This is a genomic window from Pseudomonas sp. FA117, from assembly GCF_057370475.1.
This window is the reverse complement of the sequence record NZ_CM170675.1, coordinates 57,672-168,877: the sequence shown is the minus strand read 5'-3', so window position 1 is coordinate 168,877 and position 111,206 is coordinate 57,672. Positions and strand designations below refer to the sequence as shown.

General features: G+C 64.6%; 106 protein-coding genes, 1 other RNA gene and 1 pseudogene (1 of these 108 only partly in view). 48 read left to right on the top strand and 60 right to left on the bottom strand.

Annotated features, from left to right (window positions below):
• The 7 genes from AC1TXO_RS00820 to AC1TXO_RS00790 all read right to left on the bottom strand — a co-directional run.
• Positions 1 to 1,278, bottom strand: the 5' portion of a protein-coding gene (locus AC1TXO_RS00820; RefSeq protein WP_486404626.1) for an ABC transporter permease. 345 nt of this gene lie to the left of the window's left edge; only the first 1,278 of its 1,623 coding nucleotides appear in the window; the start codon lies at positions 1,276 to 1,278; its stop codon lies beyond the left edge, outside the window.
• Between the two features lie 75 nt (positions 1,279 to 1,353).
• Positions 1,354 to 2,358 (bottom strand): extracellular solute-binding protein, encoded by a 1,005-nt coding sequence (locus tag AC1TXO_RS00815; RefSeq protein ID WP_486404625.1) that lies wholly within the window; start codon positions 2,356 to 2,358, stop codon positions 1,354 to 1,356.
• Between the two features lie 102 nt (positions 2,359 to 2,460).
• On the bottom strand, positions 2,461 to 3,678 hold the full coding sequence (locus AC1TXO_RS00810; RefSeq protein WP_486406771.1) for a 2-octaprenyl-3-methyl-6-methoxy-1,4-benzoquinol hydroxylase: 1,218 nt from the start codon (positions 3,676 to 3,678) through the stop codon (positions 2,461 to 2,463).
• A 9-nt stretch (positions 3,679 to 3,687) separates the two neighbouring features.
• Positions 3,688 to 4,170: a DUF4442 domain-containing protein gene (locus AC1TXO_RS00805; RefSeq protein WP_486404624.1), complete on the bottom strand. Its 483-nt coding sequence runs from the start codon at positions 4,168 to 4,170 to the stop codon at positions 3,688 to 3,690.
• Positions 4,167 to 5,366 (bottom strand): 2-octaprenyl-6-methoxyphenyl hydroxylase, encoded by a 1,200-nt coding sequence (gene ubiH, locus AC1TXO_RS00800; protein ID WP_486404623.1) that lies wholly within the window; start codon positions 5,364 to 5,366, stop codon positions 4,167 to 4,169. The genes AC1TXO_RS00805 and ubiH overlap by 4 nt, the downstream gene beginning before the upstream one ends.
• Positions 5,363 to 6,697, bottom strand: coding sequence for a Xaa-Pro aminopeptidase (gene pepP / locus AC1TXO_RS00795; protein WP_486404622.1), 1,335 nt, complete (start codon positions 6,695 to 6,697; stop codon positions 5,363 to 5,365). Before pepP ends, ubiH begins: the two co-directional genes overlap by 4 nt.
• A gap of 22 nt (positions 6,698 to 6,719) precedes the next feature.
• Complete coding sequence (locus tag AC1TXO_RS00790) at positions 6,720 to 7,274, bottom strand: YecA/YgfB family protein (protein ID WP_486404621.1); 555 nt, start codon at positions 7,272 to 7,274, stop codon at positions 6,720 to 6,722.
• Between the two features lie 154 nt (positions 7,275 to 7,428).
• On the opposite strand from AC1TXO_RS00790, the gene AC1TXO_RS00785 reads away from it, so the two are divergent.
• From AC1TXO_RS00785 to AC1TXO_RS00770, 4 genes are all read left to right on the top strand, one after another.
• A complete protein-coding gene (locus AC1TXO_RS00785; RefSeq protein WP_486404620.1) occupies positions 7,429 to 7,638 on the top strand; it encodes a TIGR02449 family protein in 210 nt (69 codons plus the stop codon).
• Complete coding sequence (locus AC1TXO_RS00780; RefSeq protein ID WP_486404619.1) at positions 7,635 to 7,952, top strand: cell division protein ZapA; 318 nt, start codon at positions 7,635 to 7,637, stop codon at positions 7,950 to 7,952. Before AC1TXO_RS00785 ends, AC1TXO_RS00780 begins: the two co-directional genes overlap by 4 nt.
• A 17-nt stretch (positions 7,953 to 7,969) precedes the next feature.
• A non-coding RNA gene (gene ssrS / locus AC1TXO_RS00775) (6S RNA) lies at positions 7,970 to 8,148 on the top strand.
• 80 nt (positions 8,149 to 8,228) lie between these two features.
• A complete protein-coding gene (locus AC1TXO_RS00770; protein ID WP_486404618.1) occupies positions 8,229 to 8,837 on the top strand; it encodes a 5-formyltetrahydrofolate cyclo-ligase in 609 nt (202 codons plus the stop codon).
• Positions 8,838 to 8,856: 19 nt separating this feature from the next.
• On the opposite strand, the gene AC1TXO_RS00765 is transcribed toward AC1TXO_RS00770, so the two are convergent.
• Positions 8,857 to 9,006 carry a hypothetical protein gene (locus AC1TXO_RS00765; protein WP_486404617.1) on the bottom strand — a complete coding sequence of 50 codons (150 nt, stop codon included), beginning with the start codon at positions 9,004 to 9,006 and terminating at the stop codon, positions 8,857 to 8,859.
• Between the two features lie 174 nt (positions 9,007 to 9,180).
• Between AC1TXO_RS00765 and AC1TXO_RS00760 the strand changes: the two genes are divergently transcribed.
• On the top strand, positions 9,181 to 9,633 hold the full coding sequence (locus AC1TXO_RS00760) for an EVE domain-containing protein (RefSeq protein WP_486404616.1): 453 nt from the start codon (positions 9,181 to 9,183) through the stop codon (positions 9,631 to 9,633).
• A 40-nt stretch (positions 9,634 to 9,673) separates the two neighbouring features.
• Here AC1TXO_RS00760 and AC1TXO_RS00755 read toward each other — a convergent pair whose 3' ends face one another.
• The gene (locus AC1TXO_RS00755) at positions 9,674 to 10,078 is read right to left on the bottom strand and encodes a flagellar basal body-associated protein FliL (protein ID WP_486404615.1); all 405 of its coding nucleotides are present in this window, start codon (positions 10,076 to 10,078) and stop codon (positions 9,674 to 9,676) included.
• Positions 10,079 to 10,234: 156 nt separating this feature from the next.
• Here AC1TXO_RS00755 and AC1TXO_RS00750 point away from each other — a divergent pair, with 156 nt between their 5' ends.
• A complete protein-coding gene (locus AC1TXO_RS00750) occupies positions 10,235 to 11,212 on the top strand; it encodes an NADPH:quinone oxidoreductase family protein (protein ID WP_486404614.1) in 978 nt (325 codons plus the stop codon).
• A gap of 47 nt (positions 11,213 to 11,259) precedes the next feature.
• Here AC1TXO_RS00750 and AC1TXO_RS00745 read toward each other — a convergent pair whose 3' ends face one another.
• The 5 genes from AC1TXO_RS00745 to trxA form a co-directional block, all read right to left on the bottom strand.
• Positions 11,260 to 11,910, bottom strand: coding sequence for a gamma-glutamylcyclotransferase (locus AC1TXO_RS00745; protein ID WP_486404613.1), 651 nt, complete (start codon positions 11,908 to 11,910; stop codon positions 11,260 to 11,262).
• Between the two features lie 316 nt (positions 11,911 to 12,226).
• Positions 12,227 to 13,195, bottom strand: coding sequence for a CDP-6-deoxy-delta-3,4-glucoseen reductase (locus tag AC1TXO_RS00740; RefSeq protein WP_486404612.1), 969 nt, complete (start codon positions 13,193 to 13,195; stop codon positions 12,227 to 12,229).
• Positions 13,195 to 14,661, bottom strand: coding sequence for a 4-hydroxy-3-polyprenylbenzoate decarboxylase (gene ubiD / locus AC1TXO_RS00735; protein ID WP_486404611.1), 1,467 nt, complete (start codon positions 14,659 to 14,661; stop codon positions 13,195 to 13,197). The genes AC1TXO_RS00740 and ubiD overlap by 1 nt, the downstream gene beginning before the upstream one ends.
• Positions 14,662 to 14,896: 235 nt before the next feature.
• Positions 14,897 to 16,156 (bottom strand): transcription termination factor Rho, encoded by a 1,260-nt coding sequence (gene rho / locus AC1TXO_RS00730; protein ID WP_039581904.1) that lies wholly within the window; start codon positions 16,154 to 16,156, stop codon positions 14,897 to 14,899.
• Between the two features lie 254 nt (positions 16,157 to 16,410).
• Complete coding sequence (trxA, locus tag AC1TXO_RS00725) at positions 16,411 to 16,740, bottom strand: thioredoxin TrxA (protein ID WP_486404610.1); 330 nt, start codon at positions 16,738 to 16,740, stop codon at positions 16,411 to 16,413.
• A gap of 277 nt (positions 16,741 to 17,017) precedes the next feature.
• Here trxA and ppx point away from each other — a divergent pair, with 277 nt between their 5' ends.
• Positions 17,018 to 18,520: an exopolyphosphatase gene (ppx, locus tag AC1TXO_RS00720; protein WP_486404609.1), complete on the top strand. Its 1,503-nt coding sequence runs from the start codon at positions 17,018 to 17,020 to the stop codon at positions 18,518 to 18,520.
• A 69-nt stretch (positions 18,521 to 18,589) separates the two neighbouring features.
• Here the strand turns inward: ppx and ppk1 are convergent, their stop codons facing one another.
• Together ppk1 and hemB are read right to left on the bottom strand one after the other, a co-directional pair.
• Complete coding sequence (ppk1, locus tag AC1TXO_RS00715) at positions 18,590 to 20,833, bottom strand: polyphosphate kinase 1 (protein WP_486404608.1); 2,244 nt, start codon at positions 20,831 to 20,833, stop codon at positions 18,590 to 18,592.
• A 20-nt stretch (positions 20,834 to 20,853) separates the two neighbouring features.
• Entirely contained in the window at positions 20,854 to 21,864 is a 1,011-nt protein-coding gene (gene hemB, locus AC1TXO_RS00710; protein WP_054894096.1) for a porphobilinogen synthase, read from the bottom strand.
• Positions 21,865 to 22,072: 208 nt separating this feature from the next.
• Between hemB and AC1TXO_RS00705 the strand changes: the two genes are divergently transcribed.
• Together AC1TXO_RS00705 and elbB are read left to right on the top strand one after the other, a co-directional pair.
• Positions 22,073 to 22,702: a DedA family protein gene (locus AC1TXO_RS00705; RefSeq protein WP_486404607.1), complete on the top strand. Its 630-nt coding sequence runs from the start codon at positions 22,073 to 22,075 to the stop codon at positions 22,700 to 22,702.
• Positions 22,703 to 22,823: 121 nt separating this feature from the next.
• Positions 22,824 to 23,489, top strand: a complete 666-nt coding sequence (gene elbB / locus AC1TXO_RS00700; protein ID WP_486404606.1) for an isoprenoid biosynthesis glyoxalase ElbB — start codon at positions 22,824 to 22,826, stop codon at positions 23,487 to 23,489.
• A gap of 105 nt (positions 23,490 to 23,594) precedes the next feature.
• Here the strand turns inward: elbB and AC1TXO_RS00695 are convergent, their stop codons facing one another.
• The 3 genes from AC1TXO_RS00695 to AC1TXO_RS00685 all read right to left on the bottom strand — a co-directional run bounded on the left by AC1TXO_RS00695 (position 23,595) and on the right by AC1TXO_RS00685 (position 27,067).
• Entirely contained in the window at positions 23,595 to 24,044 is a 450-nt protein-coding gene (locus AC1TXO_RS00695) for a YaiI/YqxD family protein (RefSeq protein WP_486404605.1), read from the bottom strand.
• Between the two features lie 72 nt (positions 24,045 to 24,116).
• Positions 24,117 to 26,048 carry an FTR1 family protein gene (locus tag AC1TXO_RS00690; protein WP_486404604.1) on the bottom strand — a complete coding sequence of 644 codons (1,932 nt, stop codon included), beginning with the start codon at positions 26,046 to 26,048 and terminating at the stop codon, positions 24,117 to 24,119.
• A gap of 92 nt (positions 26,049 to 26,140) precedes the next feature.
• Positions 26,141 to 27,067: a LysR substrate-binding domain-containing protein gene (locus AC1TXO_RS00685; RefSeq protein ID WP_486404603.1), complete on the bottom strand. Its 927-nt coding sequence runs from the start codon at positions 27,065 to 27,067 to the stop codon at positions 26,141 to 26,143.
• A gap of 160 nt (positions 27,068 to 27,227) precedes the next feature.
• Between AC1TXO_RS00685 and AC1TXO_RS00680 the strand changes: the two genes are divergently transcribed.
• Positions 27,228 to 28,610, top strand: coding sequence for a NorM family multidrug efflux MATE transporter (locus AC1TXO_RS00680; protein WP_486404602.1), 1,383 nt, complete (start codon positions 27,228 to 27,230; stop codon positions 28,608 to 28,610).
• A gap of 104 nt (positions 28,611 to 28,714) precedes the next feature.
• Here the strand turns inward: AC1TXO_RS00680 and AC1TXO_RS00675 are convergent, their stop codons facing one another.
• On the bottom strand, positions 28,715 to 30,379 hold the full coding sequence (locus AC1TXO_RS00675) for a putative bifunctional diguanylate cyclase/phosphodiesterase (protein ID WP_486404601.1): 1,665 nt from the start codon (positions 30,377 to 30,379) through the stop codon (positions 28,715 to 28,717).
• A gap of 255 nt (positions 30,380 to 30,634) precedes the next feature.
• Between AC1TXO_RS00675 and rep the strand changes: the two genes are divergently transcribed.
• Together rep and AC1TXO_RS00665 are read left to right on the top strand one after the other, a co-directional pair.
• A complete protein-coding gene (rep, locus tag AC1TXO_RS00670; RefSeq protein WP_486404600.1) occupies positions 30,635 to 32,644 on the top strand; it encodes a DNA helicase Rep in 2,010 nt (669 codons plus the stop codon).
• A gap of 73 nt (positions 32,645 to 32,717) precedes the next feature.
• The gene (locus AC1TXO_RS00665; protein ID WP_486404599.1) at positions 32,718 to 33,290 is read left to right on the top strand and encodes a xanthine phosphoribosyltransferase; all 573 of its coding nucleotides are present in this window, start codon (positions 32,718 to 32,720) and stop codon (positions 33,288 to 33,290) included.
• Positions 33,291 to 33,400: 110 nt separating this feature from the next.
• On the opposite strand, the gene AC1TXO_RS00660 is transcribed toward AC1TXO_RS00665, so the two are convergent.
• The 5 genes from AC1TXO_RS00660 to dadA form a co-directional block, all read right to left on the bottom strand.
• Entirely contained in the window at positions 33,401 to 35,263 is a 1,863-nt protein-coding gene (locus tag AC1TXO_RS00660) for an acetyl-CoA hydrolase/transferase C-terminal domain-containing protein (RefSeq protein WP_486404598.1), read from the bottom strand.
• Positions 35,264 to 35,335: 72 nt separating this feature from the next.
• Positions 35,336 to 35,758: a c-type cytochrome gene (locus AC1TXO_RS00655; protein ID WP_486404597.1), complete on the bottom strand. Its 423-nt coding sequence runs from the start codon at positions 35,756 to 35,758 to the stop codon at positions 35,336 to 35,338.
• Positions 35,759 to 35,893: 135 nt separating this feature from the next.
• Positions 35,894 to 36,442 carry a cupin domain-containing protein gene (locus AC1TXO_RS00650; RefSeq protein WP_186669898.1) on the bottom strand — a complete coding sequence of 183 codons (549 nt, stop codon included), beginning with the start codon at positions 36,440 to 36,442 and terminating at the stop codon, positions 35,894 to 35,896.
• Between the two features lie 109 nt (positions 36,443 to 36,551).
• Positions 36,552 to 37,625: an alanine racemase gene (gene alr / locus AC1TXO_RS00645; protein ID WP_486404596.1), complete on the bottom strand. Its 1,074-nt coding sequence runs from the start codon at positions 37,623 to 37,625 to the stop codon at positions 36,552 to 36,554.
• Positions 37,626 to 37,756: 131 nt separating this feature from the next.
• On the bottom strand, positions 37,757 to 39,058 hold the full coding sequence (gene dadA, locus AC1TXO_RS00640) for a D-amino acid dehydrogenase (protein WP_486404595.1): 1,302 nt from the start codon (positions 39,056 to 39,058) through the stop codon (positions 37,757 to 37,759).
• Positions 39,059 to 39,213: 155 nt separating this feature from the next.
• Here dadA and dadR point away from each other — a divergent pair, with 155 nt between their 5' ends.
• Positions 39,214 to 39,702 (top strand): transcriptional regulator DadR, encoded by a 489-nt coding sequence (gene dadR, locus AC1TXO_RS00635; RefSeq protein ID WP_003258963.1) that lies wholly within the window; start codon positions 39,214 to 39,216, stop codon positions 39,700 to 39,702.
• 4 nt (positions 39,703 to 39,706) lie between these two features.
• Here the strand turns inward: dadR and AC1TXO_RS00630 are convergent, their stop codons facing one another.
• Both AC1TXO_RS00630 and AC1TXO_RS00625 read right to left on the bottom strand, forming a co-directional pair.
• Complete coding sequence (locus tag AC1TXO_RS00630) at positions 39,707 to 40,057, bottom strand: YkgJ family cysteine cluster protein (RefSeq protein ID WP_486404594.1); 351 nt, start codon at positions 40,055 to 40,057, stop codon at positions 39,707 to 39,709.
• Positions 40,058 to 40,328: 271 nt separating this feature from the next.
• Complete coding sequence (locus AC1TXO_RS00625; protein ID WP_486404593.1) at positions 40,329 to 41,636, bottom strand: hypothetical protein; 1,308 nt, start codon at positions 41,634 to 41,636, stop codon at positions 40,329 to 40,331.
• 464 nt (positions 41,637 to 42,100) lie between these two features.
• Here AC1TXO_RS00625 and AC1TXO_RS00620 point away from each other — a divergent pair, with 464 nt between their 5' ends.
• A complete protein-coding gene (locus tag AC1TXO_RS00620) occupies positions 42,101 to 43,393 on the top strand; it encodes an NAD(P)/FAD-dependent oxidoreductase (RefSeq protein WP_486404592.1) in 1,293 nt (430 codons plus the stop codon).
• Here the strand turns inward: AC1TXO_RS00620 and AC1TXO_RS00615 are convergent, their stop codons facing one another.
• The gene (locus tag AC1TXO_RS00615; RefSeq protein ID WP_486404591.1) at positions 43,394 to 43,624 is read right to left on the bottom strand and encodes a DUF1127 domain-containing protein; all 231 of its coding nucleotides are present in this window, start codon (positions 43,622 to 43,624) and stop codon (positions 43,394 to 43,396) included.
• 177 nt (positions 43,625 to 43,801) lie between these two features.
• Here AC1TXO_RS00615 and AC1TXO_RS00610 point away from each other — a divergent pair, with 177 nt between their 5' ends.
• Both AC1TXO_RS00610 and AC1TXO_RS00605 read left to right on the top strand, forming a co-directional pair.
• Positions 43,802 to 45,232 carry an aminotransferase-like domain-containing protein gene (locus tag AC1TXO_RS00610; RefSeq protein WP_486404590.1) on the top strand — a complete coding sequence of 477 codons (1,431 nt, stop codon included), beginning with the start codon at positions 43,802 to 43,804 and terminating at the stop codon, positions 45,230 to 45,232.
• Positions 45,233 to 45,291: 59 nt separating this feature from the next.
• Positions 45,292 to 46,845, top strand: a complete 1,554-nt coding sequence (locus AC1TXO_RS00605; protein WP_486404589.1) for a phospholipase D family protein — start codon at positions 45,292 to 45,294, stop codon at positions 46,843 to 46,845.
• A 27-nt stretch (positions 46,846 to 46,872) separates the two neighbouring features.
• Here AC1TXO_RS00605 and AC1TXO_RS00600 read toward each other — a convergent pair whose 3' ends face one another.
• Both AC1TXO_RS00600 and AC1TXO_RS00595 read right to left on the bottom strand, forming a co-directional pair.
• Positions 46,873 to 48,012, bottom strand: coding sequence for an MFS transporter (locus AC1TXO_RS00600; protein WP_486404588.1), 1,140 nt, complete (start codon positions 48,010 to 48,012; stop codon positions 46,873 to 46,875).
• 139 nt (positions 48,013 to 48,151) lie between these two features.
• Complete coding sequence (locus AC1TXO_RS00595; protein ID WP_486404587.1) at positions 48,152 to 49,645, bottom strand: aldehyde dehydrogenase; 1,494 nt, start codon at positions 49,643 to 49,645, stop codon at positions 48,152 to 48,154.
• Between the two features lie 197 nt (positions 49,646 to 49,842).
• Between AC1TXO_RS00595 and AC1TXO_RS00590 the strand changes: the two genes are divergently transcribed.
• Positions 49,843 to 50,202 carry a cupin domain-containing protein gene (locus AC1TXO_RS00590; RefSeq protein WP_054894117.1) on the top strand — a complete coding sequence of 120 codons (360 nt, stop codon included), beginning with the start codon at positions 49,843 to 49,845 and terminating at the stop codon, positions 50,200 to 50,202.
• A 73-nt stretch (positions 50,203 to 50,275) separates the two neighbouring features.
• Here AC1TXO_RS00590 and rpmG read toward each other — a convergent pair whose 3' ends face one another.
• Together rpmG and rpmB are read right to left on the bottom strand one after the other, a co-directional pair.
• Positions 50,276 to 50,431 (bottom strand): 50S ribosomal protein L33, encoded by a 156-nt coding sequence (gene rpmG / locus AC1TXO_RS00585; protein ID WP_003253507.1) that lies wholly within the window; start codon positions 50,429 to 50,431, stop codon positions 50,276 to 50,278.
• Positions 50,432 to 50,442: 11 nt separating this feature from the next.
• Complete coding sequence (rpmB, locus tag AC1TXO_RS00580) at positions 50,443 to 50,679, bottom strand: 50S ribosomal protein L28 (RefSeq protein WP_054894119.1); 237 nt, start codon at positions 50,677 to 50,679, stop codon at positions 50,443 to 50,445.
• Positions 50,680 to 51,047: 368 nt separating this feature from the next.
• Between rpmB and AC1TXO_RS00575 the strand changes: the two genes are divergently transcribed.
• Positions 51,048 to 52,637, top strand: a complete 1,590-nt coding sequence (locus AC1TXO_RS00575; RefSeq protein WP_486404586.1) for an ABC transporter substrate-binding protein — start codon at positions 51,048 to 51,050, stop codon at positions 52,635 to 52,637.
• A 15-nt stretch (positions 52,638 to 52,652) separates the two neighbouring features.
• Here AC1TXO_RS00575 and radC read toward each other — a convergent pair whose 3' ends face one another.
• Complete coding sequence (gene radC / locus AC1TXO_RS00570; RefSeq protein WP_486404585.1) at positions 52,653 to 53,333, bottom strand: RadC family protein; 681 nt, start codon at positions 53,331 to 53,333, stop codon at positions 52,653 to 52,655.
• Between the two features lie 129 nt (positions 53,334 to 53,462).
• Between radC and coaBC the strand changes: the two genes are divergently transcribed.
• The 7 genes and pseudogenes from coaBC (at position 53,463) to AC1TXO_RS00535 (ending at position 59,504) form a co-directional block, all read left to right on the top strand.
• Positions 53,463 to 54,674, top strand: a complete 1,212-nt coding sequence (gene coaBC / locus AC1TXO_RS00565; RefSeq protein WP_054894122.1) for a bifunctional phosphopantothenoylcysteine decarboxylase/phosphopantothenate--cysteine ligase CoaBC — start codon at positions 53,463 to 53,465, stop codon at positions 54,672 to 54,674.
• 5 nt (positions 54,675 to 54,679) lie between these two features.
• The gene (dut, locus tag AC1TXO_RS00560; protein WP_063542034.1) at positions 54,680 to 55,135 is read left to right on the top strand and encodes a dUTP diphosphatase; all 456 of its coding nucleotides are present in this window, start codon (positions 54,680 to 54,682) and stop codon (positions 55,133 to 55,135) included.
• 127 nt (positions 55,136 to 55,262) lie between these two features.
• Positions 55,263 to 56,636: pseudogene (locus tag AC1TXO_RS00555) on the top strand (phosphomannomutase/phosphoglucomutase); the annotation flags it as partial.
• A gap of 30 nt (positions 56,637 to 56,666) precedes the next feature.
• On the top strand, positions 56,667 to 57,572 hold the full coding sequence (gene argB / locus AC1TXO_RS00550; protein WP_486404584.1) for an acetylglutamate kinase: 906 nt from the start codon (positions 56,667 to 56,669) through the stop codon (positions 57,570 to 57,572).
• Positions 57,573 to 57,755: 183 nt separating this feature from the next.
• The gene (locus AC1TXO_RS00545) at positions 57,756 to 58,436 is read left to right on the top strand and encodes a CsgG/HfaB family protein (RefSeq protein WP_486404583.1); all 681 of its coding nucleotides are present in this window, start codon (positions 57,756 to 57,758) and stop codon (positions 58,434 to 58,436) included.
• Between the two features lie 43 nt (positions 58,437 to 58,479).
• Entirely contained in the window at positions 58,480 to 58,848 is a 369-nt protein-coding gene (locus AC1TXO_RS00540) for a DUF4810 domain-containing protein (protein ID WP_486404582.1), read from the top strand.
• Between the two features lie 17 nt (positions 58,849 to 58,865).
• Complete coding sequence (locus AC1TXO_RS00535; protein ID WP_486406924.1) at positions 58,866 to 59,504, top strand: DUF799 domain-containing protein; 639 nt, start codon at positions 58,866 to 58,868, stop codon at positions 59,502 to 59,504.
• Between the two features lie 138 nt (positions 59,505 to 59,642).
• Here the strand turns inward: AC1TXO_RS00535 and pyrE are convergent, their stop codons facing one another.
• On the bottom strand, positions 59,643 to 60,284 hold the full coding sequence (gene pyrE, locus AC1TXO_RS00530; protein WP_486404581.1) for an orotate phosphoribosyltransferase: 642 nt from the start codon (positions 60,282 to 60,284) through the stop codon (positions 59,643 to 59,645).
• 80 nt (positions 60,285 to 60,364) lie between these two features.
• On the opposite strand from pyrE, the gene AC1TXO_RS00525 reads away from it, so the two are divergent.
• Complete coding sequence (locus AC1TXO_RS00525; RefSeq protein WP_054893329.1) at positions 60,365 to 61,144, top strand: exodeoxyribonuclease III; 780 nt, start codon at positions 60,365 to 60,367, stop codon at positions 61,142 to 61,144.
• 36 nt (positions 61,145 to 61,180) lie between these two features.
• On the opposite strand, the gene AC1TXO_RS00520 is transcribed toward AC1TXO_RS00525, so the two are convergent.
• Complete coding sequence (locus AC1TXO_RS00520; RefSeq protein ID WP_486404580.1) at positions 61,181 to 61,582, bottom strand: GFA family protein; 402 nt, start codon at positions 61,580 to 61,582, stop codon at positions 61,181 to 61,183.
• Between the two features lie 267 nt (positions 61,583 to 61,849).
• Between AC1TXO_RS00520 and AC1TXO_RS00515 the strand changes: the two genes are divergently transcribed.
• The 9 genes from AC1TXO_RS00515 (at position 61,850) to AC1TXO_RS00475 (ending at position 72,169) form a co-directional block, all read left to right on the top strand.
• Complete coding sequence (locus AC1TXO_RS00515) at positions 61,850 to 63,157, top strand: CitMHS family transporter (protein WP_486404579.1); 1,308 nt, start codon at positions 61,850 to 61,852, stop codon at positions 63,155 to 63,157.
• Positions 63,158 to 63,228: 71 nt separating this feature from the next.
• Positions 63,229 to 63,999 carry a TerC family protein gene (locus tag AC1TXO_RS00510; RefSeq protein WP_486404578.1) on the top strand — a complete coding sequence of 257 codons (771 nt, stop codon included), beginning with the start codon at positions 63,229 to 63,231 and terminating at the stop codon, positions 63,997 to 63,999.
• 233 nt (positions 64,000 to 64,232) lie between these two features.
• A complete protein-coding gene (locus AC1TXO_RS00505) occupies positions 64,233 to 65,891 on the top strand; it encodes a Na/Pi cotransporter family protein (RefSeq protein ID WP_486404577.1) in 1,659 nt (552 codons plus the stop codon).
• A 37-nt stretch (positions 65,892 to 65,928) separates the two neighbouring features.
• Positions 65,929 to 67,335 (top strand): M16 family metallopeptidase, encoded by a 1,407-nt coding sequence (locus AC1TXO_RS00500; protein ID WP_486404576.1) that lies wholly within the window; start codon positions 65,929 to 65,931, stop codon positions 67,333 to 67,335.
• 200 nt (positions 67,336 to 67,535) lie between these two features.
• Positions 67,536 to 68,558, top strand: coding sequence for a DUF5924 family protein (locus tag AC1TXO_RS00495; RefSeq protein WP_486404575.1), 1,023 nt, complete (start codon positions 67,536 to 67,538; stop codon positions 68,556 to 68,558).
• A gap of 133 nt (positions 68,559 to 68,691) precedes the next feature.
• Positions 68,692 to 69,813, top strand: a complete 1,122-nt coding sequence (locus AC1TXO_RS00490; protein ID WP_486404574.1) for an ABC transporter permease — start codon at positions 68,692 to 68,694, stop codon at positions 69,811 to 69,813.
• Positions 69,810 to 70,604: an ABC transporter ATP-binding protein gene (locus tag AC1TXO_RS00485; RefSeq protein WP_486404573.1), complete on the top strand. Its 795-nt coding sequence runs from the start codon at positions 69,810 to 69,812 to the stop codon at positions 70,602 to 70,604. Before AC1TXO_RS00490 ends, AC1TXO_RS00485 begins: the two co-directional genes overlap by 4 nt.
• Positions 70,605 to 70,607: 3 nt before the next feature.
• The gene (locus tag AC1TXO_RS00480) at positions 70,608 to 71,546 is read left to right on the top strand and encodes an MlaD family protein (protein WP_402759733.1); all 939 of its coding nucleotides are present in this window, start codon (positions 70,608 to 70,610) and stop codon (positions 71,544 to 71,546) included.
• Complete coding sequence (locus tag AC1TXO_RS00475; protein WP_486404572.1) at positions 71,543 to 72,169, top strand: ABC-type transport auxiliary lipoprotein family protein; 627 nt, start codon at positions 71,543 to 71,545, stop codon at positions 72,167 to 72,169. Before AC1TXO_RS00480 ends, AC1TXO_RS00475 begins: the two co-directional genes overlap by 4 nt.
• Here the strand turns inward: AC1TXO_RS00475 and AC1TXO_RS00470 are convergent.
• From AC1TXO_RS00470 to AC1TXO_RS00445, 6 genes are all read right to left on the bottom strand, one after another.
• On the bottom strand, positions 72,151 to 73,380 hold the full coding sequence (locus tag AC1TXO_RS00470) for a nucleoside recognition domain-containing protein (protein ID WP_486404571.1): 1,230 nt from the start codon (positions 73,378 to 73,380) through the stop codon (positions 72,151 to 72,153). The genes AC1TXO_RS00475 and AC1TXO_RS00470 overlap by 19 nt on opposite strands.
• A 136-nt stretch (positions 73,381 to 73,516) precedes the next feature.
• Entirely contained in the window at positions 73,517 to 74,851 is a 1,335-nt protein-coding gene (gene gltP / locus AC1TXO_RS00465) for a glutamate/aspartate:proton symporter GltP (RefSeq protein WP_486404570.1), read from the bottom strand.
• 737 nt (positions 74,852 to 75,588) lie between these two features.
• Positions 75,589 to 76,059 (bottom strand): inhibitor of vertebrate lysozyme family protein, encoded by a 471-nt coding sequence (locus tag AC1TXO_RS00460; RefSeq protein WP_486404569.1) that lies wholly within the window; start codon positions 76,057 to 76,059, stop codon positions 75,589 to 75,591.
• Positions 76,060 to 76,064: 5 nt separating this feature from the next.
• Complete coding sequence (locus tag AC1TXO_RS00455; protein WP_003252966.1) at positions 76,065 to 76,226, bottom strand: DUF1328 domain-containing protein; 162 nt, start codon at positions 76,224 to 76,226, stop codon at positions 76,065 to 76,067.
• Positions 76,227 to 76,267: 41 nt separating this feature from the next.
• The gene (locus AC1TXO_RS00450; RefSeq protein WP_486404568.1) at positions 76,268 to 76,549 is read right to left on the bottom strand and encodes a hypothetical protein; all 282 of its coding nucleotides are present in this window, start codon (positions 76,547 to 76,549) and stop codon (positions 76,268 to 76,270) included.
• Between the two features lie 176 nt (positions 76,550 to 76,725).
• A complete protein-coding gene (locus AC1TXO_RS00445; protein WP_486404567.1) occupies positions 76,726 to 77,547 on the bottom strand; it encodes a BON domain-containing protein in 822 nt (273 codons plus the stop codon).
• Positions 77,548 to 77,758: 211 nt separating this feature from the next.
• Here AC1TXO_RS00445 and algB point away from each other — a divergent pair, with 211 nt between their 5' ends.
• Both algB and AC1TXO_RS00435 read left to right on the top strand, forming a co-directional pair.
• On the top strand, positions 77,759 to 79,105 hold the full coding sequence (algB, locus tag AC1TXO_RS00440; RefSeq protein ID WP_486404566.1) for a sigma-54-dependent response regulator transcription factor AlgB: 1,347 nt from the start codon (positions 77,759 to 77,761) through the stop codon (positions 79,103 to 79,105).
• Positions 79,102 to 80,880 carry a KinB sensor domain-containing domain gene (locus AC1TXO_RS00435; protein WP_486404565.1) on the top strand — a complete coding sequence of 593 codons (1,779 nt, stop codon included), beginning with the start codon at positions 79,102 to 79,104 and terminating at the stop codon, positions 80,878 to 80,880. Before algB ends, AC1TXO_RS00435 begins: the two co-directional genes overlap by 4 nt.
• Positions 80,881 to 80,917: 37 nt before the next feature.
• On the opposite strand, the gene AC1TXO_RS00430 is transcribed toward AC1TXO_RS00435, so the two are convergent.
• The 7 genes from AC1TXO_RS00430 to AC1TXO_RS00400 all read right to left on the bottom strand — a co-directional run bounded on the left by AC1TXO_RS00430 (position 80,918) and on the right by AC1TXO_RS00400 (position 88,277).
• Positions 80,918 to 82,543 carry an EAL domain-containing protein gene (locus tag AC1TXO_RS00430; protein ID WP_486404564.1) on the bottom strand — a complete coding sequence of 542 codons (1,626 nt, stop codon included), beginning with the start codon at positions 82,541 to 82,543 and terminating at the stop codon, positions 80,918 to 80,920.
• 75 nt (positions 82,544 to 82,618) lie between these two features.
• Positions 82,619 to 83,395 (bottom strand): N-acetylmuramoyl-L-alanine amidase, encoded by a 777-nt coding sequence (locus AC1TXO_RS00425; RefSeq protein WP_486404563.1) that lies wholly within the window; start codon positions 83,393 to 83,395, stop codon positions 82,619 to 82,621.
• A 103-nt stretch (positions 83,396 to 83,498) separates the two neighbouring features.
• Positions 83,499 to 85,580 (bottom strand): GGDEF domain-containing protein, encoded by a 2,082-nt coding sequence (locus tag AC1TXO_RS00420; protein ID WP_486404562.1) that lies wholly within the window; start codon positions 85,578 to 85,580, stop codon positions 83,499 to 83,501.
• A gap of 79 nt (positions 85,581 to 85,659) precedes the next feature.
• Positions 85,660 to 86,514 carry an endonuclease/exonuclease/phosphatase family protein gene (locus tag AC1TXO_RS00415; protein ID WP_486404561.1) on the bottom strand — a complete coding sequence of 285 codons (855 nt, stop codon included), beginning with the start codon at positions 86,512 to 86,514 and terminating at the stop codon, positions 85,660 to 85,662.
• Between the two features lie 11 nt (positions 86,515 to 86,525).
• Positions 86,526 to 87,158 (bottom strand): thiol:disulfide interchange protein DsbA, encoded by a 633-nt coding sequence (gene dsbA, locus AC1TXO_RS00410; RefSeq protein ID WP_486404560.1) that lies wholly within the window; start codon positions 87,156 to 87,158, stop codon positions 86,526 to 86,528.
• Positions 87,159 to 87,325: 167 nt separating this feature from the next.
• Positions 87,326 to 87,943, bottom strand: coding sequence for a c-type cytochrome (locus tag AC1TXO_RS00405; protein WP_486404559.1), 618 nt, complete (start codon positions 87,941 to 87,943; stop codon positions 87,326 to 87,328).
• 31 nt (positions 87,944 to 87,974) lie between these two features.
• A complete protein-coding gene (locus AC1TXO_RS00400) occupies positions 87,975 to 88,277 on the bottom strand; it encodes a c-type cytochrome (protein ID WP_486404558.1) in 303 nt (100 codons plus the stop codon).
• Positions 88,278 to 88,458: 181 nt separating this feature from the next.
• Here AC1TXO_RS00400 and yihA point away from each other — a divergent pair, with 181 nt between their 5' ends.
• Positions 88,459 to 89,091 (top strand): ribosome biogenesis GTP-binding protein YihA/YsxC, encoded by a 633-nt coding sequence (gene yihA, locus AC1TXO_RS00395; protein ID WP_486404557.1) that lies wholly within the window; start codon positions 88,459 to 88,461, stop codon positions 89,089 to 89,091.
• A 345-nt stretch (positions 89,092 to 89,436) separates the two neighbouring features.
• Here the strand turns inward: yihA and polA are convergent, their stop codons facing one another.
• A complete protein-coding gene (polA, locus tag AC1TXO_RS00390; protein ID WP_486404556.1) occupies positions 89,437 to 92,184 on the bottom strand; it encodes a DNA polymerase I in 2,748 nt (915 codons plus the stop codon).
• Between the two features lie 75 nt (positions 92,185 to 92,259).
• On the opposite strand from polA, the gene AC1TXO_RS00385 reads away from it, so the two are divergent.
• Both AC1TXO_RS00385 and AC1TXO_RS00380 read left to right on the top strand, forming a co-directional pair.
• Positions 92,260 to 92,547 (top strand): DUF2782 domain-containing protein, encoded by a 288-nt coding sequence (locus AC1TXO_RS00385; protein ID WP_063542000.1) that lies wholly within the window; start codon positions 92,260 to 92,262, stop codon positions 92,545 to 92,547.
• Between the two features lie 72 nt (positions 92,548 to 92,619).
• Positions 92,620 to 93,570, top strand: a complete 951-nt coding sequence (locus tag AC1TXO_RS00380; protein ID WP_486404555.1) for a homoserine kinase — start codon at positions 92,620 to 92,622, stop codon at positions 93,568 to 93,570.
• A 33-nt stretch (positions 93,571 to 93,603) separates the two neighbouring features.
• Here the strand turns inward: AC1TXO_RS00380 and AC1TXO_RS00375 are convergent, their stop codons facing one another.
• Positions 93,604 to 94,557, bottom strand: a complete 954-nt coding sequence (locus AC1TXO_RS00375; RefSeq protein WP_486404554.1) for a zinc ABC transporter substrate-binding protein — start codon at positions 94,555 to 94,557, stop codon at positions 93,604 to 93,606.
• Between the two features lie 18 nt (positions 94,558 to 94,575).
• On the opposite strand from AC1TXO_RS00375, the gene zur reads away from it, so the two are divergent.
• The 4 genes from zur to AC1TXO_RS00355 all read left to right on the top strand — a co-directional run bounded on the left by zur (position 94,576) and on the right by AC1TXO_RS00355 (position 97,444).
• Positions 94,576 to 95,061, top strand: coding sequence for a zinc uptake transcriptional repressor Zur (gene zur, locus AC1TXO_RS00370; RefSeq protein ID WP_486404553.1), 486 nt, complete (start codon positions 94,576 to 94,578; stop codon positions 95,059 to 95,061).
• Positions 95,058 to 95,831, top strand: a complete 774-nt coding sequence (gene znuC, locus AC1TXO_RS00365) for a zinc ABC transporter ATP-binding protein ZnuC (protein ID WP_486404552.1) — start codon at positions 95,058 to 95,060, stop codon at positions 95,829 to 95,831. The genes zur and znuC overlap by 4 nt, the downstream gene beginning before the upstream one ends.
• Positions 95,824 to 96,606, top strand: coding sequence for a zinc ABC transporter permease subunit ZnuB (gene znuB, locus AC1TXO_RS00360; RefSeq protein ID WP_486404551.1), 783 nt, complete (start codon positions 95,824 to 95,826; stop codon positions 96,604 to 96,606). The genes znuC and znuB overlap by 8 nt, the downstream gene beginning before the upstream one ends.
• Before the next feature lie 130 nt (positions 96,607 to 96,736).
• Positions 96,737 to 97,444, top strand: a complete 708-nt coding sequence (locus AC1TXO_RS00355) for a PA5502 family lipoprotein (protein WP_486404550.1) — start codon at positions 96,737 to 96,739, stop codon at positions 97,442 to 97,444.
• 80 nt (positions 97,445 to 97,524) lie between these two features.
• Here AC1TXO_RS00355 and katE read toward each other — a convergent pair whose 3' ends face one another.
• A complete protein-coding gene (gene katE / locus AC1TXO_RS00350; protein WP_486404549.1) occupies positions 97,525 to 99,669 on the bottom strand; it encodes a catalase HPII in 2,145 nt (714 codons plus the stop codon).
• 224 nt (positions 99,670 to 99,893) lie between these two features.
• Between katE and AC1TXO_RS00345 the strand changes: the two genes are divergently transcribed.
• The 3 genes from AC1TXO_RS00345 to AC1TXO_RS00335 all read left to right on the top strand — a co-directional run bounded on the left by AC1TXO_RS00345 (position 99,894) and on the right by AC1TXO_RS00335 (position 102,407).
• Complete coding sequence (locus AC1TXO_RS00345; protein ID WP_486404548.1) at positions 99,894 to 100,901, top strand: methionine ABC transporter ATP-binding protein; 1,008 nt, start codon at positions 99,894 to 99,896, stop codon at positions 100,899 to 100,901.
• Positions 100,901 to 101,572, top strand: coding sequence for a methionine ABC transporter permease (locus AC1TXO_RS00340; protein ID WP_486404547.1), 672 nt, complete (start codon positions 100,901 to 100,903; stop codon positions 101,570 to 101,572). Before AC1TXO_RS00345 ends, AC1TXO_RS00340 begins: the two co-directional genes overlap by 1 nt.
• A 64-nt stretch (positions 101,573 to 101,636) precedes the next feature.
• Positions 101,637 to 102,407, top strand: a complete 771-nt coding sequence (locus tag AC1TXO_RS00335) for a MetQ/NlpA family ABC transporter substrate-binding protein (protein ID WP_486404546.1) — start codon at positions 101,637 to 101,639, stop codon at positions 102,405 to 102,407.
• A gap of 139 nt (positions 102,408 to 102,546) precedes the next feature.
• On the opposite strand, the gene AC1TXO_RS00330 is transcribed toward AC1TXO_RS00335, so the two are convergent.
• From AC1TXO_RS00330 to AC1TXO_RS00310, 5 genes are read right to left on the bottom strand one after another with little or no spacing between them, the layout of a single operon-like run.
• On the bottom strand, positions 102,547 to 103,179 hold the full coding sequence (locus tag AC1TXO_RS00330) for an SCO family protein (RefSeq protein ID WP_486404545.1): 633 nt from the start codon (positions 103,177 to 103,179) through the stop codon (positions 102,547 to 102,549).
• Positions 103,176 to 104,075: a heme o synthase gene (cyoE, locus tag AC1TXO_RS00325; protein WP_486404544.1), complete on the bottom strand. Its 900-nt coding sequence runs from the start codon at positions 104,073 to 104,075 to the stop codon at positions 103,176 to 103,178. Before cyoE ends, AC1TXO_RS00330 begins: the two co-directional genes overlap by 4 nt.
• Positions 104,060 to 105,133, bottom strand: a complete 1,074-nt coding sequence (locus AC1TXO_RS00320; protein WP_486404543.1) for a COX15/CtaA family protein — start codon at positions 105,131 to 105,133, stop codon at positions 104,060 to 104,062. Before AC1TXO_RS00320 ends, cyoE begins: the two co-directional genes overlap by 16 nt.
• Positions 105,134 to 105,142: 9 nt before the next feature.
• Positions 105,143 to 105,727, bottom strand: a complete 585-nt coding sequence (locus AC1TXO_RS00315; protein ID WP_486404542.1) for a hypothetical protein — start codon at positions 105,725 to 105,727, stop codon at positions 105,143 to 105,145.
• Positions 105,693 to 106,436, bottom strand: coding sequence for an SURF1 family protein (locus AC1TXO_RS00310; RefSeq protein ID WP_486406923.1), 744 nt, complete (start codon positions 106,434 to 106,436; stop codon positions 105,693 to 105,695). Before AC1TXO_RS00310 ends, AC1TXO_RS00315 begins: the two co-directional genes overlap by 35 nt.
• A 64-nt stretch (positions 106,437 to 106,500) precedes the next feature.
• On the opposite strand from AC1TXO_RS00310, the gene AC1TXO_RS00305 reads away from it, so the two are divergent.
• Positions 106,501 to 106,704, top strand: a complete 204-nt coding sequence (locus tag AC1TXO_RS00305; RefSeq protein WP_486404541.1) for a twin transmembrane helix small protein — start codon at positions 106,501 to 106,503, stop codon at positions 106,702 to 106,704.
• Positions 106,705 to 106,740: 36 nt separating this feature from the next.
• On the opposite strand, the gene AC1TXO_RS00300 is transcribed toward AC1TXO_RS00305, so the two are convergent.
• From AC1TXO_RS00300 to coxB, 4 genes are read right to left on the bottom strand one after another with little or no spacing between them, the layout of a single operon-like run.
• Positions 106,741 to 107,628 (bottom strand): cytochrome c oxidase subunit 3, encoded by an 888-nt coding sequence (locus tag AC1TXO_RS00300; RefSeq protein ID WP_486404540.1) that lies wholly within the window; start codon positions 107,626 to 107,628, stop codon positions 106,741 to 106,743.
• A 16-nt stretch (positions 107,629 to 107,644) separates the two neighbouring features.
• Positions 107,645 to 108,211, bottom strand: a complete 567-nt coding sequence (locus AC1TXO_RS00295; protein WP_486404539.1) for a cytochrome c oxidase assembly protein — start codon at positions 108,209 to 108,211, stop codon at positions 107,645 to 107,647.
• 12 nt (positions 108,212 to 108,223) lie between these two features.
• Positions 108,224 to 109,807 carry a cytochrome c oxidase subunit I gene (ctaD, locus tag AC1TXO_RS00290; protein ID WP_486404538.1) on the bottom strand — a complete coding sequence of 528 codons (1,584 nt, stop codon included), beginning with the start codon at positions 109,805 to 109,807 and terminating at the stop codon, positions 108,224 to 108,226.
• A 43-nt stretch (positions 109,808 to 109,850) separates the two neighbouring features.
• The gene (coxB, locus tag AC1TXO_RS00285) at positions 109,851 to 110,978 is read right to left on the bottom strand and encodes a cytochrome c oxidase subunit II (protein ID WP_486404537.1); all 1,128 of its coding nucleotides are present in this window, start codon (positions 110,976 to 110,978) and stop codon (positions 109,851 to 109,853) included.
• Positions 110,979 to 111,206: the final 228 nt, after the last annotated feature.

Sequence of the window (111,206 nt, the reverse complement as noted above, 5' to 3'; positions counted from 1 at the left end):
TGGCCCGTAGGCCACCGCAATGAACCGCACCAGGTAAGCCAACAGCAGCGCCGACACACTGCCCAGCAGCAGCGGCTTGCCGGCACCGCCCAGCCAGGTCGAAAGCGGAATCACCAACCTATTGTCCAGGTAGCTGAAGGCCAGCATGATCGACACCGCCAGCACCGAACCAGGCAGGGCGTAGCCGAGGTTGGCCAGCCCGACCCCCGCACGAATCGACGCAGTGGGTGCCTGACGCCGGGCGAAGGCGAGCAGCAACGCCACGCTGACGGTGATCAACGCCGCCATGCCGCCCAGGTACAGGGTGTGCAGGATCAGCCCGGCGTAGCGCTCGTCGAGGTCGTGGCGGCCACGCTGCCAGAACCACACCAGCAGTTGCAGCACCGGGATGACGAAGGCACAGGCGAACACCAGCAGGCACCAGCCACTGGCCGCCAGGGCCTTGAGCCCTCGCAGGTGGTAGAGCGCCTGCCCACGTGGGCGCTCGTTGCCGCTACGGCTGGCCCCACGGGCGCGACGCTCGCCGTACAGCACCAGCATCACCGCCAGCAGCAGCAGGCTGGCCAGCTGCGCCGCGCTGGAGAGGCTGAAGAAGCCGTACCAGGTCTTGTAGATGGCGGTGGTGAACGTGTCGAAGTTGAACACCGACACGGCGCCGAAATCCGCCAGCGTCTCCATCAGCGCCAGGGCGATGCCTGCACCGATGGCGGGCCGTGCCATCGGCAGCGCCACGCGCCGGAAGGCCTGCAGCGGTGACAGGCCCAGCACCCGCGCAGCTTCCATCAGGCCCTTGCCCTGGGCCAGGAAGGCGCTGCGCGCCAGCAGGTAGACATAGGGGTAGAACACCAGCACCAGCACCACGATCACCCCTCCGGTCGAGCGCACGCGGGGCAGGCGCATCGGCCCGAACAGCTCGCGCAACGCACTCTGCACCGGGCCGGAGAAATCCAGCAGGCCAACGAAGACGAACGCCAGCACGTAGGCCGGAATGGCGAAGGGCAGCATCAGCGCCCAGTCGAGCCAGCGCCGGCCGGGAAATTCGCAGAGGCTGGTGAGCCAGGCAAGGCTCACGCCCAGCAGGGTGACGCCCACACCGACGCCCAGCACCAGGGTCAGGGTGTTGCCCAGCAGGCGGCTCATCTGGGTGTCGAGCAGGTGCGACCAGATCTGAACATCGACCGACTGCCACGACAGCAGCAGTACGCTCAGGGGCAGCAGCACCAAGGCGGCGATGAGAAAGACCGGGAGGTACCAGCGGCGTTGTGGGGAGTGGGGCAAGGCAGGTATCTCGGTTGCAGGTGGCGACCGCCGCGAAGGGGCCTTGAAAGGCCCCGGAAGGATAAGCGGTGAACCTCAGTTCCAGCCAGCCCGATCCATCAGGCGTATGGCCTCGGCCTGACGTTTGCCCGCCACTTCCACCGGCAGGCTGTCGGCCTTGAAGTTGCCCCAGGCCGCGACTTCATCCGATGGCTTGACCTTCGGGTTGGCCGGGAACTCCTGGTTGATGTCGGCGAACAGCTTCTGCGCCTCCTCGCCGGTCATCCACTCGACCAGCTTCTTCGCCGCCTCCGGGTGCGGTGCATGCTTGGTCAGGCCGATCCCCGAAAGGTTGACGTGCACGCCACGGTCGCCCTGGTTGGGCCAGAAGATCTTCACCGGCAGCTTCGGATCGGCCTTGTGCAGGCGTCCGTAGTAGTAGGTGTTGACCACGCCGACGTCGCACTGGCCCGCGGCGACGGCCTGGATCACCGCGTTGTCGTCGGAGAACACGTCGGTGGAGAGGTTGTTGACCCAGCCCTTGACCAGCTTCTCGGTCTCGGCCTCGCCATGGGTCTCGATCAGGGTGGCGGTCAGCGACTGGTTGTAGACCTTCTTCGCCGTGCGCAGGCACAGGCGACCTTCCCACTGCTTGTCGGCCAAGGCTTCGTAGGTGCTCAGCTCGGACGGCTTGACCCGCTCGGTGGAGTAGATGATGGTCCGCGCGCGCAGGCTCAGGCCGGTCCAGTCGTGGGAAGACGCTCGGTACTGTGGCGGGATGTTGCGGTCGATGACGTCCGACTTGATGGGCTGCAGGATGCCCATCTGCTCGGCCTGCCAGAGGTTGCCGGCATCCACGGTGAGCAGCAGGTCGGCAACGCCGTTCTGGCCCTCGGCCTTGATGCGCTGCATCAGCGGCGCTTCCTTGTCGGTGATGAACTTGATCTTCACCCCGGTCTTGGCGGTGTAGGCGTCGAATACCGGCTTGATCAGCTCGTCGATGCGCGAGGAGTACACCACCACTTCGTCATCCGCCGCCTGGGCGGCACCGGCAAACAGGGTCAGGGCCAGGGCGGCCAGTAGGGGCTTGCGGGGCGACATGCGGGGTGCTCCTCGGGATCAGTGAGGTGCAAATGGTAGTGAATCCCATTTTCCCACTCACCCCTGGAGCCGTTACCGGATGTTGCAAGGCAGTCGAAAGCCTCAGGCCTTGGCCAGCTCCGGCAGATCTCCGCTCAGGCCCAATGCCTGGCGCACGAACACCGCCTTGGCCTCGGGCATGCCTTCGACCAGCTTCAGGCCGGTGTTACGCAACCAGCGCAGCGGCAGCGGGTTGGCCTGGAACAGGCGCTCGAACCCTTCCATCGCCGCCATCAGCGCGAGGTTGTGCGGCATGCGCCGACGCTCGTAGCGGCTCAGCACCTTCACATCGGCCAGGCGCTCGCCGCGCTCACAGGCGCGCACCAGTTCCTCGGCCAGCACGGCGGCATCGAGAAAGCCCAGGTTGACGCCCTGCCCCGCCAGCGGGTGGATGGTGTGGGCGGCGTCGCCGATCAGCACCAGGCCTTCGTCCACATAGCGCTTGGCATGGCGCTGGCGCAGCGGCACGCAGACGCGGCGGTCGGCATGCAGCACCTGGCCCAGGCGCCCTTCGAAGGCCCGCTCCAGCGCCTGGCAGAAAGCCGCATCGTCCAGCGCCATGGCCTGCTCGGCCTGCTCGGGGGTGGTGGACCAGACGATCGAGCACCAGTGCTGGCCGTCATCACGCGCCAGCGGCAGGAAGGCCAGCGGCCCTTCGTCGGTGAAACGCTGCCAGGCCGTGGTCCGGTGCGCCTCGCTGCAGCGCACGCTGGTGACGATGGCATGGTGCAGGTAGTCCCATTCGCGCGTCTCGCAGCCGGCCAGGCGGCGTACCGCCGAGTTGGCGCCATCGGCGGCGACCACCAGCGGCGCGCGCAGGCGACGGCCGTCGGACAGGGTCACCAGCCACTCGTCGCCTGAGCGGCGCAACTGCTCCAGGCGCGCATTGGGCAGCAGCCCGACATCGCTGTCGTGCAGGCGGTCCAGCAGGCCGTCCTGCACCACGCGGTTCTCGACGATATGACCAAGCACCTGGGCATGCACGCTGGCCGCCGAGAAGTGGATCTGCCCGGTGCCGCTGCCGTCCCACACCTGCATGTCCGAATAGGGCGACACGCGCCGCCCGGCAATGCCTTCCCAGGCGCCGAGGCGCTCGAGGATGCGCTGGCTGGCCGCCGACAGGGCACTGACCCGCGGCTCGAAAGGAGCCTGTGCATCGAAGGGCTTGACCGACAGCGGGCCGCCATCGAGCAGCAGCACCTCCAGGCCACTGTGGCGCAATGCCAGGGCCAGGGCGCTGCCGACCATACCGGCACCGACAATCAACAGATCCGCGCGCATGTCCATGCCTTACGCCTGCCTCGCTTGCGGCTTGAGCCGCACGTATAGGGTTTTGTCGACCCGCGCCACCAGTTCGCCGGCGCCGTCGCGGATATCGACCTGCAGACGCGGCAGGCACTTCTTGCCACCGGCCGTCTGCTGGCGAATGTCGTCCAGCAGTGCGTCGTCGATGTGGAATTCGGCGAACACCGGGCCCTTGCCCGGTGCGATGAAGTCGATGCTGGCGGCCTTGTCCCAGACGATGTAGTCGCGGCCCAGCTGCTCGATCAGCAACAGCATGTAGAACGGGTCGACCATCGAGTAGAGGCTGCCGCCGAACTGGGTGCCGACGTAGTTGCGGTTCCAGCGCGTCAGGTTCATGCGCACCTTGACGCTGCGCATGTCCGGGCTGATCTGCTGAATGCGGATACCGGCCCCCAGGTAGGGCGGGTAGAAATTCAACAACCAGCGCAGCATGCGGGCTCGGCGTGCGAGCTTGCGGGCATCGCTCATAGGCGTCCTCGCAGGTCGGGACGGGTGCCCAGGCCCATGGCCTGGCGGGCGAACCAGCGCTTGGCCGGGGGCAGCAGGTCGAGGCCCAGCAGGCCGAGGTTGCGCCCGGCGGCCAGCAGCGGCTGGGCACTGCCGAACAGGCGGGTGACCTGGTCGGAGAAGCCGATGGTCAGGGTCTGGTCCAGGTGCTGACGCTGGCGGTAGGCCTGCAGCGTTGCCAGGTCGCCCGGCTGCTGCGGGCCGGCGAGCAGGGCCTCGGCCAGCGACTGGACGTCGCGCAGCGACAGGTTGAAGCCCTGGCCGGCGATCGGGTGCAGGCTGTGCGCCGCGTTGCCCAGCACCACCAGGTGCGGGCGCACCTGCTCCTCGGCCTCGACCAGCGCCAGCGGATAGAGATGCCGTGCGCCGACCTGGCGCAGGGCGCCGAGGCGGTAGCCGAAGGCCTCCTGCAGCTCACGCAGGAACGCGCGCTCGTCGATCTCGGCCAGGCGTCGCGCGTCCATGCCCTGTCGGGTCCAGACCAGCGCGCAGCGGTTTTCCGGCAGCGGCAGCAAGGCCATCGGGCCTTGCTCGGTGAAACGCTCGAAGGCCTGTCCACGATGGGCCTCGCCGGGGGTGATGTTGGCGATCAGCGCGCTCTGGTCGTAGGGAGTGCGGCGCACATGGATGCCCAACTGCTCGCGCAGGCCGGAGCGGCCGCCGTCGGCGAGAATCGCCAGGTCGCACTCCAGGCTGGTGTCGTCGTCGAGCTGCAGGCGGTAGCCGCCCGCGACCGGCTGCATGGCCTTGACCTCGGCCGGGCAGCGCCAGCTCACCACTTCGCTGTCCAGCCCCTGCCACAGGCACTGGCCGAGCCAGGCGTTCTCCACCACGTAGCCCAGTGCCGGCACACCTTCTTCGCGGGCATCCAGGCGGGTACTGCCAAAACGCCCGCGATCGGACACCTGGATCTGCAGGATCGGCTCGGCGCGCTGCTCGATGGCCTGCCACAGGCCGAGCTGGTCGTAGATCTGCCGGGTGCCGAAGGATAGCGCCGAGGAGCGCGCGTCGTAGCTGGGCTGGAAGCTGTCGCCCGGAGCGAAGGGCTCGATCAGCAGGATCTTCCAGCCGCGCGCCCTGGCACCCGCCTGCAGGGCCAGCGCCAGGCTGGCGCCGACCAGGCCGCCGCCGATGATCGCCAGGTTGACTCGGTTCATGCCACGTCCTTGCGCGCATCGAGCATCAGCGCTTCGATTTCGGCGACCGTCTTCGGCACGCCGCCAGTGAGAATTTCACAGCCTTTTCTGGTGACCACCACGTCGTCCTCGATCCTGACTCCGATGCCACGCCATTTCTTCGCCACGCCCTGGTTGTCGGGGGCGATATAGATACCTGGCTCTACAGTCAGCGCCATGCCCGGTTCGAGCACCCGCCACTGACCGCCGACCTTGTACTCGCCGACATCGTGCACGTCCATGCCCAGCCAGTGTCCGGCGCGGTGCATGTAGAAGGCGCGGTAGGCTTCGCTGTCGATCAGCGCCTGCACTTCACCCTTGAGCAGCCCCAGCTCCACCAGCCCTTCGGTGATCACCCGCACCGTGGCTTCGTGAGCGTGGTTCCAGTGCTTGCCGGGGGCGATTTCGCCGAACGCGGCCTCCTGGGCCTTGAGCACCAGCTCGTAGATCGCCTTCTGCTCCGGCGAGAACCGCCCGCTGACCGGGAAGGTGCGGGTGATGTCGCTGGCGTAGCAGTCGATCTCGCAACCGGCGTCGATCAGCACCAGGTCGCCGTCCTTGAGCAGTGCGTCATTCTGCTGATAGTGCAGAATGCAGCCGTTGCGCCCGGCGGCGACGATCGAGCCGTAGGCCGGCATCTTCGCCCCACCCTTGCGGAACTCGTAGTCCAGTTCCGCTTCCAGGCTGAATTCGTGCAACCCCGCCCGGCAAGCCTGCATGGCGCGGATATGGGCCCTGGCGGAGATCGCCGCAGCCTCGCGCATCACCTTCACTTCCGCCGCCGATTTATACAGGCGCATGTCGTGCAGCAGGTGATCCAGGGCAACGAACTCGTTCGGCGGTTGCGCACCCAGGCGCGCCTTGGAGCGGATCACGTTGATCCAGTCCATCAGCCGGCGGTCGAATTCGGGGTTGCTGCCCATGGCGCTGTAGACCCGCTCGCGGCCTTCGATCAGGCCCGGCAGGATCTCGTCGATGTCGGCAATGGGGAAAGCGTCGTCGGCACCGTAATCACGGATCGCGCCTTCCTGGCCGGCGCGCAGGCCGTCCCACAGTTCGCGCTCGGGGTTGCGCTCGCGGCAGAACAGCACGTACTCGCCGTGCTCGCGGCCGGGGATCAGGGCGATCACCGCCTCGGGCTCGGGGAAGCCGCTCAGGTACTGGAAATCGCTGTCCTGGCGATAGACGTGCTCGACGTCGCGGTTGCGGATCGCCACCGCCGCTGCCGGCAGGATGGCGATGCTGTCGGGGACCATCTGCGCCATCAGCGCCTTGCGCCGACGGGCGTACTCCGCCTTGGGTATGTGGCTCATGGGCAAACGACCCCCGGGACGATCAATGCAGCGATGGCTTTGCTGCGGGCGCGACAGGCGCGGCCAGCTCCGTGTACAGCAGCAGCGGGGCGACGCGCAGGTACTCCATGACCTCCATGTAGTCGCTCTCGCCGTCCTCGGACTCTTCCAGCGCTTCCTGGACCTGCGAAATGGCGACCAGGTCCTGCAGCACTTCCTTGGCATCGGTGGACAGGTCCTTGCCACCGGCGTTCAGGCCGAAACCGGCAATGAAGCCCTGGCACCACTGGCCAAGCGCGGTGGCGCGATCACTGAGGGCGGCATCGTCGGTCGGCAACAGCAGCACGATGGCGACGTCTTCGCCGGTCAGCTCGGCCTTGACCATCTCCTGCAGGCCGATCAGGGCGTTGCGTACAGCGTCACCGGGCTCGGTTTCCAGCAGCTGGGCGGCGTCGGCCAGCCAGGCATCGGCATCGAAGCCGGCACCGGCGCAGCTGCGACCGATCAGCAGGCCGTGCAGCTCGGCAGGGGTAGTGGGATGACCATTGCTGGAGAGCAGCATGGAGAAGGCAACATAAGGCGATTGGGTATTGGGCATGGGCGGCTAGGCGCCAGACGGCGCATATGACTAGAATGAAGACCTTGTATCCTAGCACCGGCAGGCGCGCCAAGACCATCTGCGCTGGCCGTCACGGCTCGGGCAGAGGCATGATCGCCAGGCGATCGACGAAGGAGCGGATCGAGTGCAACCCATGCAAGACAATGACCTGCAAGCGCTGATGAGCCGATTCGAGTTGCTGATCTCTCGCGTCGAGCAACTAAAACGGCAAAATGCACTCCTAGTAGCTCAGGAAAAATCCTGGCGCGAAGAGCGCGCCCACCTCATCGAAAAGAACGAGATCGCCCGGCACAAGATCGAGTCGATGATCTTGCGTCTGAAGGCCCTGGAGCAAGACTCATGAGTTCAAGCAATAGCGTCACCGTCCAGATTCTCGACAAGGAATACTCGATCATCTGCCCGCCGGAAGAACGCAACAACCTGGTCGGCGCCGCGCGCTACCTGGACGGCAAGATGCGTGAGATCCGCAGCAGCGGCAAGGTGATCGGCGCTGACCGCATCGCGGTGATGGCGGCCCTGAACATCACCCACGAGCTGCTGCACCGCCAGGAACGCCCGGACGTCTCCGGCGGCGGCACCAACCGCGAGCAGGTGCGTGACCTGCTCGAGCGCGTCGACCAGGCGCTGTCCGACGACGCGGTTAGCAAAAACGATTGAGATTGGTATACTGGCGCCACTCCCTGGGGGATGCGCCAGTCGGTTATGTCCCTGAGCCGATACGCACAACCACGGGGGTTGCACGTGGGGCAGGTGTGCATGTCCGCTCGACGGAAAGCCTTAACGCCTCCTGCAATCTCCACCTTGAACTTTCGGGTTCAAGGGCTACACCGATAGCGGTCTTGTCGGGGAGCCTGAATTCTCTATGCCCGCCCTTATCGGCGGGCATTTCGTTTGTGCCGCCGCACGCGGCCAGCCTCCGGGATCGCCTGTGCCATGACCGACACCGCGCCGCTCACCCGCCCACAGCTTCGTCGCGTGCTGCGCAACGCGCGACGCGCACTGACCCCCGCCGAACAACGCCAGGCCGCCCGTGGGCTGTACCGGCAACTGGCCCAGCACCCGCTGTTCCGCCGCGCCCGGCATATTGCCCTGTACCTGCCCAACGACGGCGAGATCGACCCGCGCCTGCTGCTGCGCGAGGCACAGCGACGCGGCAAGCGCACCTACCTGCCGGTGCTGCATGCCTGGCCGGCTACACGCATGGTGTTCCAGCGATTCGAACAGGGCGAGAAACTGCGGCGAAATCGTTTCCGTATCCCGGAGCCTGTCATCGAACGCAAGCGCCAGCGGCCGATCTGGTCGCTGGACCTGATCCTGCTGCCGCTGGTGGGGTTCGACGAAGTGGGCGGAAGGCTGGGCATGGGCGGCGGCTTCTATGATCGCAGCCTGGCCTACCAGGGGCGGCGCAAGGCCTGGAAAAAACCGCTGCTGCTGGGGCTGGCCCACGAATGCCAGAAGGTGGAGCGACTGGCCCAGGCCAGTTGGGACGTGCCGTTGCGCGGAACGGTCTCGGACCGCGGCTGGTACCTGGCGCCGGCCTGAAGCCGTGCGCCGCGAAGCCTCAGCGCTGTTGCTGGGCAGACACCGCCGGCGCCTGGTAGGTGGCATCCAGCTTTCGCTCCCACAGACCCTGTGCATAACCCGTGGTGACGACGCCCAGGCCGAAAATGAAGGCCAGGATCCACAGCAGGTCCGGTTTGCGTTTGTTCATCGTTGCCCCCCTAGGCAAACTGTTCTGGCTCGACAGCTTTTTCGGTGCTGTCGGAGCGTCTAGCTTAAAATCGGCGCATTTTCCGACAACGCGCGTCGACACGCAAACCTTGACGCCAACCGGCTGTCGGTTTGATGCAACATCTTATTTCAAACCTTGTCAGGAGCAGCACCCATGGCCTACTGGCTGATGAAATCCGAGCCCGACGAACTCTCCATCGAAGGCCTCGCCCAACTCGGCCAGGCGCGCTGGGACGGGGTGCGCAACTATCAGGCGCGAAACTTCCTACGGTCGATGAGCGTAGGCGACGAATTCTTCTTCTACCATTCGAGCTGCCCGCAACCGGGCATTGCCGGAATCGCCCGGATCAAGGCGAGCGCCTATCCGGACCCGACCGCGCTGGACCCGCAAAGCCATTACTTCGACGCCAAGGCCACTGCCGACAAGAACCCCTGGAGTGCCGTGGACGTCGAACATGTGCGCACCTTTGGCCAGGTGCTTGGCCTTGGCTTGCTCAAGCAACAGACGGCCCTGGAAGCACTTGCGCTGGTCCAGAAAGGCAGCCGTCTGTCGGTAATGCCAGTGACGTCGGAGCAATGGCAAGCCATCTGCGCACTGGCGAAGTAATTCAGCCAGCCGATCTGCACTTGCTATTGCCCGAGCACATTCACTGCACGATCAGGTTGTTGAACAGCAGGTCCTCGACGATCGGCTTGCCTTCCTCGGTTTCCATCACCTGCTGAACCTGCTTCAAGGCTTCCTGACGCAACGCCTCTTTGGCTTCGACATTGCTCATGTTGTCCACGCCCTGCTGGGTGAACAGCGCCACCAGCTGGTTACGGATCAGCGGCTCATGGTGCTTGACTGCCGCGGCGGCGGCGTCGCCGGTCACGCGCAGGGCCACGTCGGCCTTGTAGACGCGCAGCTTGGGGCCGCCATCGAGGGCATAGTTGCCGACCAGGGGCGGACTCAGGTTGATATAGGCAACCTTTGGCTCGCCTTCCTTGCCCTCTTCGGCCATGGCCGCCATGGGCAGCATCAGGGCCAGCACCATCAAGATCCACGCTTTCACGAATTCGCTCCTCAATACAGTTGGCGCCAGCTTACCCAGCACATCGTTCAAACCCAAGCCCGGGCTTATGCCGGCCTATCAGAGCAGACCATGCTCGTTGACCCGACTTCTCGTCCTCCTACACTTATCGGCCACCCCCCGCAAAGGAATAGCCCGATGAAAGCTGTGTTGTGCAAAACCCTGGGCCCGGCACGGGACCTGGTGCTGGAAGAGATTGCCAGCCCGGTGCCGAAGAAGAACGAGATCCTGCTCGACGTGCACGCCGCCGGGGTCAACTTCCCCGACACCCTGATCATCGAGGGCAAGTACCAGTTCCAGCCGCCACTGCCCTTCTCGCCGGGCGGTGAAGCCGCCGGCGTGGTGGCGGCGGTCGGCGAGAAGGCCGGGGCGTTCAAGGTCGGCGACCGGGTCATGGCCCTGACCGGCTGGGGCGCCTTCGCCGAGCAGGTCGCGGTGCCGCACTACAATGTACTGCCGATCCCGCAGGGCATGGACTTCACCACGGCCGCCGCCTTCGGCATGACCTACGGCACCTCGATGCATGCCCTCAGCCAGCGCGGCCAGCTCAAGGCCGGCGAAACCCTGCTGGTGCTCGGTGCATCAGGCGGCGTCGGGCTGGCGGCGGTGGAAATCGGCAAGGCGCTGGGCGCACGGGTGATCGCGGCGGCCAGCAGCGCCGAAAAGCTCGCAGTAGCCAAGGCTGCAGGGGCGGATGAGCTGATCGACTACAGCCAGGCCAACCTCAAGGAAGAGATCAAGCGCCTGACCGGTGGCCAGGGCGCTGACGTGATCTACGACCCGGTCGGCGGCGAGCTGTTCGACCAGGCAGTGCGTAGCCTGGCCTGGAATGGCCGGTTGCTGGTGGTGGGTTTTGCCAGCGGCAGCATCCCGCAGATGGCCGCCAACCTGGTGCTGCTCAAAGGCGCGGCGGTGCTGGGAGTGTTCTGGGGAGCTTTTGCCCAGCGCCAGCCAGAAGACAACGCCGCCAACTTCCGCAAGCTGTTTGCATGGCATGCCGAGGGCAAGCTGAAACCGCTGGTGTCGCAGACCTACGCGTTGGCCGAGGCGGGTGCAGCTATCGAACGGCTTGGGCAGCGGCAGGCGGTGGGTAAGCTGGTGGTGTTGGCCAGGTAAGTCGGTGCGGCCTCTTCGCGGGCAAGCCCGCGAAGGGGCCGACGCCGTCAAACCTCGCGCAGGTTATGGCAGCGTTGAAACCGCGCCTCCAACCCCCGATCGGGCATCTGGTGGTTGCGCAGGGCGTTGAGCGTCTGCTCCACATACTCACGCGTGGTGCCGTAGCGCCCCTTGGCGCTGGCCAGGATCTGGCTGAACAGGGTGTCAGGCAGGTTGCCGGCATAGCACGGCAAGTGGCGCTCCAGCACGAAACCCAGGGCCTGCACCTTGCTGCCATCATCCAGACGGCAGGTCAGCCAGTGCGGGCGGTAGGCCGGATAGGGCATCTCCCGCTGCCACAGGGCCATCAGCGAATCGTCCAGGCAGCTTTCGTCCAGGCGATAGGCAAAGCCACTGCACGAGCCTCCCCGATCCAGACCGAACACCAGCCCCGGACACTCCGGTGTACCGCGGTGCTCGTGCGACCACAGGTAGAGCCCGCGATGATAACCGTGCACTCGGGCACGCTGGCGCTCCACCGAATTGCATTCCGGACGCCAGATCAACGAACCGTAGGCAAACAGCCAGACAGGGCCGCCTTCATGACGTGACATGGTCATTGTCATCGAACGCTGCAATTGCTCGGGAGTGAGTTGCTGACCGAAGTCGAGCGACGGCGGATAGGAAACCTGCCACGAAGAACTTTCAAGTGCCGACATAGGCTGCCGCCATTATTTCCTGTGTAACTACCGGAGTGCTGTACCGCGATGAACGCGTTCGCCCGAGTGCGCGCACCCGCTGCTGCGGGGCCTGTACCGCACGACCACCAGGGCGATGTGCCTACCGTAAGACAGATGACGGTAAAACCTCAAGCCCTTTTGGCAAAGTTTCACACGCTGTACCGACGACTGGAGAGTGTTGTTATAAGCATAGTAAAAGTTATTAACACGGCGGGTAATAATTTACGGCTTATAATCACCGCGAACAACTTTGGTTATTAACTACGGCGCGCCATTGCAGCGCGCCGTAGTGTCTTCAGCCGCGTGGTGCGTAGGCAAATACGTCGGCACGCATGCGGTGTGCATCCATGCCGGCCTCGACCAGCGCATCGAGCGTGCCGTAGACCATGTTCGGCGAGCCACTGGCGTAGACATGCACGCTGTTCAGGTCGGCGATATCCTCGCACACCGCCTGGTGCAGCAGCCCGCAGCGCCCTTCCCAGCCACACAGGTCACTGACCACCTTGTGCAGGAACAGATTGGGCAGGCGCTCCCACTCGGCCCAGTGCTCGAGGGTGTAGAACTCCTCTGGCCGGCGCACACCCCAGTACAGGTGCACCGGATGCTTGAAACCGTTGGCCCGGCAATGCTCGACCAGGCTGTGCATCTGGCCCATGCCGGTACCTGCAGCGATCAGCACCAGCGGCCCGTCGGGCAGCTCCGCCAGGTGGGTGTCGCCGAACGGCAGTTCGATGCGAGCGATGCCGTTACGCTGCAACTGCTCGATCAGCTGGATCGCGCTGCTTTCACGGGCCAGGACATGCAGCTCGAGATCGCGACCGCCGTGCGGCGCCGAGGCCAGCGAGAAAGCAGCCTTGTCGGCGCCCTCGCGTTCGATCATCAGGTATTGCCCGGCGTGGTAGCGCGGTGGCTTGCCGGCCGGGGCGCGCAGGCGCACACGCCAGACATCGCCGCCCACCTCGACGCACTCGCTGACCGTGCAGGCCAGCTTGCGCACCGGCAGTTCGCCCAGGGCCAGCACGCCATCCCAGAGCAGCACGCAGTCTTCCAGCGGCTCGGCGATGCAGGTGAACAGCTCACCGTGATCGCGGACCTCACCGTCCTGACGCACCCGCCCTTCCACCAGCAACGCCGCACACACGTGGCAGTTGCCGTTGCGACAGCTGCTCGGGCATTCGTAGCCCAGGCGCCGCGCGGCATCCAGAATCCTCTCGCCCGGCTCGACGGACAACACCGCGCCGGACGGCTGCAAGGTCACCTGCATCAATCTATTCCCAACTGGTCCCACAGCTCATCGATACGGCGGGTGACGGCCTCGTCCTTGACGATGACCCGACCCCATTCGCGTGTAGTCTCACCCGGCCACTTGTGCGTGGCATCCAGGCCCATCTTCGACCCCAGGCCCGATACCGGCGACGCGAAGTCGAGGTAGTCGATCGGCGTGTTGTCGATCATCACCGTATCACGCTTGGGGTCCATGCGCGTGGTGATGGCCCAGATCACGTCGTTCCAGTCGCGGGCGTTGATGTCGTCGTCGGTGACGATAACGAACTTGGTGTACATGAACTGTCGCAGGAACGACCATACCCCCAGCATGACGCGCTTGGCGTGCCCCGGGTACTGCTTCTTCATGGTCACCACCGCCATGCGGTAGGAGCAGCCTTCCGGCGGCAGGTAGAAGTCGACGATCTCGGGGAACTGCTTCTGCAGGATCGGCACGAACACTTCGTTCAGCGCCACGCCGAGGATCGCCGGCTCATCCGGCGGACGCCCCGTGTAGGTGCTGTGGTAGATCGGCTTTTGCCGATGGGTGATGCGCTCGACGGTGAACACCGGGAAGCTGTCCACCTCGTTGTAGTAGCCGGTGTGGTCGCCGTACGGGCCTTCCGGGGCCATCTCGCCCGGGTGGATCACACCTTCGAGGATGATTTCGGCCGTGGCCGGCACCTGCAGGTCGCTGCCACGGCACTTGACCAACTCGGTACGGTTGCCGCGCAGCAGGCCGGCGAAGGCGTACTCGGAGAGGGTGTCCGGCACCGGCGTGACGGCACCGAGAATGGTCGCCGGATCAGCGCCCAGCGCGACGGCCACGGGGAACGGCTGGCCGGGGTGCTTTTCGCACCATTCGCGGTAGTCCAGCGCACCGCCACGGTGGCTCAGCCAGCGCATGATGACCTTGTTGCGGCCGATGACCTGCTGGCGGTAGATGCCGAGGTTCTGGCGATCCTTGTTCGGCCCGCGCGTGACGGTCAGGCCCCAGGTGATCAGCGGTGCGACGTCGCCCGGCCAGCAGTGCTGGATCGGCAGTTGCGAGAGGTCGACATCCTCGCCCTCGACCACGACTTCCTGGCAGACCGCATCCTTGATCACCTTCGGCGCCATGGACACGACCTTCTTGAAGATCGGCAGCTTCGACCAGGCATCCTTCAGCCCCTTCGGCGGCTCGGGTTCCTTGAGGAAGGCCAGCAGCTTGCCGATTTCCCGCAGCTCGCTGATCGACTCGGCACCCATGCCCATGGCCACGCGCTCGGGCGTACCGAACAGGTTGCCCAGCACCGGAATGTCGAAGCCGACTGGCTTCTCGAACAGCAGCGCCGGGCCCTTGGCCCGCAGGGTGCGGTCGCAGACTTCGGTCATTTCCAGGACGGGCGAGATGGGAACCTGGATGCGCTTGAGTTCGCCGCGCTGCTCCAGGCCACGGATAAAGTCGCGCAAATCGCGATACTGCATGCGTGAGCCTCGTGTTGGCCGTATCGGTCGGGGGTGCAGAGTGTAGCGCCGATCAGGGCCTGATAGCCAAATGGCAAAGTGCAATGCGCTCGTTCGTGGGGCGCATCAATGACTTGGGGCCGTTCGCGCCCTTCGCGGGCAAGCCCGCTCCTACAGGATCTGTGCGATATCTGTGGGAGCGGGCTTGCCCGCGAAGGGACGCGAAGCGGCCCCAATCATTTCCAGCTTGAAACGCTTACTTGCGCTTCATCGACAGGAAGAACTCATCGTTGGTCTTGGTCTGCTTGAGCTTGTCGATCAGGAACTCGATGGCTGCCACTTCATCCATCGGGTGCAGCAGCTTGCGCAGGATCCACATGCGCTGCAGTTCGTCGTCGGCAGTCAGCAGCTCTTCGCGACGAGTGCCGGACTTGTTGATGTTGATGGCCGGGAACACGCGCTTTTCAGCAATGCGGCGGTCCAGCGGCAGCTCCATGTTGCCGGTACCCTTGAACTCTTCGTAGATGACCTCGTCCATCTTCGAGCCGGTCTCGACCAGCGCGGTGGCGATGATGGTCAGCGAGCCGCCTTCCTCGATGTTACGGGCAGCACCGAAGAAGCGCTTGGGCTTTTCCAGGGCGTGGGCGTCGACACCACCGGTCAGGACCTTGCCGGAGCTCGGGATCACGGTGTTGTAGGCACGCGCCAGACGGGTGATGGAGTCGAGCAGGATGACCACGTCCTTCTTGTGCTCGACCAGGCGCTTGGCCTTCTCGATCACCATCTCGGCGACCTGCACGTGGCGGGTCGGCGGCTCGTCGAAGGTCGAGGCGACCACTTCGCCGCGCACGGTGCGCTGCATCTCGGTCACTTCTTCCGGGCGCTCGTCGATCAGCAGGACGATCAGGTGGCACTCGGGGTTGTTGCGGGTGATGTTGGCCGCGATGTTCTGCAGCATGATGGTCTTGCCCGCTTTCGGCGGGGCGACGATCAGGCCGCGCTGGCCTTTGCCGATGGGAGCGCACAGGTCGATGACTCGACCGGTGAGGTCTTCGGTGGAACCGTTACCGGCTTCCATCTTCAGGCGATGGTTGGGGAACAGTGGCGTCAGGTTTTCGAACAGGATCTTGTTCTTCGCGTTTTCCGGACGGTCGAAGTTGATGGTATCGACCTTCAGCAGCGCGAAGTAACGCTCACCTTCCTTCGGCGGGCGGATCTTGCCGACGATGGTGTCGCCGGTGCGCAGGTTGAAGCGGCGGATCTGGCTGGGCGAGACGTAGATGTCGTCAGGGCCGGCCAGATACGAGGCATCTGCCGAGCGCAGGAAACCGAATCCATCCTGGAGAATCTCCAGCACGCCGTCACCCGAGATCTCTTCGCCGCTTTTCGCGTGTTTTTTCAACAGGGCGAAAATCACGTCCTGCTTGCGCGAACGGGCCATGTTTTCGATGCCCATCTGTTCGGCCATTTCCAGCAGATCGGTAATCGGCTTTTGCTTGAGTTCTGTCAGGTTCATAAGGGGAGTGACGTAATCATGTAAGAAGGGGGGAGAATTAAGCTTCTGGCTTAATGAGGCCGCGCCGCTAGATTGGCGACAGGATCGCGTACTGATTCGAATTGGGGGTGCGTCGGCGACGGCGTGCGAAGGGCACTGGAGAAGCAGTGCGAGGCCGAATGTAACACTTGCTTTTTTCGGCGTCTAGTGGTTTTGACGGGGGAAATCCTGCACCGCAGGCAAAAAAAGCCCCGCATCCGCGGGGCTTTTTCACATCACAGGTGGGCGTCGAGGAACGCCGCCAGCTGCGACTTGGACAGCGCGCCGACCTTGGTGGCCTCGACGTTGCCGTTCTTGAACAGCATCAGCGTCGGGATACCGCGCACGCCGTGCTTGGCCGGAGTTTCCTGGTTTTCGTCGATATTCAGCTTGGCGACGGTCAGCTTGCCTTCGTAGGTGTGGGCGATGTCGTCCAGGACCGGAGCGATCATCTTGCATGGACCGCACCATTCAGCCCAGTAGTCGACCAGCACCGGGCCTTGAGCCTGCAGCACTTCGGCATCGAAGGTGGCGTCGGTGACGTGTTTGATCAGATCGCTGCTCATGGAGTTCTCCAGGTCGTAAGCATAAAAAACGTTGCCCATCATAGCCGCACCCACGCCCTACAGGAAGCCACGGCCGATTGAGTGTAACTATAGTTGTGCAAGACACCACGAATCGAAACTGTCACACAAGCGTCATAGGATTTATCCGAGGCCTTTATCGACTCGTCATACAGGCCACCCGCACATTGCCTTGCATCAAACCTTGCCTTATCGCGCGTTGGCGTATGCCCGCGATCATGGCAGGATTGCCGGGTTATCGACCGAGAACATCCAGATCATGCCGCATACCACCGCGAAGAACCTGTCTCTGATCGCCGCCATCGACCTTGGCTCCAACAGTTTCCACATGGTCGTGGCCAAGGCCCACCATACCGAGATCCGTATTCTCGAGCGGCTGGGGGAGAAGGTTCAGCTGGCCGCCGGCATCAACGAAGACCGCCAGCTCAGCGAAGAAGCCATGCAGCGCGGCCTCGAGTGCCTCAAGCGCTTCGCCCAGCTGATCAATGGCATGCCAGCCGGCGCCGTGCGCATCGTCGGCACCAACGCGCTGCGCGAGGCGCGCAACCGCAACGAGTTCATCCTGCGCGCCGAAGCCATCCTCGGCCATCCGGTGGAGGTCATCTCCGGTCGCGAGGAGGCGCGCCTGATCTACCTGGGCGTTTCGCACACCCTGGCCGACACCCCCGGCAAGCGCCTGGTCGCCGACATCGGCGGCGGCAGCACCGAGTTCATCATCGGCCAACGCTTCGAGCCGCTGCTGCGCGAAAGCCTGCAGATGGGCTGCGTGAGCTTCACCCAGCGCTATTTCCGCGACGGCAAGATCACTCCGGCACGCTACGCCCAGGCCTACACGGCAGCGCGCCTGGAACTGATGAGCATCGAGAACGCCCTGCACCGCCTGACCTGGGACGAGGCCATCGGCTCCTCCGGCACCATCCGCGCCATCGGTGCCGCGATCAAGGCCAACGGCCAGGGCAATGGCGAGGTCAACGCCGAAGGGCTGGCCTCGCTCAAGCGCAAGCTGTTCAAGCTGGGCGAGGTCGACAAGATCGACTTCGAGGGGGTCAAGCCCGACCGACGCACCATCTTCCCGGCCGGCCTGGCGATTCTCGAGGCGATCTTCGACGCCCTGGAACTGCAGCGCATGGACCATTGCGACGGCGCCCTGCGTGAAGGCGTACTGTTCGACCTGCTCGGCCGCCATCACCACGAGGACGTCCGTGAGCGCACGCTGAACTCGCTGATGGAGCGCTATCACGTCGATCAGGGCCAGGCCGCGCGCGTCGAGCGCAAGGCGCTACATGCCTTCGACCAGGTGGCCAAGGCCTGGGACCTGGACAACGGCAACTGGCGCGACCTGCTGGGCTGGGCGGCGAAGGTGCATGAAGTGGGGCTGGACATCGCCCACTATCACTACCACAAGCACGGCGCCTACCTGATCGAGCACTCCGACCTGTCGGGCTTCTCGCGCGAGGACCAGCAGATGCTGGCCCTGCTGGTCCGCGGCCACCGCCGCAACATTCCCAAGGACAAGTTCGCCGAATTCGGCGACGAAGGCGTCAAGCTGATCCGCCTCTGCGTGCTGCTGCGCTTTGCCATCCTCTTCCACCACATCCGCGGCACCCAGCAAATGCCCAAGGTGGAGCTCAAGGCAGTCGACGACAGCCTGGAAGTGCTGTTCCCGGAAGGCTGGCTGGAGCAGAACCAACTGACCCAGGCCGACTTCGCCAACGAAGCCGAGTGGCTGGCGCGGGTCGGGTTCGTGCTGAGCGTGCGCTGAAGCACGCGACACCACCCGGAAACAGTGGAAGCGGCCTTGCGCCGCTCCCACTGGATAGACGCGGCGCCTCTAGCGTACGTTCAGCACCGGATTGCTCAGGCGCTCCAGCAGGGTCGCCTGGGCGCTGCGCGGGTTCTGGTTGCCGGTTGGCGTGCTGCGCACGTAGCGCCCGTCAGGCTGCAGGGTCCAGGCCTGGGTGTTGTCGGTCAGGTAGCTCTCGAGCTCCTTCTTCACCCGCAGCAGCAACTTCTTGCCTTCCACCGGGAAGCAGGTCTCGACGCGCTTGTCGAGGTTGCGCTCCATCCAGTCGGCGCTGGACAGGTAGATCTGCTCGTCGCCGCCGTTGAGGAAGTAGAACACCCGGGTGTGCTCGAGGAAGCGGCCGATGATCGAGCGCACGGTGATGTTGTGCGACACCCCCGGTATGCCCGGACGCAGGCAGCACATGCCACGCACCACCAGGTCGATGCGCACGCCCGACTGGCTGGCCTTGTACAGGGCCTTGATGACCTTGGCGTCGGTCAGCGAGTTGAACTTGGCGATGATGTGCGCCGGTTTGCCATCGAGCGCGAACTGCGTCTCGCGGGCGATCATGTCGAGCATGCCCTTCTTCAGGGTGAAGGGTGCGTGCAGCAGCTTCTTCATGCGCAGGGTCTTGCCCATGCCGATCAGCTGGCTGAACAGCTTGCCGACGTCCTCGGTAAGGGCGTCGTCGGAGGTCAGCAGGCTGTAGTCGGTGTACAGGCGGGCGTTGCCGGCGTGGTAGTTGCCGGTGCCCAGGTGCGCGTAGCGGACGATCTCGCCCTGCTCGCGGCGCAGGATCAGCATCATCTTGGCGTGGGTCTTGAAGCCGACCACGCCATAGATCACCACCGCACCGGCTGCCTGCAGGCGGCTGGCCATCTGCAGGTTGGACTCTTCGTCGAACCGCGCGCGCAGCTCGATCACCGCAGTGACCTCCTTGCCGTTACGCGCCGCATCGACCAGGGCGTCGACGATCTCCGAGTTGGCCCCGGAGCGGTACAGGGTCTGGCGCACGGCGAGCACGTGCGGATCCTTGGCGGCCTGGCGCAGCAGGTCGACCACCGGAGTGAAGGATTCGAACGGGTGCATCAGCAGCACGTCCTGCTTGCTGATCACGCTGAAGATGTTCTCGGCGTTCTGCAGGAGCTTCGGAATTGCCGGGGTGAACGGGGTGTACTGCAGCTCCGGGTGGCTGTCGAGGCCAGTGATGCTGAACAGGCGGGTCAGGTTGACCGGACCGTTGACCTGGTACAGCTCGCTCTCGCTCAGGCTGAACTGCTTGAGCAGGTAGTCGGACAGGTGCTTGGGGCAGGTGTCGGCGACTTCCAGGCGCACGGCATCACCGTAGCGGCGCGAGAACAGCTCGCCGCGCAGGGCACGGGCCAGGTCGTCGACTTCCTCGGAGTCCAGCGCCAGGTCGGCGTTTCGGGTCAGGCGGAACTGGTAGCAGCCCTTGACCTTCATGCCCTGGAACAGGTCGTCGGCGTGGGCGTGGATCATCGACGAGAGGAACACGTAGTTGTCGCCGGGGCCACCGACCTCTTCCGGAACGCGGATCACCCGCGGCAGCAGGCGCGGCGCCGGGATGATCGCCAGGCCCGAGTCGCGGCCGAAGGCATCGACACCCTCGAGTTCGACGATGAAGTTCAGGCTCTTGTTCACCAGCAGCGGGAACGGGTGGGTCGGGTCGAGGCCGATCGGGGTGATGATCGGCGCGATCTCGTCGCGGAAGAAGCGCCGTACCCAGGTCTTGAGCTTGGGCGTCCAGTAACGCCGACGGATGAAGCGGATGGCGTGTTTTTCCAGCTCCGGCAGCAGCACGTCGTTGAGGATCGCGTACTGGCGGTCCACCTCGATGTGCACCAGCTCGCTGATCCGCGCCAGCGCCTGGTGCGGCTGCAGGCCGTCGGCGCCGGCTTGCTCTCGGGCGAAATTGATCTGCTTCTTCAGGCCGGCGACGCGAATCTCGAAGAACTCGTCGAGGTTGCTGGAGAAGATCAGCAGGAACTTCAGACGCTCGAGCAGCGGGTAGGACTCGTCCAGCGCCTGTTCCAGCACGCGGATGTTGAACTGCAGCTGCGAAAGCTCACGATGAATGTACAGGCTGCTGTCGTCCAGGCCCGGGACCGGAATCGCCGGGGCCGGCGCCGGGGCGGCGGCCTCGACCACCGGCTCGGGTTCCGGCGCAGGTTCAGGGGCCACCGGCAGGTCCGGCGGGGTCTGCACCAGTTCCTCAGGGAGGGCCTTGGCTTCCTTGATCTCGACAGCGGTGAGCACTTCGTTATTCATCTGACGTTCCTGTGAGGGCGTTACTGCCCTCTCAACAATTGAGCGGCACGCACGGCGAAATAGGTGAGGATGCCATCGGCGCCGGCCCGTTTGAAAGCGGTGAGGGATTCGAGAATCACGGCCTCGCTGAGCCAGCCGTTCTGGATGGCCGCCATGTGCATGGCGTATTCGCCGCTGACCTGATACACGAAGGTCGGCACGCGGAATTCGGTTTTGACGCGGTGGACGATGTCCAGGTACGGCATGCCCGGCTTGACCATGACCATGTCGGCGCCTTCGGCGAGGTCGGTGGCCACTTCATGCAGGGCCTCGTCGCTGTTGGCCGGGTCCATCTGGTAGGAGGCCTTGTTCGCCTTGCCCAGGTTCAGCGCCGAGCCGACCGCATCGCGGAACGGGCCATAGTAGGCACTGGCGTACTTGGCAGAGTAGGCCATGATGCGCACGTTGACGTGGCCGGCCAGTTCCAGGGCTTCGCGGATCGCCTGCAGACGACCATCCATCATGTCGGACGGCGCCACCACCTGGGCACCGGCCTCGGCGTGCGACAGCGCCTGACGCACCAGGGCGTCGACGGTGATGTCGTTCTGCACGTAGCCCTCTTCATCGAGGATGCCGTCCTGGCCGTGGGTGGTGAAGGGGTCGAGCGCGACGTCAGTGATCACCCCCAGTTCCGGGAAGCGGGCACGCAGGGCGCGGGTGGCGCGCTGGGCAATGCCGTCCGGGTTCCAGGCCTCGGCACCGTCGAGGGACTTCTTCTCCACCGGGGTGACCGGGAACAGCGCCAGCGCCGGGATTCCCAGCGCCACCCAACCCTGTGCGGCTTCGAGCAGCAGGTCGATCGACAGGCGCTCGACGCCCGGCATCGACGGCACTTCTTCGCGACGGTTTTCGCCATCGAGCACGAATACCGGCAGGATCAGGTCATCGACGGTCAGGGTATTTTCGCGAACCAGACGACGGGAGAATTCGTCCCGGCGGTTGCGACGCAGGCGAGTGGCAGGAAACAGGCGGTTGGCGGGGGTAAAGCTCACGGCAGACTCCTGAGCCCGCGCAGGCGGGCTAGCGCGACAGTTATAAGCGCCCATTATGACGCCTAGGTTACAGGGAAGGGCAACCCTGCGACTTGTGGCCGCAGCCATTGTCCTTGCAGGAAATGTTCACGTCGAGACACATTTGGACACTTTCCCCCAGGCGCGCGAAGGGGTAGGCTGCGCGTTCATTTCGCCAGCACCTCAGAAAATGCTTCAACAATTCCTGCAGGATTTCGGCTATTTCGCCCTCTTTCTAGGCACCTTCTTCGAAGGCGAGACCATCCTGGTACTTGCAGGATTCCTTGCGTTCCGCGGATACATGGATATCAGCCTGGTCGTGGTGGTGGCATTTTTCGGCAGCTATGCAGGCGACCAGCTGTGGTACTTCATGGGCCGTCGCCACGGGCGCAAGATCCTCGCCCGCAAGCCGCGCTGGCAGGCCATGGGCGACCGCGCCCTGGAGCATATCCGTCGCCACCCCGACATCTGGGTGCTGAGCTTCCGCTTCGTCTATGGCCTGCGCACCGTGATGCCGGTGGCGATCGGCCTGTCCGGCTATCCGCCACGGCGCTACCTGCTGCTGAACGGGATCGGCGCGGCGATCTGGGCCCTGGCCCTGGGCGCAGCAGCCTACCACTTCGGCGCCATCCTCGAAGGCCTGCTGGGCAATGTGAAGAAGTACGAGCTGTGGGTGCTCGGCGGCCTGCTGGTGCTGGGCGGCCTGCTGTGGCTGCGCCGGCGCTTCCGCAACCTGCGCGCCGAGCGCAAGGCCGCCGCCGTGCAAGCCGCCGCCGATGCTGCTGGCGAAAAGCCAGACTCCAACTCGACACAGCCCTGAGCCAACCGGCCCGTCCATCGACAGCCCTATCGCGATCTACGGCGAACTGAACATGACAGTGCCGTTGCGATCCAACACATCAGAAGAAAGCTTCGAGCGTCTCGACACAGGAGTAACGAGCATGACAAAGAAAGTCGCGGTGATTCTGTCCGGCTGTGGCGTGTATGACGGCGCCGAAATCCACGAGAGCGTCATCACCCTGCTGCGCCTCGACCAGCGCGGCGCACAGGTGCAGTGCTTTGCCCCGAACATCGCGCAGATGCACGTGATCGACCATCTGACCGGCGCCGAAATGCCCGAGTCGCGCAATGTCCTGGTGGAGTCGGCGCGCATCGCCCGTGGCGAGGTGAAGGATATCCGCGAAGCCAGGGCCGAGGATTTCGACGCGCTGATCGTGCCTGGCGGTTTCGGTGCGGCGAAGAACCTGTCCAACTTCGCTGTCGAAGGTGCCAACTGCAGCGTCAACCCCGACGTGCTGGCCCTGGCCGAAGCCTTTGCCGCTGCCTGCAAGCCGGTCGGGCTGATCTGCATTTCTCCGGCGCTGGCCGCGAAGATCTATGGACCGGGGGTGGTCTGCACCATCGGCAGCGACGCCGACACCAGCGCAGCCGTGGTGAAGATGGGCGGCACCCACGAAGAATGCGATGTACATGACATCGTCGAAGACACCCAGCGCAAGCTGGTGACCACCCCGGCCTACATGCTGGCCAAGTCGATCAGCGAAGCGGCGAGCGGGATCTACAAACTGGTCGACCGGGTGCTGGAGTTGACCCACGAGAAAGATTGAGTCGTATCAGGACGAACCTTTTCGCGGACAAGCCGGCTCCCACATGTCCTCACCGGATTCAAGTACGGCAGGGTGCCTGTGGGGGCGGGCTTGCCCGCGAAAAGGTCAACGCGTCAGCCGCGTCAGGATCCGGTCCAGCGCATTGGCAAACGCCTGCTTTTCCCGCTCGCCATAGGGCGCCTGCCCGCCACCCACCTGCCCCTGCTCGCGCAATTCGGTGAACAGGTTGCGCACCGCCAGCCGATCCCCCATGTTGCGCTCGTCGAACTCGCGACCACGCGGGTCCAGCGCGGCCACGCCTTTCTTGATCAGCCGGTCGGCCAGCGGCACATCGCTGCAGATCACCAGTTCGCCGGGCACGGCGTGCTCCACCAGGTAATCGTCGGCGGCATCCATGCCACTGGGCACCACGATCAGCCGGACAATCGCGAAGGCCGGCTTGGCCACGGCCTGGCCGGCGACCATCACCACTTCCAGCTGGCGCTTGAGGGCGAACTTGACGATCAGGTCCTTGGCCGCCTTGGGGCAGGCGTCGGCGTCGATCCATATGCGCATGACGATGTTTCCGTGATTCGAAAGAGGTGTAGTGTCAGCCCCGCTACTGTCGCGGGGCAAGTCGCAGCGGCCTCAGTTCGCGGCCGCCCGGCGTTTTTCGGCGATCCGTGAGCGCCCGTACAGCACCACGATAGCCAGCAAAGCCACCGCCTGCGCGGCCAACGAGTAGGCGTCGGCATGAATGCCCAGCCAGTCGAACTCGAAGAACGGCACCGGCCGCGTGCCCAGCACACCGGCCTCCTGCAGCGCCTTGACCCCGTGCCCGGCGAACACCACCGACAGGGCGCACAACAAGGCGGCGTTGATGCTGAAGAACAGCGACAACGGCAGCTTCGCCGAGCCACGCAGAATCACCCAGGCCAGGCCCACCAGCAGCACCACGGCCGTCGCACCACCGGCCAGCACCGCCTGATGACCGGCAGGCCCGGCCTGCAGCCACAAGGTCTCGTAGAACAGGATCACCTCGAACAGCTCGCGGTACACCGAGAAGAACGCCAGCATGGCGAAGCCGAAACGCCCGCCGCCGCTGAGCAGGCTGCTCTTGATGTAGTCCTGCCAGGCCGCGGCATGGCGCCGGTCATGCATCCACACGCCCAGCCACAGCACCATGACCGCGGCGAACAACGCCGTGCAGCCTTCGAGCAGCTCGCGCTGGGCACCGCCGACATCGATCACATAGGCCGCCAGCGCCCAGGTGGCGAAGCCTGCGACCAGCGCCAGGCCCCAACCGATGTTGACGCTGCGCACCGCCGACTGCTGGCCGGTATTGCGCAGGAAGGCGAGGATCGCCGCCAGTACCAGGATCGCCTCCAGGCCCTCGCGCAGCAGGATCAGCAGGCCGGAGATATAGCTCAGCGACCAGCTCAGGCCATCGCTGCCCAGCAGTTTCGCCGCCTGTTCCAGCTTGACCTTGGCCTCGGCCAGGCGCTGCGCCGCCTGCTCGGCCGGCAGGCCGTCCTGCAGCGCCTGACGGTAGGCCATCAGGGATTTTTCGGTGTCCTTGCGCACTTGCGCATCAATGTTGTCGAGCGAGCTTTCAACCAGCTCGAAGCCTTCCAGATAGGCCGCCACCGACAGGTCGTAGGCTTGGTCGTGATCACCCGCGCGGTAGGCTGCCAGGCTCTTGTCCAGGGTGCTGGAGGTGTAGTCGAGCAGTTGCGCCGGGCCGCGCTTTACCTGCGGTGGCTGGGCACGCTGGGCGCGGAACGCCGCAACCGCGCCTGCGCCCTCGCTTGCAGCGACTTCGGCCGGGGTCTGGCGGGCCAGGTCGGCGATGTTCCAGGTCTTGTCACCCTTGGCGGCCTGCGGATCGGCGGTGAAGCTGGCGATGTAGGCGGCCACGTCCCAGCGCTGGCGCTCGTCGAGCTGGTCGGCGAACGACGGCATCTCGGTGCCTTCAATGCCAAGGCCGAGGGTGTTGTAGAGGTCGAACAGGCTCAGCTGGTCGAGGCGCGCGGCGCTGCGCAGGTTCGCCGGAGCAGGCTCCAGGCCGACGCCTGCCGGACCGTCGCCGGCACCGGTGTCGCCGTGGCAGATCGCGCAGTTCTGTGCATACAGCGAAGCGCCACGCGCCGGGTCCGGGGTGATCACCGGCGCCTGGCTGACCTCGTAGGCCACCGCCAGGCGTGCACCCAGTTGCCGGGCCTGACGCGCTACCGTAGCGCCGTCCTGACGCTGGTCGATGGCTTGGCGCAGGGCCTGCACGCCCTGCTCCAGGGCATCGCGCTCGGCATGCGCCGGCAAGCCCTTGACCAGCTCGGCGAGGACCGCGCTGAACTCCAATTGCTCGCGGTATTCACCGTCATCCACCACCTTGCCGGCACTCACCGTCGGCGGGTAGTCGGCACCGATGTAGTCCAGCAGATGCAAGGCCTTGGTGGCGTCGGCAGGGGCTTCGGCCAGTGCCAGGGAGCTGCACACTGCCAGTACCGGGGCCAGCAGCCAGGCAAGCAGACGGGAACGGGAAATCATGGCGAATCTCGACGGGAATACGAAAGTGAACATTGTTCACTTCCACTCATCCTTGCTCAAGGCTCACCGGCGGATTTCTTGAAAAATCTTGCGACAAATCGGCGACAGCTGGCGTAGCCCGGTGCCTACTGCACGCCGAGGATCTCCACGTCCGGCAAATCCATGGCCGCCGCCTCCTCCTGCAGGAACGCGCTCAGCCGCCGCAGCCGCTCCCCGCCCGGCCGGGTGCGCGGCCACACCAGGTAGTAGTCCAGGCCGCTGGCCACGGCGGTCGGCCACGGCAGGCTCAGGCGCCCCTGGGCAACGTCCTCGGCGACCATCAGCAGGTCGCCCATCGACACCCCGTAGCCACGCGCGGCGGCAATCATGCCCAGCTCCAGGGTGTCGAACACCTGCCCGCCCTTGAGCGATACCGTCTCGCTCAAGCCCATGCGTGCCAGCCAACTGCGCCAGTCGCGCCGGTCCGGCGTCGGGTGCAGCAACTCGACGCTGGCCAGCCTGCGCGCATCCCACGGTGCCTCGGCCTGCAGGTCAGGGGCGCCGACCGGGATCAGCAGCTCGGCGAACAGCCGCCGCACTTCCCAGTCGACCGGAAAGCTGCCGTCGCTGAGCAGCACTGCGCAGTCGAAAGGCTCGTGGTTGAAGTCCACATGGTCAACGTCCATCCAGGCGCTGGTCAGTTGCACCTCGTTGCCCGGCTGCAGGTGGCGGAAGCGGCTCAGGCGCGCCAGCAGCCAGCGCATGGTCAGGGTCGAGGGGGCCTTCATGCGCAGCATGTCATCTTCGCCGCGCAAGGTATTGCAGGCCCGCTCCAGCGCCGCAAAACCGTCGCGAACGCCCGGCAGCAGCATCCGCGCGGCCTCGGTAGGCTGCAGGTTGCGACCGTTGCGCACGAACAGGCGGCAGCCGAAGTGCTCTTCGAGCGTGCGGATATGGCGGCTGACTGCGCTCTGGGTGATCGACAACGCTTCACCGGCGCGGGTGAAGGAACTCAGCCGTGCCGCAGCTTCGAATGCGCGCAAGGCATACAGCGGTGGTAACTGGCGAGACATGGGACACCTGTCATACGGGCGCATGAGGCGATTCACCGAAATCATACATCCATGAGTTGAACTCATGCGAATGATCGCTTTTATCCTTTTGTGCAATCTTGACCGAGGCCTCAGAATCGCCAGTTCTCCCCGTAGGACCCATACCCAAGGACTTCGCCCCATGCATGTCGCGCCCACCACCGAACTCAAGGCCCTGCTGCGCCTGGCCGGGCCACTGGTCGCCTCGCAAATGGCGCACATGCTGATGGTGCTCACCGACACCCTGATGATGGCGCGCATCAGCCCGCAGGCGCTGGCCGGCGGCGGTCTGGGCGCGGCGAGCTATTCGTTCGTGTCGATCTTCTGCCTGGGCGTGATTGCCGCAGTCGGCACCCTGGTGGCGTTCCGCAAGGGTGCGGGCGACATCGCCGGCGCCACCCGCCTGGCGCAGAACGGGCTGTGGCTGGCCTGGGGCCTGGCGCTGGGTGCAGCACTGGTGCTGTGGAACCTCAAGCCGGTGTTGCTGCTGTTCGGCCAGCGCCCCGACAACGTCGACATGGCCATGCAGTTCCTCACCCTGCTGCCGTTGGCCCTGCCCGGCTACCTCACCTTCATGGCCCTGCGCGGCTTCACCAGCGCCCTGGGCCATTCGACCCCAGTGATGGTCATCAGCCTGGTGGGCACGGTGCTCAACTACCTGTTCAACCATGCACTGATCGAAGGCATGTTCGGCCTGCCCAAGCTGGGCCTGATGGGTATCGGCCTGGTCACTGCGGTGGTGTCGCTGGGCATGGCCGTGGCCCTGGCCCTGTACATCCGCTGGCACCGCGCCTACGACGCCTATCCGCTGCGCAAGGGCCTGTCGCGGCCGTCGCTCGACGCCCTGCGCGAGCTGTGGCGACTGGGCCTGCCGATCGGCGGCACCTACATCGTCGAAGTCGGCCTGTTCGCCTTCGCCGCCCTGTGCATGGGCGTGCTGGGCGACACCGAGCTGGCGGCGCACCAGATCGCCCTGCCGATCGTCTCGGCAGCGTTCATGGTGCCGACCGGGTTGTCCTACGCGGTGACCATGCGTGTCGGGCTGTACTACGGCGCAGGCAACCTGCTGGCCGCACGCAGCGCCGGGCGGGTCGGGATCGGCATGGGCGCGGTGGTGATGTTCGGCTTTGCCGTGGTGTTCTGGCTGTTCCCGGAAACCTTCGTGGGACTGCTGGTCGACCGGAATGATCCGGCATTTGCGGCGATCTTCGCCCTGGCCGTGCAACTGGTGATGGTGGCGGCCTGGTTCGAGCTGTTCGACGGCACGCAGACCATCGCCATGGGCTCGATTCGTGGCCTGAAGGATGCCAAGACCACCTTCGTCATCGGCCTGTTGTGCTACTGGCTGGTCGGCGCGCCGTGCGCCTGGGTGTTCGCCTTCACCCTGGGCGGCGGCGCGGTGGGCATCTGGTGGGGCCTGGCGCTGGGGTTGGCGTGTGCAGCAGTGGCACTGACGCTGGCATTCGAATGGCGAATGAAGCGGTTGCTGGGCAAGGCGGCCGTGGGGGCGGCGGTTTCGGCCTGACATCGGTGGCGCCTCTATCGCGGGGCAAGCCCGCGCCCACAGGTATTGCACGCAATCCAGAACCGACGGTGTATCTGTATGCCCCGCGATAGGGGCGTTACAGGCTAGACGCTCACCAACTGCGGCTTGGCCGCCTGGAACAGGTACACGATCAGCTCATCGATCGGCAGCGGCCGGCTCACCAGGAACCCTTGCACCTGGTCGCAACCGAAATCGCGCAGCAGACCCAGTTGCTCGTCACTTTCCACGCCCTCGGCGACCACCTCCAGGTTGAGGTTGTGCGCCAGGTTGATCATGGCGTGCACCAGCTTGCGGTTCTCCTCGCGCTGCTCCATGCCGGCGACGAAGCTGCGATCGACCTTGAGCAAAGTGATGGGCAGGCTGTTCAGGTGCACGAACGACGAGAAGCCGGTACCGAAGTCGTCCAGCGAGAAGCGCACACCCAGGCGCCCCAGCGCATCCATGGTCTGGCGCACCACCTCGTTGCGGCGCATCACCGCGGTTTCGGTCAGCTCGAACTCCAGCCAGCGTGCATCGACCCCATGCTCGACGATCAAGCGGCTCAGGGTGGCCAGCAGTTGGCTGTCCTGGAACTGGCGGAAACTCAGGTTCACCGCCATGTGCAGCGGCGCCAGGCCGTGCTCGCCCAGAGCCTGCATGTCGCGCAGGGCGCGGGAAATCACCCAGTAACCCAGCGGCACGATCAGCCCGCTCTGCTCGGCCAGCGGCACGAACTCGCTGGGCGGCAGCAGGCCGCGCTCGGCATGGCGCCAGCGCACCAGCGCCTCGAGGCCGACGATGGTGCCGTCCTTGAGGTTCAGGCGCGGCTGATAGTGCAGTTCCAGCTCGTCACGGCGCAAGGCGCGGCGCAGCTCGCTTTCCAGGTCGGCGAGGCTGCGCGCGTTGCTGTTTATCCGCTCGTTGAACACGTGGTAGGTGCAGCCCTGGCTGCCCTTGGCCTGGCGCATGGCGATGTGCGCATGCCACATCAACGGATCGGCACCAGCCTGGGCGCGGGCATGCGCAAGCCCCAGGCTGCAGCCCAGCAGCAGGCTTTCGCCGTCGATCCAGTAGGGCTCGGCCAGGGCTTCGATGATGCGCTCGGCAGTGCGTTCGGCGCGACCGGGGTCGCGGCGGGTATCGATCAGCAGGGCGAACTCGTCGCTGCCCAGGCGCGCCAACTGGTCGCCGGCTTCCAACTGCTGCTTGAGGCGGTTGACCACCTGCAGGATCAGGCGATCGCCACCCTGGTGGCCCAGGGCATCGTTTACGTGACGGAAGTTGTCCAGGTCCAGGTGACCAAGGGCCAGGCCTCGACCGGCGTTTTCCGCCAGGCGCGCGGTGAGCAGCGCCTGGAAGCCCTGGCGGTTGGCGATGCCGGTGAGCGGATCCTGCTCGGCCAGGCGTTGCAGGGTGGCTACCAGCACGCCACGTTCGCGCACATGGCGCAACGAGCGGCGCAAGGCATCGCTACTCAACTGCCCGCGCACCAGCCAGTCGCTGACGCCTACCGGCGGTGCATCAGGTTCGTGTTCCAGCAGCAGGATGGTCGGCAGGTCGCATCGCCCGGGCGCCGGCTGCAGTTCAGGCGTGGCCAGCACCACGGCCTGGCGGTCGTGAACGAACAGGCTGTCCACCGCCTCCCAGTTCGGTGCAGTCAGCAGCACGGCGCTGCCGGCCAGCGGCTGGACACATTCGCGCAGCACTGCGGCCCATTCCGGCTCATCGGCCAACAGCAGCAAACGCAACGGTTCGACGGGCGTGGACAAGCGGGCTCCTTAGGGCTTGGACGGTGTGACCGATGATGCGCCGTATCCTAACCGACAAGTGGAAATGATTCTCACTTTTATATGTGGCGATCCCTGCCCTGCATCTCGACGGATTTTGCCGTGCATCCTGCGCGAAAGTCGCATCGCCCGCAAATCTGAATGGTGCGCTGCATCACACTGTCAGACGGTCGCGCCATAACCGACCCATGCCTGCTAGAATGCGCGGCTATTTTCTGGTTACTCCCGGTTTCTAGCATGTCCCGACTCAATCCCCGGCAACAGGAAGCCCGAGACTACGTCGGCGGCCCTCTATTGGTGCTCGCCGGTGCAGGCTCCGGCAAGACCAGCGTGATCACGCGCAAGATTGCCCACCTCATCCAGAACTGCGGCATCCGTGCCCAGTACATCGTCGCCATGACCTTCACCAACAAGGCCGCGCGCGAGATGAAGGAGCGGGTCGGTACCCTGCTGCGTCCGGGCGAAGGTCGGGGCCTGACGGTGTGCACCTTTCACAACCTGGGCCTGAACATCATCCGCCGGGAACACCAGCGCCTGGGCTACAAGCCGGGCTTCTCGATCTTCGACGAATCCGACATCAAGGCACTGCTGTCGGACATCATGCAGAAGGAATATTCCGGCGACGACGGGCTGGACGAGATCAAGAACATGATCGGCTCGTGGAAGAACGACCTGATCCTGCCCGCCGAAGCCCTGGAAAAGGCGCGCAACCCGCGCGAGCAAACCGCCGCCATCGTCTACACCCACTACCAGCGCACGCTCAAGGCGTACAACGCGGTGGACTTCGACGACCTGATCCTGCTGCCGGTCAAGCTGTTCCAGGAGCACACCGATGTGCTCGAGCGCTGGCAGAACCGCGTGCGCTACCTGCTGGTCGACGAATACCAGGACACCAACGCCAGCCAGTACCTGCTGGTGAAGATGCTCATCGGCATGCGCAACCAGTTCACCGTGGTTGGCGACGACGACCAGTCGATCTACGCCTGGCGTGGCGCGCGCCCGGAAAACCTGATGCTGCTCAAGGAGGACTACCCCTCCCTGAAAGTGGTGATGCTCGAGCAGAACTACCGCTCTACCAGCCGCATCCTGCGCTGCGCCAACGTGCTGATCGCCAACAACCCCCACGACTTCGAGAAACAGCTGTGGAGCGAGATGGGGGTGGGCGACGAGATCCGCGTGATCCGCTGCAAGAACGAGGAAGCCGAGGCCGAACGCGTGGCCATGGAAATCCTCACCCTGCACCTGCGCACCAACCGCCCCTACAGCGACTTCGCCATCCTCTACCGGGGCAACTACCAGGCCAAGCTGATCGAACTGAAGCTGCAGCATCACCAGGTGCCCTATCGCCTGTCGGGCGGCAACAGCTTCTTCGGCCGACAGGAAGTCAAGGACCTCATGGCCTACCTGCGCCTGCTGGTCAACCCGGACGACGACAACGCCTACCTGCGGGTGATCAACGTGCCGCGCCGCGAAATCGGCTCGACCACGCTCGAAAAGCTCGGCAACTACGCCACCGAGCGCGGCGTGTCGATGTATGCCGCCAGCGAGGAACTGGGCCTGGGCGAACACCTGGATGCGCGCTACACCGAGCGCTTGCAGCGCTTCAAGCACTGGCTCGACGGCGTGCGCCACAAGGTTGCCCTGGAAGACCCGATCGCCGCGCTGCACGAGATGGTCAAGGATATCGACTACGAGAACTGGATTCGCCAGAACACCGCCAGCGACAAGGCGGCGGATTTTCGCATCGGCAACGTCTGGTTCCTGATCGATGCGCTGAAGAACACCCTCGAGAAGGACGAAGAGGGCGACATGACCATCGAGGACGCGATCGGCAAGCTGGTGCTGCGCGACATGCTCGAGCGCCAGCAGGAAGAGGAAGAAAACGCCGAAGGCGTGCAGATGATGACCTTGCACGCCTCCAAGGGCCTGGAATTCCCCTACGTGTTCATCATGGGCATGGAGGAGGAAATCCTCCCCCACCGCTCGAGCATCGAGGCCGACACCATCGAGGAAGAACGCCGCCTGGCCTACGTGGGCATCACCCGCGCACGCCAGACCCTGGCCTTCACCTTCGCCGCCAAGCGCAAGCAGTACGGTGAAATCATCGACTGCACGCCCAGCCGGTTCCTCGACGAACTGCCGCCGGACGACCTGGCCTGGGAAGGTCTGGACGATGCGCCTGTGGAAGTGAAGGCCGCACGCGGCAACAACGCGCTGGCCGACATCAGGGCCATGCTCAAACGCTGATCAACCATTACTCTTTCAACCTTTGCCGCTACCTTCTGGGCGCGGCCACTCTTGCTACATCGAGGAATACACAGTGCAAGCACTGCATCAGAAGATTCGCGAAGAAGGCATCGTGCTTTCCGATCAGGTTCTCAAAGTCGACGCGTTTCTCAACCACCAGATCGACCCTGCGCTGATGCAGCTGATCGGTGACGAGTTCGCCCGCCTGTTCGCAGACTCCGGCGTGACCAAGATCGTCACCATCGAAGCCTCGGGCATCGCCCCGGCAGTGATGACCGGCCTGAAGCTGGGTGTGCCGGTGATCTTCGCCCGCAAGCACCAGTCGCTGACCCTGACCGAGAACCTGCTGACCGCTTCGGTGTACTCCTTCACCAAGCAGACCGAGAACACCGTGGCCATCTCGCCGCGTCACCTCAACAGCAGCGACCGCGTGCTGGTGATCGATGACTTCCTGGCCAACGGCAAGGCCTCGCAGGCACTGATCTCGATCATCAAGCAGGCCGGCGCCACCGTGGCGGGCCTGGGGATCGTCATCGAGAAGTCGTTCCAGGGCGGCCGCGCCGAGCTGGACAGCCAGGGTTACCGCGTCGAATCGCTGGCGCGGGTGAAGTCGCTGGAAGGTGGGGTCGTGACCTTCATCGAATAAGGCCGCTACGCGATCTCTGTGGGAGCGGGTCTACCCGCGAATGCGATTTGGGATGCGCCATCGCATTCGCGGGTAAACCCGCTCCCACAGGGGACAGTATGTCCGAGCGTTTATCTTGCAGCCTGCAAGCCCGCCAGCAACAACCGCTGGTAAAGCTCTTCCTTCAGTCCCTGCGGCTGATCCAGTTGCATCCGCGCAAGATGCCTCGCATACCCCTCTGGCCCCGGCGCATCCAGCGCAGCCTTGCCCAACTCCAGCACCTCGCTCAGCTTGAACTTGCTCTTGAGCCAGTTGAGCGCCCGCAGCAGGTCCTGTTCCTCAGGCGTGAAGTCGCTGCCCAGCGGATATTCGGGGAACAACCCGGCATGCCGCACTTTGATCGCCTCCAGGCGCTCGGGCGTGTTGTCGGTGAAGCGTGTCGATAGCTCGAAGTCCCGCGCCAGCTTGCCGGCCTTCTTCGCCTGCTCCATCAACGGCTTCTGGAACCGTGAGTCACTAATAGCCAGCAACCGCGCAATCACCTCGCTGTCGGTCTGGCCACGCAGGTCGGCGATGCCGTACTCGGTGATGACGATGTCGCGCAGGTGCCGGGGAATGGTGCAATGGCCGTACTGCCAGAACAGGTTGGAAGTCACCTCCCCGCCTGCCTCGCGCCAGCTGCGCAGCAGCAGGATCGAGCGTGCGCCCTCCAGCGCATGGCCCTGGGCGACGAAGTTGTACTGCCCGCCCACGCCGCTGAGCACCCGGCCATCCTCCAACTGATCGGCCACCCCGGCTCCGAGCAAGGTCATGCCGAACACCGTATTGACGAAGCGCGCATCGCGGCGCTGGCGGCGCTTGAGCGCTTCGTCGCCGTACAGTTCGTTGATGAAGCTGATGGCGGTCATGGCGAAGCGCTTGCGCTGCTCGAGGGGCATCTGCCGCAGGCGCTGGTAGAAATCCGCAGTGCCGAGAAAGAATCCGCCATGCACCAGCACACCCTGTTCATCGGCCGGGCGCCGTACCACCCCCGCCTCGGCCAGCGCCAGCAGGCCGTTGACGAACATCTCGCTGCAGCCGTAGAGCCCCTGGGCGAAGTCGTCCAGGCCACCCTCGCGCTCGATCAGCGCCTGCCACGGAGCCAGATCCAGATCTTCCAGCAACGCCCGGTAGGCCGGGTTGTCGCCCTGGCGCGCCAGCAATGCTGCGGCCACGGCATCGCCCATGGCGCCGATGCCGATCTGCAGGGTGCCGCCATCGCGCACCAGGGCGCTGGCGTGCAGGCCGATGCAGTGGTCCTGGAGCGTGACCGGCATGTTGGGCGTGGAAAACAGCCGACGCTGCTCGGGCGTGTCGATCAGCAGGTCGAAATCCTGCGCCGGAAGTTCGGCATCGCCCGGCATGTAAGGCAGTTCGGCATGCACCTGGCCAAGCAGCAGGATGGTTTCACCGGCTGCGCGGCGCCTGGCGATCATCGGCAGCAGATCGAGGGTGATGTCGGGGTTGCAGGCCAGGCTCAGGTGATCGGGGCATTCGGGGGTGGCGGCGACGATCTGGGCGATGAGGTTCAAGCCCTTGGCGTTGATGTCGCGGGCAGCATGGCTGTAGTTGCTGCTGACGTAGTCCTGCTGGGCGGTCTCGCTGTGCAGCAGCGAACCCGGTTGCATGAAGAACTGCTCGACGCGGATGTTGGCCGGCAGGCTGTCGTTGCGCAGGTCGGCGAGGTAGTCGAGCTCTTCGTAGTCGGCGAACACCCGCTCGACGAAGGGCGCGAGGAAGCGCCGCTGCAGACCGTCGCCAAGCGGTGGCCGCCCCAGGCTCAGGGCGGTATAGATCGTCAGGCGGCGCTCGGGAAGGTCACGGATGCGCGCATAGAGGGCGTTGACGAAGGCATTCGGTTTGCCCAGGCCCAGGGGCAGGCCCATGTGGATATGCGCCGGAAGGCGGGCCAGGACCTGGTCGACGGCCTGGTCGATCGAGCAGCGGTGCGGCATCGGGTGCTCCTGTGGCTTTGGGGGCTTACAGGCTGTGACCATTACCCTGGCCGATTTGCTGAACGGGCCGACCTACAGCCCCGACATCTTCTTGATAGCACCCTTGAGCTCGTCGTCCGAGCAATCGGCGCAGGTACCCTTGGGCGGCATGGCGTTGATGCCGGTGATGGCCTTGGCGAGGATACCGTCGAGACCACCCTGGTGATCGGCGCGCTCTTTCCAGGCCGCGGTATCGCCGATCTTCGGCGCATTCAGCAGGCCGGTGCCATGGCAGGCATTGCAATGCTTGGCGATGATTTCATCGGGCGTCTTGGCGCCACCACCACCGGCCGAAACGGCCACTTCCATGCCCTTGCATTCCTGACCCTGCACGCACACCTGCCCCACCGGCTCCAGGCGCTTGGCGATGTCGTCGTTGGTCGCTGCAGTTGCGCTCAGTGCCCACAGGGCGATTACGGCTGCTGGTACGGCCAGCATCTTCTTGATTGGGTTCACGCGTACACCCTCATGGTGGCTAATCACGCCCGCGGCCACGGTTGGCGAGCGTTGAAAAGTATAGCGGCAACCCGGGAGGCGTGAAACGACCCTACTCAGGAAAGGGGTATTGACGAAACAATACGCTGCGCTGGATCAAAAGTTCGACGGTGTGGCAGCGCTGATCAGGCGGGCGGGCTCTTCGAAGGGGTTGCGGAAACGGTGCGGACGGGTGCTTTCGAAGTAGTAGCTGTCGCCCGCTTCGAGGATGAAGGTTTCGGCGCCAACCACCAGCTCCAGACGGCCTTCGAGCAGAATGCCGGTCTCTTCGCCATCGTGGGTGAGCATCTCTTCGCCCGTGTCGGCGCCCGGCGGATAGACCTCGTTGAGAAAGGCGATGGCACGATTGGGGTGCGACTTGCCGACCAGCTTCATGGTCACCGCGCCGTCGGAAATGTCGATCAGCTCGTGGGCCTTGTAGACGATCTGGGTCGGACTTTCAGGTGCAAGCTCGACGGAAAAGAACTCGACCATCGACATGGGGATGCCGCTGAGCACCTTGCGCAGGGAGCTGATCGACGGGCTCACGCTGTTCTTCTCGATCATCGAGATGGTGCTGTTGGTCACGCCCGCCCGTTTGGCGAGTTCGCGCTGGGACAGGCCCTTGAGCTTGCGGATGGCTTGCAGTCGTTCGCCGACGTCCAAAGCTTGCGCCTCCAGAAACGGTCGAGGTGGGGTCGAATGTGAACGATATCATGGCAATGCCGTTCAGTATTTACAACACGCAAGACCCCAGCCTGCCCGCTTCAGCGCTTCACTCGCCGTAGTAGTCCAACGGCACGCGCCGCAGATTGCAGAAAATCTGATAGGGAATGGTGCCGGCCTGCTGCGCCACTTCGCTGGCCAGCACCTGCTTGCCCCACAACTCTACCGGGCTGCCGACGGTGGCCTCAGGCACCTCGGTGAGGTCGACGCAGAGCATGTCCATCGAGACCCGGCCGATCAGTTGGGTGCGTTTGCCGGCGACCACCACCGGGGTGCCGGTGGGCGCATGGCGCGGGTAACCATCGGCGTAACCCATCGCGACCACGCCAACCCGGGTCGGGCGTGGGCTGGTGAATTTGGCACCATAGCCGACCGGCTCACCGGTCGGCAGTTCGCGCACGCTGATGATGCGCGATTGCAGGGTCATCACCGGCTGCAGGCGCGCAGCCGCAGCCTGCTCGACCTCGAACGGCGTGGCGCCGTACAGCATGATGCCCGGACGTACCCAGTCACTCGGCACCTGCGGCCAGCCCAGTACACCGGGAGAGTTGCGCAGGCTGCACTCGGCGGCCAGGCCCTGGCGGGCGGCCTCGAACACGGCGACCTGCTGCTCGGTGGTCGAGGCATCGAGTTCGTCGGCGCGGGCGAAGTGGGTCATCAGCACGATGCGCGCAACCTTGCCGCTGGCCAGCAGGCGTTGGTATGCGTCGTGATAGTCCTTGGGATGCAGGCCGACGCGGTGCATGCCGCTGTCGAGCTTGAGCCAGACGTTCAGCGGCTTGTGCACGGCGGTCTGCTCGATCGCTTCGAGCTGCCACAGCGAATGCACAACGCACCACAGGTCGTGCTCGGCGATCAGCGCCAGCTCGCTGGCCTCGAAGAAGCCTTCGAGCAACAGCACCGGGGCCTTGATCCCTGCGGCGCGCAACTCCAGGGCCTCTTCGATGCAGGCCACGGCAAAGCCGTCGGCCTCGGTTTCCAGCGCCAGGGCGCAACGTACCGCACCATGGCCGTAGGCATCGGCCTTGATCACGGCGAGGGCCTTGGCGCCGGACAGTTCACGGGCCAGGCGATAGTTGTGACGAAGGGCTTGGAGGTCGATCAGGGCACGGGCGGGGCGCATGGAGGGCAGCCTTCTGGTGGATCTGTTTATGACGGAGGAACGGTGCTGGCCTTTTCGCGGGCAAGCCCGCTCCCACAAGTCCTCATCCTGCCGTGGGAGCAGGCTTGCCCGCGAAGAGGCCAGCGCTGCAATTACTGGTGAGCCGACACCGGGCTAGCTTGGCCAGCACTCTCGCGGCTGTTGCCATAACGCGAGATATCCAACCCCTCGGCGCTGATCTGCGGCTTCTTGCGCGCGATCAGGTCGGCCAGCAGGCGACCGGAGCCGCAGGCCATGGTCCAGCCCAGGGTGCCGTGACCTGTATTGAGGAACAGGTTGCGCAACGCCGTGGCACCCACGATCGGGGTGCCGTCCGGGGTGGCCGGGCGCAGGCCGGTCCAGAAGCTCGCCTGGCTCAGGTCGCCGCCGCGAGGATAAAGGTCGTTGACGATCATCTCCAGCGTTTCACGCCGGCGCGGGTTCAGCGACAGGTCAAAACCGGCGATTTCCGCCATGCCACCGACACGGATGCGGTTGTCGAAGCGGGTGATGGCGACCTTGTAGGTTTCGTCGAGGATGGTCGAAGCCGGCGCCATGTCGGCGTCGGTGATCGGCACGGTCAACGAGTAACCCTTGAGCGGATACACTGGCGCCTTGATGCCCAGCGGCTTGAGCAGTTGCGGCGAATAGCTGCCCAGCGCCAGCACGTAGCGATCGGCGGTTTCCAGCTTGCCGTCGATCCACACGCCGTTGATACGGTCGCCTGCATGGTCCAGGCGCTGGATGTTCTGGCCGAAACGGAATTCGACACCCAGCTTGATGGCCATGTCGGCCAGTTTGGTGGTGAACAGCTGGCAGTCGCCGGTCTGGTCGTTGGGCAGGCGCAGGGCGCCGGCGAGAATATCCTTCACACCTGCCAGCGCAGGTTCGACACGGGCGATGCCGTCGCGGTCGAGCAGCTCGTAGGGCACGCCGGACTGCTCGAGCACGGCGATGTCCTTGGCCGCAGCATCGACCTGGGCCTGGGTACGGAACAGTTGAGTGGTGCCCAGGGTGCGGCTTTCGTAGGCGATGCCGGTTTCGGCGCGCAGTTCGTCCAGGCAGTCGCGGCTGTACTCGGACAGACGCACCATGCGCTCCTTGTTCACCGCGTAGCGATTGGCGGTGCAATTGCGCAGCATCTGCGCCATCCACAGGTACTGGTCGACGTCGCCGGTCAGCTTGATGGCGAGTGGTGCGTGGCGCTCGAGCAGCCACTTGATGGCCTTGAGCGGCACGCCCGGGGCGGCCCAGGGCGAGGCATAGCCGGGCGAAATCTGGCCGGCGTTGGCAAAGCTGGTTTCCATGGCCACCGCCGGCTGGCGATCGACCACCGTCACTTCGAAACCTTGCCGGGCCAGGTAGTAGGCACTGGCGGTTCCGATCACACCGCTACCAAGTACCAGAACTCGCATCGTCTATCCCTCGCACGCGGTACACCGCAGTCTTTTGTTGAAATGGCATGGATGCGCGCAGTATAAGAATCTCAGCCCAGTGCATTTCACTATATAAAAACCTATATTTGGCGAGAATTCTCGGCAAGAACGCCTTTCACGGAGGGGCATCCCCTATGAGAACCCAACACCAGAGCAAACGTGAACTGGACAAGATCGACCGCAATATCCTGCGCATCCTGCAGAATGACGGGCGTATCTCCTTCACCGAGCTGGGCGAGAAAGTCGGGTTGTCCACCACCCCCTGCACCGAGCGTGTCCGCCGTCTGGAACGTGAGGGCATCATCATGGGCTACAACGCCCGCCTCAATCCGCAACACCTCAAGGGCAGCCTGCTGGTGTTCGTCGAGATCAGCCTGGACTACAAGTCCGGCGACACCTTCGAAGAGTTCCGCCGTGCCGTGCTCAAGCTGCCCCACGTGCTGGAGTGCCACCTGGTATCGGGGGACTTCGACTATCTGGTGAAGGCGCGCATTTCCGAAATGGCCTCGTACCGCAAGCTGCTGGGCGACATCCTGCTCAAGCTGCCGCACGTGCGCGAATCGAAGAGCTACATCGTGATGGAAGAGGTCAAAGAGAGCCTCTGCCTGCCAATTCCGGACTGAAGCGTCAGACCAGCACCTGGCGGGTGCTGGCGATGTAGCCATGGATCAACTGTTCGGCCTGCGGCTCGATCGGCTCCTGCGGGCCGCGCCCACGTGGGCAGGCCATGCGCGGCGTGGTTCCGAACAGGCGGCAGATCAGCGGGCGCTCTTCATAGACAGTGCAGCCTTGTGAGCCGAGGTGCACGCAGTCCAGGCGCTCGAGCGCAGCATCCTGTTCGGCCTGGATCTTGCGCGGCAGGCGCGCCATCTCTTCGCTGGACGTGGTGACCGGGCCGCAGCAATCGTGGCAGCCGGGCTCGCATTCGAAGGAGGGAATGAGTTCGCGCAGGAACTGGATCTTGTGGTTGCAGGGCATGGGCGGTGTGTCATTGAAGGTTATGGGGGATTATAAGACCGGTTCGCGGATGAATCAGCGCCCCGAACTGTCGTGCTTACCCGTCTCGCCCTGCATCGTGGGTCAGGCTTCGAATGCGGGGGACCGGGCTGACCCGACCGCGTTCCCTGATCCTCACCACCAGGCAGTGGACGATGTACTCCAGCTCAATTTCGAACTGGAGTACAGCCACTCGCCAACCCTGCATTCCAGGCCTGAGCCGGATCAAGACCGCAAATGCCTGGGCAGCGTTTCACGACGTGGTCTTGACGGCAAAGACTGCGGCCTGGCGCTGGTACGCGCCCGCGATAAGCAATGAGCCGTTGGGCAGCACTATCGATGTGGCTCTAATGCTTGTCTCAACCCCTGCAGGCAGCATGCCGTATCCCACCTCGTTGAATGATTTATCCAGATTTAGCGTATCGGCCGAATAACAACCCACCATTGAATTAAAGTAAAAATCGCGGCCCGCGCAATAAATCCGATTTCCTGCCTTGGATGCAGAAAGCCACCGTGGCTCTTGCAGGCCAGCTTCATCCCTCTCAGAGTGTTTGATGGTTTTGCCAGATTCATGGACCGTGGACAAAGTAGCGAATTGCTTATTATCATGATAGCTGTAGCCCACAGCACTCAACGTGTTATCAGAGAGTGACCCAATCGCTCCACTTACGATGCCAAGGCGAGCCTCCCCGCCCTTGCCATAACCGAAGTCGCGTTGACCCTCCAGTGTATAGGCATACAACACGGAATCCGGCTCATATCCTGAAATCACGCATGAGGCCAGCAGCTTTCCTTCATGCACGGCAAGGTCTGTCAAGTACCGGTTCGATAGGGCGGTTTCATTGCGTCGAATGATGATGCCACCGTTCTCTCCAAAGTTCGTGTCGATGGTACCGCTGGCATTGAGCCGCACGATCAAACTATCAACCTCACCGAAAAGGGACTCCCTTAAGTGAGCCGACAGGTAGTAGCCACCGTTGGGATCAGGGAAGGCGCTGAGACAATAAGCTTCATTATACTCTTTATAGCGAGGAGGAAAATGCGAGTCTACCAAGTCATCCAAATTCAGCTGTCCTTTATCTCCAAATGCTTTGTCCAGTACGCCGATGTGATTCATTTTGATCAGATAGGAGTGCTCATAGGCAATGCCCGGACTCCCCGGAACCTCTTCAATAGAGTTGGCGTACACAACCAGATTATCCTGAGCATCGATGAAGCTGGTGACCGGGATGGTGGTTCTATTGACTTCCAACTGAAGAAGGACGTGCCCACTAGTACCAAAGGCTCTATCCACACTGCCATCTTTTTTGAACTGGGTGAACCCTGCACGCGGAGATCCTTGCCTTATCCCATTGTAATAACCGACGACATAACGCTCCTCGCCGTCCCACGGATAAGACACCACTGTCGCCGCCCGAGCAGCAGGGAAGCTGTCAATTTCTAGCTTTAGATACCCGTTCTGGGCAAACTCTGTATCCAAAGGTAAATCCGGCGCGACCGAGGGAAGAGAGTGGGTTCGTAGCATCTTATACTTCAGCGCAAACTTATTTTCACGTTCCATGAGTGACCTTCCTTAACCAGTTTGATATGCTTGATCTCATTGTTCAATCGCGCAAAGCGCATTGAGCCATTACGTTGGGTAAAGCGCTTCACGTCCATCCACGGGCAGCAAACAGCGTTAACGTCTCAAACAGTGATTCAGCTGGCTTCTGTATTGCAAAAACCGCTGAACTTCCTGGAGTTTCATAGTCCCGATCTCCATTGATTATCGGATATCCTGCAAGTTGCTCCATCCCGGTCGGCCAACAGCAACCCGTTTCCATTCGAGCGCAATTTACCCAGGTAGGCTACTGACAGAAATGCTAGTAAGGCTCGAGCGAGGATCAGTGTCTCGTAGCTACGTCTGAAGGCACTCGAATCACGACGCGACCTGAAAATACGGTGCCGCCTTCAGCTTGCGGTTGCCCTGCCGCGAAATCGGGATTTATCCTCGCCCCCTTCGCACCAACTCCAGGGCCTCTCCAGATGATCCACAGCGCGCAGCACGCCGCCTCCTACTACGCCGCCAGCAGCGCACCGCAACCGGACCATCCCATCCTCGAGGGCGAGCACAGCGCCGATGTGTGCATCGTCGGCGGTGGCTACTCGGGCCTGAACACCGCCATCGAACTGGCCGAGCGGGGTTTCTCGGTGATTCTTCTGGAGGCCCGCAAGATCGGCTGGGGCGCCAGCGGTCGCAACGGCGGGCAATTGATCCGCGGCGTCGGCCATGATGTCGGGCAGTTCCTGCCCGTGCTGGGTGAAGAAGGCGTGCGCAGCCTCAAGCTGATGGGCCTGGAAGCCGTTGAAATCGCGCGTCAACGTATCGAGCGCCACGCCATCGCCTGCGACCTGACCTGGGGCTACTGCGACCTGGCCTACAAGTCCACCGAGCTGGACGGCTTCGCTGAAAACGCCGAAGAACTGCGCAGCCTGGGCTACCGCCACGAGGTCCGCGTGGTGCCTGCGTCCGAGATCCGCAGCGTGGTCGGCTCCGACAGCTTCGCCGGCGGCCTGGTAGACATGGGCTCCGGCCACCTTCACCCGCTCAATCTCGCGCTTGGCGAAGCTGCCGTCGCCGCAGGCCTGGGCGTGAAACTGCACGAGCGCTCGCCAGTCACCCGCATCGACTACGGCCCGCAGGTGCAGGTGCACACGGCGCATGGTCGGGTGCGCGCCAACACCCTGGTGCTGTGCACCAACGCCTACCACAACGATCTCAACCGCGAACTGGCCGGCAAGGTGCTGCCTGCGGGCAGCTACATCATCGCCACCGAGCCCCTGGGGCAGGAGCGCGCACGGCAGTTGCTGCCGCAGAACATGGCGGTGTGCGACCAGCGCGTGGCGCTGGATTATTTTCGCCTGTCGGCCGACCATCGCCTGCTGTTCGGCGGCGCCTGCCACTATTCCGGGCGCGACCCGAAGGACATCGGCGCCTACATGGGCCCGAAGATGCTCAAGGTGTTCCCGCAGTTGGCCGGCGTGCGCATCGACTACCAGTGGGGCGGCATGATCGGCATCGGCGCCAACCGCCTGCCGCAGGTGGGTCGGCTGGCCAGCCATCCCAGCGTCTACTACGCCCAGGCCTACTCAGGCCACGGCCTGAACGCCACGCACCTGGCCGGGCGCCTGCTGGGCGAGGCCATCAGCGGCCAGCAGGCGGGGCGCTTCGACCTGTTCGCCAAGGTGCCGCACGCGACCTTCCCGGGCGGCAAGCACCTGCGCTCGCCGCTGCTGGCGCTGGGGATGCTCTGGTACCGGCTCAAGGAACTGCTCTGATCACGCTCGCCAGAATGGCTTGCACCCTTCCTCCCGCGCTTGCTGGCGGCTGATGCCGATATCCAGCAACTGGTGATCGCTCAACTCGCGCAGCACCCTGCGCGAGCGCCAGCGATGCACCATCAGCCCCAGGCGCCCGAGCCCCACCGGGGCACTGGAAACCTTGGGCCACTGCCCCGCGCGCAGCTCTTGCGCCAACAGTTGCAGCCGTACATCGCTCAAGCCATTCATTGATGCTTCTCCTGATTGCTTCGAAAGCTGGAGAAAGCATGCGTCCGACGAACGACCACAATACAGATCCAAAAGATCGTTATTATTTCCATACAGAATTGACATGGCAGCAGCTGAATGCAGTATTTTCAGCCAATCTGTATCCTTCACCTTGCCCCATGTGTGCAGGAGTATGCCGTGACCCTCTATATGAACCTTGCCGAACTGCTCGGCGCCCGGATCGAACAAGGCCTGTATCGTCCCGGCGAACGGCTGCCGTCGGTGCGTTCATTGAGCCTTGAGCACGGCGTCAGCCTGAGCACCGTACAGCAGGCCTATCGCCAACTGGAAGACAACGGCCTGGTGGCACCGCGTCCCAAATCCGGCTACTTCGTCACGGAAAACCGCAGTCTGCCGGCCCTGCCCGCCATCAGCCGGCCAGCCCAGCGCCCAGTGGATATCTCCCAGTGGGAGCAGGTGCTCGAACTGGTACGCGCCAGCCCCCACCCGGACGTGATCCAGCTCGGCCGCGGCATGCCCGACATCGAGAGCCCGACGCTCAAGCCGCTGCTGCGCAGCCTCGCCCAGCTCAGCCGGCGCCTGGACATGCCCGGGCTGTACTACGACAACATCCACGGCAACGAGGCCCTGCGCGAACAGATCGCCCGCCTCACGCTCGACTCGGGCTGCAACCTCGAGCCCGGCGACCTGGTGGTGACCACCGGCTGCCATGAAGCGCTGTCGACCAGCATTCGCGCGGTGTGCGAGCCGGGCGACATCGTTGCGGTGGATTCGCCCAGCTTCCACGGCGCCATGCAGACGCTCAAGGGCCTGGGCATGAAGGCGCTGGAGATTCCCACCGACCCGACCACCGGCATCAGCCTGGAGGCGCTGGAACTGGCGTTGGAGCAGTGGCCGATCAAGCTCATCCAGATTACCCCCAGCTGCAACAACCCGCTGGGCTACATCATGCCCGAGGCACGCAAGAAGGCCCTGCTGACCCTGGCCCAGCGCTACGACGTGGCGATCCTCGAAGACGATGTGTACGGCGACCTCGCCTACACCTACCCACGCCCGCGCACCATCAAGTCGTTCGACGAGGACGGTCGCGTGCTGCTGTGCAGTTCGTTTTCCAAGACACTCGCCCCAGGCCTGCGGGTCGGCTGGGTGGCGCCGGGGCGTTATCTGGAACGGGTGCTGCACATGAAGTACATCAGCACCGGCAGCACCGCCTGCCAGCCGCAGTTGGCGATCGCCGACTTCATCGCCGAAGGCCATTACCAGCCGCACCTGCGCAAGGTGCGCGCCCAGTACCAGCGCGCCCGCGACCAGATGAGCGACTGGGTGACCCGCTACTTCCCGCCCGGCACCCGCGCCAGCCGGCCCCAGGGCGGCTTCATGCTGTGGGTCGAGCTGCCGGAGAGCTTCGACACCCTGCGCCTGAACCGTGCCTTGCTGGAACAGGGTGTACAGATCGCCGTCGGCAGTATCTTCTCGGCGTCGGGCAAGTACCGGCACTGCCTGCGGATGAATTTCGCCACCCGCGCCACGCCCGAGATCGAAGCTGCGGTGCGCAAGGTAGGTGAAACTGCCTGCCGTCTACTGGCGCAGGACAGCGGCGCCGGGTAACGTGGCAGCGCCCCCACGGTCCAACCTTCCAGTGACCTGTCGTACAGGACGATTCGCCCTTGAGACTCCAGCGAGCTCTGCCCCTGGTGCTGCTGCTCGGCCTCACCGGCTGTGCCAGCGTCGATACCCCGCGTGACGTGAGCCAGGCCCTGCCCGCCGCCGACTCGGCACTCGGACGCTCGGTGCAGCGCCAGGCCGCACCCTACGAGGGGCGTTCCGGCTTTCGCCTGCTGCCCAACAGCAACGAAGCCTTTCGTGCCCGCGCCGAGCTGATCCGCAACGCCCGCACCAGCATCGACCTGCAGTACTACATCGTCCACGACGGCCTGAGTACCCGCGCCCTGGTGCATGAACTGCTGCGCGCCGCCGACCGGGGCGTGCGCGTGCGCATCCTGCTCGACGACACCACCAGCGACGGCCTCGACAGCCTTATCGGCACCCTCGCCGCGCACCCGAACATCCAGATCCGCGTGTTCAACCCGCTGCACCTGGGCCGCAGCACTGGCCTGACCCGGGCCATGGGCCGGCTGTTCAACCTGTCGCTGCAGCACCGGCGCATGCACAACAAGCTGTTCCTGGTCGACAACAGCCTGTCCATCGTCGGCGGACGCAACCTGGGCGACGAGTATTTCGACGCCGAGCCCAACCTGAACTTCACCGATATCGACCTGCTGGGGGTGGGGCCTGTGGCCGAGCAGCTCGGGCACAGCTTCGACCAGTACTGGAACAGCGCCCTGAGCCGGCCGATTGGCGATTTTCTCTGGCGCATGCCGGATGCCGACGACCTGCGCGCCAGCCGCCAGCGCCTGGAAACCTGGCTGGCGCAGGCCAGGGTGCAGCGCAAGGCCCTGTATGACCGGTTGATGGCCTACCAGACCGAACCGCGCCTGGATATCTGGCGCAACGAGCTGATCTGGGCACACAGCCAGGCCCTATGGGACGCACCGAGCAAGGTACTGGCCAGGGGCGAACCCGACCCGCAATTGCTGATGACCCAGCAACTGGCGCCGGATCTGAACAACGTGCACCGCGAGCTGATCCTGGTCTCGGCCTACTTCGTTCCCGGCGAGCCGGGCCTGCTGTACCTCACCAGCCGCGCCGACGCCGGCACCTCGGTCAAGCTGCTGACCAACTCGCTGGAGGCCACCGACGTGCCGGCCGTGCACGGTGGCTACGCGCCCTATCGCCGGGCGCTGCTGGAGCATGGCGTACAACTGTTCGAGCTGCGCCGCCAGCCGGGCGACCCAAGCGCCGTCCGTGGCGCCCTGAGCTTCAAGGGGCAGTCCGATTCGAGCCTGCACAGCAAGGCGATGGTGTTCGACCGGCACAAGACCTTCATCGGCTCGTTCAACTTCGACCCGCGTTCGGTCCTGTGGAATACCGAAGTCGGGGTGATGGTCGACAGCCCCGAGCTGGCCGAATACACCCGCGCACTGGCCGAACAGGGCATGGCGCCAGCGTTGAGCTATCAGCCGAAGCTGGTGGACGGCAAGATGGTCTGGGTGACCGAAGATGAAGGCCAGGTGCACACCCTGACCTCGGAGCCTGGCGGGATGTGGCGCCGCTTCAATGCCTGGGTGGCCAAGGCGGTCGGGCTGGAGAAGATGCTGTAGCAACGGGCCGCACAACGGCCCGCGCCATCAGGCAGACGCCGGTTCGAAGGCACCCGGTCGTCGGGTCAACAGCACCAGGCCTGCAGCCCCTGCCGCCATCAGGAACAGCAGGGCATGCCCACTGACCCACTGGCTCCCTGCCCCGGCCAGCAACGGCCCGAGCAGACAACCGATGCCCCACAGTTGCGCCACATGGGCATTGGCACGCACCAGTGCGTCATCGCGGTAGCGCTCGCCGATCAGGATCAGCGACAGGGTGAACAAGCCCCCCGCGCTGGCGCCGAACAGTACCCACAGCGGCCACACCGCCAGGGTGTGCAGCAGCAGCGGAATCGCCAGGCTCGAAACCAGCAGGCTCAGGGCGCAGCCACTGAACAAGGCTTGCCTGGACATGCGATCGGCCAGGGCGCCAATCGGCAGTTGCAACACGGCATCGCCGACCACCACGGTACTGACCATGAACAACGCCACTTCGGCGGTGAAGCCCTGCTGAAGGACGTAGACCGGCAACAGCGTCAGGATCATCGCCTCGAAGGCTGCGAACAGGGCGATGGCCCAGGCGATCACCGGCAAGCGCCGGCAGAAGGCGAACAGGTCGCTGAAGGTGACGCTGCAGGCTTCGGTCGAGGGTGCCCCACCACGCCCCAGCAGCAGCAACGGTGCGAGCAGCAGCAGGCCGGTGGCAGCCCAGAAGCCGAAGTCGTCGTCCGAACCGAGAAAGCCCAGCACCAGCGGCCCGGCCAGCTGGCTCAGGGCATAGCTGCTGCCATACAGCGCCACCAGCCGGCCACGCCACTGCTCGACCACCAGCTGGTTGATCCAGCTCTCGCCGAGGATGAACACCACCGTCAGCGACATGCCGATCAGCAGGCGCAGGGCCAGCCACAGCGGATAACTGGGCAGTACCGCGACCAGGCCGATGGACAGCGCCCCGCCCCACAGGCAGAGACGCATGGCCGAAGGCACGCCGACCCAGCCGGCCAGGCGGCTGGCCAGGCTGGCGCCAAGCAGCACGCCAAGCGCCGGCATCGCCGCCATCACGCCGATGGCGAATCCGCCGTAGCCCCAGCCCTCCAGGCGCAGGGACACCAGCGGCATGCTCACGCCGAGCGCAAGCCCGACGCTCAACACCGACGCCAGCACGGCAAAGTAGGTTCCCCAACGCATTGCAGCCTCCCAGGCAAATTTGTTCAGGCCCATTCGCGGGCAAGCCCGCTCCCACAGGCACCCCATCGGCATCAAGCCGGTAGGGAAGCCTGTGGGAGCGGGCTTGCCCGCGAATGGGCCGCAAAGCGGCCCCTCTGGATTACAGCTTGATCCAGGTCGCCTTCAGCTCGGTGTACTTCTCCAGTGCGTGCAGCGACTTGTCGCGGCCGTTGCCCGACTGCTTGAAGCCACCGAACGGCGCGGTCATGTCGCCGCCGTCGTACTGGTTGACCCACACGCTGCCGGCACGCACGGCGCGGGCGGTCTTGTGCGCCTTGGAGATGTCGGCAGTCCAGATGCCGGCAGCCAGGCCATACGGGGTGTCGTTGGCGATGGCGATGGCTTCCTCGGCTGTGTCGAAGGCGATGACCGACAGCACCGGGCCGAAGATTTCTTCCTGGGCGATCTTCATGGCGTTGGTCACGCCGTCGAAGATAGTCGGCTCGACGTAGGTGCCGCCGGTCTCTTCGAGGATGCGCTTGCCACCAGCCAGCAGCTTGGCGCCGTCCTGGTGACCGGCATCGATGTACGACAGCACGGTGTTCATCTGCTGGGTGTCGACCAGCGCACCGACAGTAGTGGCCGGGTCCAGCGGGTTGCCGGGCTTCCAGGCACGCAGGGCCTCGACCACCATCGGCAGGAACTTGTCCTTGATCGAGCGCTCGACCAGCAGGCGCGAACCTGCGGTGCAGACCTCGCCCTGGTTGAAGGCGATGGCGCTGGCTGCCGCTTCGGCTGCCGCCTGCAGGTCAGGGGCGTCGGCGAAGACAATGTTCGGGCTCTTGCCACCGGCTTCCAGCCAGATGCGCTTCATGTTCGATTCGCCCGCGTACACCATCAGTTGCTTGGCGATCTTGGTCGAACCGGTGAACACCAGGGTGTCGACGTCCATGTGCAGGGCCAGGGCCTTGCCGACGGTGTGACCGTAGCCAGGCAGCACGTTCAGTACACCGGCCGGGATGCCGGCCTCGACGGCCAGCTGGGCGATGCGGATGGCGGTCAGCGGGGACTTCTCGGAAGGCTTGAGCACCACCGAGTTGCCGGTGGCCAGCGCCGGGCCGAGTTTCCAGCAGGCCATCAGCAGCGGGAAGTTCCAGGGTACGATGGCACCGACCACACCCACCGGCTCACGGGTCACCAGGCCAAGCTGGTCGTGCGGAGTCGGCGCGACCTCGTCGTAGACCTTGTCGATGGCTTCGGCGGTCCAGTGGATGGCCTGCGCGGCGCCCGGGATGTCGATGGTGGAGGAGTCGCCGATCGGCTTGCCCATGTCCAGGGTTTCCAGCAGCGCCAGTTCCTCGACATGCTTGCGCAGCAGGTCGGCGAATCGGATCAGCTTGGCCTTGCGCTTGGCCGGGGCCAGCTGCGACCAGACGCCGGAATCGAAGGTGGCGCGGGCGTTTTCCACGGCGCGGTTGGCGTCAGCCAGGTCGCAGCTGGCGACCTTGGCCAGGAAGCGTCCGTCGACCGGGCTCAGGCACTCGAAGGTTTCGCCGGAGGCGGCGTCGGTGTATTCGCCGTTGATGAAGGCACGGCCTTCGATCTTCAGTTGCTGGGCACGCTGTTCCCAATCCGCACGAGTCAGGGTGGTCATACGAAACTCCTCCTCTTGTTAAGGTGCAGCCCCGTATCGAGGACTCACGGGCACTGTCAGAAATTCTGGCCGGGCGACAAGCGCACACGGGCATCCGACACCCTAAACCAGGCCGGATAAACTATCAATATATTTGACACGAATGGCCTAAAAGCCTACTGATGTGCATTTTATTAAACAACAACAGGGTATCCAGCATGAGCATCGACAGCATCATCGACTTCGCCCAGGTCCTTACCGAAGCCGAGCGCTACCGCCCGGCTGCAGAAAAGATCCTCAAGGGCGAGCCGGACCAGGCGGTGTACAACCACTACTCCAGCCCCTGCGGGCAGTTTGCCGCAGGCGTCTGGGAAGGTGAGGTCGGCCAATGGACGGTGAACTACACCGAGCATGAGTATTGCGAGATCGTCCAGGGCGTATCGGTGCTGCGCGACCAGGACGGCGGCGCCAAGACCCTGCGCGCCGGTGATCGTTTCGTCATCCCGGCCGGGTTCAAGGGCACCTGGGAGGTACTGGAGGCGTGCCGCAAGATCTACGTGATGTTCGAGCAGAAGTAGCCTGACCTTGAAACCCGGGCATAAAAAAACCCGCGTCCTTTCGGATGCGGGTTTTTTTCAGGTCGCCGATCAATTACTTGATCTTGGCTTCCTTGTACACCACGTGCTTGCGGACGACCGGATCGTATTTCTTGATCTCGATCTTGTCCGGAGTGGTGCGCTTGTTCTTGTCGGTGGTGTAGAAGTGGCCGGTACCGGCACTCGAAACCAGACGGATCAATTCACGCATGATGTTCTCCCTTAAACCTTGGCGCCAGCTTTACGGATGTCGACCAGAACGGCATCGATGCCGCGCTTGTCGATGATACGCATGCCTTTGGCGGAAACGCGCAGACGCACGAAACGATTCTCGGATTCAACCCAGAAACGGTGGTGCTGCAGGTTCGGCAGGAAACGACGACGGGTTTTGTTGTTTGCGTGGGAAATGTTGTTCCCGGTTACCGGACCCTTACCGGTAACTTGACAGACTCTCGACATGCCTCAGCCCTCTAAAACCACATGCCCAACCCGGCATGGGTTGGCCGCTTAATCTCTCAGTCTATGGCGCCAAGGCGCCGTGTTTCCGGGGGTCTTATCGAACCGGCTCGAATGAGCGACAGACCGAGCCCCTAGAAAAGAGCGCTGCTTTATACCAGAAAGGGTCGGCCACAACAACAGAAGATGCACATTCCAGTCGGGCCGATCGCGCCCGGCCAGCATAGCGACAAGGCCCGCGCACTGTCGACCGCTCGTCGCCGCGCGGTGTAAAAATCAGGTGGCCATTTCCTGACTGGCACACTAGGGTAGGACGTTTCCGCTTCCAGACTGCACTGGCAGATGGGCCCCTGACCAGCCGAGGATCCACCATGCGCGTCGCCGCCCTTTCCCTTCTGTTCACTTCCCTGTTCGCCGCAGGCCTTGCCCAGGCAGCGCCGCTGTCGGTGTGCACCGAGGCCAGCCCGGAAGGTTTCGACGTGGTTCAGTACAACTCGCTGACCACCACCAACGCCTCGGCCGACGTGCTGATGAACCGGCTGGTCGAGTTCGACGCCAGCCAGGGCAAGGTCGTGCCCAGCCTGGCACAGGGCTGGACCGTCTCCGAAGACGGCTTGACCTACGATTTCACCCTGCGCGATGGCGTGAAGTTCCACAGCACCGACTACTTCAAGCCAAGCCGCGAGCTGAACGCCGACGACGTGCTGTTCAGCTTCCAGCGCATGCTCTACCCCGCCCATGCCTGGCACAAGACCGCGCCTGGCGGCTATCCGCACGCCCAGTCGCTGCAACTGGGCAGCCTGATCAAGTCGATCGAGGCACCTGATGGCAAAAGCGTCCGCTTCACCCTCACCCACCCGGATGCGACCTTCCTGGCGACCCTGAGCATGGGCTTCGCCTCGATCTACTCGGCCGAGTATGCCGACAAGCTGCTCAAGGCCGGCACCCCGGAGAAGCTCAACAGCCAGCCCATCGGCACAGGGCCGTTCGTGTTCCAGCGCTTCCAGAAGGATGCCCTGGTGCGCTATCGCGCCAACCCCGACTACTTCGACGGCAAACCTGCGATCGACCCGCTGGTGTTCGCCATCACCACCGACCCGAACGTGCGCCTGCAGAAGCTCAAGCGCAACGAATGTCAGGTAGCCCTGTCGCCCAAGCCGCTGGACATCGCCGAAGCCGCCAGGAACGACAAGCTCAAGGTCGCCTCCACCCCGGCCTTCATGACCGCCTTCGTCGCCATCAACAGCGAGCATCCGCCGCTGGACAAGCCCGAGGTGCGCCAGGCGATCAACCTGGCCTTCGACAAGCCGGCCTACCTCAAGGCGGTGTTCGAAAACACCGCTACCGCCGCCAACGGCCCCTACCCGCCCAACACCTGGAGCTACGCCAAGGACCTGCCGGGCTACACGCTGGACCTGAAAAAGGCCAAGGCCCTGCTGACCAAGGCAGGCCTTGCCGACGGTTTCAGCACCACCATCTGGACGCGTCCATCGGGCAGCCTGCTCAACCCCAACCCGAGCCTCGGTGCACAGATGCTCCAGGCCGACCTTGCGAAGATTGGCATCAAGGCCGAGATCCGCGTGATCGAATGGGGCGAGCTGATCCGCCGCGCCAAGGCCGGTGAGCACGACCTGCTGTTCATGGGCTGGGCGGGCGACAACGGCGACCCGGACAACTTCCTCAGCCCGCAGTTTTCCTGCGCGGCGGTCAAGTCCGGGACCAACTTCGCGCGGTTCTGCGACAGCCGTCTCGACCAGTTGATCAACGCCGGGCGCACCACCAACGACCAGAGCGTGCGCAGCCGCCTGTACCAGCAGGCACAGACGCTGATCCAGCAGCAGGCGCTGTGGCTGCCGCTGGCCCACCCGACTGCCTCGACCTTGCTGAGCAAAAGCGTCGAGGGCTATCAGGTGAGCCCGTTCGGGCGGGTGGACTTCAGCAAGGTGTCGGTGGAGCGCTGACCGGCACTGCCTCCACTACCCCCCGATCCACCCCTGCTCGACCATCGACAACGGTTCGCCATCGCCGACGATCACATGATCGAGCACGCGCACGTCGATCAGCGCCAGGGCATGTTTCAGCGTGCGGGTCAGGTGCACGTCATCCTGGCTGGGCTCGCTGTTACCCGACGGGTGGTTGTGGCAGATGATCAACGCCGCCGCGTTATGCAGCAGCGAACGGCGCACCACCTCACGCGGATAGATGCTTGCCCGGTCTATGGTGCCGCGAAACAGGATCTCGAATGCCACGGGCCGGTGTCGGGTGTCCAGGAACAGGCAGCCGAACACCTCGCAGCGTTCATGGCGCAGCATCGACTTCAGGTAGCGCCGTACCGCCGCAGGGCTTTCCAGCGCCGGCGCGCGTTCGATGGTTTCGTCCAGGTAGCGTCGTCCGATTTCCAGCAGTGCCTGCAACTGCGCGTACTTCACCGGCCCGATGCCCGGCTCGCGCAGCAGCGCGGCGCGGTCGGCCTCGAGAAATGCCCGCAACCCGCCAAAGCGCTTGAGCAGGCTGCGCGCCAGGTCGACCACGTTGCGCCCGGCAACGCCCGAGCCCAACAGCACCGCCAGCAACTCTCCATCCGACAGCACCTGCGCCCCACGCGCCAGCAATTTCTCCCGCGGCCGCTCGTCCAGCGGCCATTCCCTGATGTTCATACCCCTCCTTGCGTTGTACTGCGGCGCCTTCAAGCCCTGTGTTAATCTATTTCGCCTCGTTAAATGCGACGTTCTGCCGCAGGCAATTTCAAACGTCGCCGCCCGCTTTCACTGGAAAAAGGCAAGCCTATGCAGCGGCTGTATCGCAAGCGCATCGTTCTCGGCGTGGGTGGCGGCATTGCCGCCTACAAGAGCGCCGAGCTGATTCGCCGACTCCTGGAACACGGCGCACAGGTGCGTGTCGTCATGACCCGCGGGGGCGCCGAGTTCATCACTCCGCTGACCCTGCAGGCGCTCTCCGGCCACCCGGTGCACATGGACCTGCTCGACCCCGCAGCCGAGGCTGCAATGGGCCATATCGAACTGGCCAAGTGGGCCGACCTGGTGCTGATCGCCCCGGCCACCGCCGACCTCATGGCGCGCATGGCCCAGGGCATGGCCGACGACCTGCTGACCACCCTGGTGCTGGCCACCGATGCCACCGTCGCCGTCGCCCCGGCCATGAACCAGGCCATGTGGCGCGACCCGGCCACCCAGGACAACCTCGAGCTGCTCAAGCGCCGTGGCATCCAGGTATTCGGCCCGGCCTCCGGCAGCCAGGCCTGCGGCGACGTCGGCCTGGGCCGCATGCTCGAAGCCACCGACCTGGCCTGGTGCGCCGCCGAGAGCTTCAAGCGCCAGGCCCTGACCGGCAAGCACGTGCTGATCACCGCCGGCCCGACCCAGGAAAACATCGATCCGGTGCGCTACATCACCAATCATAGTTCCGGGAAGATGGGCTTTGCCCTGGCCGAAGCGGCCGCCGAAGCCGGGGCTCGGGTGACCCTCGTCACCGGCCCCGTGCACCTGCAGACGCCCGACCGGGTCAACCGCATCGACGTGGTGAGCGCGCGGGACATGCTCGCGGCCTGTGAGGCAGCCATGCCGTGCGACCTTTTCATCGCCTCGGCGGCAGTCGCGGACTACCGTCCAGAGGTGGTTGCCCCGCAAAAGCTCAAGAAAGACCCTACGACCGGCGACGGCATGCTGCTGCAGATGGTGCGCAATCCGGATATCCTTGCCACCCTCGCCGGCCGCGCCGACCGCCCGTTCAGCGTCGGCTTCGCCGCCGAGACCGAACACCTGCTCGATTACGCCACGCGCAAGCTCAAGGACAAGAACCTCGACCTGATCGTCGCCAATGATGTGGCCAACCCCAGCATCGGCTTCAACAGCGAGGAAAATGCCCTCACCGTGATCGATCGCCAGCAGCACCAGACCCTCTTCGCGCAGACCAGCAAGGGCAAGATTGCCCGGCAACTGGTCGCCTTCATCGCCGAACGGCTCAATCAGGTTCAGTAAGTTACATGCACGCTCTTCAAGCCAAGATCCTCGACCCGCGCCTGGGTACCGAATTCCCCCTGCCGCAGTACGCCACCCCCGGTTCCGCCGGCCTGGACCTGCGCGCCCTGCTCAAGGAGGACACCGTCCTCGAACCGGGCCAGACCCTGCTGATCCCCACTGGCCTGTCGATCTACATCGGCGATCCGGGCCTGGCGGCGATGATCCTGCCGCGCTCGGGCCTTGGCCATAAGCACGGCGTGGTGCTGGGCAACCTGGTCGGCCTGATCGACTCGGACTACCAGGGCGAACTCATGGTCTCGTGCTGGAACCGCGGCAACACCCCGTTCACCATCAGCATCGGCGAGCGTATCGCCCAACTGATCCTGGTACCGGTGGTGCAGGCGCATTTCGACATCGTCGAAGCCTTCGACGAAACCCAGCGTGGCAGCGGCGGCTTCGGGCACTCGGGCACCCGCTGAACCGACCGCCGGGGCCATGGACGGCGAACTCTCGGGGCGCTCTACCGTCCAAGCGTTCAGTTTGCGCTTACCCAGAAGCCTTTGACCCTTGGAGTCCCCAGAGATGAACGACATGGCCCAACTGGTACCCGCATTGCCGGACAGCATCTTCCGCGCCTATGACATCCGCGGCATCGTCGGCAAGACCCTGCACGCCGAGACCGCCTACTGGATCGGCCGCGCCATCGGCGCCCAGACCCTGGCCCAGGGCGAGCCGAAAATCTCCGTTGGGCGCGATGGCCGCCTGTCCGGCCCGATGCTGGTCGAGCAACTGATCCAGGGCCTGGCCGATGCCGGTTGCCAGGTCAGCGACGTCGGCCTGGTACCCACCCCAGCCCTGTACTACGCCGCCAACGTGCTGGCCGGCACCTCGGGGGTGATGCTCACCGGCAGCCACAACCCGTCGGACTACAACGGCTTCAAGATCGTCATCGCGGGCGATACGCTGGCCAACGAACAGATCCAGGCCCTGCTGACCCGCCTCAAGACCAACGACGTGCCGCGCGGCGAAGGCCGTGTGGAGAAGGTCGAGATCCTCGAGCGCTACTTCCAGCAGATCGTCGCCGACGTGAAACTGGCCAAGCGCCTGAAGGTGGTGGTCGACTGCGGCAACGGCGCCGCTGGCGTGATCGCTCCGCAACTCATCGAGGCGCTGAACTGCGAAGTGATCCAGCTGTTCTGCGAGGTCGACGGCAACTTCCCCAACCATCACCCCGACCCGGGCAAGCCCGAGAACCTTGAAGACCTGATCGCCAAGGTCAGGGAAACCGGTGCCGACATCGGCCTGGCCTTCGACGGCGACGGCGACCGCGTCGGCGTGGTGACCAACACCGGCAGCATCGTCTACCCCGACCGCCTGCTGATGCTCTTCGCCCAGGACGTGCTGTCGCGCAATCCCGGCGCCGAGATCATCTTCGACGTCAAATGCACCCGTCGCCTGACCCCGCTGATCGAACAGCACGGCGGCCGCGCCCTGATGTGGAAGACCGGTCATTCGTTGATCAAGAAGAAGATGAAACTGACCGGCTCGCTGCTGGCCGGCGAGATGAGCGGGCACATCTTCATCAAGGAACGCTGGTACGGTTTCGACGATGGCATCTACAGCGCCGCGCGCCTGCTGGAGATCCTCAGCAAGGCCGGCCAGGATGCCGAACGCCTGTTCGCCGCGTTCCCGAACGATATTTCCACGCCGGAAATCAACATCGATGTGACCGACGAGAGTAAATTCAGCATCATTGATGCTCTGCAACGCGACGCCGACTGGGGCGAAGCCGACCTGACCACCATCGACGGTGTGCGGGTCGACTACCCACACGGCTGGGGCCTGGTCCGCGCCTCCAACACCACACCGGTGCTGGTGCTGCGCTTCGAGGCCGACAGCGAGGCAGAACTCGACCGTATCAAGGCTGTATTCCGCACGCAGTTGCTGCGGGTCGACCCAGGCCTGCAACTGCCGTTCTGACCGACTATCTGTTCCTCACTGGAGCCCTGCATGACCCTCGATCGCGATGCCGCTTCCCATGTAGCCGAGGTTTTGTCCGAAGCGCTGCCCTACATCCGCCGCTTTGTCGGCAAGACCCTGGTGATCAAGTACGGCGGCAACGCGATGGAGAGCGAAGAGCTCAAGACCGGCTTTGCCCGTGACATCGTGCTGATGAAGGCGGTGGGCATCAACCCGGTGGTCGTGCACGGTGGCGGCCCGCAGATCGGCGACCTGCTCAAGCGCCTGTCGATCGAGAGCCACTTCATCGACGGCATGCGCGTCACCGACTCGGCGACCATGGACGTGGTGGAGATGGTCCTCGGTGGCCAGGTCAACAAGGATATCGTCAACCTGATCAACCGCCACGGCGGCAGCGCCATCGGCCTGACCGGCAAGGACGCTGAGCTGATCCGCGCCAAGAAACTCACCGTCAGCCGCCAGACGCCGGAGATGACCACCCCGGAGATCATCGACATCGGTCACGTTGGCGAGGTCGTGGGCGTGAACACCGAGCTGCTGAACATGCTGGTCAGGGGCGATTTCATCCCGGTGATCGCACCGATCGGCGTGGGCGCCAACGGTGAGTCGTACAACATCAACGCCGACCTGGTCGCCGGCAAGGTGGCCGAGGCGCTCAAGGCCGAGAAGCTGATGCTGCTGACCAACATCGCCGGCCTGATGGACAAGCAGGGCCAGGTCCTCACCGGCCTGACCACCGAGCAGGTCAACGAGCTGATCGCCGACGGCACCATCTACGGCGGCATGCTGCCGAAGATCAAGTGCGCCCTGGAAGCGGTCCAGGGTGGTGTGAACAGCTCGCACATCATCGACGGTCGCGTGCCGAACGCGGTGCTGCTGGAGATCTTCACCGACAGCGGCGTGGGCACCCTGATCACCAACCGCAAGCGTCACTGATGCGTTGAGCGCGGGGCCGCTCGCCTGGTACGAGCGGCCTCGTGATGCGAGTCCGAACGGCAAAGATGGCGCAAGGCCATTATTTTCACTGTCCTGCCTTCAACTTTCTCTCTAGGCTGCCGAAACAACGTGGCAGAATGCACGCCCGTTGCAAATAGTTTCTATTCACCTGGAGAACCTCGCGTGAAATACGCATCACAAGGACTCGTGCTGGCAGCCGCCGTCGCACTCGGGTCCATCGCCGGCTGCGCTACCGAAACTTCCACCGCCGTGGCCGTACAACAGGTCGAGAGCGTCAACCGCCCCTACAGTGGCGTGCGTGCACCGATCGCCGTGGGCAAGTTCGACAACCGCTCGAGCTACATGCGCGGCATCTTCTCCGATGGCGTCGACCGCCTCGGCGGCCAGGCCAAGACCATCCTCATCACCCACCTGCAGCAGACCGGCCGTTTCAACGTGCTGGACCGCGACAACATGGGCGAAATCCAACAGGAAGCGGCGATCAAGGGCCAGGTACAACGCCTCAAAGGCGCCGATTTCGTCGTGACCGGCGACGTCACCGAATTCGGCCGCAAGGAAGTCGGCGACCACCAGCTGTTCGGCATCCTCGGCCGCGGCAAGACCCAGGTCGCCTACGCCAAGGTCGCGCTGAACATCGTCAACATCAGCACCTCCGAGGTGGTCTACTCGAGCCAGGGCGCTGGCGAGTACGCCCTGTCCAACCGGGAGATCATCGGCTTCGGCGGCACCGCCAGCTACGACTCGACCCTCAACGGCAAGGTCCTGGACCTGGCCATGCGCGAAGCGGTGAACAAGCTGGTCGGCGCTGTCGAAAGCGGTCAGTGGAAACCCCAGGCGCAGTAAGCCCCGCAGCACGCCAACACGATAACGACAAGGAAGCACGTAGATGAGCATCACCCGCTCGGCCTGGCGCACTGGCGCCGGGCTCCTGCTGGCCAGCGCCCTGCTGGCCGGTTGCAACTCGCAGAAGCCGCTGTATCAGTGGGAGAGCTACCAGCCGCAGGTGCGCGAGTACTTCAACGACCAGTCGAAGGAAGAACAGGTCATCGCCCTGGAACGCGACCTGGAGAAGATCAAGGCCAAGAATGGCGCCGTCCCGCCGGGCTACCACGCCCAGCTGGGCCTGCTCTACTCGAGCCTGGGCAAGGACGACCAGATGATCCAGCAGTTCCGTACCGAGAAGGCGCTGTTCCCTGAGTCGGCGGCGTACATGGACTTCCTGATGAAGAACGCCACGCAAGGAGCGAAGAAGTGATCAAGCGTCTCACCCAACTGATCGTCGGCGCCTGCGTGCTGGCCTTGTTCGCCGGTTGTGCCGAGCGCAAGACCACCGACTACGCGGCCTTCAAGCAGAGCCGTCCGAAGTCGATCCTGATCGTGCCGCCGCTGAACAACTCGCCGGACGTCAAGGCCAGCTACAGCATGCTCGCGCAGGTCACCTACCCGCTGGCCGAAGCGGGCTACTACGTGATGCCGGTGGCGCTGGTCGCCGAGACCTTCCGCCAGAACGGCATGAGCACGCCGGCTGACATCCACGAGCTGCCGACCGCCAAGCTGCACGAGATCTTCGGCGCCGACGCGGCGCTGTACGTGACCGTCAGCGACTATGGCACCCGCTACATGGTGCTGAGCAGCGCGACCATCGTCACCGCCAGCGCCAAGCTGGTCGACCTGAAATCCGGCACCACGCTGTGGACCGGCACTGCCTCTGCCTCCAGCGAGGAAGGCCGGCAGAACCAGGGCGGCCTGATCGGCATGCTGATCACCGCCGCGGTGAACCAGGTCATCAGCAGCGTGCAGGACGACGCGGGTTATCCGATCGCCGGTATCACCAGCGCCCGACTGCTGTCGCCGAACCCGAACGGCGGGATCCTGTACGGGCCGCGTTCGCCGAAGTACGGCACGGACTAAGCGGCGACTGCTTCGCGGGCAAGCCCGCTCCCACTGGGAGCGGCGGTTCGCCGCGGCGACTTGCCCGCGAACGACCCACCGCCGACCCAATGAAAAAGGCGACCCTCGCGGGTCGCTTTTTTTTGTGCCGCTCCGAGATCAGATCCCGTACTGCGCCCGATAGGCTTCGACCGCCGGCAGGTGCTGCTTGAGCTGCGGATCGTCGGCCAGGAACTCCAGCACCTGGGTCAGCGACACGATGCTGACCACCGGAATGGCGAAGTCGCGTTCCACTTCCTGGATCGCCGACAGTTCGCCATTGCCGCGCTCTTCGCGGTTCAGCGCGATCAGCACGCCTGCGGCGTTGGCCTGCTGGGCCTTGATGATCTGCATCACTTCGCGGATGGCGGTGCCGGCGGTGATCACGTCGTCGATGATCAGCACGTTACCGGCCAGCGGCGCGCCGACCAGGCTGCCGCCTTCGCCGTGGTCCTTGGCTTCCTTGCGGTTGAAGCACCATGGCACGTCGAGCTGGTGCTGCTCGGCCAGTGCCACGGCAGTGGCCGCAGCCAGCGGGATACCCTTGTACGCCGGGCCGAACAGCACGTCGAAGGGGATCTTGCTGTCGACGATGGCGGCCGCGTAGCAGCGCCCCAGCTGGGCCAGGGCCGAGCCGCTGTTGAACAGGCCGGCGTTGAAGAAGTACGGGCTGGTACGCCCCGATTTCAGGGTGAATTCACCGAAGCGCAGAACGCCGCGATCGATGGCAAAACGAATGAAGTCGCGCTGATACGGCTGCATGAAAAGTCCCGGACACCACGGATTTAGCTAAATGAGTTGAGCTCGGGTATCATACACGCACGAGATTTATGGGGCCATTTATGCGGATCATCAGTGTGAACGTGAATGGCATTCAGGCTGCAGCCGAGCGTGGATTGCTCAGCTGGCTGCAAGCCCAGAATGCCGACGTCATCTGCCTTCAGGATACCCGCGCCTCGGCCTTTGAACTCGACGACCCAGCTTTCCAGCTCGATGGCTATTTCCTTTATGCCTGCGAAGCGGAGGTGCCTGCCCAAGGTGGCGTGGCGCTCTACTCGCGGATGCAGCCCAAGGCAGTCATCACCGGCCTGGGCTTCGAGACGGCCGACCGTTACGGGCGCTACCTGCAAGCAGATTTCGACAAGGTAAGCATCGCCAGCCTGCTGCTGCCTTCGGGAATGAACGGCGACGAAGACTTGAACCAGAAATTCAAGTTGATGGACGACTTCGCCAAATACCTGGACAAGCAGCGTCGCAAGCGTCGCGAATATATCTACTGCGGCTCGTTCTACGTGGCGCAGCAGAAGCTCGACATCAAGAACTGGCGCGACAGCCAGCAGTCGCCAGGCTTCCTGCCGCCCGAGCGCGCCTGGATGGACGCGATCATCGGCGAGATGGGCTATGTCGATGCCCTGCGTGAAGTCAGCCGCGAAGGCGACCAGTACAGCTGGTGGCCGGACAACGAGCAGGCCGAGATGCTCAACCTGGGCTATCGCTTCGACTACCAGATCCTCACCCAGGGTCTGCGCCGTTTCGTGCGCAGTGCGCGCCTGCCGCGCCAGCCGCGCTTCTCGCAACACGCGCCGCTGATCGTCGACTACGACTGGACGCTGACCATCTGAAGACCTGCGGGGCCTGCAATCAGGCCCCGCATTTCGTCAAAGACGTTCCTCCACTTCGCCAGGCAGCGCCTCATCCAGGTGCAGCCACGGTAGCCGGCTGCCTGTCCAGATGTGCCGAGTGGCGCGGACCTGCTCCGGGCAGTCCAGGGTCGCCACCGTCACGTCGATGCTCAACGGACTGTGCGTCGTTTCCAGCGCCACATGCGCGCCGCAATCACCACAGAAGTACCGCGTGCAGCTTGCCGGCGCCACATAGCGCTTCGGCTCGCCCGCCATCCATTGGAAAGCCTTGCGCGGCAGGGTAAGCCAGGTCACCACCAGCCCGCCGCTGACCCGCCGGCAGATCGAACAGTGGCAGTGCGCGACATCCGTCAGGTCGCCCTCCAGTCGATAACGCAGGGCACCGCAGTGGCACCCGCCTTCCTGTACATCGTTCATGCAACGACCTCCTGTCGCCTTCATCAAGGCGAAAGCTGGCTGAAAGCTTGCCCCCCTAGGATAGCCCCACCACCGGCGACAGACCGGCCAGCCAGGGTATCCGCCAACGTGCGCACCCGGCCCAATCAACAACAACAATGGTGATACCGATGCTTTCCTGTGCCCGCCTCCCCGCCGTACCCCTCCCGCTATTCCATGCACAGCGCCTGACGCGCTGATCCGCCCGAATCGTCCGTCCTTTCGCCGCGCCACGCCTGGAGTACCGCCATGCTGACCTTCCTTGGCTTTGCCATGGTCATCACCTTCATGTACCTGATCATGACCAAGCGCCTGTCGGCCTTGATCGCCCTGATCCTGGTACCGATCATTTTCGCCCTGTTCGGCGGCTTCTCCGCCAAGATCGGCCCCATGATGCTCGAAGGCATCAGCAAGCTCGCGCCCACCGGCGTGATGCTGATGTTCGCCATCCTCTACTTCGCCCTGATGATCGACTCCGGCCTGTTCGACCCGGCCGTGCGCAAGATCCTCAAGCTGGTCAAGGGCGACCCGCTGAAAGTCTCGGTGGGTACCGCCGTGCTGGCGCTGGTGGTGTCGCTCGACGGTGACGGCGCCACCACCTACATGATCTGCTGCGCCGCCATGCTGCCGCTGTACAGCCGCCTGGGCATGAGCCCGCGGATCATGGCCGGCCTGATCATCCTCGCCGGTGGCGTGATGAACATGACCCCCTGGGGTGGCCCTACCGCGCGCGCCGCCAGCGCCCTGCACGTCGACCCCTCGGACATCTTCGTGCCGATGATCCCGGCCATGGCCTTCGGCGTGCTGGCGATCCTCGCCATCGCCTATATGTACGGCAAGCGCGAACGGGCTCGCCTGGGCGAGCTGCACCTGCCGACCGACGACATCGACCACAGCGAAATCAGCGTGTCGCAGTTCCCCGACGCACGCCGTCCGAAGCTGATCTGGTTCAACGGCGCCCTGACTGCCGCCCTGATGGTCGCGCTGATCTCGGGCGTGCTGCCGCTGCCGGTGCTGTTCATGATCGCCTTCAGCATTGCGATGATCGTCAACTACCCCTGCCTGCAGCAGCAGAAGGACCGCATTGCCGCCCACGCCGGCAGCGTGCTGGCCGTGACCGGGCTGATCTTCGCTGCCGGTATCTTCACCGGTATCCTGTCGGGCACCGGCATGGTCGAGGCCATGTCCAAGAGCCTGCTGGCGGTGATCCCGGATGCGCTAGGTCCATACCTGGCGGCCATTACCGCGATCGTCAGCATGCCGTTCACCTTCTTCATGTCCAATGACGCCTTCTACTACGGCGTGCTGCCGGTACTGGCCGAAGCGGCTAGCCACTACGGCATCACCCCGGTGGAAATGGCCCGCGCATCGATCGTCGGACAGCCGGTCCACCTGCTCAGCCCGCTGGTACCCTCGACCTACCTGCTGGTGGCCCTGGCGGGGATCGAATTCGGCGATCACCAGCGCTTTACCCTCAAGTGGGCAGTGCTGGTCTGCCTGTGCATAATGCTCGCCGCCCTGCTCATGGGAGTTTTCCCGCTGATCAGCAGTCTGTAGGACAAGAGCCTCACCCCACGCGTCGCACCCCTGCCCTGGGTGCGGCGCCTTTACCGTTCGAAGGAATACACATGGAATGGCTGACCAGCCCGGAAATCTGGGTTGCCTTTTTCACCCTGACCGCACTCGAGATCGTGCTCGGGATCGACAACATCATCATGATCTCGATCCTGGTCAGCCGCATGCCCAAGCACATGCAGCCGCGTACGCGGATCTTCGGCCTGGCGCTGGCGATGGTCACCCGGATCATGCTGCTGCTGTCGATCACCTGGGTGATGCGCCTGACCGACGACCTGTTCGTGGTGCTGGGCGAAGGCATCTCCGGTCGCGACCTGATCCTGTTCTTCGGCGGCCTGTTCCTGCTGTGGAAAAGCTCCCAGGAGATCTACCACGGCCTGGAGGGTGAGGAAGAAAGCAGCGACGAACCCAAAGGTGCTGGCGGCAAGTTCTTCTACACCATCATTCAGATCGCCATCATCGACATCGTGTTCTCGCTGGACTCGGTGATCACCGCAGTGGGCATGGTCTCGCACGTGCCGGTGATGATCGCCGCGATCATCGTCGCGGTACTGGTGATGATGCTGTGCGCCGGCACCATCAGCGATTTCATCGACAAGCACCCGTCGCTGAAGATGCTCGCGCTGTCGTTCCTGATCGTGGTCGGCACCGTGCTGATCGCCGAATCCTTCGACGTGCACGTACCCAAGGGCTATGTGTACTTCGCCATGGCGTTCTCGCTGGCGGTCGAAGCGATCAACATCCGCATGCGCACGGCGATGGCGCGCAAGGAAGGCAAGGAGCATGATCCGGTGAAACTGCGCAAGGACATTCCGGGTCAGTAAGTACTGGACGTCTGTGGAAAAGGCCCCTCGGGGCCTTTTTTCGTTGTAGGCGGCAAGCCCACACACATGACAGAAATGTTTCAAATAAATGCATGCCATGCGAAGCTGGCATCCACCGCGCAAAACAACTAAAGCTTCAGTGAGCACTGCACCGAACGCCCAGCCCCGGGCCAGGCTCACGGCTTCACCCATTGGCCCCGCACTGGGGCATCGGTAAAAAGGGGGCCTCGAACATGCTGACCCTGCTCAACCTGCTGTCTGCCGTGGCGCTGCTCGTGTGGGGCACGCACATCGTGCGTACCGGCATCCTGCGCGTCTACGGCTCGAATCTGCGCCGCGTGCTCGGCCAGAACATGGACCGTCGGGCGCTGGCCTTCATCGCCGGTATCGTCGTCACCGCCGTGGTGCAAAGCAGCAACGCCACCGCAATGCTGGTCACCTCCTTCGTCTCCCAGGGCCTGATGGCCATGACCCCGGCGCTGGCGATCATGCTCGGCGCCGATGTCGGTACCGCACTGATGGCGCGGGTCCTGACCTTCGACCTGTCGTGGCTGTCACCGCTGCTGGTGTTCGTAGGGGTGATCTTCTTCCTGTCGCGCAAGCAGACGCGCCTTGGCCAGATGGGGCGCGTGGCCATCGGCCTGGGCCTGATCATTCTTGCACTCGAGCTGATCGTGCAGGCAGCGGCGCCGATCACCCACGCCCAGGGCGTGAAAGTGCTGTTCGCCTCGCTGACCGGCGACATCCTGCTCGATGCCCTGGTCGGCGCCTTGTTCGCCATGATCACCTACTCCAGCCTCGCTGCCGTGCTGCTCACCGCAACCCTGGCCGGCGCCGAGGTGATCAGCCTGCCAGTGGCCATCGGCCTGGTGGTTGGCGCCAACATCGGCAGCGGGCTGCTGGCGTTCATCAGCGCCCGCATGCAGAACGCCGCCGGGCGCCGCGTGGCGCTGGGCAGCCTGCTGTACAAGCTGATCGGCCTGGTGCTGATCATCCCGGTGCTGCACCCACTGGTCGAGTGGATGGATTCGCTGAGCTTCAGCCCACAGGAACTGGTGATCGGCTTCCACCTGCTCTACAACACCCTGCGCTGCCTGATCATGCTGCCCACGGTCAAACCCATGGGCCGCCTGTGCAGCACGCTGCTGCCCGAGCGCGAGGTCGCCAACGGCCAGGTCAAGCCGCGTCATCTGGATGCCTCGGCGCTGGAAACACCAAGCCTTGCGCTGGCCAACGCGGCCCGCGAAACCCTGCGCCTGGGCGATATCGTCGACAGCCTGCTGGAGGCGATGCTGGCCTCGCTGCGCGGCAGTCAGACGGCCCTGCCACAGCAGACCCGCGCCCTGGGCGAGGATGCCGAAGCGCTCTACAGCGCCATCAAGCTGTACCTGGCGCAGATGTCGCGCGAGGACCTGAGCGAGCAGGACAACCGGCGCTGGGCCGAGATCATCGAGCTGTCGATCAACCTCAAGCTGGCCAGCGACCTGATCGAGCGCATGCTGCGCAAGGTCCAGCAGCAGAAGACTTCGCAGCGCCGGGAGTTCTCCCAGGTCGGCCTGGAGGAATTGACGGGCCTGCAGGAGCAACTGCTGGCCAACCTGCGCCTGGGCTTGTCGGTGTTTCTCAGCGCCGACCCCGAGAGCGCACGCCTGCTGTTGCGTGAGAAACGGCGTTTCCGCGCCCAGGAACGGCGCCTGGCGCACGCCCATGTCAGCCGCCTGCAACGTAAAGTGGTGCAGAGTATCGAGACCAGTTCGCTACACTTGGAGCTGATCGCCGACATGAAGCGGTTGAACTCTTTGTTCTGCAGCAGTGCCTATGTGGTACTGGGCGGCGCGGACACCGGCGGGCTTCTGCTCGACAGCGCTCCGGAAGACGCCCGCCTGTCCTGACCCCCGCACACCTGGAGACCGGCCCGGAAGCCTGCCCATGCGTTGCCTGACCCTCGTTTGCCTGATCCTCTGCAGCTTGCCCTCGTTGGCCCTGGACCGCTCCCGGGTCGAGGGCTACCTGTTGCCCAACGGCCTGCAGGTGATTCTCAAGTCCGGCTATGAGCGCGACCATGTGTCGATCCGCCTGGTGGTCGGCGTCGGCCTCGACGACTTCGAGTGCAACCAGCGCGAGCTGCCGCACCTGCTCGAGCACCTGCTGTTCAGCGGCATCGACGAGACCGGCGAAGGCGGCCTGGAGGAACGTCTGCAGGCGTTGGGCGGGGAGTGGAACGCCTTCACCAGCGCTGCCGACACCACCTTCGTCATCGAAGCCCCGGCGCGCAACCAGCGCAAGGTGCTCGACCTGCTGTTGGCGGCGATACGCGACACCAGGATCGACGCCAAGGCCCTGGCCACGGCGAAGAAGATCATCGAACGCGAGGACGGCGGCCATTACGGTCACCTGCAACGCTGGCTCGACCGCCAGGACATCGGTCACCCGGCCAGCGACCAGTTGGCCGTGGAGCTGGGGCTCAAATGCCCGGAGCGCTCGGACATCGACGGCATGACCCTGAAACAGGTGCAGGCCATGCGCGAGCACTGGTACGCCGCCAACAACATGAGCCTGATCGTCGTCGGCGGCCTCGACCGCCTGCTGCCGGCCTACCTCGAACGCACCTATGGCGAGCTGCCGGCCACCGAGCCGGGCGAGCGACGCAACCTCGACAGCATCAGCCAGCAGGCCGAGCAACGCCGCGACCTGACCCGCGGCTGGCTGGGCGATACCGCCAGGCTGCACTGGCTGTTCATCGAGCCGGTGCTCGACAGCAACCACGACCAGACCCTCGAGCTGCTCTCGCGCTACCTCGACTGGGCAGCGTACGATCAGTTGCGCCTGCGCCATGGCCTGGCCTACGGGCCTTCGGTGCGGCGGGAAAGCTTCGGCGACAGCGGCATGCTCAGCTTCAACGCCGACCTCGAGCGCCAGGACATCGACGAAGCGGTGAAGGTGCTGCAGGACCTGTTCGACCACCTGCGCAAGCACGGCCTGGACCCGGACACCTTCGCCCGCCTCAAGGAGGCCGCAATTGCCCGCGAAAGCTGGACCAGCCAGGGCAACAGCGCCCTGGCCGACTATTACTGGGGCGCGCTGAACGACTACGAAGACGGCCGCTTCACCGACCCGATCGGCAAGTTGCGCAAGGTCAGCCTGAAGGAAGCCAACGAGGCGCTGCGGCTGTTGCTCAAGGAGCCCGGCTACCTGCGCATCGAGAAGCCCCTGCTCGGCTATGACGAGCTGTACGGGCTGGTGGCGCTGGGGCTGGGGCTGATTCTCGCCATCGGCCTGATCCGCAGACGGCGCCAGCCGGCGGATCGTCCCAGCGGCGCTACACGCGACAGCTGATTCGGCGGTATCCTGTGCAGGCCTCTTCGCGGGCAAGCCCGCTCCCACAGGTATCCCCAGGTCTCGGCATCACCGGGTACTGGGCCAGAGGCACACCGTAGGCTTCAGTATCACTGGCTACTTGTGGGAGCGGCGGTTCGCCGTTGCGACTTGCCCGCGAAGAGGTCAGAACAGTCACCCCCCTATTGCTGTCCATCCCCATGCCCCCCATACCCCACATCGTCCAACGCATCATCGAACTGCTCAAACGCTACCCAGGGGTGATCGCCCTCGGCGGCTTCCTGTCCGGGATCGGCAGTTTCATCCTGGTCGACCGCCAGGCCGGGCTCGCCAGCTGGATCGCCGTGCTGATGCTGGTCAGCTGGGTCTGGCTGATGCTCGAGAACACCCTGACCGGCCTGTTTGCCCGCACCTTCAAGCGCGAGATCCCGCAGCCGCTGCTGCGCTACGCGACGCAGATGATCCACCAGGAAAGCCTGTTCTTCGTCCTGCCGTTCTTCTTCATCACCACCACCTGGAACAGCGGCCAACTGGTGTTCACCGGCCTGCTCGCCGCCGCGGGGCTGATCTCCATCGTCGATCCGCTGTACTACAGGTGGCTGGCGCCGCGGCGCTGGCTGTTCCTCGCGCTGCACACCTTGACGCTGTTCGCCGCGCTGCTCACGGCGCTGCCGATCATCCTGCACCTGACCACCGCGCAGAGCTTCAAGCTGGCGCTGATCGCAGCCATGGTGCTGTCGTTCCCCAGCCTGGCCAGCAGTTTCCCGATCAACACCTGGCGCCGCGCCGTGGCGCTGGTGCTTGTGACCCTGACCGTGGGTGGCGGCGGCTGGCTGCTGCGCTCCTGGGTGCCGCCAGCGACCCTGTGGATGACCGAAGTGGCGGTGACCACCGAACTGCAGAACCGTGAGCCGGGCGAGTCGCTGGAAGAAATCGCCGCCAGCCGCATCCGCAGCGCCGGGTTGTATGCCTACACCTCGATCAATGCCCCGCGGGGGCTGAACGAGCGGATCTATCACGTGTGGCAGCAGGATGGCAAAGAGGTCGACCGCATCGCCCTGGACATCCACGGCGGGCGCAAGGAAGGCTATCGGGCCTGGACCCACAAGCAGAACTTCCCACCCAATCCGGTGGGCAAGTGGCAGGTCCGGGTGCTCACCGAAGATGGCCAGGTGATCGGCGTGCTGCGTTTCAAGGTGGTCGAGGATGTGCCGGCGGGGTGAAACCTCACCATCGCGCCGTCTTCATCGCGGGACCAGCAGAGTACCTGTGGGAGCGGGCTTGCCCCGCGATTGAAGCCACCACCGCTGCAACAGGCTATGATCTGACCCACCGCCGTCGTGCAGAGTCAGAAGCATGGAGCCCAGCGCCACCCTCGACACCCGCCAGCACCCCGCGCGCCTGCTGATCAGCGGCGACTGGACCCTGGCCCACTACGCCCGCCTCAGGCGCGACAGCGAACGGCTGCGCGACCAGTACGGCGCCGACGCGATCGCCGACCTCAGCCAGCTCGGACGCCTGGATACCGCCGGTGCCTCGCTGCTGGCCGAACTGCTCGGAGCCGAACGCCTGTCGTGCTGCACCGACGAACTCCCCGAGGCCAGCCGCGCATTGCTCAGGACCGTATACCGCTCGGTGCAGGACTACTGCATCCCGGTCAAGGAAGCCGAACAGCCGGTGCTCCTGCAACTGCTCGCGCGCATCGGCTGCGCGGTCGACACCCTGTGGCAGGATACCCGCCAGTTGCTGGGCTTCGTCGGCCTGATCCTCGCCACCCTGGCCACCCGGCTCCTGCAACCGCATCGATGGCGGGTCACGCCGGTGGTCGCGCACATCGAGCAGACCGGCCTGGATGCCGCGCCCATCGTCGCGCTGCTGACCTTCCTGGTCGGCGCCGTGGTCGCCTTTCTCGGCGCCACGGTCCTGGCCGACTTCGGCGCCACCGTCTTCACCGTCGACCTGGTGGCCTTCTCCTTCCTGCGTGAGTTCGCCGTGCTGCTGACCGCGATCCTCATGGCCGGCCGCACCGCCAGCGCCTTCACCGCGCAGATCGGTTCGATGAAGGCCAACGAAGAGATCGACGCCATCCGCACCCTGGGCCTGAACCCCATCGAGCTGCTGGTGGTGCCACGGATGCTGGCGCTGCTGATCGCCTTGCCGCTGCTGACCTTCGTCGCCATGGTCTGTGGCATCGTCGGCGGCGCGGTGGTCTGTGCGCTGTCGCTGGATATCCCACCGGCCATGTTCCTCTCGTTGTTGCAGAGCGACATCGGCGTGCAGCACTTCCTGGTCGGCCTGCTCAAGGCGCCGTTCTTCGCCTTCCTGATCGCCGCCATCGGCTGCCTGGAAGGCTTCAAGGTCAGCGGCAGCGCCGAGTCGGTCGGCGCACACACCACCTCGGCAGTGGTGCAGTCGATCTTCGTGGTCATCGTGCTGGATGCGGTGGCTGCGCTGTTCTTCATGGAGATGGGCTGGTGACTGGCACACGTGAAGCGGTGATCGAAGCCCGTGGCCTGTGCAACCGCTTCGGCAGCCAGAGCGTGCACGAGAACCTGGACCTGGACCTGTACCGCGGCGAAATCCTCGCCGTGGTCGGCGGCTCGGGCAGCGGCAAGTCGGTGCTGCTGCGCAGCATCGTCGGCCTGCGACGGCCCAACGAGGGCAGGGTGAAGGTATTCGGCCAGGACCTGGCCACGCTGAACGACGACCAGCGCTCGCAGGTGGAACGGCGCTTCGGCGTACTGTTCCAGAAGGGCGCATTGTTCTCGTCGCTGACCGTCACCGAGAACGTCGCACTGCCCCTGATCGAGCACGCCGGGTTGTCGCGCGCCGACGCCGAGCACCTGGCCGGCGTGAAGCTGGCACTGGCCGGGTTGCCGATCAGCGCCGCCGACAAGTACCCGGCCTCGCTGTCCGGCGGCATGATCAAGCGCGCAGCGCTAGCCCGCGCCCTGGCGCTGGACCCGGACATCCTGTTCCTCGACGAGCCTACCGCAGGCCTGGACCCGATCGGCGCCGCGGCATTCGACCAACTGATCCTGACCCTGCGAGATGCCCTCGGCCTCTCGGTGTTCCTCATCACCCACGACCTGGACACCCTCTACACCATCACCGACCGGGTGGCGGTGCTGTCGCAGAAGAAGGTGCTGGTCGCAGGGCCACTGGCCGAGGTCGAACGCACCGACGACCCCTGGATTCACGAATACTTTCACGGCCCGCGCGGACGTGCGGCCGAACAGGCTGCCGCAAACGCCGGACAGGAGCACTGAACGATGGAAACCCGAGCTCATCACGTCCTCATTGGGCTGGTCACCGTGCTGGTCGTGGCCGGCGCCATGCTGTTCGGCCTGTGGCTGACCAAGTCCAGCGTCGACGATGCCTTCAAGGATTACGAAGTGGTATTCAACGAAGCGGTTTCGGGCCTGTCCCGGGGCAGTGCGGTGCAGTACAACGGCATCAAGGTCGGCGATGTCAGCACCTTGCGCCTCGACCCGCAGGACCCACGCCGGGTGCTGGCACGCATCCGCCTGAGCGCCGATACGCCGGTCAAGGAAGACACCCAGGCCAAGCTCACCCTCGCCGGGGTGACCGGCAACTCGTTCATCCAGCTCAGCGGGGGGACGCCGCAGAGCCCGTCGCTCAAGGGCAAGGACGGGCAACTGCCGGTGATCGTCGCCTCGCCATCGCCGATCTCGCGGCTGCTCAACGACAGCAGCGACCTGGTGACCAACATCAACCTGCTGCTGCATAACGCCAACCAGATGTTCTCGGAGAACAACATCGAGCGCCTGAGCAACACCCTGGCCAATCTCGAGCAGACCACCGGCGCCTTCGCCAGCCAGAAGGGTGGCATCGCCCAGGCCATCGAGCAGTTGGGCCAGGTCGGCAAGCAGGCCAGCGCCACCCTGGCCGAGACCCAGGCCCTGATGCGCAATGCCAATGGCCTGCTGGGCAGCGAAGGCAAGCAGGCCTTCGGCAGCGCCGAACAGGCCATGCAGTCGCTGGCACAGAGCACCGCGACCATCAACGACCTGCTCAAGAACAACCGCGAAGCGCTCGACGATGGCGCCCAGGGTCTGAATCAACTGGCTCCGGCCATCCGCGAACTGCGCGAAACCCTCAACGCCCTCAAGGGCATTTCCCGGCGCCTGGAGGCCGACCCCAGCGGCTACCTGCTGGGCCGCGATCCGAACAAGGAGTTCCAGCCATGAGGCCGTCCCTTCGCCTGCTCGCCGCAGGCAGCCTGCTGAGCCTGGCCAGCGCCTGCTCGATCCTGCCGCAGGCCGAACCGACCGATATCTATCGCCTGCCGGTCAACCAGCCAACCCAGGCTGCGACGGCAGTGGACTGGTCGCTGCGCCTGAACAAGCCGCTGGCCAGCGAGGCGCTGGCCGGGCCGCGCATCGCCGTGATCCCGCAGGGGGATGTGATCAGCAGCTACAAGGGCGCGCGCTGGAGCGATCCGGTACCGCTGCTGGTGCGCAACCGCCTGCTCGATGCCTTCCAGCGCGACGGTCGGGTCCAGCGCCTGAGCGCCGATGACAGCAACCTGCAGGCCGACTACGAACTGGTGGGCGAGCTGCAGGCGTTCCAGAGCGAATACCGCCAGGAAGGCGTACAGGTGCTGGTCCGCTACGATGCGCGACTGGTGCAGGGGCGCAGCCAGCGCATCCTCGCCAGCCAGCGCTTCGAGGTGCGCCAGCCGCTGGCCGACAGGCAGGTGCCGGCGGTGGTCAGCGGCTTCGGTGCTGCCAGCGACCGGCTCACCCGCCAGGTGGTGGACTGGACCGTGGCCCAGGCTTCACGCATGCAGGCTCAGGCGAAGAACCAGTAGCAGACGAAGATCGCCGCGATCACCCCGGACAGCTCGGCCAGCAGCGCGCAGCCAACGGCGTGGCGCACACGCTGGATGCCCACGGCGCCGAAGTACACGGCCAGCACGTAGAAGGTGGTTTCGGTGCTGCCCTGGATGGTCGCGGCCACCAGGGCAGGGAAGCTGTCGACGCCGTGGGTCTGCATGGTCTCGATCAGCATCGCCCGCGCCGCACTGCCGGAGAACGGCTTGACCAGCGCGGTGGGCAGGCCCTCGACGAAGCGGCTGTCCACGCCCATCCATTCGACGGCATGACGAATACCGTCCAGGGCCAGCTCCAGCGCTCCCGAGGCGCGCAGCACACCCACCGCGACCAGCATCGCCACCAGGTAGGGCAACAGGCTTTTGGCGACATCGAAGCCCTCCTTGGCGCCTTCGACGAAGGCCTCGTAGACCTTCACCTTGCGCAGCGCACCGATCACCACGAACAGCATGATCACCCCGAACAGCGTGAGGTTGCCGAGGATCGACGACAGACTCGCCAATGCAGCCGCCGACAAGGTGCCGAGAAACGCCATGAAGCCACCCAGCAGCAGGGCGCCGGGGATGAAATAGGCCAGCACCACCGGATCCCACAGGCGCAGGCGCTGCATCACGGCGACCGACAGCAGGCCGACCAGGGTCGAAACGCTGGTGGCCAGCAGGATCGGCAGGAACACCAGGGTCGGGTCGGTGGCGCCTTGCTGGGCGCGGTACATGAAGATGGTCACCGGCAGCAGGGTCAGCGACGAGGCGTTGAGCACCAGGAACAGGATCTGCGCGTTGCTGGCCGTGGTGCTGCTGGGGTTGAGCTCCTGCAACGCGCGCATGGCCTTCAGGCCGATGGGCGTGGCAGCGTTGTCCAGGCCCAGGCCGTTGGCGGCGAAGTTCATGGTGATCAGGCCCAGGGCAGGGTGGCCGGGCGGTACTTCCGGCATCAGGCGCGCGAACAGTGGGCCGAGGACCTTGGCCAGCCATTCGACGATGCCGGCCTTTTCGGCGATCTTGAGAAAGCCCAGCCACAAAGTGAGGGTGCCGAACAGCAGGACCATGACCTCGACCGACAGTTTGGCCATGGCGAAGATGCTCTCGACCATCGCGGCGAAGATTCCCGCGTTGCCACCGACCAGCCACTGGGCCAGGGCGGAGATGGCCGCCACCACAAAAAAGCCGAGCCAGAGGCCGTTGAGCATCTGAAGTCCCCCTGAAAAATGCTCGAATGATAGCGCATAAGGCGCTCTGAATCCGATCCGCCCCCTGTACGAGCGCGTCGGACTCTACAATGCAAAAAGCCCCGACGGGTCGGGGCTTATGCTTGCAGCTCGAGGCTTACTGGTTGACGGTCTTGCCCGCCACCGCAGCTTCTTTCTTGCCGTCGGCCTGGAACAGCGAGTTGTAGTACGCCTCGCCCTTGGCGCTGTCGTACATGCCTTGCCACTTGGCGATGACCACCGCGGCCAGGGCGTTGCCCACCACGTTCAGCGCGGTACGGGCCATGTCCATGATGCGGTCGACACCGGCGATGAAGGCCAGGCCTTCCAGCGGGATGCCCACGCTGCCCAGGGTCGCCAGCAGTACAACGAAGGAGACGCCCGGCACACCGGCGATACCCTTGGAGGTGACCATCAGGGTCAGCACCAGCAGCAGTTGCTGGCTGATCGACAGGTCGATGCCATACAGCTGCGCGATGAAGATCGCCGCGATGCTCTGGTACAGGGTCGAACCGTCGAGGTTGAACGAGTAACCGGTCGGTACCACGAAGGAGCAGATCGACTTCGGTGCACCGTACTTCTCCATCTTCTCGATGACGCGTGGTAGCACGGTCTCGGAGCTGGAGGTCGAGTAGGCGAGGATCAGCTCGTCTTTCATGATGCGCATGATCTTGATGATCGAGAAGCCGAACACGCGCGCCACCAGGCCCAGCACCATGAAGGCGAAGAAGGCGATGGCGAAGTACACCAGCAGCACCAGCTTGGCCAGCGGCAGCAGGGAGGCGAAGCCGAAGTTGGCGACGGTCGCGGCGATCAGGGCGAACACGCCGATCGGGGCGTAGTTCATGATCATGTGGGTGACCTTGAACATGGTCTCCGACACGCCCTGGAAGGTACGCACCAGCGGCTCGCGCAGGTCGGCGTTGAGGCTCGAGAGGCCCATGCCGAACATGACCGAGAAGAAGATGATCGGCAGCATCTCGCCACGCATCAGCGCTGCGAAGATGTTCGACGGGATCAGGTTGAGCAGGGTCTCGATGAACGCATGCTCATGCTGCACCTCGGCCGCAGTGGCCTGGTACTTGGAGATGTCGACCGTGCCCAGGGTGCTCATGTCGATACCGGCGCCCGGGTGGAACACGTTGGCCAGGACCAGGCCGACGACGATGGCGATGGTGGTCACCACCTCGAAGTAGAGGATGGTCTTCAGGCCGATACTGCCCAGTTTCTTCGCGTCGCCAACCCCGGCGATGCCCACGATCAGCGACGAAATCACGATCGGGACGACGATCATCTTGATCAGGCGAATGAAGATGTCGCCGGCAGGCTGGAGGATGTTGCTGATCCACCATGCCTTTTCTGCACTGAAGTGATTCAGCAGCGCGCCGACTGCAACACCCAGTACCAGACCGATCACGATCTGCCAGGCGAGGCTCAGTTTTGCCTTCTTCATGTCGTTACCTTTGTTGTAGTGGTCATGGTCAGCAGAGCGGAAAACCGCGTCCCAGAGCCGTTGGCAACGTCACGGGCAGCGATTGGCTTCCGTCCGGCGACCCGTTTCGACGGTCACCGCCAGCGAGCGAACGAACGCTCGGGCCAGCGAAAAAGGCGGCAACTATTGCGATGGGAAGGGGGGCAGTCTAATGCCGGAAACGACTACCCCATGCCGAATCGGCATAGGAAAAGACTGCAAATCGGCCAATACAGCGGCTTAAAAATCCACTCGTTCGGATTTCCGAACATGGCCAAACCGCCATTTTTCGGCAGAAACGGCGGTATCCGTTCGAAGGCTGGAAGGGGTTGTTCGACAATCCGAATGGGCCGGATCGTACGGCTCGCGCACCGTGATCGGAGGGAAAAAATTTCGATGTACGGTTACGACAAAATGTGTCTCGAAGGAAAAATCGTACAAGTACGTTTAAGGAAGGAAGTCTCCGAATGGACGCTTCGGAAGCCAGGCCAGAACCTTGTGCCTTGTCTGACACGCTGACCTGGATCTTCCGATGCTGTCTCTCCTGACCCGGCCCTTGTCGGAGGTACTCCCTGTACCCCTAGGCCACTCCGACCCTGAAGCGATCAGAACAGCCCGGCCCCCTGGTCATGTGCTGCCTCTCCTCGAGGCGGCGCATCATGGAAGGCGCAACGCTAAAGAAGCTGCGCTTCCATCTGATTACAGTGCCCGACCGCCGGTCAGTACCAGTTCGGGTCGCGCTTGAGCTGCTCCTGCAGCATCTTCTGCATGCCTTCGTCCGGCTTGCCCAGCCAGCGGTAGTCCGCATGACGGGTCGGCGACTTGTCCGAGGGCAGGCCTTCGGGAACCTCCACGAGCATCCCGTAGGCTTCGTCCTTGTCCCAGCTGAACGCCACGATCAGGCGTTTGTAGGTGCAGTTGGTGTCCGACTCGCACAGCGGGCCGACGAGGTATTTGTCGCCGTCCTCGGTCACTGCGGACATCTGCTGCGCCGAGCTGCCACTGAGGTTGATCACCCACTCAGGCAACCGCTCTTCGTTCTTGATGGTCTTCTGCCAGGTCTGGCGGTACTCCGGGTCCGATCCCAGCAACTGGTTGGCCCGCATCTGACCGTCATTGGCTGCCATGGCCACCGTGCCACCGCCCAGCAGCAGGGCGGTGGCCAGGGCTTTGCAGAGCATCCTGCTCATGATCGTCAACCTCTACCACGGCCGAAGAAGAAGGAAGCGACGAACAGGACCAGGAAGACGATGAACAGGATCTTCGCGATACCGGTTGCAGCGCCGGCGATACCACCGAAGCCCAGCACGGCGGCGACAATGGCGATGATCAGGAATGTAATAGCCCAGCTCAGCATGGTGATTCTCCTTTCTTTTCGGGATCGGGTCGGCGCACTACTCAGAACACCCAGCGTTCCTGGGGAACGATGCTGTCCAGGGTTGCCGGAGAAGCCTTGGCCGAAGGCAGCGGCTGGGCTGCCTTGACCAGGGTGGTGGCGTGATTCGTCTTCAATTGCGTCAGCAGCGCAGTCTGGGCCGCTACCTGGTCCGCCAGGCGAGCGGTCTGCCAGCTGTGATAGAACAGGCCGGCGGCGAGCGTCAGGACCAGCGCCATCGCCAGATACATGAACTGGTGCATGTGCAGTGCTGCATCCTGCGAGCGATTGACTTGACGGTTCATGCCGGCTCCTCCTGCTGTCTTTGTTATCCAAACCTTGAGGAGATTATTGCAGCCTGCATGCCAGCTTTTACGAACGAATAAATTCCTTATAAATCAACAAGTTAAATACAGACCACAAAGAGGACGGGGACGTATCCTGCACGATGCCCTGCTGCAGGCCGTGCGTTTTGCACGATTCAGCCTTCCACCTTGCTCGCCACCTTCAGCAGATCGGCGTCCACCCCGCGTACGCCGAGGATCTGCCCGGCAATCTGCACGGCGATGGTCTTCTGCTCGTTGCTGACCACTTCTCCCGACAGCCGCACCAGACCTTCCTGGCTCGCCACCTTGATGTTCGGGCCGTCCAGGTTGCGGCTGTAACGGAAGCTGCTCTGCACCTTGTCGATGATCCAGGCATCACTGGGCTGCGGCCCTTCGGCAGCGCTGACAGGATTTTCCCGGGCCTGGGCCATGGCAGCGGAATCGAGGCTGATCAGGTTGTTGACCAGGTACACGCCCTCGCTGGTGCGGGCGATGACCCCCGCCAGTTCCTTGGCCTCGACGTTGTCTACCCGGCCACGCATGGTCACCACACCCTCGCGGCTCTCGACTTCGATCGGCGCCTTCTCGGTGACCCGGCTCCACAGCAGGCGCGCGCGGATGATCGCGGTCAGGGTCGCGTCTTCCAGGCGCTGGGCGTAGGCGCGCAGTTCGAGCGGGCGCTCGGCCAACTGCGCATTGACCTGCAGGCGGTTGTCCACCCGCTCGATACCGCGGGTAGCCAGGGCCACCCGCTCGGCCAGGTCGCGCTCCACAGTGTTTTCCACCTCACCGCTGAGGCGGGCCTGCTGCCCTTGCACTTCGACCTGGATGCGGAACGGATTGAGCACCTTGTTCAGCGACACGGCCGTCTGCACGGCGCTCTCGAGCCGCGCGTCCTGCACCGGGTCGGCGAAGGCAGGGCTGATGACCAGCGCCAGGCCGGCAGCCAGCGCGTGGTTACGGGTGAATAAAGGCATGGGCATTCTCCTTTTTCGTCGTAAAGCCAAGGATCCTCGCAACCTGCATGCCAGAACGGTCCAGCGCGAAAATCCAATTTATTTCAATCAGTTAGCCAACAGTTGGGGCAACGGCTAGCATGCATAGGACGGAATACTTCAGAATCGACCATGCAACTTGCCCGATTTTTCCGACACTAACTGAGATCTATCCCAAAGGAGCGCAGGAAAAATGGAATCAGCCCAGGACAACCAAGGCCGCATTCTGCTGGTGGACGACGAGTCCGCGATCCTGCGTACCTTCCGTTACTGCCTCGAAGACGAGGGCTACAGCGTCGCCACGGCCAACAGTGCCGCCCAGGCAGAGACCCTGCTGCAGCGCCAGGTGTTCGATCTGTGCTTCCTCGATCTGCGCCTGGGCGAAGACAACGGCCTCGACGTGCTGGCACAGATGCGTATCCAGGCGCCCTGGATGCGTGTGGTGATCGTCACGGCACACTCGGCGATCGATACTGCGGTGGATGCCATCCAGGCCGGCGCCGCCGACTACCTGGTCAAGCCCTGCAGCCCCGACCAGCTGCGCCTGGCCACGGCCAAGCAGCTGGAAGTACGCCAGCTGTCGGCGCGGCTCGAGGCACTCGAAGGCGAGGTGCGCAAGCCCAAGGACGGCCTGGACTCCCACAGCCCGCAGATGATGGCGGTGCTGGAAACCGCGCGGCAGGTGGCAACCACCGACGCCAACATCCTCATTCTCGGTGAGTCGGGTACCGGCAAGGGCGAACTGGCCCGCGCGATCCATGGCTGGAGCAAGCGCGCACGCAAGGCCTGCGTGACCATCAACTGCCCGTCGCTGAATGCCGAGCTGATGGAAAGCGAACTGTTCGGCCACACCCGCGGGGCCTTCACCGGCGCCAGCGAAAGCACGCTGGGTCGGGTCAGCCAGGCCGACGGCGGTACGCTGTTCCTCGACGAGATCGGGGATTTCCCGCTGACCCTGCAGCCCAAGCTGCTGCGCTTCATTCAGGACAAGGAATACGAGCGCGTTGGCGACCCGGTCACCCGTCGCGCCGATGTGCGCATCCTGGCGGCCACCAACCTCAACCTTGAAGAGATGGTGCGCGAGAGCCGCTTCCGTGAAGACCTGCTGTACCGCCTCAACGTCATCACCTTGCACCTGCCGCCGTTGCGCGAACGCAGCGAGGACATCCTGACCCTGGCCGACCGGTTCCTGGCCCGCTTCGTGAAGGAATACTCCCGCCCGGCGCGCGGCTTCAGCGACGAAGCCCGTGCCGCACTGCTCAACTACCGTTGGCCGGGCAACATCCGCGAACTGCGCAACGTGGTGGAGCGCGCCAGCATCATCTGCCCGCAGGAACGCGTCGAGATCAGCCACCTGGGCATGGGCGAACAGCCCACCGGCAATGCCCCGCGGGTCGGTGCGGCGCTGAGCCTTGACGAGCTGGAGCGCGCCCACATCGGCGCGGTGCTGGCCGCCAGCGACACCCTCGACCAGGCGGCCAAGACCCTGGGCATCGACGCCTCCACCCTGTACCGCAAGCGTAAGCAGTACAACCTGTGAGGTGGCCGATGAAGCTGCGCACACGGCTGTTCCTCAGCATCTCGGCGCTGGTCACGGTGGCCCTGCTGGGCCTGCTGCTGGGGCTGGTCAGCGTGCTGCAGATGGCCGCCGCGCAACAGCGCCTGGTGCGCGACACCAACCACACGCTGGAAGTCGGGCTGAAACTGCGCCAGAACCTGGGTGAGCAGTTGAACCTGATGCTCGACGCAGACACCGACCCGAAGAGCCTGGTGAGCCTGCAGGAAAACTTCCAGACACTGCTGGTCTCCGGCCTCGAGCAGGGTGGTGAACGTACCGGTTTCAGCAAGGCCAGCAGCAATTACCAGGCGTTTCTCCAGGCCTATCGCGACAGCACCTCGCCGTGGCGCAGCATGGGCGTTGACGACCCGCTGGGTGCTGCCTTCAACCAAGTACGCACCGACCTGATCGACTCGCACAAACAGGCGCTGGAGCATATTTCGCGCAGTGAGGAACACGCCCGCGACCACGCCCTGCTGGTCAGCGGCGCGCTGGGGCTGATGGGCCTGGTCGTGGTGGTGCTGGGCTTCATCACCGCGCACAACATCGCCAGGCGCTTCGGACAGCCCATCGAGGCGCTGGCCAAGGCAGCCGACCAGGTCGGGCAGGGCAACTTCGATGTGACGCTGCCGGTCACCCAGGCGATCGAGCTCAACCAGCTGACCCGCCGCTTCGGCCTGATGGCCGATGCGCTGCGCAAGCACCAGGCCACCAACATCGATGAATTGCTGGCCGGCCAGCAACGGCTGCAGGCCGTGCTCGACAGCATCGACGATGGCCTGCTGATGATCGACCGCCAGGGCCGCCTGGAGCACCTCAATCCGGTCGCGCAACGCCAGCTGGGCTGGGATACCTCGCGGCTCGGCAGAAGCCTGGCCGAAACCCTCGGCCGGCCCGAGCTGGAGCAGCAGATTCGTCAGGTGCTGCGCGGCGGCAGCCTGGACCGCCCCCCGGAAGACCTGAGTATCGAGGTCGACGACGAAGCCCGCCTGCTGACCTACAGCCTGACCCCGGTCAGCCATCCCCAAGGCCCGATCCTCGGTGCGGTGATGGTGCTGCACGACGTCACCGAGCAGCGCGCCTTCGAGCGGGTGCGCAGCGAGTTCGTGCTGCGCGCGTCCCACGAGTTGCGCACACCGATCACCGGCATGCACATGGCCTTCGGCCTGCTGCGCGAGCGGGTCAGCTTCCCGCCCGAGGCGCGGGAAAACGACCTGCTCGAAACCATCGGCGAGGAAATGCAGCGCCTGACCCAGCTGATCAACGACCTGCTCAACTTCTCGCGCTACCAGAGCGGCCTGCAGAAGCTGGAACTGGCACCCTGTGCGATCGACGACCTGCTCGAACGGGCACGCGGGCGTTTCGCCGAGGCCGCGCAGGGCAAGCAGATCGAGCTGGTCAGCGAGCTGGAGCAGCCGTTGCCACGCATCCAGGCCGACCTCGCGCAACTCGACCGGGTGCTGGACAACCTGCTGCACAACGCCATCCGCCACACCGCAAGCGGCGGGCATATCCGCCTGCATGCACGGCGCCATGCCGAGCGGGTGATCGTCAGTGTCGAGGACAACGGTGAGGGTATCGCCTACGGCCAGCAGGGGCGGATCTTCGAACCCTTCGTGCAGGTCGGACGCAAGAAGGGCGGTGCCGGCCTGGGCCTGGCGCTGTGCAAGGAAATCGTGCAGCTGCATGGCGGACGCATGGGCGTGTTCTCGCGGCCAGGGCAGGGCACCCAGTTCTACATGGCCCTGCCGGTGTGAGCCCCACCTCTGCAACACTGCACACCCGCAAAGGTGTTCACGGCTCGTCGTCGATCCGCCGGGCGCCCATCCGTCGCCCGCGGGTGATCAGCTCGGCGAACTGACGCGCATTGAGCGGATGGGCGAACAGCCAGCCCTGGCCGTAGTTCACCCCTTCGCTGTTGAGCAGCACTGCCTGGTCTTCGCACTCGATGCCCTCGGCGATCACCCGCAGGTGCAGGTCATGGGCCATGCGGATGATGTGCGGGGCAACGCCGCTGCTGGCGGCGTCGTGCCCCAGGGCATCGATGAACGCCTTGTCGATCTTCAGGCAGTCCACCGGCAAGGTCTGCAGGTAGGCCAGGCTGCAGTAGCCGGTACCGAAATCATCGATCAGCACCTGGTGCCCCACCGACCGCAGCGCCTGCAGGTTGTCGCGTGCCACCACCACGTCGATCAGCCCGCGCTCGGTGACCTCGAAGGCAATCTGCGTGGCCGACACCCGATGATGCGCCAGCAACCGCGCCGCGACCCTGCCGATGCGCGGCACCATCACATCGCAAGCGGCGAGGTTGACCGAGATATAAAGGTGGCGGTTGGCGCGCAGCAACTGGCCCAGTTGCTCCAGCACTCGTTGCAGGACGAAATCGGTGATCTGGCGGATCTGCCCGGTATTCTCGGCCAGGGGAATGAACAGCTCCGGGCTGGTCAGGCTGCCATCGTGCCTTCGCCAGCGCACCAGCGCCTCGGCGCCGACACAGCGGCGGCTGTCGAGCTCGAAGATCGGCTGGTACAGCACCTGGAGTTCGCCCCGGCGCAGTGCCTGCTGCAATTCCGAGCTCATCGAGCGGCGCTGCAGGATCAGTTGCAGCACCAGCCAGCCGATGCAGCAGGCCAGCAGCAGGCTGCCGGGGAACAACAGCCAGAGCATGCCGTCGAGCTTCAACGGCATGCTGGCGCGCGGGGCAATCAGCACCAGCTGGTAGTCCGGCGATCTGGTGGGCATGCGGTAGACCAGGCGATCGCTCAGCTCGACCAGGGCCTTGCTCGAGGGAGGCGGCCAGTCCGCGGTCGGCGGCCACGGCTGGGTCGGCCCGAGTACCGGAATCGCCCGCCGACCACGGTCGAGCACCACCAGCAGGCTGCCGCCGGGAGGAAGGTCAACCACATCGGTGAGATGACCGCGTGAGGTGGACACCAGGAAGTGCCCGCGCCCGAGCATCAGCGCGGCAAGATTGTCGTTCGGCTCGGGGGTGGTATTGAGCCAGTAGCTGTAGGTCGGCCCACGGATATCCGGGGCACGTCCGGGCTGCATGACCTGGTCCCCACCCCGGCTGGAGCAGGCGATGTCGCCGTCGACATAGGCCGCCTCGTAGACGAAGCGGTAGCTCAGCCCCACCTGACGCAACGCAGACAGCATCGATGCATCGCAACCACGCAGCGCCATCGGCTGCGCCTGCAACTGGTCGACGCCCTCGCGCAACTGGCCGAACACCTGCTCCAGGCGTTCGAGAAAGCGCTCGCCACGGGCGTTCATCTGCGCGCTTTCGCTCTGTTTCATCTGCTGCACGGTCACGCCGAAGCTGGCGGCCAGCAGCAGCGCAGCGCTGGCCAGTGCGACCAACGAGGCCAACAGCCAGGGGCGGTAGAAAATTTGGCGCACAGAGGCGATGAGCGATGACATGCGCGGCATCCAGTTGAATACCAAAGGTATAGCAACTGGATCGACAGTTGGCGCGGCGCGATGGGCGGTCCTGCCTCAGCGCATGCCGTTGAGCACCTGCAGCATCGCTGCGGTCTGCGCATCCGGCACACCATCGAAGCGCTGGGGGCGGAAGTGCATCTGGAACGCCGCGATCACGTGCCGCGTGGAGACGTCCAGCTCGCCGGTCTGCTCGACGGCATAACCGAAGCGCGCCAACTGCTGCTGGTACCACAGCGGGCTCGGTGGGTTGGCTTCGAAGTACACCTGCTGGCGCGCGACGGCTGCGGCATTCGGCCAGATGCCCAGGCCTGCGTCGGCCAGGCGCTTCCAGGGGAACATCGGCCCCGGATCGAGCTTGCGCAGCGGTGCGATGTCACTGTGGCCAATGATGTGGCGCGGCGGGATGTTGTTGCGCTTGACGATATCCCTGACCAGGGCGATCACCGCCTGGATCTGCGCCTCGCTGTAGGGGTGCCAGACCCGGCCGGTCGGGGTGTCGGTATAGCCGGGGTTGACGATCTCGATGCCGATCGAACTCGAGTTGAGCCAGGTGCGGCCCAGCCACTGGCTCTCGCCGGCATGCCAGGAACGGCGGCTTTCGTCGACCAGCTGGTAGACCGTCGCATTGCCGTCGCCCACCAGGTAGTGACTGCTGACCTCGCCGTGGGTCAGCAGCGCCAGCGAGCGCTCCAGTGAGGCATTGGTGTAATGCAGGATGACGAACTGGATACGGCTGTCCTGGTTCGCCGAGGTGTGGCTGCGGTCGATGCGCAGGCCGCTGGAGCAGCCAGTGAGTACGATCAGGAGCAGGGCAGTGAATAGCGTTTTCATCACAAGCAGGCACGTCATGTGTCGGTATTAGCGCTACAGTATAACGTGCTCTTCTCAATTACCGAGTCAGGATTTCCGCCGTTCAGCGGCTGCGCCTTCGCATCTAGCCCTGCTCGACACGATTGCGCCCCTGATCCTTGGCGCGATACAGGGCTTCGTCGGCACGCTTGAGTACCTGGTCGCTCCGTTCGCCGGAACGGAAGGCACTGACGCCGATGGACGTGGTGATCACCACGCGTTCGCCCTTGAAGTGGAACGGGCAGGCTTCGATCGCGGCACGCAGTGCCTCGGCCACCTGCAGCGCCGCAGGGGGCGATGTCTGCGGCAGCAGCAGGACGAATTCCTCGCCCCCGAACCGGGCGATGAAATCGCGGCCGCGCAGGCGTTTGCGCAACTGGTCGGCGACGATCTTCAGGACCTTGTCGCCCGCCAGGTGACCATAGCCGTCGTTGATGCGCTTGAAATGATCGAGGTCGAGGATGGCCATGGCCAGGTGCCCGCCGTTCTCCTGCCAGTCGGCAAGTTCACGCTCGACCTGTTCGCTCCACGCCGCCCGGTTGGGCAGGCCGGTCAGGGGGTCGACCAGCGCCTTCTGGCGCTGCTCCTCCAGATGCTCGCGGTAACCAAGCGCTTCCTGCTCCATGCTTGCCACGCGCTCGGCCAGGCCCTGCAGGCGCCCGGCCAGCTCCTGCTCACGGCGGTCACGCTCGTGCTGATGATCATCCATGGTGACCAGCAGGCCTTCGAGACGGTTGTCCAGCAGGTGCTTGAGGCTGTCGATGTCCGCCGCGCCCTGCACGCTGCTCTGCAGGCCGTCGACCTGCTCACGCAACTGGTTGTCCAGGTCACGGGCCGCGCTGCTGTTGTCGGCATGGCCTTCGCTGGCTTCCTGCAGATGGCTCTGGAAGGTCTCCAGGCGCTCGTTGATCTGCTGCAGATAGGCCTCGAACTCGTGCTGGCCGCTGTCGTTGATGGCCAGCATCAGCACGGCGAGGTCGTCCAGCACCGGAATCAGTTCGTACCAGTTCAGCCCGCGTGCCACGCGCTCGCGCATCTCCAGGGCCTGCGCCTTGTGGCGCTCGGGCAGGCTCAGGTCGTCGAGCAGGCCGATCAGGGTTTCCTCGATATGCGCGGCGACCTGGCTGTACGGCGGCTCGACGGCGTCGGGCAGGGCGTAGGGGCCGTCCTCGCCCGGGCCTGCATCTTCTGTGGGCTCCGGGGTAGCGGCTTGATCCGCCGGTGCGCTGTCGCCGGTGGTCTCCGGCTCGGCCGGCTCGGGCTCAGGCTCGACGAGGGTGTCGAGGAGCTCCGACTCACCCACGCGCTCTGGCTCGCCGGGCTCGGCGGCAGGCTCGACCGCTTCGGCAACAGGCGTCACTTGCGCATCTGGCGCGGAGGGCTCGGAAACGGGCTCGACAGGCCCGAGCGGCGCAGGCAAGGGCTGCAGCTCATCGGCTTCAACCACGCTATGCGGGGCTGGAGCTGGAGCTGGAGCTGGAGCTGGAGCTGGAGCTGGAGCTGGAGCTGGAGCTGGAGAGTGTGGCTCGGGGTCACGAGCTGGCAACGCTTCGTTCTTCGGCTCGACAGCCTGGACCTGCGCCGCTGCGCGTGCGGGCGCTGCTGCATGCTCCGGTTCGACGGCCTCGGCCTGCGCCCCATCTTCACGCCCCCCGAACAAGCGCTGCAGAAAGCCCGGCCGCGCCTCGTCGCTCGCCTTGCGCAGCGACGACAGTGCCCGCCCCTGCAAGCCGCTCAGTTCACCGAGCAGCGGCGGCAGCTCACGCGACTGGCTGACGCCGCCGTCGAGCTTCTTGGCCAATTTCTTCAGCGGCCGGGAAACGTCGCCGGGCAACTCCAGCCCCTGCAACTGGGAAACCAGCGAAGTCAGCGCGTCGCTGACCTGGTTCATGCGCGTTTCACGGCGCTGCTCGGAGTCCAGCACGGCCTTTTCCAGCCGTGGGATGAGACCGGCGAGGCCCGCGTCCATGCTGTCGCTGCGGATGACCTCGCGCATTTCCTTCATGCACTGGTCGACGATCTTGTCGCTGCCTTCTGCCGCCAGGGTGCTGCGTACCAGGCCACGGCGCAGCAAGTCGAGGCGTGCTTCCCAGCGCCGCTCGAGCTTTTCCTGCCGTTCGATGCTTTTTAGATACTTTTCTTTCCAGCGCTCGGCTTCGTCGGTCATGCCTGGATCCGCAACGGTAATGGCATCAGAGAGTAGGTGAATACTGGATTTCGGCGCGAAGCGCGAACTCTTGAGTGTGTCAGCGCACGACCGGCAGGGTATCTGCGGTCAGGGCATCCGGCAATCGGATCTCGACGGCGACGGGCAGGTGATCGGAAATCGGCTGCGACAGCACCTCGACCCGTTCCAGAGTAAGGCTGGAACTGAGCAGGATGTGGTCCAGGCAGCGTTGCGGACGCCAACTGGGGAAGGTCGCCTCGACCTGTGGCGCGATCAGGCCGAGGTCGCGCAGGGGCGAGCGCTCGAGCAGGTCATTGGCGTGGGTGTTCATGTCGCCCATGAGGATCTGATGGCGATAGCCGCCGATCAGCTCACGGATATACCCCAGTTGCAGGGCGCGGGTCTTGGCACCCAGGGCCAGGTGCATCATCACCACGATCAACGCATCCTCGCCTTCGCCGAAGCGCACCAGGATCGCCCCGCGACCAGCCGGGCCGGGCAGGGGGTGGTCTTCCAGATGCTGGGGCTTGAGCCGGCTGAGGACGCCGTTGCTGTGCTGGGCGAAACGCCCGAGGTTGCGGTTGAGCTGCTGGTACCAGTAGGGGAAGGCGCCCAGCTGGGCGAGGTGCTCGACCTGGTTGACGTAACCCGAGCGCAGGCTGCCGCCATCGGCTTCCTGCAGGGCAACCAGGTCGAAGTCACCGAGCAGGTCGCCGATCTTCTGCAGGTTGCCGGCCCGCCCGGTATGCGGCAGCAGGTGCTGCCAGCTGCGGGTCAGGTAGTGACGATAGCGCTCGGTGCTGATGCCAACCTGGATATTGAAGCTGAGCAGCCGCAGGCGACCATCTTCCGGCAGGCCTGGGGCCTGCAGGTGATGCTCGTTGACCCGCGGCTGGTGCAGGCCAACACTTCGCGTATTACGCAAGCGGGCCATGGCTACGCCGCCTACTTGGCGGCACGCTCCTTGGCAATCAGTTGGTCGGCGACGTCCAGCACGCCTTCCGGTCCGCCAGCAGTGCCCAGGTCGAAGCGGTACTTGCCGTTGACCACCATGCTCGGTACGCCGGTGATTTCGTACTTCTTCGCCAGTTCCTTGGCCTGGTTGACCTGGCCCTTGATGGCGAACGAGTTGAAGGTGGCGAGGAACTTGTCCTTGTCCACGCCCTGGGTGGCGAGGAAGTCGGCCATGTCGTTCGGGTCGGTCAGGCGCTTGCGCTGGTTCTGGATGGCGTCGAAGACGGCAGCGTGGACCTTGTGCTCGACGCCCATGGCTTCGAGGGTCAGGAACATCTGGCCGTGGGCATCCCATGGGCCGCCGAACATGGCTGGAATACGCTTGAAGTTGACATCAGCCGGGAGCTTTTCAGCCCAGGGGTTGATGGTCGGTTCGAAGTGATAGCAGTGCGGGCAGCCGTACCAGAACAGCTCGACGACTTCGATCTTGCCGGGCACCGAGACCGGAACCGGGTTGCTCAGCTCGATATATTCCTTGCCGGCCACAGGCTCTGCAGCCTGTACCGCGGCCATACCGAATACGCTGGCGGCGACCAGCGCAGCGCTGAGAATCAGTTTACGCATGCTTTACTCCTGAGCAGTCAGTGGTCGCCTCGACACGACCTATGCTGTGACAGGTCATGAAGGGCTCGAGTTCTGTAGTGTAACGGCTGGGGCCAGAAAAAAGGGCGGCCAGGGCCACCCTTTTCATGTTTAGCGATATTGCATTAACCGAGTGTTAACGCCAGACCTCAGTGCAACCCCTGGATATAGCTGGCCAGCGCCTCGATATCCTTGTTGCTCAACTTGCCGGCAATGGTGCGCATGGTCATGGCATCGCCATCGTTGGTGCGGTTGCCTTCGCGGAAGTCGGTGAGCTGCTTGGTGACGTACTGCGAGTGCTGCCCGCTGAGGTGCGGGAAACCTGCCAGGGCGATGCCCGCGCCATTGGGCGAGTGGCAGCCGGTGCAGGCGGGCATGCCCTTGTCCAGGTCGCCGCCGTTGAACAACGCGCGACCGCGCTCCACCAGCTTGGGATCCGCCGCACCGACGCTGCCTTTCTGGCTGGCGAAGTAGGCGGCGATGTCGGCCAGGTCCTGGTCGTTGAAGGGCTCGAGCATGCCGGTCATCTCCAGCACGGTACGCTTGCCCGACTTGATATCGTGCAATTGCTTTTCGAGGTAGCGCTGGCCCTGGCCGGCCAGTTTCGGGAAGTTCGGCGCCAGGCTGTTGCCATCGGGGTTATGGCAGGCACCACAGACCGCAGTCTTCGCCTGGCCGGCAGCGGCATCGCCTTTGATGGGGTCGGCAGCAGTGGCCGCACCTGCGACACCCATGGTCAACAGCAGACTCACGAATAGTTTGTTCATCAGCTAATCCAACACGGCTAAGGGTGAAATGTTATGTATCGGGACTGCCGCTCATCCAAAGGATGACCAACCGGTAGTCCTCGGCACTGCAGTCCATGCACAATCCACGCGGCGGCATAGCCTTGAAACCCTGGGTAACATGCGCCACCAGCACATCCACGCCTCGCGCCAGCCTGGGCTCCCAAGCGGCCGCATCGCCCTTCCTGGGGGCCTGTGGCAGCTGTCCGGCGTGACAGGCCGCACACGTGCGGTTGTACAACGCCTCGGGATCCTGTGTAGCCTGTGCGCTGAAAAACGGCAGGAACATACCGACCGCCAGCAGCCATTTCGCCATGCGGAACGACCTGACAGGGTTGGGGGCCGCGCTGCGTTCTGATGCGCGAGCTAGTGATCGACACCCCATGCCCGTTCTCCTTCGCTGGGAGAATGAGCACACAAAAACTGGGGCATTATATACTTCCGCCCTCCAAACGGAAACGCGGCCTGGATCAGGCAACACCCACATCGGATATCCCATGCAAGTCAAGAACCCCATCCTCGGCCTCTGCCAGAAAGCCAAATTCGCCCTCAGCGCTGCCAAGGTCGAACAATGCCCGGAAGACCAGGGCTACGAGGTGGCTTTCGCCGGCCGTTCCAACGCCGGTAAATCCAGCGCCCTCAATACCCTGACCCATGCCAGCCTGGCGCGAACCTCCAAGACCCCGGGGCGCACCCAGCTGTTGAATTTCTTCAGTCTGGACGATGAACGGCGTTTGGTCGACCTGCCGGGTTACGGTTATGCGAAAGTGCCGATCCCGCTCAAGCAGCACTGGCAGAAGCACCTGGAAGCCTACCTGGGCGGGCGCGAGTGCCTGCGCGGGGTGATCCTGCTGATGGACGTGCGCCACCCCATGACCGACTTCGACAAGATGATGCTCGACTGGGCCAAGGCCAGTGGCATGCCCATGCACATCCTGCTGACCAAGGCCGACAAGCTCACCCACGGCGCGGGCAAGAACACCCTGCTCAAGGTGCAGTCGGAAATTCGCAAGGGCTGGGGCGAGGCGGCGTCCATCCAGCTGTTCTCGGCGCCCAAGCGCCTCGGTCTGGAAGAAGCCTACCGGGTGCTGGCGGACTGGATGGAGCTGGAAGACAAGCCGGTGGCCTGAAGCCTGCCGGCAACCTGCGGGGGCGGGCAAGCCCGCGCCTGCAGGCCTTGGGCAAATTCCGGGCAAAAAAAACCCCGGACTTCATATGGGGAGGGGGAAGTTCGGGGTCCAAGTCCGGACCGCTAGGGCGGGGTCCAGATATCTGCCAACACTTAACACAACATAGGAGCATCGAAAGGCTTCACCAGCCATTCAGTTACTCTGAGTTCCGCTTCACCGGTTTAGTTCCGAAGCCTTGAAAACTATTTGCGATAGTTTCATGAATCTTCAGAACCGGGGGCGAGGAGCCTACCCTGCGGATCTGCGACACCACGCCACAGATCCTACTCCTCTTCGCCAGACCGTTTAGTGAGCTTCGTCCCAATTCGAACCGACGCCGACTTCGACCAGCAGCGGCACATCGAGCTGCGCGGCGTTGCTCATGTAGGGGCGAATGTCGGCCTTCACCTGCTCGACCAGGTCTTCACGCACCTCAAGCACCAGTTCATCGTGCACCTGCAGGATCACCCGGGCATCCAGACCACTGTCGTTCAGCCAGTTGTCTACCGCGACCATGGCGCGTTTGACGATATCGGCCGCCGTGCCCTGCATCGGCGCGTTGATCGCGGTGCGCTCGGCGCCCTTGCGCAAGGCCGGGTTCTTGGCGTTGATGTCCGGCAGGTACAGGCGCCGGCCGAACAGGGTCTCGACGAAGCCCTGCTCGGCGGCCTGGGTGCGGGTGCGCTCCATGTAGGCCAGCACGCCAGGGTAGCGGGCGAAGTAGCGGTCGATGTAGTCCTGCGACTGCTTGCGGTCGACGCCGATCTGCTTGGCCAGGCCAAAGGCGCTCATGCCGTAGATCAGGCCGAAGTTGATGGCCTTGGCGCTGCGCCGCTGGTCGTTGGTGACCGCCTCCAGGGCCACGCCGAACACCTCCGCGGCCGTCGCCCGGTGCACGTCGAGGTCGTTGCGGAAGGCATGCAGCAAGCCTTCGTCCTTGGCCAGATGGGCCATGATGCGCAGTTCGATCTGCGAGTAGTCCGCGGCCAGCAGCTTGTAGCCGGGGCTGGCGACGAAGGCCTGGCGGATGCGGCGGCCCTCGGGGGTGCGGACCGGGATGTTCTGCAGGTTCGGATCGCTGGACGACAGGCGCCCGGTGGCGGCCACGGCCTGCTGGTAGGAGGTGTGGATGCGCCCGGTGCGCGGGTTGATCTGCTCCGGCAGCTTGTCGGTGTAGGTGCTCTTGAGCTTGCTCAACGAGCGATACTCCATCAGCACCGTCGGCAGCGGGTAGCCTTCGGCGGCCAGGTCGGCGAGCACCGCTTCGGCAGTGGAGGCCTGGCCCTTGGCGGTCTTGCTCAGTACCGGCATGCCCAGCTTGTCATAGAGGATCACGCCCAGCTGCTTGGGCGAGCCGAGGTTGAATTCTTCGCCCGCCAGCTCGAACGCCCGACGCTCGAGCTCGGCCATCTTCACCCCCAGCTCGCCGCTCTGCACCTTGAGCAGCTCGGCATCGACCAGCGCGCCCTGGCGCTCGATCCTCGCCAGCACCGGCACCAACGGCATCTCGATGTCCATCAGCACCGGCAGCACGCTCGGCGTCCTGGCCAGACGTGCCTGCAGCGCCTGGTGCAGGCGCAGGGTGATGTCGGCGTCCTCGGCCGCGTAGGGGCCGGCCTTGTCCAGGTGGATCTGGTTGAAGGTCAGCTGCTTGGCACCCTTGCCGGCGATGTCTTCGAAGGCGATGGTGCTGTGGTCGAGGTATTTCTGCGCCAGGCTGTCCATGTCGTGGCGGGTGGCGGTGGAGTCGAGCACATAGGACTCGAGCATGGTGTCGTAGGCCACGCCGCGCATGTCGATCGACACCGGGGCGTTGGCCAGGATATTGATGTCGTACTTGGCATTCTGCCCGACCTTGGCCTTGGCCGGGTCTTCCAGCAGCGGCTTGAGCGCGCGCAGCACGGAATCGCGGTCCAGTTGCTGCGGAGCGCCTTCATAGTCGTGCGCCAGGGGCACATAGGCCGCCTCGTGGGGCTCGACAGCGAACGACAGGCCCACCAGTTCGGCACGCTGGGCGTCCAGGCTGGTGGTCTCGGTGTCGAAGGCAAACAGCGGCGCCTGGCGCAGTTTCTCCAGCCAGGCGTCGAAACGTGCCTGTTCGAGGATGGTTTCGTACCTGGCCTCGACCTGCGCCGCTGGCTCTTCGACCGCAGCGATGGCGTCACCGACGCGGGCGGCGTCGCGCTGCACGTCGGCGATCCAGCTCTTGAACTCCATCTCGGTGTACAGCGCCAGCAGCGTTTCGCGGTCCGGCTCGCCGCACACCAGGGCATCGACCTCGACATCCAGCTCGACATCGACCTTGATGGTCGCCAGCTCGTACGACAGGAACGCCGCGTCGCGGTGCTCCTGCAACTTGGCCGGCAAGGTCTTGGCGCCACGAATGGCCAGGCCCGGCACCTTGTCGAGGTTCTCGTACAGCTCGCGCAGGCCCCCGCCGATACCGGTCAGCAGGCCGACGGCGGTCTTCTCGCCGACCCCGGGAACACCCGGGATGTTGTCGACCTTGTCGCCCATCAGGGCCAGGAAATCGATGATGTGCTCGGGGCCGACGCCGAACTTCTCGTGCACGCCGGCAACGTCCAGCACGCTGCCGGTCATGGTATTGACCAGGGTGATATGGCCGTCCACCAGCTGTGCCATATCCTTGTCGCCGGTCGAGATGATGACCGGGCGCCCGGCCGCCGCGCTGCTGCGCGCCAGGGTGCCGATCACGTCGTCGGCCTCGACCCCTTCGACACACAGCAGCGGGTAACCCAGGGCCCTGACGCTGGCGTGCAGCGGCTCGACCTGCACGCGCAGGTCGTCGGGCATGCTCGGACGGTTGGCCTTGTACTCGGCGAACATGGCGTCGCGGAAAGTCCCGCCCTTGGCGTCGAAGACCACGGCGAACAGGCTGTCCGGATACTGCTTGCGCAAGCTCTTGAGCATGTTCAGCACGCCCTTGACCGCACCGGTGGGCATGCCCTTGGATGTGGTCAGCGGCGGCAGCGCGTGAAAGGCGCGGTAGAGGTAGGACGAACCGTCCACCAGGACGAGAGGCGCTTGGCTCATGAGGAGAATCAACCTTTTCGACGGGTCCGGAGCTAGAATAGCCGGATCAGTGACGACAAAAGGACTTAGGTTATCATGCGTACACCCATTCGCCTGTTACTGCTCAGCCTGCTGGCCACCATGCCGGTCGTTACGCTGGCGGCGGACGACGCCCCATCGGCAGATCCCGATGTGACCATTCGCACGGAAGGCGACAGAACCATCCAGGAGTACCGCCAGAACGGCTTCCTGTATGCGATCAAGATCACGCCGAAGAACGGCAAGCCTTATTTCCTGGTACGCGCCGATGGCTCCGATGGCAATTTCATTCGATCCGACCAGCCGGACATGCTGATTCCGTCCTGGAAAATCTTCGAATGGTAAGCTTGTAACGCGTATCGTTCTTATCAACCAGGCACTTCCTGCCGGAAGTGCCCGTATGGGCAACTTTTCACCATGTCAGTCTTCACCCCTGTGTCCCGGCCCGAGCTGGAAACCTTTCTGGCGCCGTACGAGCTGGGCCGTCTGCTCGACTTCCAGGGCATTGCCGCCGGAACCGAAAACAGCAATTTCTTCGTCAGCCTGGAAAAAGGGGAATTCGTCCTGACCCTGATCGAACGGGGCCCGGCCGAGGACATGCCGTTCTTCATCGAGCTGCTCGATGTGCTGCATGACGCCGACATGCCGGTGCCCTATGCGGTACGCGACCGCAACGGCAACGGCCTGCGCGAGCTGTGCGGCAAGCCGGCGCTGCTGCAGCCACGGTTGTCGGGCAAGCACGTCAAGGCGCCGAACAACCAGCACTGCGCGCAGGTCGGCGAGCTGCTGGCGCACATTCACCTGGCGACCCGCGAGCGCATCATCGAGCGGCGTACCGACCGAGGCCTGGAGTGGATGCTGGCCGCCGGGGCCGAGCTGCTGCCGCACTTGAGTGCCGAACAGGCACAACTGCTGCAGCCGGCGCTCGACGAAATCACCACGCACAAGGCGCAGATCCTGGCGCTGCCCCGGGCCAACCTGCACGCCGACCTGTTCCGCGACAACGTGATGTTCGAAGGCACCCACCTGACCGGGCTGATCGACTTCTACAACGCCTGCTCGGGGCCGATGCTGTACGACATTGCGATCACCATCAACGACTGGTGCCTGGACGGCGAGGGTGGCATCGACCTGCCGCGTGCCCAGGCGCTGCTGGGGGCGTATGCGGCGCTGCGGCCGTTCACTGCGGCCGAGGCGCAGTTGTGGCAGGTGATGTTGCGCGTCGGTTGCGTGCGCTTCTGGCTGTCGCGCCTGATCGCGGCGCGGGACTTCGCCGGCATGGACGTGACCATCCATGATCCGGGCGAGTTCGAGGTGAGGCTGGTGCAGCGCCAGCAGGTGGCGTTGAAGTTGCCGTTCGCGCTATAAGCGCGGCGGCTCTATCGCGGGGCAAGTCAGCCGCTAGAGATGCTCCAGGCAACCCGCCAGGTCGTTGCCCAGCTTCTCCAGCAAGCGCTCGTAGCCCTTGCCGTCCACCGGATCGGTCCCGCCCAGCGCATCCAGTTCCGCCAAGGTCACCGGCAGCCCGGCCACCAGCGTTTCGGCCAGGCGCGGGCGGATCGGCGGTTCGCTGAACACACAGGTCGCGCCGACTTCCTGCAGGCGCTTGCGCATCGCCGCGACATGCTGCGCACCCGGCTGCACCTCGGCGGCGACGCTGAACACACCGGTGTGACGCAGCCCATACTCGGCCTCGAAGTAATCGAAGGCTTCGTGGAACACGAAGTAGGGCTTGTCGGCGATACCGGCGACGCGCGCCTTGATGCGTTGGTCCAGCGCATCGAGGCGCTCGACGAAGGCCTTCTGGTTGGCCTGATAGCGCGCCGCGTTGGCCGGATCGGCCGCAGCGAGGTCGCTGGCCATCTTCGCCGCGATCACCCGGGCATTGACCGACGACAGCCACAGGTGCGCATCGAGCGAGCCCGGGCGGTGATCGTGGTCGTGATCGTCGTGGTCTTCTTCATGCGAGTGGCTGTCCTCGCCGAAGCGACGCAGCTTCATGCCCGGCAGCGCCTGCACGGCGACGGTCGGCTTGCTCCGGCTGCCCAGCACCCGCGGCAGGAAACTCTCCATGTCCGGCCCGATCCAGTACAGCAGGTCGGCATCGCCCACCTTCCGTACGTCGGACGGACGCAGCGCGTAGTTGTGCGGCGAGGCGCCGGGCGGCAGCAGCACGTCGGGGCTGCCGACGCCGTCCTGGACGGCGGCGGCGATCTGCTGCAGGGGCTTGATGCTGGTCAGCACGCGCACGTCGGCCTGGGCCGAAAAGGCGATGAAAGCGACAAAAAGGGCAAGGAATCGGGACACGGTGAATACTCGACTCGTCAGAAACAGGTAACATAATAACGTCTCCATCGATAACCGTCGCCGCCCATGTCAATCACGCCGCTGGCTCACCGTCCCCACGATCATTCCCACTGCGTCCACAGCGCCCTGGCCGAAGCCGACACCCTGTGCGCCCGCCAGGGCCTGCGCCTGACCGCGCTGCGCCGCCGCGTGCTGGAGCTGGTGTGGCAGAGCCACAGGCCGCTGGGCGCCTACGACATCCTTGCCGTGCTCAGCGAGCAGGACGGCCGCCGCGCGGCGCCACCGACCGTGTACCGCGCCCTGGACTTCCTGCTGGAAAACGGCCTGGTGCACCGTATCGCCTCGCTCAACGCCTTCATCGGTTGCAGCCACCCCGAGCACAAGCACCAGGGCCAGTTCCTGATCTGCCGCGAATGCCACGTGGCCATCGAGCTGGAACAGGACAGCATCAGCAGCGCCATCGTCGCCAGCGCCAAGGCCGTGGGCTTTGCCGTCGAGTCGCAGACCGTCGAAGTGGTCGGCCTGTGCGGCAACTGCCGAGGCGCCGCATGAGCGATGCGCTGATCCGCCTGGAGCAGGTCGGCGTCAGCTTTGGCGGCGAGGCGGTGCTCGACAGCATCGACCTGGCGGTCGCGCCACGCCAGATCGTCACCCTGATCGGCCCCAACGGCGCCGGCAAGACCACCCTGGTGCGCGCCGTGCTCGGCCTGCTCAAGCCACACAGCGGCAGGGTCTGGCGCAGGCCGCGCCTGCGCATCGGCTACATGCCGCAGAAGATCCAGGTCGACGCCACCTTGCCGCTGTCGGTGCTGCGCTTCCTGCGCCTGGTACCGGGCGTGGACCGCGCCGCGGCGCTGGCGGCCTTGCAGGAGGTGGGGGCCGAGCAGGTGATCGACAGCCCGATCCAGACCGTCTCCGGCGGAGAGATGCAGCGCGTGCTGCTGGCCCGCGCACTGCTGCGCAAGCCGGAGCTGCTGGTGCTCGACGAGCCGGTGCAGGGCGTCGACGTGGTCGGCCAGACCGAGCTGTACAACCTGATCACCCGCCTGCGCGACCGCTACGGCTGCGGTGTGCTGATGGTCTCCCACGACCTGCACCTGGTGATGAGCGCCACCGATCAGGTGGTCTGCCTGAACCGCCACGTGTGCTGCTCCGGCCATCCCGAGCAGGTCAGCAACGACCCGGCGTTCGTCGAGCTGTTCGGCCAGAACGCCCCGAGCCTTGCGGTCTATCACCACCATCACGATCACAGCCACGACCTGCACGGCGCCGTGATCGCCCCCGGCGCCCATGTCCACGGAGAGCACTGCAAGCATGGCTGATTTTCTTCTCTACGCCTTGCTTGCCGGTCTTTCCCTGGCGCTGGTAGCCGGCCCGCTGGGCTCCTTCGTGGTCTGGCGGCGCATGGCCTATTTCGGCGACACGCTGTCGCACGCCGCACTGCTGGGCGTGGCCCTGGGCTTCGTGCTGGACGTCAGCCCGACGCTGGCGGTAACGGTCGGCTGCCTGCTGCTGGCGATCCTGCTGGTGACCCTGCAGCAGCGCCAGCCGCTGGCCTCCGACACCCTGCTCGGCATCCTCGCACCCAGCACCCTGTCGCTGGGGCTGGTGGTGCTGAGCTTCATGCACGACGTGCGCATCGACCTGATGGCCTACCTGTTCGGCGACCTGCTGGCGATCAGCACCACCGATCTTGCGTGGATCCTTGGCGGCAGTGTCCTGGTGCTGGCGTTGCTGGCGGTGCTCTGGCGCCCGCTGCTGGCGATCACCGTGCACGAAGAGCTGGCGATGGTCGAAGGCCTGCCGGTGGCAGCCCTGCGCCTGGCCTTGATGCTGCTGATCGCAGTGGTCATCGCGGTGGCGATGAAGATCGTCGGCGTGCTGCTGATCACTTCGCTGCTGATCATTCCGGCCGCCGCGGCACAACGTCACGCCCGGTCGCCCGAGCAGATGGCCCTGGGCGCCAGCCTGCTGGGTGTCGCAGCCGTTTGCGGCGGGCTGGCGATGTCCTGGTTCAAGGACACGCCTGCCGGTCCATCGATCGTGGTCTGCGCTGCAGTGCTATTCTTGCTTAGCCTGGCATTGCCCAAACGCTGACATTTTTCAGGGTGCTGTCTGACGCACCCTGCAACCTTTTCACCCGTAAAGGGTCTGTAAGACTTGTTTTCGAGCGTGCGCACCTGGGTGTAGACTTGCTCGCTTTTTGCGCAAATAGAGAGTCGCAGGAATGAAGCCGTTCGCCTCCCGTTATCTGCTTGTTGCCGCGTTTTCCCTGTTCCTGGCCGCCTGTTCCAGCGCCCCGGTCGAGCAGCCGGTCGCGCCTGTGCAGCCTGACGCCTGGCAGCAATTGCAGCAGAGCATCGCCAGCAATGAGCTGGCCACCGCCGAAGACCAGCTCGCCAGCCTGCAGGCCCAGTCGCCGAGCGATGCACGCGTGGAGCAATACCAGCGCCAGCTCGCCGAAGCCTACCTGCAACGCAGCCAGATCGTCCTGCAGAAGGGTGATGTCAACGCTGCAGCCACCGCACTGGCCCGGGCCCGCGCCCTCATGCCCCAGGCACCGGCGCTGACCGGTGGCGATGCCGTGGCCCAGGCGCGCCAGGCCGAGCTGGACAAGGCCGAGGCGGCGCTCAAGGCGGCCGAGTCGAAACCCAAGGCACGGGTCATCGATCCATCGGCACCGAGCACGGTCATCGCGCTGAAAACCACGGATATTGCCGCCATGCGCCGGCAACTCGATGACATCGCTGCCGATGTGGTGAGTTATCAGTGCGAAGTGGTGTTCCAGGTGCCGCGCACCCAGGATGCACCGTGGCTCAAGACCCTGCTGCACAAGCGGGTTAAACGCCTCGATGCTGATTTCGCGCTCCGCCAGAAACACGAGATCCAGCGGGCCTTGCCGGCGCAGGTGGTGCTGGTACCGCATCAACGCTGAGTCGGCGTCGACACTTCGCGGGTGAACCCGCTCCCACATAACCTGTGGGAGCGGGTTCACCGCGAACAGATGCTACGGCATCAAGCCGGAATCGCCTCTGCAGCGGCTTCCCGCGCCCACACCCGATGCCCTTCGACCACCTTCACGAAGGCCTCCACAGTCTTCTGGTCATCCCCCAGCAACAGCCCCTGGTCCGCCTTGAGCCCCAGCGTATCCAGCAGCGCCTTGCCGTCCTTGGCCAGTGCGATGGCCTTGAGGTGCTTGTAGCCCTCGAGCAGGAAGTGCTTGGCCACGCCGCTGGCGGCCAGTGCATCCAGCGAGGCCTTGCCGGCTGGCACCAGAATCCCGTCGAACATCACCGACGGCATGCCTTCCATCGATGCATCCACCGCCAGCGCCTGGCCCTCGGCAGTCTTCACCGGCGCCGAGGTCGGCCCCAGCAACAGGATGCGCGCGCTGTGGGCCTCCAGCGCCTTCACCAGCCTGTCGACGCTGCCGCCATCCACGCCATTGGCCACCAGCACGGCAATCTTGCGCCCCTTGATCCCGACATCGCCCGGATGATTCATCTGGCTCAGCGCAGGCGAGTGCTTGAGCTTCGATGCCTTGGTTTTCACCGTGCCGGCCTTGGGTGCAGGCAATCCGAGATTCTCCGCAACCGCCGCCGCCAGCTTCAGGTCGATGTTGGCGAGGATCTCGTTCACCTCGCGGGCGCGGATGTGCTCGCGCTCGACCTTGCCCAGTTCGAAGCTGTAGGCCTTGATGATGTGCTGCTGTTCGTTCTCGCTCATGCTGTGGAAGAACAGCCGGGCTTGCGAGAAGTGATCGCCGAACGACTCGCTGCGCTGGCGGATCTTGTGCGCGTCGATGCGCTCCTGGTAGCTCTCGAAGCCGCCGTCCTGCGGCGCTGCCGGGGTTTCCTTGGGCCAGCCGGCATCGATGGAGTTGGGCTCGTAGGCCGCGCGGCCCTTGTGAATGGTGTGGCGGTGCATGGCATCGCGCTGGTTGTTGTCATTGCGCGCCACCGGCCGGTTGATCGGGATCTCATGGAAGTTCGGCCCGCCCAGCCGGCTGATCTGGGTATCGGTGTAGGAGAACAACCGCCCCTGCAGCAACGGGTCGTTGCTGAAGTCGATGCCCGGCACGATGTGCCCCGGGCAGAAGGCGATCTGCTCGATCTCGGCAAAGAAGTTGTCGGGATTGCGGTCGAGCACCATCTTGCCCAGCGGCGTCACCGGCACCAGTTCCTCGGGGATGATCTTGGTCGGGTCGAGCAGGTCGAAGTCGAACTTGTGCTCGTCTTCCTCCGACACGATCTGCACGCCCAGCTCCCACTCGGGGTAGTCACCGGTCTCGATGGCCTCCCACAGGTCGCGGCGGTGATAGTCGGTGTCCTTGCCCGCAAGCTTCTGCGCCTCGTCCCACAACACCGAGTGCACGCCCTGGCGCGGCTTCCAGTGGAACTTGACGAAACTGGCCACGCCCTCGGCGTTGACCAGGCGGAAGGTGTGGACGCCGAAGCCTTCCATCATCCGCAGGCTGCGCGGAATGGCGCGGTCGGACATGGCCCACATCACCATGTGCGCCGACTCGGGCACCAGCGAAACGAAGTCCCAGAACGTGTCATGGGCCGAACCGCCGGTAGGTATCTCGTTGTGCGGCTCAGGCTTCACCGCGTGCACGAAATCGGGAAACTTGATCGCGTCCTGGATGAAGAACACCGGCATGTTGTTGCCAACCAGGTCAAAATTGCCTTCATCGGTGTAGAACTTGACGGCAAAGCCGCGTACATCGCGCACCGTGTCACCCGAGCCACGCGGGCCCTGCACCGTGGAAAATCGCACGAACACCGGAGTGATCTTCTCAGGATCCTGCAGGAAGCCGGCCTTGGTCAGTGCGCTGTGGTCGCCGTAGCTCTGGAAATAACCGTGGGCACCGGTGCCGCGGGCGTGCACGATGCGCTCCGGGATGCGCTCGTGGTCGAAGTGGGTGATCTTCTCGCGCATGATGAAGTCTTCGAGCAGCGAAGGCCCGCGCGCACCCGCCTTGAGGGTGTTCTGGTTGTCGGCGATGCGTACGCCCTGATTAGTGCGCAGCGCCTGGCCAGTGGCGTCGTTGCGGTCTTGTTCCAGGCTCTGCAGCTTGGCATTGGTGTTGGCGCGGTCGGGCGTCTGGGTACCGGCCAGTTCGCTCTGCTTGGGCGCATCCGTCCTGTTGCTCGACATCTTGGCTCTCCTCATCAGTCATCAGGCTGCCCATTCGGGCTTGTCCAAGTAGTGACTGAGGGCTTTCCCCAAGCGTTCCATCAGGATTACCGGTTGTCGTGTTATGCCGGATCGATTGGTCGAATACGAAATAAATGCTAAGAACAACTATGGGAAAAGGCTAAAATGCGCCACCCCAGCTTACCGCTGCCCCCAAATTCCATGCGCCCCACAAGGTTCGCTACGTGATCGAGTTCCAACATGTGCACAAGACCTACCGCGTTGCCGGTAGGGACATCCCCGCCCTGAATCCGACCAGCCTGACCATCGAAGATGGCCAGGTGTTCGGCCTGATCGGCCACTCCGGCGCCGGCAAGAGCACCATGCTGCGCCTGATCAACCGCCTCGAAGCGCCGTCCGGCGGCAAGATCATCGTCGACGGTGAAGACGTCACCGCCTTCGACGCCAACCAGCTGCGGCGCTTCCGCCAGCAGGTCGGCATGATCTTCCAGCACTTCAACCTGCTGGCTTCGAAAACCGTGGCCGACAACGTTGCCCTGCCGCTGGTGCTGGCAGGCGAGCTGTCGCGCAGCGCAATCGACCAGCGCGTCAGCCAGTTGCTGGCCCGCGTCGGCCTGTCGGACCACGCAAGGAAATATCCGGCGCAGCTGTCGGGTGGCCAGAAGCAGCGTGTGGGCATCGCCCGGGCGCTGTCGACCAATCCGAAGATCCTGCTGTGCGACGAAGCCACCAGCGCCCTCGACCCGCAGACCACCGCCTCGGTGCTGCAACTGCTGGCCGAGATCAACCGTGAGCTGAAGCTGACCATCGTGCTGATCACCCACGAAATGGACGTGATCCGTCGGGTCTGCGACCGCGTGGCGGTGATGGACGCCGGGGTGATCGTCGAGCAGGGCCCGGTGGCCGATGTGTTCCTGCACCCGCAGCACCCGACCACCAAGCGCTTCGTCCAGGAAGACGAGCAGGTCGACGAAGGCGACCAGCGCGACGATTTCGCCCATGTGCCGGGCCGCATCGTGCGCCTGACCTTCCAGGGCGAAGCCACCTACGCACCACTGCTGGGCACTGTGGCCCGTGAAACCGGGGTGGACTACAGCATCCTGGCCGGCCGTATCGACCGCATCAAGGATGTCCCCTACGGGCAACTGACACTCGCCGTCACCGGCGGCAACATCGACGCAGCGTTCGACCGTTTCAAGGCCGCTGACGTACACATGGAGGTCCTGCGCTGATGGACGCCCTGAGTTTCTTCGCCAACGTCGACTGGTCCGAGATCTCCCTCGCTACCGGCGACACCCTGATCATGCTGTTCGGTTCGCTGCTGTTCACCGTGCTGCTCGGCCTGCCGCTGGGCGTGCTGCTGTTCCTCTGCGGCCCGCGGCAGATGTTCGAGCAGAACGGCGTGTATGCGCTGCTGTCGCTGATCGTCAACATCCTGCGCTCGCTGCCGTTCATCATCCTGCTGATCGTGATGATCCCGATCACCGTGCTGATCACCGGCACCTCGCTGGGCGTGGCCGGTGCCATCCCGCCGCTGGTGGTGGGCGCCACGCCGTTCTTCGCGCGCCTGGTCGAGACCGCCCTGCGCGAGGTGGACCGCGGCATCATCGAAGCCACACAGTCGATGGGCGCGACCACCCGCCAGATCATCACCAATGCCTTGCTGCCGGAAGCCCGCCCGGGCATCTTCGCCGCCATCACCGTCACCGCCATCACCCTGGTGTCCTACACCGCCATGGCCGGTGTGGTCGGTGCCGGCGGCCTCGGCGACCTGGCCATCCGCTTCGGCTACCAGCGCTTCCAGACCGACGTGATGATCGTCACCGTGGTGTTGCTGCTGGTGCTGGTGCAGGTGCTGCAGAGCGTCGGCGACAGGCTGGTGGTGCATTTTTCCCGTAAATAAGCCAACAAGGGTCGGCCAGGCCGCCCCGAACGGGGGCCATCGCAGCCCTCACAAGGAGTGATCGATGAAAAAGCTGTTCGCTGTCGTCGCCGCTGTCGCGGCATTTTCGGCCCACGCCGAAACCCTGACCGTTGCCGCCACCCCGGTGCCGCACGCCGAGATCCTCAACTTCGTCAAGCCGCAGCTGGCCAAGGAAGGCGTGGAACTGAAGGTCAAGGAATTCACCGACTACATCCAGCCGAACGTGCAGGTGGCGGAGAAGCGCCTGGACGCCAACTTCTTCCAGCACCAGCCGTACCTGGATGAATTCAACAAGGCCAAGGGCACCCACCTGGTCAGCGTTGCCGGCGTGCATATCGAGCCGCTGGGCGTGTACTCGAGCAAGATCAAGAAGCTCGACGAGCTGCCTTCCGGCGCCACCGTGGTCATCCCCAACGATGCCACCAACGGCGGCCGCGCCCTGCTGCTGCTGGACAAGGCCGGTGTGATCAAGCTCAAGGACAACACCAACATCCTGTCGACCGTGAAGGATGTCGCTGAAAATCCGAAGGGTGTGAAATTCCGCGAGCTGGAAGCGGCCACCATTCCGCGCGTGCTGACCCAGGTCGATGCGGCGCTGATCAACACCAACTACGCCCTGGAAGCCAAGCTCAACCCTGAGAAGGACGCCCTGGCCATCGAAGGCAACGACTCGCCGTACGTGAACATCCTGGTCACCCGTGAAGACAACAAGGATGCCGACGCGGTGAAGAAGCTGGTGCAGGCGCTGCACTCGCCTGAGGTGAAGCAGTTCATCACCGAGAAGTACAAGGGCGCTGTGGTGCCGGCGTTCTAAGCCGCTATTCACGGGGCCGCTGTGCGGCCCGATCGCGGGGCAAGCCCGCTCCCACAGGGATTGGGCTGCTCTTCAGCTTTTGAGCATGACAGTTGCTCCCACCGGTGGGAGCGGGCTTGCCCCGCGATGCTTTTCGGGTTCAGTCGCGACCAACCAGCCCCGGCAACTGCGCCACCAGCTTCTGATTGTTGAACGGCGCGCGAATGAACCCGCGCTGGCGACCGTCCGGCCCGACGATGGCCAGGTTGCCGCTGTGATCGACGGTATACCCCGGCTTGCTGGTATCGGCCGGGATGAACGGAATGCTCAGGGCATTGGCCAGCTTCTGGGTATCCTCGATCGAACCCGCCAACCCGACGAAATCCTTGTCGAAGTAGCCCAGGTACTGCTTGAGCTGCTGCGCCGTGTCGCGGTTCGGGTCGACGCTCACCAGCACCACCTGCAAGCGGTCGATCGCCGCCTTGGGCAACTCGCTCTTCACCTGGCGCAGCTGCGCCAATGTGGTCGGGCAGATGTCCGGGCAGTAGGTGTAGCCGAAGAACAGCAACGACCACTTGCCCTTCAACTGATCCAGCGCCACCGGCTGGCCGTTCTGGTCGTTCATGGTCACCTGCGGCACGCTGCGGCTCTGCGGCAGGAGGATGATGCCGGCATCGATCAGCTCGGCCGGGTTGGCCTCGCCGCGGCCATTGAGCACCTTGTTGACGGTCAGGCCCATGATCAGCGCGACCAGGGCAACGAGGATGAAGACGGTTTTCTGGGTTCGGGTCATAGGTTCAACAACAGGTAGTGGTCAACGAGCAGGGCGATGAACAGCAGGAACAGGTACGCGACAGAGTACTTGAAGGTGCCGATCGCCGCGTGCGGCCGAGTGCCACGGTACAACACCCAGGCCCACTGGATAAAGCGCAGCCCCAGCAACAGGGCACAGCCCAGGTAGAGCGGGCCGCTCATGTGGATGGCATAGGGCAGCAGGCTCACCGCCAGCAGTATCAGGCTGTAGAGCAGGATGTGCAGCTTGGTGTAGCGCTCGCCATGGGTCACCGGCAGCATGGGTATCTCGGCCTTGGCGTATTCCTCCTTGCGGTGGATGGCCAGGGCCCAGAAATGCGGTGGCGTCCAGGCGAAGATGATCAGCACCAGCAACAGCGGCTCGGCGCTCAGGTGCCCGCTGACCGCGACCCAGCCCAGCAACGGCGGCGCCGCGCCGGCCAGGCCACCGATCACGATATTCTGCGGCGTGGCGCGCTTGAGGAAGCCGGTGTAGACGACGGCATAGCCCAACAGGGAGGCGAGGGTGAGCCAGGCGGTGAGCGGATTGGTGAAGGCCAGCAGCAGCGCCATCCCGGCCAGCGCCAGGCCCAGGGCAAACGCCAGGGCGGGCAAGGGCGCCACCCGTCCCTTGGCCACCGGCCGCTTGCAGGTCCGCGCCATCAAGGCATCGATGCGCCGATCCACCACGTGATTGACCACCGCCGCGCCGCCGGCACACAGGCCGATGCCCAGGTTGCCGAACAGCAGCACCGTCCACGGCACCCCGGCACGGGTGGCGAGAAACATGCCCACCAGCGAGGTGATCAGCATCAGCACCACGACCTTGGGCTTGGTCAGTTCCAGGTAATCGCGCCAACCGGCGCGCTGCCGGCTTTGGCTCAGAAGCGTCGCCACGAATCGTTCCTCAGGTGATGGGAGAGGCCCACGGGCGTTACCGGCCGCAGACGCCAGCCCAGGCCCACGCGCACCTTGTCGACCACGCGGATGCGGTAGTTCACCAGCACCATGGTCAGCAGCAGCAGGGCGCCGCCGGCGTTGTGCGCCACGGCCACGGCCAGCGGCAGGTGCAGCAGCACGTTGCCGATGCCCAGCCCCACCTGCAGCGCCAGCGCCGCAAGCACCAGCCTGGCCAGGCCGGCCAGGCCATTGCGCTGCAGCTTCCAACTGAGCGTCAGCAGCACCACCACGACCATCAGCGCGCCCAGGCGATGGCTGATGTGGATGGCCGTGCGCGCATCGCTGTCGAGCTGCCCGCCCAGGTAGTTGGGGCCTACGTGTTGGGTGAGGTGGAAGCCATTGCTGAAGTCTGCCGCCGGCCACCATTGACCATGGCAGGTCGGCAGGTCGATGCAGGCCACCGCCGCGTAGTTGGCACTCACCCAGCCGCCCAGGGCGATCTGCCCGATCACCACCAGCAGTGCCAGGGCAGCGGCCCGGCGCAGGCTCAAGGGCAGCTTGGGCAACGGCGCAAAGGCCCGGGATAGACGCAGTGACAGCAGCAACAACAGGCTCAGGGTGGTGAACCCGCCAAGCAGGTGCGCGGTGACCACCTGCGGCCACAGCTTGAGGGTCACCGTCCACATGCCGAACGCCGCCTGGGCCAGCACCACGGCCAGCAACAGCAGCGGCAGCCGATACGGCCCGCCATCGCGACCATGACGGCGTACCGCCCCTATCGCCAACCAGGCGATGACCAGCGCCAGGGTGCCAGCGAAATAACGATGCACCATCTCAGCCCAGCCCTTGGCCTCTTCCACTGGATGTTCAGGGAAGTGCAGCTCGGCATGGGCCAGTTGCGCATCGCTCTTGGGCACGCCGATGAAGCCATAGCAGCCGGGCCAGTCGGGGCAGCCGAGCCCGGCGTGGGTGAGGCGGGTGTAGGCGCCGAGCAAGACGACGACCAGTGCCAGCAGGGTGGCGAACACCGCGAGTCGGTAACCGGGTCTGGCCATGCTGGCCTCCTAGCCGATGTTGGACAGCTTGAGCAGGTGGCGCAGGTCGTCGAGCACATGCTTGCCCTTGACCTTGGCGTCGTAGCGCAGCACCAGGTTGCCGTGGGGGTCGACGATCCACAGCTGCGGCCCGGGCTCGTCGACCTTGCTCCGATAGCGCCCGGCATCCAGCGCATAGCGCTGCAGTTGCGGATACTCACGTTCGAGCAGTGCCTGGTAGTCGCCCGCCAGCGGTACTGCGGCTGCCAGCGCGTGGCTGGCGCGGCTGGCGTCACGGCCTAGGCCGATCTGGATCTGCCGGGCGAGGTACACCAGTTGCCGGCAGTCCTCGGCGCAGGCGTCCGGCGCACTGACCAGCAATTGCCAGCGCTCGTCCTGGGCCTGGATGCCGATATCGGCCAGGCCCTGGCCATTGCCGATCATTGCGCCGTGATAGCTGCGCCCGTCCGGCACCCAGAACTTGAGCTTGTACATGCTGGTGGCAAGGATCATCGGGCCGAGGGTCACCAGCAGGATCAGGATCAGTTGCAAGCGCCCGCGGGTGCGGGACTTGCGCCCCTCAGGCACGTCCAGTGGACTCGTGGCGGCGGCCATGGCGCTTCTCCTTTTTGTCGTTGTGCCAGCCGAAATACAGGTACAGCAGTACCAGCGCCGTGCTCAGGGCGAACCACTGCACGGCATAGCCGAGGTGTTTTTCCGGGCCCATGGCGACGATCGGCCACTCCAGCCGATAGCTGGCAGGGCCTGGTTCCAGGCGCAGTTCATGGGCGAAGCCTTCGCGCGCCAACTGCTGCCAGAGCTGTGCGGGATCGAGGGCGGTCAGCAGGTGCGGCCACTGGCCGCCGGGCGGGTCGGGGTGCAACTGGAAGGTGCTGCCTGGTGGGACATAGACCGTGGCCTGCAACGCCAAGGGCTGGGCCGGGGTGTCGAAACGCACAGGTACGCGGCGGTCCGGCCACGGCAACCAGCCGCGATTGACCAGCAACCACTGGCCGCTGGCCTGGTCGTGGAAGGGTTGCAGCAGCTCGACACCGGCCTGGCCGTCGCGCAGTCGGTTGTCCAGCAGCAGGCTGTGTTCGGCATCGAACTGGCCGAACAGATCAACGCGATAGAAGGCCGGATCGGGCAGTTGCACAAGCTGCGCCACGGCCACCGGCGCCTCGATGCGCCGCTCGGCGTAGCTGTCGAGCAGTTGGCGCTTTTCCTCGGCCCGGCGCAGTTGCCAGCAGCCAAGGGCGATCAGCCCCGGCAGCAGTGCGAACACCACCAGGGTCGGGACCAGCCCCGGGCGAAACGGCCTCACCGCAGCCTCGCCCGGTAGATCGCTATACTTGTCCACATCACTGCATCCCCCCCGGAGTTTCGCCATGCTCAAGGCCGCGATTGTCCTGATGCTGTTGGCCACCATCGCCAGCCTGTTCAGTGGCCTGGTGTTTCTGGTCAAGGACGACGACCAGTCGACCCGCCTGCTCAAGGCCCTGACCGTGCGCGTCATCCTCGCCTCCCTGACCGTCGGCCTCGTGGCCTGGGGTTTCATCAGCGGGCAGCTGGTGTCGCACGCGCCGTTCTGAATCACCGTTGCTCCCACGACGAGGCCATCTTCGTCGTCAAAGCACGTAGACAAAGATGAACAGCCCCACCCACACCACATCCACGAAGTGCCAGTACCAGCTCGCCGCCTCGAAGCCGAAGTGCTTGTCCGGCTCGAAATGCCCGCGCAGCACGCGCACGAACATCACGATCAGGATCAAGGAACCGAGCGTGACGTGTGCACCATGAAAACCGGTGAGCATGAAGAAGGTCGCGCCGTAGATCCCGGAGCCCAGGGTCAGGCCAAGGTGCACATAGGCCTCGTAGTATTCGTAGGCCTGCAGCGCCAGGAACGAAAGCCCCAGCAGGATGGTCAGCCCCAGCCACAGCTTCAATGCGCCGCGATGCGCCTTGCGCAGGGCATGGTGGGCGAAGGTGATGGTGACGCTGGAGCTGACCAGCAGGATGGTATTGATCAGCGGCAGGTGCCAGGGGTTGATGATGTCCTTCGGCGGCGGGAACAACTTCGGGTCGGGGGTGTGCAGCAACGGCCAGACGAACTCGAAGTTGGGCCATAGCATGTGCGTGACGCCCTTGGCGCCGTCGCCACCGATCCACGGCCCGGCCAGCACCCGCACGTAGAACAGCGCACCGAAGAAGGCCAGGAAGAACATCACCTCCGAGAAGATGAACCAGCTCATGCCCCAGCGGAACGAGCGGTCCATCTGCGCGCTGTACAGGCCGGCGCGACTCTCCCTGACCACCGCGCCGAACCAGCCGAACAGCATGTAGGCCAGGAACAGCGCGCCGACGAAGAAGATCAGCGGCCCGTGGGATTCCGGGTGCCCGGCCTTGAGGTCGTTGAACCAGGTGCCCAGGCCGAACACCGTGATGAACAGCCCGATGGTGGCGATGATCGGCCACTTGCTCTGCGCCGGAACGTAGTAGTGCTCATGACTTGCCATTGCTGTTCTCCTTCCCTCAACGGGCGCCCTGAGCGTCCGGTACCGCGGCATGGGCGACCGGCGGATGACGCGCAGTGATGTCGAACAAGGTGTAGGCCAGGGTCAGGTGCTTCACATTGCCCGGCAGGTCGCGATCAACGATGAAGCGCACCGGCATCTCGATGCGCTCGCCGGGCTGCAGCACCTGCTGGGTGAAACAGAAGCACTCGGTCTTGTGGAAATACGCCGCCGCCTCGGCCGGGGTGATGCTGGGTATCGCCTGGGCACTCATCGGACGGTCGGTCGGGTTGCGCGCAATGAAGACCATCTGGTTCACCGCACCCGGATTCACTTCGAGCTGATCAGCGGTGGAGTAGAAGTCCCAGACCATGTCGCTGGCGTTGGTCGACATGAACTGCACCCGCACCGTGCGCGACGGGTCGCTGACCTGGCTGCCCTCGTACTGCCCACCGGTCTTGCCATTGATGCCGAACGCCTTGCACATCACGTCGTAGATCGGCACCAGGGCGAAGCCGAAGGCGAACATCACCACCGTCAGCATCAGCAGGCGCAGTACCAGGCGTCTGAGCGACAGGCCGGTCATGGCATCGGCCTCCTATTTCACTTCCGGCGGGGTCTGGAAGGTGTGGTAGGGCGCAGGCGAAGGCACCGACCACTCCAGCCCGTCGGCGCCATCCCAGGGCTTGGCCGGGGCCGGCGCGCCGCCGCGGATGCACTTGATGACGATGAACAGGAAGAAGATCTGCGTGGCGCCGAACATGAATGCGCCGATGGACGAGATCATGTTGAAGTCGGCGAACTGCAGGTTGTAGTCCGGAATCCGCCGCGGCATGCCGGCCAGACCAACGAAATGCATGGGGAAGAAGGCCAGGTTCATGCCGATGAACGACAGCCAGAAATGCAGCCTGGCCAGGGTTTCGTCGTACATGTGCCCGGTCCATTTCGGCAGCCAGTAATAGGCCGAGGCGAAGATGCCGAAGATTGCGCCGGGCACCAGCACGTAGTGGAAGTGGGCGACCACGAAATAGGTGTCGTGGTACTGGAAGTCCGCTGGCGCAATGGCCAGCATCAACCCCGAGAAGCCGCCGATGGTGAACAGGATGACGAAGGCGATGGCGAACAGCATCGGTGCCTCGAAGGTCATCGCGCCCTGCCACATGGTGCTGACCCAGTTGAACACCTTCACCCCGGTAGGCACGGCGATCAGCATGGTCGCGTACATGAAGAACAGCTCGCCCACCACCGGGATGCCGACCACGAACATGTGGTGCGCCCAGACGATGAACGACAGGAAGGCGATCGCGCCGGTGGCGTAGACCATCGAGGTGTAACCAAACAGTGGCTTGCGCGAGAACGCCGGGATGATCGAGCTGACCGCGCCGAAGGCCGGCAGGATCATGATGTACACCTCGGGGTGGCCGAAGAACCAGAACACGTGCTGGAACAGCACCGGGTCGCCGCCGCCAGCTGCGCTGAAGAAGCTGGTGCCGAAGTGGATGTCCATCAGCATCATGGTCACCACACCTGCCAGCACCGGCATCACCGCGATCAGCAGGAAGGCGGTGATCAGCCAGGTCCAGACGAACAGCGGCATCTTCATCAGGGTCATGCCCGGTGCGCGCAGGTTGAGGATGGTGGCGATGACGTTGATCGCGCCCATGATCGAGCTGATGCCCATCAGGTGGATGGCGAAGATGAAGAAGGTCACGCTGGCCGGGGCATAGGTGGTCGACAGCGGGGCGTAGAAGGTCCAGCCGAAGTTCGGCCCGCCGCCGGGGCTGAACAGGGTCGAGACCAGCAGCAGGAACGCCGCCGGCAACAGCCAGAAGCTGAAGTTGTTCATCCGTGGCAGGGCCATGTCCGGCGCGCCGATCATCAGCGGGATCATCCAGTTGGCCAGGCCGACGAACGCCGGCATCACCGCGCCGAACACCATGATCAGCCCGTGCATGGTGGTCATCTGGTTGAAGAATGCCGGCTCCACGATCTGCAGCCCGGGCTGGAACAGCTCGGCGCGGATCACCATGGCGAACGAGCCGCCAAGCAGGAACATGGCGAAGCTGAACCACAGGTACATCGTGCCGATGTCCTTGTGGTTGGTGGTCAGCACCCAGCGCATCAGGCCCTTGGCCGGACCGTGCGCGTGGTCATGGCCGTGCTCGTCGATCACTGCACTCATGTCCTGTCTCCTGCAATCCGCTGGTTGCCACGGCTGACCCGGCTCATTGCGCGTCCGCCTGCTTGAGCGCCAGCACGTCCTTCGGCGTGACCATGTCGCCCTTGTTGTTGCCCCAGGCGTTGCGCTCGTAGGTGACCACCGCAGCGATGTCGACCTCCGACAGCTGTTTGCCGAACGCGGCCATGGCGGTGCCGGGCTTGCCGTGGAAGACGATGCCCAGGTGCGCTTCCTTCGGCCCGGTGGCGATCTTCGAACCCTTGAGCGCCGGGAACATCGGCGGCAGGCCCTGGCCTTCGGCCTGGTGACAGGCCACGCAGGTGGTGTGGTAGACCTTGTCGCCGCGCTCGACCAGTTCCTCGAGGGTCCACTCCTTGCTGGTCAGCTCCTTGAGCTTGGCCGCCTCGGCCTTGCGCTCGCCGAGCCAGGTGTCGTAGTCGGCCTTGGACTTGACCTCGACCACCACCGGCATGAAGCCGTGGTCCTTGCCGCACAGCTCGGTGCACTGGCCGCGGTAGATGCCGGGCTTCTCGATGCGCGTCCAGGCTTCGTTGACGAAGCCGGGGATGGCGTCACGCTTGACCGCAAAGGCCGGCACCCACCAGGAATGGATCACGTCGGCGGCGGTCACCAGAAAACGCACCTTGGCGCCGACCGGGAGCACCAGCGGCTGGTCGACCTCAAGCAGGTAATGCTCGTCCTTGGGCGTCTGGTTGCGGATCTGTGCTGCAGGCGTGGCCAGGTTGCTGAAGAACTCGACGTCCTGGCCCAGGTACTTGTAGTGCCATTTCCACTGGTAGCCGGTGACCTGGATATCGATATCCGACTCGCTGGCGTCGTAGATGTCGATCAGGGTCCTGGTGGCCGGGATGGCCATGGCCACGAGGATAAGGAAGGGGACGACCGTCCAGAGGATCTCGACCCAGGTGTGCTCGTGGAAGTGCGCAGGCTGCTGCCCGGTGGAACGGCGATGGATGACCATCGACCAGAACATCGCGCCGAATACCACGACACCGATGACCACGCAGATCCAGAAGATGGTCATGTGCAGGTCGAACACGGCGTGGGAGACTTCCGTCGCCCCCGGAGACATGTTCACGGTCCATGCAGCCTGTGCCTGACCGAACACCGTCCACAACAGGAGGCCCATCCAGACATGTGGATGTCGCATCATTGCGGGTTCCCCTTATCGTTCTTGTAGTCCCGGAGGCGTGGACGACGTTTTCTACGGCATAAGGGGGGGAACGGGGGTCAAGACTGCCTGGCTTCGACGACCGAGCCCCCTGCAAACGGCAGTCGGGCCTCATCAACGAATCACGTTCAACCGGAGTATAGACAGCGACCAATGGCACGCAATGGATGATGTGAAAACAACTTCACGCATCCATGGAAACGGCTGAAA

What these genes read in the sequence shown, in the direction of transcription:
- AC1TXO_RS00815 (WP_486404625.1), bottom strand. Translation starts at nt 2,358, where the DNA reads ATGTCGCCCCGCAAGCCCCTACTGGCCGCCCTGGCCCTGACCCTGTTT.
- AC1TXO_RS00810 (WP_486406771.1), bottom strand. Translation starts at nt 3,678, where the DNA reads ATGCGCGCGGATCTGTTGATTGTCGGTGCCGGTATGGTCGGCAGCGCC.
- AC1TXO_RS00805 (WP_486404624.1), bottom strand. Translation starts at nt 4,170, where the DNA reads ATGAGCGATGCCCGCAAGCTCGCACGCCGAGCCCGCATGCTGCGCTGG.
- ubiH (WP_486404623.1), bottom strand. Translation starts at nt 5,366, where the DNA reads ATGAACCGAGTCAACCTGGCGATCATCGGCGGCGGCCTGGTCGGCGCC.
- pepP (WP_486404622.1), bottom strand. Translation starts at nt 6,697, where the DNA reads ATGAGCCACATACCCAAGGCGGAGTACGCCCGTCGGCGCAAGGCGCTG.
- AC1TXO_RS00790 (WP_486404621.1), bottom strand. Translation starts at nt 7,274, where the DNA reads ATGCCCAATACCCAATCGCCTTATGTTGCCTTCTCCATGCTGCTCTCC.
- AC1TXO_RS00785 (WP_486404620.1), top strand. Translation starts at nt 7,429, where the DNA reads ATGCAAGACAATGACCTGCAAGCGCTGATGAGCCGATTCGAGTTGCTG.
- AC1TXO_RS00780 (WP_486404619.1), top strand. Translation starts at nt 7,635, where the DNA reads ATGAGTTCAAGCAATAGCGTCACCGTCCAGATTCTCGACAAGGAATAC.
- AC1TXO_RS00770 (WP_486404618.1), top strand. Translation starts at nt 8,229, where the DNA reads ATGACCGACACCGCGCCGCTCACCCGCCCACAGCTTCGTCGCGTGCTG.
- AC1TXO_RS00765 (WP_486404617.1), bottom strand. Translation starts at nt 9,006, where the DNA reads ATGAACAAACGCAAACCGGACCTGCTGTGGATCCTGGCCTTCATTTTC.
- AC1TXO_RS00760 (WP_486404616.1), top strand. Translation starts at nt 9,181, where the DNA reads ATGGCCTACTGGCTGATGAAATCCGAGCCCGACGAACTCTCCATCGAA.
- AC1TXO_RS00750 (WP_486404614.1), top strand. Translation starts at nt 10,235, where the DNA reads ATGAAAGCTGTGTTGTGCAAAACCCTGGGCCCGGCACGGGACCTGGTG.
- AC1TXO_RS00745 (WP_486404613.1), bottom strand. Translation starts at nt 11,910, where the DNA reads ATGTCGGCACTTGAAAGTTCTTCGTGGCAGGTTTCCTATCCGCCGTCG.
- AC1TXO_RS00740 (WP_486404612.1), bottom strand. Translation starts at nt 13,195, where the DNA reads ATGCAGGTGACCTTGCAGCCGTCCGGCGCGGTGTTGTCCGTCGAGCCG.
- ubiD (WP_486404611.1), bottom strand. Translation starts at nt 14,661, where the DNA reads ATGCAGTATCGCGATTTGCGCGACTTTATCCGTGGCCTGGAGCAGCGC.
- rho (WP_039581904.1), bottom strand. Translation starts at nt 16,156, where the DNA reads ATGAACCTGACAGAACTCAAGCAAAAGCCGATTACCGATCTGCTGGAA.
- trxA (WP_486404610.1), bottom strand. Translation starts at nt 16,740, where the DNA reads ATGAGCAGCGATCTGATCAAACACGTCACCGACGCCACCTTCGATGCC.
- ppx (WP_486404609.1), top strand. Translation starts at nt 17,018, where the DNA reads ATGCCGCATACCACCGCGAAGAACCTGTCTCTGATCGCCGCCATCGAC.
- ppk1 (WP_486404608.1), bottom strand. Translation starts at nt 20,833, where the DNA reads ATGAATAACGAAGTGCTCACCGCTGTCGAGATCAAGGAAGCCAAGGCC.
- AC1TXO_RS00705 (WP_486404607.1), top strand. Translation starts at nt 22,073, where the DNA reads ATGCTTCAACAATTCCTGCAGGATTTCGGCTATTTCGCCCTCTTTCTA.
- elbB (WP_486404606.1), top strand. Translation starts at nt 22,824, where the DNA reads ATGACAAAGAAAGTCGCGGTGATTCTGTCCGGCTGTGGCGTGTATGAC.
- AC1TXO_RS00695 (WP_486404605.1), bottom strand. Translation starts at nt 24,044, where the DNA reads ATGCGCATATGGATCGACGCCGACGCCTGCCCCAAGGCGGCCAAGGAC.
- AC1TXO_RS00690 (WP_486404604.1), bottom strand. Translation starts at nt 26,048, where the DNA reads ATGTTCACTTTCGTATTCCCGTCGAGATTCGCCATGATTTCCCGTTCC.
- AC1TXO_RS00685 (WP_486404603.1), bottom strand. Translation starts at nt 27,067, where the DNA reads ATGTCTCGCCAGTTACCACCGCTGTATGCCTTGCGCGCATTCGAAGCT.
- AC1TXO_RS00680 (WP_486404602.1), top strand. Translation starts at nt 27,228, where the DNA reads ATGCATGTCGCGCCCACCACCGAACTCAAGGCCCTGCTGCGCCTGGCC.
- rep (WP_486404600.1), top strand. Translation starts at nt 30,635, where the DNA reads ATGTCCCGACTCAATCCCCGGCAACAGGAAGCCCGAGACTACGTCGGC.
- AC1TXO_RS00660 (WP_486404598.1), bottom strand. Translation starts at nt 35,263, where the DNA reads ATGCCGCACCGCTGCTCGATCGACCAGGCCGTCGACCAGGTCCTGGCC.
- alr (WP_486404596.1), bottom strand. Translation starts at nt 37,625, where the DNA reads ATGCGCCCCGCCCGTGCCCTGATCGACCTCCAAGCCCTTCGTCACAAC.
- dadA (WP_486404595.1), bottom strand. Translation starts at nt 39,058, where the DNA reads ATGCGAGTTCTGGTACTTGGTAGCGGTGTGATCGGAACCGCCAGTGCC.
- dadR (WP_003258963.1), top strand. Translation starts at nt 39,214, where the DNA reads ATGAGAACCCAACACCAGAGCAAACGTGAACTGGACAAGATCGACCGC.
- AC1TXO_RS00630 (WP_486404594.1), bottom strand. Translation starts at nt 40,057, where the DNA reads ATGCCCTGCAACCACAAGATCCAGTTCCTGCGCGAACTCATTCCCTCC.
- AC1TXO_RS00625 (WP_486404593.1), bottom strand. Translation starts at nt 41,636, where the DNA reads ATGGAACGTGAAAATAAGTTTGCGCTGAAGTATAAGATGCTACGAACC.
- AC1TXO_RS00620 (WP_486404592.1), top strand. Translation starts at nt 42,101, where the DNA reads ATGATCCACAGCGCGCAGCACGCCGCCTCCTACTACGCCGCCAGCAGC.
- AC1TXO_RS00615 (WP_486404591.1), bottom strand. Translation starts at nt 43,624, where the DNA reads ATGAATGGCTTGAGCGATGTACGGCTGCAACTGTTGGCGCAAGAGCTG.
- AC1TXO_RS00600 (WP_486404588.1), bottom strand. Translation starts at nt 48,012, where the DNA reads ATGCGTTGGGGAACCTACTTTGCCGTGCTGGCGTCGGTGTTGAGCGTC.
- AC1TXO_RS00595 (WP_486404587.1), bottom strand. Translation starts at nt 49,645, where the DNA reads ATGACCACCCTGACTCGTGCGGATTGGGAACAGCGTGCCCAGCAACTG.
- AC1TXO_RS00590 (WP_054894117.1), top strand. Translation starts at nt 49,843, where the DNA reads ATGAGCATCGACAGCATCATCGACTTCGCCCAGGTCCTTACCGAAGCC.
- rpmG (WP_003253507.1), bottom strand. Translation starts at nt 50,431, where the DNA reads ATGCGTGAATTGATCCGTCTGGTTTCGAGTGCCGGTACCGGCCACTTC.
- rpmB (WP_054894119.1), bottom strand. Translation starts at nt 50,679, where the DNA reads ATGTCGAGAGTCTGTCAAGTTACCGGTAAGGGTCCGGTAACCGGGAAC.
- AC1TXO_RS00575 (WP_486404586.1), top strand. Translation starts at nt 51,048, where the DNA reads ATGCGCGTCGCCGCCCTTTCCCTTCTGTTCACTTCCCTGTTCGCCGCA.
- radC (WP_486404585.1), bottom strand. Translation starts at nt 53,333, where the DNA reads ATGAACATCAGGGAATGGCCGCTGGACGAGCGGCCGCGGGAGAAATTG.
- coaBC (WP_054894122.1), top strand. Translation starts at nt 53,463, where the DNA reads ATGCAGCGGCTGTATCGCAAGCGCATCGTTCTCGGCGTGGGTGGCGGC.
- dut (WP_063542034.1), top strand. Translation starts at nt 54,680, where the DNA reads ATGCACGCTCTTCAAGCCAAGATCCTCGACCCGCGCCTGGGTACCGAA.
- argB (WP_486404584.1), top strand. Translation starts at nt 56,667, where the DNA reads ATGACCCTCGATCGCGATGCCGCTTCCCATGTAGCCGAGGTTTTGTCC.
- AC1TXO_RS00540 (WP_486404582.1), top strand. Translation starts at nt 58,480, where the DNA reads ATGAGCATCACCCGCTCGGCCTGGCGCACTGGCGCCGGGCTCCTGCTG.
- pyrE (WP_486404581.1), bottom strand. Translation starts at nt 60,284, where the DNA reads ATGCAGCCGTATCAGCGCGACTTCATTCGTTTTGCCATCGATCGCGGC.
- AC1TXO_RS00525 (WP_054893329.1), top strand. Translation starts at nt 60,365, where the DNA reads ATGCGGATCATCAGTGTGAACGTGAATGGCATTCAGGCTGCAGCCGAG.
- AC1TXO_RS00520 (WP_486404580.1), bottom strand. Translation starts at nt 61,582, where the DNA reads ATGAACGATGTACAGGAAGGCGGGTGCCACTGCGGTGCCCTGCGTTAT.
- AC1TXO_RS00515 (WP_486404579.1), top strand. Translation starts at nt 61,850, where the DNA reads ATGCTGACCTTCCTTGGCTTTGCCATGGTCATCACCTTCATGTACCTG.
- AC1TXO_RS00510 (WP_486404578.1), top strand. Translation starts at nt 63,229, where the DNA reads ATGGAATGGCTGACCAGCCCGGAAATCTGGGTTGCCTTTTTCACCCTG.
- AC1TXO_RS00505 (WP_486404577.1), top strand. Translation starts at nt 64,233, where the DNA reads ATGCTGACCCTGCTCAACCTGCTGTCTGCCGTGGCGCTGCTCGTGTGG.
- AC1TXO_RS00500 (WP_486404576.1), top strand. Translation starts at nt 65,929, where the DNA reads ATGCGTTGCCTGACCCTCGTTTGCCTGATCCTCTGCAGCTTGCCCTCG.
- AC1TXO_RS00495 (WP_486404575.1), top strand. Translation starts at nt 67,536, where the DNA reads ATGCCCCCCATACCCCACATCGTCCAACGCATCATCGAACTGCTCAAA.
- AC1TXO_RS00490 (WP_486404574.1), top strand. Translation starts at nt 68,692, where the DNA reads ATGGAGCCCAGCGCCACCCTCGACACCCGCCAGCACCCCGCGCGCCTG.
- AC1TXO_RS00480 (WP_402759733.1), top strand. Translation starts at nt 70,608, where the DNA reads ATGGAAACCCGAGCTCATCACGTCCTCATTGGGCTGGTCACCGTGCTG.
- AC1TXO_RS00475 (WP_486404572.1), top strand. Translation starts at nt 71,543, where the DNA reads ATGAGGCCGTCCCTTCGCCTGCTCGCCGCAGGCAGCCTGCTGAGCCTG.
- AC1TXO_RS00470 (WP_486404571.1), bottom strand. Translation starts at nt 73,380, where the DNA reads ATGCTCAACGGCCTCTGGCTCGGCTTTTTTGTGGTGGCGGCCATCTCC.
- gltP (WP_486404570.1), bottom strand. Translation starts at nt 74,851, where the DNA reads ATGAAGAAGGCAAAACTGAGCCTCGCCTGGCAGATCGTGATCGGTCTG.
- AC1TXO_RS00460 (WP_486404569.1), bottom strand. Translation starts at nt 76,059, where the DNA reads ATGAGCAGGATGCTCTGCAAAGCCCTGGCCACCGCCCTGCTGCTGGGC.
- AC1TXO_RS00455 (WP_003252966.1), bottom strand. Translation starts at nt 76,226, where the DNA reads ATGCTGAGCTGGGCTATTACATTCCTGATCATCGCCATTGTCGCCGCC.
- AC1TXO_RS00450 (WP_486404568.1), bottom strand. Translation starts at nt 76,549, where the DNA reads ATGAACCGTCAAGTCAATCGCTCGCAGGATGCAGCACTGCACATGCAC.
- AC1TXO_RS00445 (WP_486404567.1), bottom strand. Translation starts at nt 77,547, where the DNA reads ATGCCTTTATTCACCCGTAACCACGCGCTGGCTGCCGGCCTGGCGCTG.
- algB (WP_486404566.1), top strand. Translation starts at nt 77,759, where the DNA reads ATGGAATCAGCCCAGGACAACCAAGGCCGCATTCTGCTGGTGGACGAC.
- AC1TXO_RS00430 (WP_486404564.1), bottom strand. Translation starts at nt 82,543, where the DNA reads ATGTCATCGCTCATCGCCTCTGTGCGCCAAATTTTCTACCGCCCCTGG.
- AC1TXO_RS00425 (WP_486404563.1), bottom strand. Translation starts at nt 83,395, where the DNA reads ATGAAAACGCTATTCACTGCCCTGCTCCTGATCGTACTCACTGGCTGC.
- AC1TXO_RS00420 (WP_486404562.1), bottom strand. Translation starts at nt 85,580, where the DNA reads ATGACCGACGAAGCCGAGCGCTGGAAAGAAAAGTATCTAAAAAGCATC.
- AC1TXO_RS00415 (WP_486404561.1), bottom strand. Translation starts at nt 86,514, where the DNA reads ATGGCCCGCTTGCGTAATACGCGAAGTGTTGGCCTGCACCAGCCGCGG.
- dsbA (WP_486404560.1), bottom strand. Translation starts at nt 87,158, where the DNA reads ATGCGTAAACTGATTCTCAGCGCTGCGCTGGTCGCCGCCAGCGTATTC.
- AC1TXO_RS00405 (WP_486404559.1), bottom strand. Translation starts at nt 87,943, where the DNA reads ATGAACAAACTATTCGTGAGTCTGCTGTTGACCATGGGTGTCGCAGGT.
- AC1TXO_RS00400 (WP_486404558.1), bottom strand. Translation starts at nt 88,277, where the DNA reads ATGGCGAAATGGCTGCTGGCGGTCGGTATGTTCCTGCCGTTTTTCAGC.
- yihA (WP_486404557.1), top strand. Translation starts at nt 88,459, where the DNA reads ATGCAAGTCAAGAACCCCATCCTCGGCCTCTGCCAGAAAGCCAAATTC.
- polA (WP_486404556.1), bottom strand. Translation starts at nt 92,184, where the DNA reads ATGAGCCAAGCGCCTCTCGTCCTGGTGGACGGTTCGTCCTACCTCTAC.
- AC1TXO_RS00385 (WP_063542000.1), top strand. Translation starts at nt 92,260, where the DNA reads ATGCGTACACCCATTCGCCTGTTACTGCTCAGCCTGCTGGCCACCATG.
- AC1TXO_RS00380 (WP_486404555.1), top strand. Translation starts at nt 92,620, where the DNA reads ATGTCAGTCTTCACCCCTGTGTCCCGGCCCGAGCTGGAAACCTTTCTG.
- AC1TXO_RS00375 (WP_486404554.1), bottom strand. Translation starts at nt 94,557, where the DNA reads ATGGAGACGTTATTATGTTACCTGTTTCTGACGAGTCGAGTATTCACC.
- zur (WP_486404553.1), top strand. Translation starts at nt 94,576, where the DNA reads ATGTCAATCACGCCGCTGGCTCACCGTCCCCACGATCATTCCCACTGC.
- znuC (WP_486404552.1), top strand. Translation starts at nt 95,058, where the DNA reads ATGAGCGATGCGCTGATCCGCCTGGAGCAGGTCGGCGTCAGCTTTGGC.
- znuB (WP_486404551.1), top strand. Translation starts at nt 95,824, where the DNA reads ATGGCTGATTTTCTTCTCTACGCCTTGCTTGCCGGTCTTTCCCTGGCG.
- AC1TXO_RS00355 (WP_486404550.1), top strand. Translation starts at nt 96,737, where the DNA reads ATGAAGCCGTTCGCCTCCCGTTATCTGCTTGTTGCCGCGTTTTCCCTG.
- katE (WP_486404549.1), bottom strand. Translation starts at nt 99,669, where the DNA reads ATGTCGAGCAACAGGACGGATGCGCCCAAGCAGAGCGAACTGGCCGGT.
- AC1TXO_RS00340 (WP_486404547.1), top strand. Translation starts at nt 100,901, where the DNA reads ATGGACGCCCTGAGTTTCTTCGCCAACGTCGACTGGTCCGAGATCTCC.
- AC1TXO_RS00335 (WP_486404546.1), top strand. Translation starts at nt 101,637, where the DNA reads ATGAAAAAGCTGTTCGCTGTCGTCGCCGCTGTCGCGGCATTTTCGGCC.
- AC1TXO_RS00330 (WP_486404545.1), bottom strand. Translation starts at nt 103,179, where the DNA reads ATGACCCGAACCCAGAAAACCGTCTTCATCCTCGTTGCCCTGGTCGCG.
- AC1TXO_RS00320 (WP_486404543.1), bottom strand. Translation starts at nt 105,133, where the DNA reads ATGGCCAGACCCGGTTACCGACTCGCGGTGTTCGCCACCCTGCTGGCA.
- AC1TXO_RS00315 (WP_486404542.1), bottom strand. Translation starts at nt 105,727, where the DNA reads ATGGCCGCCGCCACGAGTCCACTGGACGTGCCTGAGGGGCGCAAGTCC.
- AC1TXO_RS00305 (WP_486404541.1), top strand. Translation starts at nt 106,501, where the DNA reads ATGCTCAAGGCCGCGATTGTCCTGATGCTGTTGGCCACCATCGCCAGC.
- AC1TXO_RS00300 (WP_486404540.1), bottom strand. Translation starts at nt 107,628, where the DNA reads ATGGCAAGTCATGAGCACTACTACGTTCCGGCGCAGAGCAAGTGGCCG.
- AC1TXO_RS00295 (WP_486404539.1), bottom strand. Translation starts at nt 108,211, where the DNA reads ATGACCGGCCTGTCGCTCAGACGCCTGGTACTGCGCCTGCTGATGCTG.
- ctaD (WP_486404538.1), bottom strand. Translation starts at nt 109,807, where the DNA reads ATGAGTGCAGTGATCGACGAGCACGGCCATGACCACGCGCACGGTCCG.
- coxB (WP_486404537.1), bottom strand. Translation starts at nt 110,978, where the DNA reads ATGATGCGACATCCACATGTCTGGATGGGCCTCCTGTTGTGGACGGTG.